Origin of the sequence: Roseobacter sp. GAI101 (genome assembly GCF_000156335.1) — a bacterium.
Lineage (GTDB): Bacteria > Pseudomonadota > Alphaproteobacteria > Rhodobacterales > Rhodobacteraceae > Sulfitobacter.
The window spans coordinates 3,153,586-3,256,697 of the sequence record NZ_DS999213.1; the positions used below are offsets into that span (position 1 = coordinate 3,153,586).

Consider the following 103,112-nt stretch of genomic DNA (forward strand, 5'->3'; position numbering starts at 1 on the left):
GTGGTGATGGCTTTGCAGGCTAAGCGCGGCACCGGGGTTGACCACGATCCGTTTGACCTGAAAGCGCCCTCCGATGACAAGGCTTTCGTACCAGCCCCAGGGCCGGTAATCGCGGGGCAGTTGCACCGCCTGGCTGGACCCTTGGCTTTTCAGGGCATCAACGGCTTCCTTCACACGCTGGGCCTGAGACTTATCTGCCACCAGCACCGCGTCACCCATGGCGATGGCGATGATGTTTTCCAGACCGATGCCGACCAGCTGCAAGCCTTCGGTTTCGGACCGCAGCAGCGTGTCGGAACAATCAATCGCCGTGGCATTGTCGGAACAGACATTGCCTTGGGTGTCGGGGCCGGATTCCATCCAGACTGCGTCCCAGCCCCCCAGATCGGACCAGCCTGCGCTAAAGGGCATGACGGCAAGGTTGTCGGCTTTTTCCATGATCGCATAATCGATCGAGATATCGTCGGTCTTGCCCCATGCGTCGGGATCAAGCCGGGTAAAGCCCAGATCGGCATTTGCATCCTTGAGCGCCGTTGTCACGACCTCGAGCATCTGGGGTGCATGGGTTCGATAGGCGGCAATGATCGCTTCGGCGGTGAACAGGAAAATCCCGGCGTTCCACAGAAAGTTGCCTGCCGCAAGCATTTCGGTCGCGCGGCCAGCGTCAGGCTTTTCGACGAACCGTGCCAGGCTTTGCGGGGTGGCGGCACCGGTGTCGGCACCACTGGCCAGTTCAAGATAGCCATAGCCCGTTTCAGGGCGCGTGGGCATGATGCCGAATGTGACCAGATCACCCTTCTGGGCCCGCGGGACGGCTGCCTGGACCGTAGCGGCAAAGGCGGTGGTATCGGGAATGACGTGATCCGACGGGGCCACCAGCATCAGCGCAGAAGCATCGGTCTTGGCGATCCACAGGGCGGCGGCCAGAACCGCAGGGGCCGTGTTGCGCCCTTGGGGTTCGATCAGAATGCCCATCGCGGCCTGTTCGACCTGCGCCAGTTGTTCGGTCACGATAAAGCGGAACGGATCGCCGGTTACGATGACAGGTGCCGCATATCCGTCACCGGACAGACGCCGCGCAGAGGCTTGGAACAAGCTTTCGTCGCCCATCAACTTGGCGAATTGCTTGGGGTAGGATTTGCGCGAAAGCGGCCAGAGCCGGGTGCCGGAGCCGCCACAAAGGAGAATTGGATGGATCATAATAGGCACCATTGGATTGATTAAATTAATGTTTCATTCAAGATAAAAGGAGCGGTCAGGAACGGACGCTTTCCTGATTCAGAAACCAGTTATAGGTTTCTTGCAAGCCATCCTTCAGGTCAATCTGCGCGCGCCATCCCATATCGGCCAGCCGCGACACGTTCATCAGCTTGCGCATGGTGCCGTCCGGCTTGGTGGTGTCAAAGCCCAGCTTGCCTTGAAATCCGGTGACGTCAGCGACCATCTGCGCCAGCTCTCCGATGCTGACATCGGTGCCTGTACCGACATTGATGTGGCTTAGCATCGGTTGTGTGTTGGCGGCGTAGACGTCTTGCGGCAGGTCCAGCACGAACAGCGAAGCCTCGGCCATATCATTCACATGCAGGAATTCGCGCATCGGTTTACCGGTGCCCCAGATCACCACCTCGTCCAGATTGTCACGCGCGGCCTCGTGAAAACGGCGGATCAGGGCGGGCAGGACGTGGCTGTTTTGCGGGTGAAAGTTATCTCCCGGGCCGTACAGGTTGGTGGGCATCACGCTGCGATAATCGACGCCATGCTGACGGTTGTAGCTTTCGCACAGCTTGATGCCTGCAATCTTGGCGATGGCATAGGGTTCATTTGTCGGCTCAAGCGTGCCGGTCAGCAACGCATCTTCGGCCATGGGTTGCGCCGCCTCGCGCGGATAGATGCAGGAACTGCCCAGCTGGAGCAAGGATTTGACGCCCGCCGCAAAGGCCTGATGAATGACGTTGCATTCGATCATCAGGTTTTCGTAAATAAAGTCAGCGGGATAGGTGTTGTTGGCCATGATGCCACCCACCTTTGCCGCGGCCAGGATCACCACATCTGGCTGTTCCGCCATCATAAAGTCGCGCACGGCGGCCTGCGACGTCAGGTCAAGTTCGGCGTGGGTACGGGTGAGCAAGGTCAGCGCCTCGCCCGCGTCCTTGCGGGCCTGCAACTGGCGCAGGATCGCGCCGCCGACCATGCCGCGATGTCCTGCGATGTAAATCTTGCGCATGGTATTATCCGTTCTCAAGCGAGATGGGCAGGTCCAACCCGTGTTCCTTCAACAGTGCATGGCGGCGCGCGGTCTTCAGATCGGCGGCGACCATTTCGGCGCACATTTCCTGCGTCGTGATCTGCGGTACCCAGCCCAGTTTTTCCTTGGCTTTCGCCGGCGAGCCAAGCAGCGTCTCGACCTCGGCGGGACGGAAGTACTGCGGGTCGATACGCATCACGACATCGCCGGGCTTGCAGGCGGGGGCATTGTCGCCCGTTACGCTGTCGACGATCGCGCGTTCATCGACGCCGGTGCCTTCAAAGCGCAGTGTGATGCCCAGTTCGGCAGCGGACCAGATGATGAACTGGCGCACGGAATATTGCACGCCGGTTGCGATCACGAAATCATCGGGCGCGTCCTGCTGCAACATCATCCACTGCATACGCACATAGTCTTTGGCGTGGCCCCAGTCGCGCAGCGCGTCGATGTTGCCCATGTACAGGCACTCTTCGAGCCCCTGGGCGATGTTGGCCATGCCCCGTGTGATCTTCCGGGTCACAAAGGTTTCACCCCGGCGCGGGGATTCGTGGTTAAACAGAATGCCGTTGCAGGCGTACATGCCATAAGCTTCGCGGTAGTTCACCGTGATCCAGTAGGCGTACATCTTTGCCACGGCATAGGGGCTACGCGGGTGGAACGGTGTGGTTTCGGTCTGGGGGATTTCCTGAACCAGCCCGTAAAGTTCAGAGGTGGAGGCCTGATAAAACCGGGTCTTGTCTGCAAGGCCGACGAAACGGATCGCTTCCAGCAGGCGCAAGGTGCCATTGGCATCCACGTCGGCGGTATATTCGGGGGCCTCGAAGCTGACCGCAACGTGGCTTTGCGCGCCAAGGTTATAGACCTCGTCAGGCTGCACTTCGCTCATGATCCGGGTCAGGTTCGAACTGTCGGTCAGATCGCCGTAATGCAGTTTAAGCTTTGGATTTTTGACATGTGGATCCTGATAGATGTGGTCGATCCGCTGCGTGTTGAGCGAGGACGAGCGCCGTTTGATCCCATGTACTTCGTACCCTTTTTCCAGCAACAGTTCAGCAAGATAAGATCCATCTTGTCCTGTAATACCAGTGATCAGAGCGCGTTTCGTCATATCAAGTTCCGTTCTATGCCCGATAAGGCAGTTATAACGCCCGATTTTGTCTCAATCGGGCGTGGTAAACATAGCGATTAGCAAGCGCAAAGGCGAGCTTCAAGAAAAGATGGTCCGATGGGAAGGTCCAACCTTAGAAGGTTTGGTCATAGTCGCCGACGTCCGGTTCCGTTCTGATGACGGCATCCAGATCGGCAAAGATTGCGCGCAGTTCTTCTTCGGATTGCGCGCTTTCGCAGACGACCACCAGATTGGGCGTGTTCGACGAGGCCCTTACCAGACCCCAGCTGCCGTTATCCAGGATCACACGGGCACCGTTCACGGCGACGACTTCCTTGACGGGACGACCGCCCAGTTCTGTCACGTCTTTCAGCTTGGCGACGATCCGGTCGAGGATATTGTATTTTTCCTCGTCCGACGCATAGGGCGACATGGTAGGCGTTGCATAGGTATGCGGCAGGGCGCGGCGCAGGTCTGACATGGACATATCTGGATTGCGGTCCATCAGCTTGCAGATTTCCACAGCGACGCGCATGCCGCAGTCATAGCCACGCCCGATGGGTTCAGCGAGGAAATAGTGACCGGATTTTTCGAAACCCGCCAGCGCGCCCAGTTCCTTGACGCGGCGCTTCATGTGGCTGTGTCCGGTTTTCCAGTAATCCGCCGTGACGCCATTGGCGATCAGCACGGGATCGGACGCATAAAGCCCCGTTGATTTCACGTCAGCGACGAAGGTGCTGTTCGGGTAGATGGCGGACAGATCGCGGGCCATGATGACACCGACCTTATCGGCGAAAATCTCTTCGCCCTCGTCATCCACCACACCGCAGCGGTCGCCGTCTCCGTCAAAGCCAAGCGCGAAATCAGCGCCGGATGCTTTGACCGACGCGGACATGTCGTGCAGCATCTCCATGGCTTCGGGGTTCGGGTTATAGTGCGGGAAGGTGTAATCCAGCGTGTTGTGGCTGTCGACGACCTCGACGCCCAAACGGCGGAACAATTCGGGCGCAAAAGCGGATGCCGTGCCGTTGCCGGTGGCGCAAACGACCTTGAGCTTGCGGGTCATTTTGAAGTCACCGACGAGATCGTCCAGATAGGCCTCGCGCACACCTTCGATGAATTCGTATTTGCCGCCGGGCCGGGTTTCGGCGCGCCCTTCAAGGACGATGTCGCGCAATTCGGACATTTCGTCGGGGCCATGGGTCAGCGGGCGTTCAAAGCCCATCTTGACGCCGGTCCAGCCGTTCGGGTTATGCGAGGCCGTGACCATGGCCACCGCGGGGGCGTTCAGGTGGAACTGCGCGAAATAGGCCATCGGCGACAGGCAGGGGCCGATGTCCTTGACGTGGATACCGGCCTGCATCAGGCCCAAAATCAGGGCGTTCTTGATCGACAGCGAATAGTCGCGGTAGTCATTGCCGACAGCGATGACGGGTTCGATGCCGCGCTGGTGCATCTGCGTGCCCAGTCCCATACCAAGGGCCGTGATGCCGGGCAGGTTGATCGCCTCGGGATATTGCCAGCGGGCGTCATATTCACGAAAGCCTGTAGGCGCGATCATCGGGTCGCGCAGGAATTCCCAAGTGTTCGGTGTGACGGTCGGCAATGGTTTGGTCATGAAAATATCCTGATCTGGCGACGTACTTGTCTAAGCCTTCTCGATAGAAGGATTAGCCCACAGGATCAACTAAGAGCTTCGTTTTGCGGCATATCATTGCCGTCTTTGCTTGTGGATTTTGTGATCTGACGGCCATTCGCGCTTCTGATGCTGCGAATTTGCCCGAGGATGGTGCGGTTTGCCTGTCAGCAAAGGAAACCCCGCCCCTTTTGCAAGGGACGGGGCAATACCGGTTAACCGATGATCGCGTTCAGCGTGGCCGAGGGGCGCATGACCGCCTCGGTCTTGGCAGGGTCAGAGTGGAAATACCCGCCCAGATCAACCGCCTTGCCTTGGACTTCGGCCAGTTCGGCCATGATCTTGTCCTCGTTCGTGGCCAGCTTTTCCGCGATGGGGGCAAAATGCGCGGCCAGATCGGCGTCACCGGTCTGTGCGGCCAGCGCCTGTGCCCAATACAGCGCGAAGTAGTAGTGGCTGGCGCGGTTGTCGGGCTGGCCAACCTTGCGCGAAGGCGATTTGTTGTTGTCGAGGATGCCTTGCGTGGCATCGTCAACCGCCTTGCCCAAAATCCGCGCCTTTTCGTTGTTCTTTTGATCGGCCAGGAACTTGAGGCTTTCACCCAAGGCGCAGAATTCACCCAGGGAATCCCAACGCAGGTGGTTTTCCTCGACCAGCTGCTGAACGTGCTTGGGGGCGGAGCCGCCGGCACCGGTTTCAAACAAGCCACCGCCCTGCATCAGCTTCACGATCGACAGCATCTTGGCCGATGTGCCCAGCTCGAGGATCGGGAACAAATCGGTCAGATAGTCGCGCAGCACGTTGCCGGTGATCGCGATCGAGTTTTCGCCCTTGCGGATCGTCTCGAGCGTCTGGCGCGTGGCCTTGGCGGGGGACATGATCTGGAATTTGTCGGCGACGCCTTTGGCTTCCAGGATCGGTTTGACGTAGGCAATCATCTGGGCGTCATGGGCGCGGTCGGCGTCCAGCCAGAAGATCGCTTCGCAGCCTTCGGCCTTCTGGCGGTCGATGGCCAGTTGCACCCAGTCTTCGATCGGTGCCTTGCGGGCCGATGCGGCGCGCCAGATATCGCCAGCCTCTACGCTGTGTTCGGAAATCACATCGCCATTGGCCGCGATCATCTTGACCGTGCCGTCGGCTGGAATTTCAAATGTGGTGGGGTGCGAACCGTATTCTTCGGCCTTCTGGGCCATCAGGCCGACGTTCTGCACAGTGCCCGATGTGGTCGGGTCCAGCGCGCCGGTCTCTTTGAAATACTTGATGCTTTCTTCGTAGACGGGGGCATAGGAGCTGTCGGGGATCACGCAGTTGGTGTCGTGTTCCTTGTTGTCCGGGCCCCAGCCCTTGCCGCCTGCGCGGATCAGCGCGGGCATGGAGGCGTCGATGATCACGTCGGACGGCACGTGCAGGTTGGTAATGCCCTTGTCGGAGTTGACCATGTACATCGGCGGACGCGCAGCCATGGCGGCATCAACGGCGGCTTTGATTTCTGCGTTGCCCTCGATACGGCTCATCATGTCGGCGATGCCCGCGTTGGGGTTCACGCCCGCCGCTTTCAGCTCATCACCGTATTTGTCGAAAACGGGCTTGAGGAATTCACGCACAGCATGGCCGAAGATGATCGGGTCGGACACCTTCATCATCGTCGCTTTCATGTGGAGCGAGAACAGCGTGCCGTCTTTCTTGGTTTCTTCGATCTGCTCGGCCAGGAACTTGTCCAGCGCCTTGGCAGACATGAATGTCGTGTCGACAACGGTGCCAGCGGGGAAGGTCACGCCGTCTTTCAGCACGGTCTCGGACCCGTCAGCCGCCACATGCACGATTTTGGCAGCGCCAGCTTGGGCATCGGTCAGCGTGCTGGATTTTTCGTTGGAAAAGAAATCGCCGCCGGACATCGCGGAAACCTTGGTTTTGCTGTCCTTGGACCATGTGCCCATAGAATGCGGGTTGGCCATCGCGTATTTCTTGACTGCAATCGCCGCACGGCGGTCTGAGTTACCTTCGCGCAGAACCGGGTTCACGGCCGACCCTTTGATCGCGTCATAGGCGGCGCGGGCTTTCTTTTCGGCATCGGTGCCGGGGGTCTCGGGATAGTCGGGCAGGGCGTAGCCTTGGGCTTGCAGTTCCTTGACCGCTGCTACCAACTGGGGGACCGAAGCCGAGATGTTCGGCAGCTTGATCACGTTGGCATCCGGCGTCTTCACCAGCTCGCCCAGAAAGGCCAGATCGTCCGACTGTCTTTGTTCAGCGGTCAGCGCATCGGGGAACGCGGCCAGAATACGACCCGCCAGCGAAATGTCGCGCGTACCAACGGATACGCCAGCCGCATCGGCAAAGCTGCGAATGATCGGCAGCAGGGAATAGGACGCCAGTTCAGGTGCCTCGTCGACCTTGGTGTAAATGATGTCAGGTGTGTTCGTATCAGCCATGGTTTCAAGCCTTTCAGGAAGTTTGGTATGCGATAGTACACTAAAGCAGAAATATCCACCTCAACTGCGCAAGATATACCGTTAATTTAGGGAAGCGACAGCTGGATTTCCGGGAATGAAGCTTGCCTAGTCTACCCCGCACCGCGCTATAGTTGCCCCGACTTTATGGGAGGAGTGAACGATGAATGATCAATCAGCGCTGCAAAGGGGGACGGGTTTCGATATCCCCGATCCGGCCGATCTGCCCAGTTTGAAGGGCAAAGTATCTGAGACTGAATGGAAATTGCGCTGTGAGCTGGCCGCGACGTACCGGCTGTGTGCGCTGCATGGCTGGACCGATCTGGTTTTCACCCACATCTCGGCCCGCCTGCCGGACGAGGACGGGCAGGAACGTTTCCTGATCAACCCATACGGCTTGATGTTCGACGAAATCACCGCCTCGTCTTTGGTCAAGATCGATCTGGACGGTAACATTTGTCAGGAAACGCCCTATTTCATCAATCCGGCGGGGTTCACGATCCACTCGGCGATCCATTCCGCGCGCCATGATGCAGGGTGTGTGATTCATGTGCACACGCCTTACGGCGTTGCGGTGTCGGTGCAAAAAGGCGGGCTGCGCCGCTATACCCAGTTCTCGATGATCGTGAACAATGATCTGGCTTATCACGACTATGAAGGTATCGCGCTGAACTTGGACGAACGTGACCGGATCGTGAATGATTTGGGTGACAAAAGCCTGCTGATGCTGCGCAATCATGGCACGTTGACCGTTGGGCCGAATTGCGCGCTGGCCTTCTTGCGGATGTATTTCCTTGAAAACGCCTGCAAGACGCAGATTTTCGCCCAGGCAGCGGGCGGCGAAGAGCATTTGCATGAGGAAACCCAAGATATGGCCGATCTGGTCGCCAGCCAAGCGGCGGGCGCGTTTACGCCGGGGTCGGGGGATAATCTGGTCTGGCCGGGTTTGATGCGCAAGCTCAAGCGGACGAATCCCGGTCACGACAGATAGTAAGTATGAACGCCGCGCCAGGGGCTCCTTGGCGCGGCGGCGGCATTGCCGGTTTCACACAGGTTCGGCTTCCAACGCTGTCTTTGAGACGGCGTAAACGCTTTGGACACTATTACGAAACATAATTCCGCTGGCAGGTGCCCTGCGGCAGTCGTAAAGCTTGCCACGCCGCTGTCAGAGTGAAGCGGGAAAGAACGCTGCGCTTTGGGTGTGAATGCGGGTGTAGTGTGAAATATTCGGTGTTTTGGGGCTGTTTTCAAACGCTTGGTATCAAGGTTTCGTTTTCAAGAGTGTGCGTTATTGTGACAATATTTTCGATTTCTGGATCAACGACGCGCCACAGGTGGTTGCGCAAGTGACCCAATCCGTTGGCGAAAACGGGTCCGGGATAGCCAGGGACGGGCGCGTAGCGCGTGGCCAGATTACCCGTGATCGCGTGTTGGATGCGGCAGAACGCTGTTTTGCGGATCGCGGGTTTGACGCCGTCTCAATGCGTCAGATTGCCCGCGAGGCGGGCGTGACGCTGGGTGTCGTCAGCTTTCACAGCGGCACCAAAGAAGCGCTGTTTCAGATGGTGTTGAAGCGGCGGGTCATCGCCCTGAATGACGCGCGCATGGATCGGCTTCAGGTGGTGCAGGCAAAAGGCGAATTTGGACTTGGCGATCTGATCGGGGCCTATGTCACGCCGTTTATGGAAATCGCTTCGGGCAAAGACCCGCAATGGCGCGCTTACGCACAGCTGATCGCACGGGTGGCGGCCGATGACCGCCATCGCGTTGAGACCGGGCCATACCATGATCCTGCCGCGAAAATATTCCTGATCGAAATGAACAAGCTCCATCCCGGCGCAGATTCGAAAACCTTGGCTGTAGGGTTCTCTTTCATGGTGGCGGCTATGTTTGGAACTGTCGCCGGTGGCAATGGTGTATTCAGGTTGGCAACGCCACCAGCACAAGCAGCGCAGATGGCATCCTGCAAGCTATTGATCGATTTCTGCGCGGGTGGTCTTTTGCGAATGCTTGATCCAGACTAAGGCAAATGAACACCTGCTTGAGGACCACGAGACATGAAAACCTATCCTAAAATCTGGTTCCTGCGCCATGGCGAAACAGAGTGGAACGCCGAAGGGCGTGTGCAAGGCCAGACAGAATCGGTGCTGTCTTCCCGTGGTGTGGATCATGCCAAAAGTCAGGCAAAACTGATGGCACCGATCCTCGAGACGAACCCGCCATGCTTCGTTTCACCGTTGAAACGTACGCGCCAGACGGCGGATATCGCCTTGGGGGGGCGTGCATACCAGACCGATGATCGCCTGAAGGAAGTTTTTGCCGGGGATTGGGAAAGCCAGCTTCGCGCTGATATTTTCAAGACCCTGCCCGATGATATGAGCCCGGACATGCCGCATATCGAATTCTACGCCAGAGCCCCCGGCGGCGAAGGGTTTGATACATTCCAGACCCGCGTGCGTTCCTTCGTGGAAACGCTGACGGAACCCACGGTGATCGTGGCCCACGGGTTGAGCGGCCAGTTGCTGCGCGGAGAGGTGTGCGGGCTGAGCCGCGAAGATCTTGGCAAGCTGAGCAACCGTCAGGGCGTGGTCTATGTCCTCGAGAATGGGGTCGAGACGATCCTTGAGCTCTAGATCGACTTTCGGGCCCGCATCGCGGCGGTGATCGTTCCGTCGTCAAGATAATCCAGCTCTCCACCGATGGGGACACCTTGCGCAAGCGAGGTCAGCTGCACCCGGCCATCCAACTGGTCCGCGATGTAATGCGCAGTCGTCTGCCCGTCGATCGTGGCGTTGAGCGCGAGGATGACTTCGGTGATGTTTTCAGTCGACACCCGGTCGATCAGGCGGGGAATCCGCAGTTCCTGAGGGCCGATGGCATCCAGCGCCGAAAGCGTGCCGCCCAAGACATGGTAGCGGCCTTTGAACACGCCGGACCGTTCCATCGCCCAAAGATCAGCGACATCCTCGACCACGCAAAGTTCACCGTTGGCGCGTTTTTCAGAGGTGCAGATATCGCAGATATCGGTCGTGCCCACATTGCCGCAGTTCAGGCATTCACGTGCCGTGGCGGCAACCGTTTGCATGACATCTGCAAGCGGGGTCAGCAGCAAGGCGCGCTTGCGTATCAGATGCAGCACCGCGCGCCGGGCAGAGCGCGGGCCGAGGCCCGGAAGCCTCGACATCAGATCAATGAGCGCGTCGATGTCGCGTGTGCTGCTCATCGCTGTGCACCCCGCGACGCTGGTTCAAAAGAGATTTCATGCCTTCGGCGAGGATTTTGAACCATTTGGAATTATCAGAACGGCAGTTTCATGTCCGCAGGCAGGCCCATGCCCTCGGTCAGCTTGCTCATCTCGGCTTGGGCGCGGTCTGTGGCTTTGGTCTGGGCATCCTTGATCGCGGCAAGGATGAGGTCTTCGACGACTTCCTTTTCGTCGCCATTGAAGATCGAAGGATCAATGTCGAGGGTTTTCAGTTCGCCTTTTGCGGTGCAGGTCGCTTTGACAAGGCCCGCGCCGGATTCACCTTCGACAATGATGTTGTGCATGTCTTCTTGCATCTGCGCCATCTTGCCTTGCATTTCCTGCGCGGCTTTCATCATCTTGGCCATGTCCCCCATGGCACCCAAACCTTTGAGCATCTGATCTTCTCCTGAATTGACGTTGGCTGTTTATATGCGTGTTGAGGGCGCGTTGGACAAGGGGCCAGACCGGATTGGTCAGTCGTCTTCGAACGGGTCCCATTCATCTTCGACCTCTGGCAGGGCCTCGGATACGGCAGCGGCGGCGATGTCTTCGGGGGTGCGGATGGACAAGATCTTGGCCCCCGGAAAGGTTGCCATCACGGCCTGCATCAGCGGATGGCTTTCAGCCGCCGATTTCAGAGCATTGTCTTTTGCGTCGCGGATTTCGGCGATGGTTTTCGCGTCACTGTCGCCCACGATGCTCACGGCCCAGCGGTTGCCGGTCCACAGTTGCAACCTTGTTCCTAGGCGTTGCGCCAGATCACGGGGGGCGGCATCGGTGGGGGTGAATTCGATGCGGCCGGGTTGGTAGGCGGCAAGACGCAGGGTGTTTTCCACCTCGACCAGAAGTTTGACGTCGCGGTTGGTGCGGATCAGTTCGACGACATGTTCAAAGCTGGGAAAGCGTGCAAGCGCCTGATCGATGGCGGGGGCCACAGCTGCCATCGTGGTACCCGATTGCGGGCTGCCCTGGACATGATGCGATGCCGTCGCATTGGTATTTCCACCCCCGCCGGACGGGCCATGCGGTGGGGGGGCTGCTGGCGGCGGCGTTGCCTTGCTGAGTTTGCGGGTCAATTCCTCGGGACTGGGCAGGTCGGCGACATGGGTCAGGCGGATCACGGCCATTTCTGCGGCCATCATAGCGTTGGGCGCGCTTGCGACTTCGTCCAGTGCCTTGAGCAGCATCTGCCAAAGTCGGGTGAGAACGCGCATCGGCAGGGTTTCTGCCATGGTCAGACCGCGGCTGCGTTCCTCGGGGGACACGGTGGGATCTTCGGCGGCATCGGGCGTGATTTTGACCACGGACACCCAGTGGGTGATTTCGGCCAGATCGCGCAGAACTGCCATCGGGTCGGCCCCGTCGGAATACTGACTGCTCAGTTCGTTTAACGCGCCGGCCGCATCGCCGCGCAGGATCATGTCGAACAGGTCCAGCACGCGCCCGCGGTCGGCCAGCCCCAGCATCGCCCGGACCTGAACGGCGGTGGTTTCCCCCGCGCCGTGGCTGATCGCCTGATCCAGCAGGGATGTCGCATCGCGCGCGGACCCTTCGGCAGCGCGGGTGATCAGGGCCAGCGCATCATCTGCAATCTCGGCCCCTTCGGCGCTTGCGATCTTGCGCATCAGGGTGATCATCACCTCTGGTTCGATCCTGCGCAGATCGAAACGCTGGCATCGCGACAGGACCGTAACGGGCACTTTGCGGATTTCGGTTGTGGCAAAGATGAACTTGACGTGTTCGGGGGGTTCTTCGAGCGTTTTCAGCAGGGCGTTGAACGCACCGGTCGACAGCATGTGCACTTCGTCGATGATGTAGACTTTGTAGCGGGCCGAGGCGGCGCGGTAATGCACGCTGTCGATGATTTCACGGATGTTGCCGACGCCGGTGTTCGACGCGGCGTCCATCTCCATCACGTCGACATGGCGGCCTTCCATGATGGCCACGCAATGTTCGCATTCACCGCAAGGTTCTGTCGTCGGCCCGCCGTTGCCGTCCGGGCCGATGCAGTTCATGCCCTTGGCGATGATCCTGGCAGTGGTGGTTTTGCCGGTGCCGCGAATGCCCGTCATGATGAAGGCCTGTGCAATGCGGTCTGCCGCAAACGCGTTTTTCAGGGTGCGCACCATGGCATCCTGGCCGACCAGGTCGACAAAAGTTTCAGGCCGGTATTTGCGCGCCAGAACGCGATAGGCGGAAGGTGCTGACATGGGGGCCCTTTGCGAGGATTCGATGCGACCCCTAGGATAGGGCGCACGGGGGGCATCGTCCACCGCTGATAGGCCTTGGGTTTTCTTAGGCGTTGTGCGGTCACCCCTTAAGGGCATAAAGATATCTGAGTGGTTAATTTAAATGGTTCATCAGACAGGAGCGCACTATGCGGCTGAAGGGAATACGGCGAAGTAGCAATGTACAGGTGCGTCGCGGGCGCGGGGGGGCTGTACGCACAGGCGGCCTGGGAATTTTCGGTGTGATTGCGGTGCTCGCGATCGGATATTTCACCGGCATTGACGTGTCGTCCCTGTTGGGGGGCACGCAGACCGGGCAGGGCGCGCCGGTCGGCCAGAGAGATGCCGAGGCCACGCAATTCTCGGCGCAGGTTCTGGCAACGACCGAAGACGTCTGGGGCAATGTGTTTCCCCAGCAATTGGGACGGTCTTATGAGCCGCCACAGTTGGTTGTGTTTTCCGGCGTGACCCAAAGCGGATGTGGCGGGGCATCGGGTGCGACAGGTCCGTTCTACTGCCCTGCGGATGAAAAGGCCTATCTGGATACGCAGTTTTTCGACATGTTGGCGCAGCGCATGGGGGCAGGGGGCGATTTTGCCGCCGCTTACGTCATTGCTCACGAGGTCGCGCATCACGTCCAGAACGAGTTGGGCATTTTGCCGAAGGTGGATGCGCTGCGGCGGCGATCGTCAGAAGCCGAGGCGAATGCACTGACGGTGCGGCTTGAACTGATGGCGGATTGTCTGTCGGGCATCTGGGCAAGCAACGTCAAGGGCCTGATGGAGCGGGGCGATCTGGATGAGGCACTGAATGCCGCGCGCAAGATCGGCGATGACTATCTGCAAAAGCAGGCAGGGCGCGTGCCACAGCCGCATACCTTTACGCACGGCACATCCGAGCAGCGGTCGGGCTGGTTCAAGCGGGGCTTTGACAGCGGCGAAGTCGGGCAATGCGACACCTTCGCGGCAGAGCAGCTTTAATCGAAACGGGAGGGGTTCTGCCCCTCTCGTGCCATCTTGCGGATGACCCTGCCGGGGTGGCACGCATTTCACTTTGCAAAATGCGTAAGGGTGAGAGGCTGATAACGACCCAAGTGGGTCTCGTTACGGCTGCTTCCTTCCGGATCTGACCGGGTTGGCGAGGCACCTGCCCGCACCAACCTCTCGACCCCCATATAGGATAGTGTTTTGCGAAGTGCAAGGATCAGAGCGTAATCTCGATCCGGTCAAAACCATTGTCGGTCTGCCCCAGGATACGGGGCTTGAGCGCGGCGATTTCGTCCAGATATGCAGCGGCTTTCGGGCTTGTCTCGTAGATCGCAGTCAGGCCGTGCCGCTTTAGCTGCCATGGCGCTTGCGTGGTCCAGGCGTCGAACTCATCTGACTTCAACGCGCGAATCAACGATTCTGTCGGGGTTGCGTGGCTTTGGGCAATCGGCGGTGGCAGATCAATGGTATCGTATCTGCCACCGCCTGCCGCGCGAAATGTGTTGGTGGCCAGAACGAATTGTTGATCCGGTGACACCGCGGCGCCCGCATGGGCCATCTGTGATATCCGCTGGCCCTGGGGTTGGGCGGGGTCGATCGTGTAGGTCAGCCCGTAAATCGCGTCAAAGATAAAGCTGGGTTCAGCCGGGTTCAGCAGGTTTTGCCTTGGGATATTGGCACCGAGATGGCTGTAGACATGCGCGGACCGTTCCAGCCAAAGCCGCAGTTGCGCGCCGGTCAGAAGCAGCGCGCAGGTGCGGTTTTCGAAAGGGGCGAACCCCGCCAGATGCCGCCGCATCATGAAGCCCTTCGGCACGTCAATATAGTTGCGCACGCCGCCCGCACCACCGACCGCACGGGCCGCCGCCGCCGCCAAAAGCGGCAGATCGGCATGGGGGGACCCTTGCAAAGCCTCGCGGATGAGGATTGCCTTGGCTCTGGCGGACAGCGCCATCGTCTTCGCGGGTTGGAGCAGGGCAAAATAACTGTGCAGGTGGTCCACCGGGTTGCCGATGGGGGCCGCAAGATCGGCGCGGGCCGCCGTGTGGGCCTGTGACGCGCGGGCATAGATCACAGGATCGGGTGCCGCGCTGACGGGTTGCGGCCAAAGCTGCGCGCCATGTTTCGTCACAACCCAGTGACCATCTGGGGTCCGCGCCAGATCAAGATCGATGACCCCAAGGTCGGACCCTCTGAGGCCGGGCATCACGACCGGGACATTCGAAGGGTACCCGTTTTCCGATGCCGTTCCATCGGGGAAACGACGGTGCGTGTGTCCGGCGACGATCGCATCGATGCCGGGGATTTCAGCAAGGGCAAGGGCACCGGCGTCGGCGCTGCTGTCTGGCGCGCCGGCATGTCCCAGACCCAAATGCGCAAGCGCCAAAACGACGTCCGCCCCGGCCTGACGCAGTCGGGCCACATGGGCGGGCAGGCTGGCCAGCGGGTCTGCAACGATAGCAGTTTCAGGCAGCATGGCCTTGTTCCAGACCGCGGTTTCATCGGGCAGCGCAGAGACGATCCCGATTCTCAGGGGCAGGGGGCCATCCGTGGTCTCGATCTGACGGGTCAGTAGGACAGAGGGATGCAGCCCGCTGATGCCGCTATCTGAGAGGTTCGTTGAAATCACGGGTGCGTCAACCGCGGCGATGAACTGTTCCAGATAAGTGGTGCGATAATCCAGATCATGGTTGCCTAGGCCAATTGCGTCATAGGCCAGACCATTGAAGCTGGCGACCAGGGGGTGGTCCGGCGTGACATCCTGGGTGCTTAGCCAGTCGGCCAGGGGATTGCCCTGCAGGAAATCTCCGTTATCGACCAAGACGCAGAGCCCTTGCGCGACGTCTGCACGGGCCTTGGCGATCAGCGGTGCCAACCCGGACAGCCCCGCCCGTTGGCCGGGGGTGTCAAAGGCATAGTCGTATCCCAGAACATTCATATGAAGATCCGTGGTCGCGAGAATGCGCAGCTGGGTTGTGGCTGACCCCATTTCTAAAACTGCTGTGTGACGCGTGCGATGCACGGGGCGTCCTGGATTGATGGCTCAATCTGCGTCATTGCGGTTATGAAATGTCCTAAGGCTGGTCTTGTTTCGGGGATTTACTCTTGAAGGTACACTAAATCGAAACTGACCGTGTGAAACCCTTGGCTTTGGTCAAGATGGTGAATAATCACGTAGCGAGGCAAATTTGAGGGCTAGATGAAACATTCTGAGACGGTGACTTTTGGCGGGTCGGGTTTGGACCGTGCAGGCGAAGTGCGCGGTGACAGGGCTGCTGTTGAAGCTCTGAAGCAGGACGACACAGCCCGTGCAGTGTTGTTATGGCGTGGGAAAGTATTAATCAACCCGACGCGGCCCGCATCTTTGGTGCGCTTGCCGTTGGATCACCCGGCGCTTCAGGATGCATCGGTGCCGCCGATCCTGCTGGGACGTGAAGACGGCGAAGCCCGGTTTGCATTCGATCTGTCGTCATGGGTGCCGGACGATCTGGATCCCAGCCATCTGGGTGCGTTCATGGACCCCAGCGAACAGCGTCATCCGATGCTGCCCGACGAAAATGTCTTTGTCGAACTGCGCCGCGTCATGACCTGGCTGAACCCACGGGATGCAGAGCTGGCCGCGACGGCCAAGGCCATCTTCTCGTGGCATGAAACCCACGGCTTTTGCGCCCGTTGCGGGTTCGAAACAGTGGTGAACGATGCAGGCTGGCAGCGCAATTGCCCGGCCTGCCGTGCCGCGCATTTCCCGCGCACGGACCCGGTTGTGATCATGTTGATCACCCGTGGAAATTCGGTGCTGATGGGCCGGTCGCCGGGCTGGCCGCGTGGCATGTATTCCCTGCTTGCCGGTTTCGTCGAACCGGGAGAAAGCCTTGAGGCTGCCGTGCGGCGCGAAGTTTTCGAAGAATCCGGTATCGAAGTCGGCGAGGTCAACTTTCTGGCGAGCCAGCCCTGGCCTTTTCCCGCATCGCTGATGTTCGGTTGTGCCGGAGTTGCAACATCTGAGAAAATTACAATTGACCCGAAAGAAATCGAAGACGCGCTTTGGGTCACGAAAGAAGAGATGATGGACATATTTGCAGGGCGGCACCCCAACATCCTGCCCGCGCGTGAAGGTGCGATCGCACATTTTCTTTTGGAGAACTGGCTTGCGGATACGCTGACTTGAGGTGATTGTTCAGAAAAGCCCCCTGTGCAGGTAACACATGAAGTTTTCGACAAAAGAAGATATTGAAGCGCCGATTGATGCCGTCTTTGATATGCTGTGCGAATTTGACCAGTTCGAACGTGCCGCGATGCGCCGCGGGGCAGAGGTGCAGCGCGTCGATCAACTGACCGCGCCTGCCACCGGTATGCAGTGGGAAGCTGCGTTTGACATGCGGGGCAAGCGCCGCGAAATCCAGATCGACATGGACTGCTTTGAGCGGCCGACTGAAATGCGCCTTGCCACCACATCCCCCGGTCTGGCGGGCGACATGGCGTTTGAACTGATGGCGTTGTCGCGCAACCGGACGCGCATTATTGTCACGCTCGAGATCAAACCGAGCAACCTGTCAGCGCGGCTGCTGGTGCAATCGCTCAAGCTGGCCAAGACATCGCTGACCAACAAGTACAAATTGCGCGTCAATGAATACGCAAAGGGCATGGAAGAGCGTTACAAGCGCGCCCGTTAGACGATTTCAGGTGCGATGGCGGTCGGGGTGGGCCGGATAAACGCCCAGGATGTCCAGCATGTTGGTGAAATACCCCAGCTCTTCTAGCGCGCGCTCGACCGCAGGGTCCTTTGGATGGCCTTCGATATCTGAATAGAACTGCGTCGCGGTGAACGATCCGCCGACCATGTAGCTTTCCAGCTTGGTCATGTTGACGCCGTTGGTCGCAAAGCCGCCCATCGCCTTGTACAATGCCGCCGGAATGTTGCGCACTTCAAAGACGAATGTGGTCATCATGGTCTCTGCCCTGCGCGACAGATCCGCCTCGGGAGACATCAGCAGGAACCGTGTGGTGTTGTGGTCCAGATCTTCGATATCGCGGGCAAGAACGTCCAGTCCGTGAATATCCGCAGCAACCTCGCTGGCCAGAACCCCCACGCTCCGTTCATCCGAGACCGCCAGATCGGCGGCCGCACCGGCACTGTCCGATGCCGCTTCGGAGGTGATCCCGTGGGCGTCCAGCCAGCTGCGCGCCTGCGGGATCAGCACCATGTGAGCGCGCACATGCTTGATCTCTTCCAGTTTGACGCCCGGTAGCGCCATCAGGCAGATGCGCACGCGCACGAAGGCTTCGGCGATGATGTGCAGGCCGCTTTTGGGCAGCAACCGGTGAATGTCCGCGACGCGCCCGTAGGTGGTGTTTTCTACCGGCAGCATTGCCAGATCCGCGCGGCCTTCGCGAACAGCACGGAAAACGCCCTCGAATGTGACGCAGGGAACGGGCACCATGTCAGGGCGCGCTTGCAGGCATGCTTCGTGGCTATAAGCGCCTAAAGCGCCTTGAAAAGCGATGCGAGGGGCGTTTTTTGGGGTCATTGCAGGCGTCCTTCATCAGACCTTTACCAAAGATGGCGTTTGGTCGCGGTAACTACACCTTGCCCCTCGGGAGGGAAAGCAATAGATACGGGCGCAAATGATGCCCGCATACCAATGATGGATCTTCGCCCATGTTTGATACAATGACCGTTACGAAAATCGCCGCAGGCCTGTTTGGTGCCTGGCTTGTGCTGCTGCTTGGCAAATTTGTCGGCGAAGAACTTTACCATGCCGACACCCATGGTGAACAAGGCTATATGATCGAAGTCGCCTCTGGCGAGGGTGGCGGAGCCGCTGAAGAAGGTCCCGATCTCGAGACGTTGATGGCCTCTGCCGATCCGGCTGCGGGCGAAAAGGTTTTCCGCAAGTGTTCCGCCTGTCACAAGGCTGTTGAAGGTGAAAACGCTGTGGGGCCATATCTTTACGGTGTTGTAGGGCGTCCAATCGATTCTGCCGAAGGCTATGCATCGTATTCCGGCGCGCTTGAGCAGAACGGCGATGTGTGGTCGCCCGAAAACCTGTTCGCCTTCCTTGAAAAGCCTTCCTCCTGGGCCCCTGGTACCACAATGGGTTTCGCTGGCCTCAGCAAGCCTGCCGACCGCGCGAACGTGATTGCGTATCTCGACAGCCTAGACGACTGATCCAGTTGACAGCTTCGTGAAAGGCCGCCCAATCATGGGCGGCCTTTTGCGTTATGGGGCCAGATTTCAGTCAGATAACATATTCGCAACTTGTATCTTGGCAGCGGGGACCGTTAGCTTAGATGACAAACCGGAACCGCCATAAACTGTTGTTTCTCGTAAAGGATACGCCGATGCCCCGGACAAAAGCCCGCGCTGTGACACAATCGCAAAAACCTCTTTTTCGTTTGGCCTGGTCGGCACTTTTGGTGTCCGGTCTGACACTGGTTGCGATGGCGGCCCATGCCGAGGACGAAAAGATCATAACCAGTCACGGCTATTCCTTTTACGGCGATCTGAAGTATCCGGCAGATTACCCGCATTTCGACTATGTGAACCCCGATGCACCCAAGGGGGGGGAGATTTCGATTTCGACCCTTGGCACGTTTGATTCGATGAACCCCTATTCACGCAAGGGCCGTGGCGGCGCGCTGAGCACCATAATGTATGAAAGCCTTTTGGGAGAGGGGACAGGCAATGAGGCTGCCCCTGCCGACGTCTATGGTGAAGCCTACTGCTTGCTGTGTGAGACCCTCGAATATCCCGAAAGCAAGGATTGGGTGATCTTCCACATGCGCAAGGATGCCAGGTTCTCGACCGGTGATCCGGTGACCGCGCATGACATCGAATTCAGCCACAACCTGCTGTTGGATCAGGGGCTCAAGTCCTATGCCGATGCGGTCCGCAAGCGCATCCCCAAGGTCGAGGTCATCGATGACTATACCATCAAGTTCTACTTCACCCCGGGCATTTCCCGCCGCAGCTTGATTGATCAGGTCGGTGGCGTGCCGGCATGGTCCAAGAAATGGTACGAAGAATCCGGTGCGCGGCTGGACGAATCGCGGCTGATGACGTCGCCCGGGTCCGGCCCCTATGTGATCGACGACATCGATGTGAACCGCCGCATCGTCTACAAACGGAACCCCGACTATTGGGGCGCTGATCTGCCGTTCAACGTGGGCCGCAACAACTTCGATGCTATCCGTGTCGAATATTTCGGCGACGAAAATTCTGCGTTCGAGGCGTTCAAGGCCGGTGAATACACTTTCCGCGTCGAAGGAAATTCAAAACAATGGGCCTCGGCCTATGATTTCCCCAAGATCGACGCGGGCCATGTCGTCAAGGAAGACATCCCTGACGGATCGCCCCCGACGCCCTCTGGCATCGTGTTCAATCTGGGCCGTGAGGTGCTGCAAGACAAACGCGTGCGCGAGGCGGTGGCTTTGGGGTTCAACTTTGAATGGACCAACGAATCCCTGCAATATGGCCTGTTCAAGCCGCGTGCGTCTTTCACTCAGGACACGCCGTTGATGGCCACGGGCAAGCCCGAAGGGATGGAACTGGCGCTTCTGCAATCCTTTGGCGATCTGGTCCCGGCCGAGATGTTGACCGAAGACGCCGTGATCCCTCATGTGTCCGACGCGACACGGCTGCTGGACCGCGGCAACCTGCGCCGCGCGATGAAGTTGCTGGATGCGGCAGGCTGGGCCGTGGGCGACGATGGCAAACGCTATGATGCAAATGGTACGTCGCTGCGTTTGACGTTCCTGTTGAACTCGTCAGGATCGGCGACCCTGTCGGCGGTGGTCGAAAATTTCATGTCCAACCTCGGAAACATGGGCATCGACGCGGTCCTCGAAAAAGTCGACAGCTCGCAATACACCGCGCGCGAACGGGACCGCGACTATGATCTGGTGTTCGATGGTTACCGTCCGTTTCTGGGCACCGGCACCGGTCTGGCCCAGCTATACGGGTCCGAGGCAGCCAGCTATTCGCTGTTCAACCCTGCCGGGCTTGCCAGCCCGATGGTCGACGCGATCATCGAGGCGTCCCTGGCCGCCAGCACCAAAGCCGAGGAAGACGCCAGCATGATCGCGCTGGATCGTGCGCTGCGGTACGAGTTTTTCATGATCCCGGCATGGTATAATGACAGCTATTGGACGGCCTATTATGACCAGTATGAACACCCCGAAGGTCAACCGGCCTACGCTTTGGGGTACCTAGATTTCTGGTGGTACAACGCCGACAAGGCTGCCGCCTTGCGCGCCGCTGGCGCACTGAGGTAAACGCCGACCATGGGCGCATATATTCTTCGACGGCTTTTGCTGATTATCCCGACGTTGATCGGGATCATGCTGATCAACTTCGCGTTGGTACAATTCGTGCCCGGCGGCCCGGTTGAGCAGGCCATCGCCCGTATTCAGGGCGGCGGAGATGTGTTCGAAGGCTTTTCGGGCAGCGGTAACGACGCGGGCAATGCCGACACGGCGGCGGCCAACGAAAACTACGTCGGCGCGCGCGGTCTTCCGCCGGAATTCATTGCCGAGCTCGAAAAGGAGTTCGGCTTTGACAAGCCCCCGGTCGAGCGTTTCGTCAACATGATGTGGAACTACATGCGCTTCGATTTCGGAGAGAGCTATTTCCGGTCCATCAGCGTGATCGATCTGATCAAGGAAAAGCTGCCGGTGTCGATCACGCTGGGGCTGTGGTCAACGGTGATTGCCTATCTTGTGTCGATCCCGCTGGGCATCCGCAAGGCGGTCAAGGACGGCACGGCCTTTGACACATGGACATCGGGCGCGATCATCGCAGCTTATGCGATCCCCGGATTTCTATTCGCGATCCTTCTGCTGGTGTTGTTTGCGGGCGGGTCCTACTGGCAGGTATTCCCGCTGCGCGGTCTGACATCGGATAATTTTGACCAGCTTAGCCCGTTGGCTAAGGTTGGCGATTATTTCTGGCACATCGCTTTGCCGGTGCTTGCTTCGACCATCTCGGCCTTTGCGACGCTGACTTTGCTGACCAAGAACAGCTTTCTCGACGAGATCAAAAAGCAATATGTGATGACGGCGCGGGCCAAAGGATTGTCCGAACGCAAGGTGCTTTATGGCCATGTCTTCCGTAATGCGATGCTGATCGTGATCGCGGGCTTTCCGGCGGTCTTCATCGGCGTGTTCTTTGGCGGATCGCTGATCATCGAAACGATATTCAGCCTTGATGGCTTGGGCCGCCTGGGCTTTGAGGCTGCGGTCGCGCGCGATTATCCGATCGTATTCGGCACGCTGTTCATCTTTGGTTTGATCGGTCTGGTCGTCGGCATTCTGTCTGACCTGATGTATGTGATCGTCGATCCGCGCATCGACTTTGAAAAGCGCGAGGGCTGATCCGATGGCGCTGTCCCCCCTGAACCAACGCCGCTGGCGTAACTTTACCCGCAACCGCCGCGCATATTGGAGCCTTTGGGTCTTCGCGATCCTGTTCGGCATCTCGCTTTTCGCGGAATTCGTCGCCAACGATAAACCGATCGTGGTGAGTTATGGCGGCGAATATTTCATGCCGATCTTCAACTTCTACCCTGAAACGGCCTTTGGCGGTGATTTCCAGACCGAAGCGGTCTACCGCGATCCTGAGGTCAAATGCCTGATTGCAACCGGTGGGATGGACGCGTGTTTCGACGACCCCGAAGCGTTGATCGAAGACGCGCAAGACGGGCAGATTGACGGGCAGGCGATTGAAAAAGGCTGGTCGGTCTGGCCGGTCATTCCCTATTCGTTCAACACCGCCGTGGACCGTCCCGGTGCAGCCCCCTTGCCGCCCAATGCGCAGAACTGGCTGGGCACCGACGGCACCAAGCGTGACGTGATGGCGCGGGTGATCCACGGCTTCCGCCTGTCGGTGATCTTTACGCTGATCGTGACCGGTGCCGCATCGCTAATCGGGATCATCGCAGGGGCGGTACAGGGCTTTTTCGGCGGCTGGACCGATCTGATCTTTCAGCGCGTGATCGAGATATGGTCGTCGACCCCGTCGCTATACGTCATCATCATCATGTTCGCGATTCTGGGGCGCAGTTTCTGGCTGCTGGTGTTCCTGCTGGTGCTGTTCAGTTGGACATCGCTGGTGGGCGTGGTGCGCGCGGAATTCCTGCGGGCACGCAACCTTGAATATGTGCGCGCGGCCCGTGCCCTTGGCGTCGGCAACGTGACGATCATGTTCCGCCACATGCTGCCCAATGCGATGGTTGCGATGCTGACCATGTTGCCCTTCATCATTACCGGCACGATCAGCACCTTGGCGATCCTTGATTTTCTGGGCTTTGGTCTGCCGTCTTCGGCCCCTTCATTGGGCGAACTGACCTTGCAGGCGAAACAGAACCTGCAAGCCCCTTGGTTGGCGTTCACTGCGTTTTTCACCTTTGCCATCATGCTGTCGCTGCTGATTTTTATCTTTGAAGGCATCCGCGACGCGTTCGACCCCAGAAAGACCTTTTCATGAGTGCCCTTGCAGCGCGTTCGCCCATCAGCAGTCTGGCGACGGTTCTCTATATGATCGCGGTAGCCGTTTCGATCGCCGTCACCCTTCGGCTGGTGCTGTTCATCTTTCTTGAGCCCGGCGATACCTTGGGCTTTATGTTTTCCGTTTTGGAAACCAAATTTCTACCCAGCACGCTGACGGTCGTTTTCGGGTGCTGGTCGGTCGCGGTGCTGCGCCTCCCGCCAGTTTGGCTTCGTCTGCTGTGCGTGCCGATGGCGGCATGGGGCGTCTACGCTTTGATGGGATTTCTTGCACAATGACGTCATCTTCTTTAGCTCTGCTCGAGGTTTCGGACCTGCGCGTTTCCTTCCGTCAGGACGGCACGCTTAGCCATGCGGTCAAAGGGGTCAGCTTTACCGTTCAGCGCGGTGAAACCGTGGCGCTGGTCGGTGAAAGCGGGTCGGGTAAATCCGTGTCCGCGCTTAGCACCGTGTCTCTGCTTGGCGACAGCGCCGAGGTGTCGGGGTCCGTTCTGTATGACGGGCAGCAGATGATCGGGGCAGGGGACAAACTGCTGCGCAAGGTTCGTGGCAATGACATCAGCTTTATCTTTCAAGAGCCGATGACCTCGCTGAACCCGCTGCACACTATTGAAAAGCAGTTGGGTGAATCCCTGGCGTTGCATCAGGGTGTCGTCGGCGCATCGGCGCGGGCGCGTATTCTGGAACTGCTCGACAAGGTCGGGATCAATGATGCCGAAAGCCGTCTGGGGGCCTATCCGCATCAGCTGTCAGGCGGGCAACGGCAGCGCGTCATGATCGCCATGGCGCTTGCCAACAAACCTGACGTGCTGATCGCGGATGAACCGACGACGGCACTGGACGTGACCATTCAGGCGCAGATCCTGGATTTGCTGAAAGAACTGAAAGACAGCGAAGGCATGGGGCTTTTATTCATCACCCACGACCTTGGCATCGTGCGCCGCATCGCCGACCGTGTCTGCGTGATGCAGCATGGCGAAATCGTCGAACAAGGCCCCACGCGCGAGATTTTCGACAATCCCCAGCATCCCTACACGATCAAGCTTTTGGGGGCAGAACCCTCGGGCCGCCCTGATCCGGTGCCGGACACGGCCGAGGTGATCGCCAGTACGGACCACCTGAAGGTCTGGTTCCCGATCCAGCAGGGCCTGATGCGTCGCACGGTGGATCATGTGAAGGCGGTGAACGATGCATCGCTGTCGGTGCGTGCGGGTGAAACCGTCGGGATCGTGGGAGAATCGGGGTCCGGTAAGACGACGATGGCGCTTGCGATCATGCGGTTGATTGCCTCCGAAGGCGGGATCAACTTCATGGGGCAGGACGTGCGCAGTTGGTCCACGCGTGAATTGCGGCGTCTGCGCAAGGACATGCAGATCGTGTTTCAGGACCCGTTCGGCAGTCTGAGCCCGCGGATGACCTGCATGCAGATCATCTCGGAAGGGCTGACGATCCACAATGTCGATCCTCAGCGTAATCCGCGCGAACTGGTGCGGGATGTGATGGTCGAAGTGGGGCTCGACCCCGCCACGATGGATCGCTACCCGCATGAATTTTCAGGTGGTCAACGCCAGCGGATTGCGATTGCGCGCGCGATGGTTTTGCGCCCGCGTCTGCTGGTGCTGGATGAACCGACGTCGGCGTTGGATATGACGGTACAGGTGCAGATCGTCGAATTGTTGCGCAATTTGCAGCGCAAATACGGCTTGGCCTATCTGTTTATCAGCCATGATCTGAAGGTCGTGCGCGCAATGTCGCACAAGGTCATCGTCATGAAACGGGGTGATGTGGTGGAATATGGCGACGTGGATACGCTGTATGACAACCCCACGTCAGACTACACCCGCGCGTTGTTGCAGGCGACGACCTAAGCGCGACGGCGCTTAGCCCGGCCCGATCATGAAGCAGCTGACGTTGCGTGCAGCCAACCGGCGGCAAGCCATATCGGCTGTTTCGCGGGTCATGCCGAGGAAATTCGCGTCAAACCCCTGGGGCCGCCGCACGACTTTGCGCAACGTGCCGTCCAGCGTCGACATTTCGGTCAGCGCGGTTTTCAGCAACACCTTTTCAGCAGCGTAGCGGCTGGGGTAACGGCCCACGTTGACGCCCCAGTGGCGTCCGCCGGAGGTCGATACTCGGGTGATGACTTCAGGTGCGGCGGGGGCCTTTTGGGTCTTGGTCGGTGTGATTGCAGCCAGCAGCGATTTCGGCCGAAGCGAAGGGCGGATCGACACGCCGCCGAGGCTGGCGACCTTCACGACCTCTTCCTCGGGTGCGGATGGCGCGGCTGCCACGGCTTCCTGCAGCGCGGCGGTAATGTCGGAATTCAGAACGGGCGACGTTTCCGGCGTGACCTGCGCAACGGTCACGACAACCGGTGCTTCGCTTACGGGCCGCAGCACGGGCCGTTTCGATGTGGTCACGGCCCCGATCAGGCGGATCGTCTTGCCCGCAGCGCCAGCGGTCGTACCGCTGGCGACAACGACATCTTCGACATCTGCATAGACAGGCTTCGCCGGTTTTTGCAGCGGTGCCTTGGACGGGGCGCGGCGAAAGCCCAGATCCATCAGCTCGGCGACCTTTGCGTTGCGCGCCGATGTCGATGTGCCTCCGAAAACGGTCACGATGACGCGTTCATTGCCGCGCTCGGCAGAGGCGACCAGATTGAAGCCTGCGGCGCGGGTGTAGCCGGTCTTGATGCCATCAGCGCCTTTGTAGGACGACAGGAAACGACGGTTGGTATGGCTGACCTTGCGCACGCCGGCGTCTGCCGTGATGCGCGAGAACAAGTTGTAATACTCGGGGAAATCATAAAGCAGGTGACGCCCCATCATCGTCATGTCGCGGGCGGTGGACATGTGCCCTGCCTCGGTCAGGCCGTGGGCGTTTTTGAAGGTGGTCTTGGTCATCCCAAGGGCCTTGGCCGTGCGGTTCATGCGCCGGGCGAATTTCGCCTCGGATCCTTCAATCGCTTCGCCGATGGCAGTCGCGGCGTCATTCGCGGATTTCACCGCTGCGGCGCGGATTAGGTAGCGCAGCGCAATCGTCTGCCCGGATTTCAGACCAAGCTTGCTGGGCGGTTCAGAGGCGGCGTGGCTGGAGATTTTCACCTGGCTATCCAGCGAGATTTCGCCGCGTTTGATTGCCTCGAATGCGATGTAGAGCGTCATCATCTTTGTCAGGGAGGCCGGATGCAGTCGCGTCTCTGCGTTGCGCGAATGCAACACCTCGCCAGAGCGTGCGTCGATCACATAGGCCGCATAGGGGGCGGCTAACGCGCTAAGCGGGAGGACCACAAGGATCCATACTGCCGCAAGAATAAATAGCCCATAACGGGCCGGCTGCATGCGCCGCGCTCTCATAATAACTGCCTTTGCTCTGCCTCGGACCGCCGATTTTTCGACTGGCCACTGTTTATTAGAAACAGGCTACCACAGGTCGATTAACCAAGAAACCCGTTGTCTTGCAGCAGGGGCAGAAAAGATGAAAGGGGCACATTCCACATCTAGCGGCCGCCAAATTTTTGACCACTACAGGGGCGATTGTGGCGGAAATGTGGCGGCGGTGGGGCGCAATTGGAAAGAATCTGACAGGTGACAGTTTTCAGGTGATTTGGTCCAGAACACCCTCAAGTTCGGCAAGCTGGGTGATCTGCTTGAACCGGTCGGAGTGATGCGGCGTCGGTGCATGTTCCAGCGCCCAGGTCACCCCGTGGGGGACATGAACGCCCCAGCCACCGGCCTTGATCATGGGCACCACGTCCGATTTCAACGAATTGCCCACCATCAGACCTTGCGTGGGGCCACGCCCGTGCTGGTCGAAGATGCGCGCATAGACTTCGGGGGTCTTGTCCGACACGATCTCGATCGCGGAGAACATGCCGCGCAATCCGGATTCCGCCAGTTTACGTTCCTGGTCGAGCAAATCGCCCTTGGTGATCAGCACAAGACGGTAGTGATCCTGCAAGGATTCCAGGGTTTCCTGCGCATGGGGCAGCAGTTCGACAGGGTGGGCCAGCATATCGCGGCCGGCCGCCATGATTTCGGCAATGACCGATGCGGGCACGCGCCCTCCGGTCACGTCAATGGCGGTTTCGATCATCGACAGGGTGAAGCCTTTGATGCCAAACCCGTAATGCGGGATATTGCGGCGCTCTGCCTCAAGCAGGCGGTCCATCAGGGTGTCCGGGTCAGTATGGTCGCGCAGCAGGTCGGCAAACATGCCTTGGGTCAGGACAAAGAAGCGTTCATTGTGCCAAAGCGTGTCATCGGCATCAAACCCGATGGTCGTAACGTGATCGGTCATCTTTGGCCCTGCCTCTTTTCTAATTCTGCATTCAGGTTATATAGACGGTCATACGACTCACTTGAAACCTTTGTACACGCAGGAGCAGCAATGCGCCTTGATGATCTGATGATGGCGGGCAAAGACCGGGACGACGACGAAACCGATCTGTTGACCAAGACCAAACCCAAGACCAAACGGCCACCCTTGTACAAGGTGATGCTGCTGAATGATGATTTCACACCGATGGAATTCGTCGTGCACGTGTTGGAACGGTTCTTTGGCCTGAACCATGCGCAAGCGTTCGAGATCATGCTGACGGTCCACAAAAAGGGTCTGGCCGTGGTCGGTGTGTTCAGCCACGAGATTGCAGAGACGAAGGTTGCCCAGGTCATGGATTTTGCACGGCGGCACCAGCATCCGCTGCAATGCACCATGGAAAAGGAAGAATAGCGCGTGATTGATTCACGTTTGCAGCTGGCGCTGGATGGCGGCGGCCTTGATTTACCGGCTGAAGGAACGATTGCCGTTTTCCAGCCGCCCCGTGATGCTGATTTGCCCGGTCTCGACAAGGACCGCGTGCAGATCATTCATGATTTCAAACCGGACTATGATGCCTGGACTGCGCGCGGCTATGACGTGGTGCGCACGGTCAAGGACCGCTATGCCGCCTGCATCGTCTGCCTGCCGCGTGCCAAGGCCGAAGCCCGTGTGCTGATCGCCAAGGCCTGCGAGGTCAGTGACGGTGTGGTCGTTATCGACGGTCAGAAAACCGATGGTGTCGACAGCATCCTGCGCGAAATGCGCGCGCGTGTGACGATACAGGGGCCGATTTCAAAAGCACATGGCAAGATGTTCTGGATCTCGGATCCGGCGGCGGATTTCTTTGTGGATTGGGCTCAGGGGCCAAGCTTGACCGAAGGCGGGTTCTGGACCGCACCGGGGGTGTTTTCGGCAGATGGCGTCGATCTTGCGTCGGCGTTGCTGGTCGATGCGCTGCCCGAAAAGCTGGGTGCACAGGTCGCTGATCTGGGCGCAGGCTGGGGGTTCCTGTCGGCACATGTGCTGACCCGTCCGGCTGTTGAAAAACTTTATTTGGTCGAAGCAGGGCATCTTGCCCTGGAATGCGCGCGGCGCAATGTGGCCGATGATCGCGCTGAATTTCTGTGGGAGGACGCCACCACCTGGCAGGCCCCGCACCGTCTGGATGCGGTCGTGATGAACCCGCCGTTCCACACCGGTCGCGCGGCTGAACCGCAGATCGGTCAGGCCTTTGTCACGGCGGCCGCACGGATGCTGTCGGCGCAAGGCAAGCTGTGGATGGTGGCCAACCGTCATCTGCCCTATGAGGCCGAGTTGAAAACGCGTTTTGCCCATGTCGAGGAAATCGGCGGCGACGCCCGGTTCAAGCTGTTTCATGCAGCACGACCGCTGCGCAAACGTCGCTAAGCTTTGCTTGGCTTGATAAGGAACCAGTCATGTCTTTTTCGATCAAGGGTAAGAACGTCATAGTGACGGGGGCGGCCAATGGCATCGGGCTCGCGATTGCGCGCCAGTTTGCGGACAAGGGTGCCAACGTGATGTGCGCCGATACGGACGAAAAAGCGCTGGCCGAGGAATGGGGCAGCGCCAAGGAGGACGGCAACGTCCGCTTTTTCGCCGGTGATCTGCGTGAAAGACTGACAATCGCCAACCTTGTCTCGGCCACCATCGATGCGTTTGACGCGGTCGACGTGCTGGTCAATGCCTCGCGGCATTTTCAGCCGACGGATGCGTTGGACAGTGACGACATCAGCGTTGAAACCTTGTGGCAGGAAAACGTGATGACCGCGTTGCAGCTTACGCAACAGGTCGCGAAGCGGATGATCAAACAGGCCGAAGACAAGGCCGAGGGCAGCGTCGGCAGCATCATCAACCTGAGCTCGACCACCTCGCGGCACACGCGGCCCGAGTTGATGGCCTATTCGATGGCCGCCGCAGCGCTTGAGCAGATGACACGCTCAATGGCGCTGACGCTGGCACCGCACCGCATTCGCGTAAATGCCGTGGCATTCGGATCGGTGATGAGCGGGTCATTGAAAGCGTCGGTCGCGGACAACCGTGAATGGCGCGATGACATTCGCAGCCACACGCCGCTGGGCCGGATCGCATCGCCGTCGGAATTGACCGACACGATCCAATATCTCGCAGCGGACAGTTCCAGCTTTATGACCGGCGAGGTCATCGTGGTTGATGGCGGGCGGTCGTTGCTGGATGCGGTAGATGCCCCGGCGCACTAGGCACGGGGCAGCGCATTGACCTTCGCTGGATCGCCCGGGCAAATTGCCGTGGCGACGTGGTTGGCGCAGACAAATAGGGCAGAGGGCTGATGACACAGAGTTTCTACACCGAAAAGACCCGCGCGGCAGCGTGGTTTCGTGAACTGCGCGATCAGATCGTCAGTGCCTTTGAAGGCTTGGAGAACAATCACGTTTCCGGGCCGATGGCCGATGCGGCACCGGGGGCGTTCGAGGTGACCAAGACGACCCGGACCAGCGAAGACGGGTCCGACGCGGGGGGCGGTCTGATGAGCGTGATGCGCGGTGGCCGCGTGTTTGAGAAGGTCGGAGTAAATATTTCCACCGTCTACGGCACACTTGGTGAACGCGCGCAGCATGCGATGGCGGCCCGCAAAGGCATTCCGGGAATGAAAGATGATCCGCGGTTCTGGGCGTCGGGGATCAGCCTTGTCGCGCATATGCAAAACCCCCACGCGCCGGCGGTTCACATGAATACACGTATGTTCTGGACGCCCCATGCGTGGTGGTTCGGCGGCGGGTCGGATTTGAACCCCTGCATCGAATATGCCGAGGACACGGCGCATTTCCATGATCAGCAAAAGGCGCATCTGGATCCCCACGGGGACGCGTTTTATCCCAAGCTCAAGGCCTGGGCGGACGAGTATTTCTATATACCGCACCGCAACCGCGCCCGGGGCGTGGGGGGCATCTTTATGGATGATCACTGCACGGGAGATTGGGAGGCCGACTTTGCGCTGACCCACGATATCGGGCGCGCCTTCCTGCCGGCTTATCTGCCTTTGGTGGAAAAGCGGAAAGCGCAGGATTGGAATGAAGCGGATAAGGACGCGCAGTTGGTGCATCGCGGGCTCTATGCCGAATATAATCTGGTTTATGACCGGGGCACAAAATTCGGGCTCGAGACCGGGCATGATGCGAATGCCGTGTTGATGAGTTTGCCACCTTTGGCGAAATGGGTCTGATCGGGTAAAGAGGGGGCCAGCCCCCGCCCTGCGGGCTCCCCCGGGATTTAGGTCCATTTGGAATATTCAATGTGAAAAGCCCCCCGACCGCTTGGTCGAGGGGCTTTTGCGTTTAGGTTTTGGTCAGATCAAAGCTTAATGCTTTGGCAGGAACACACCACCGGTTTGGTGGATTACGCCATTCGACTGCTTCACGTCAGCAATCTCGACGAAGGCCGCATTGCTGTTTTCGTCCAGCAGTTTCAGCATGCCTTCTTCTATGGACGCCTGAATCACGCAACCGCCCAGGGTGTCGATGTCATGGCTGCCGCCGCCCGCTGCGACCATGGCCAGCAACGCTTCGGACATTACTTCGCCGGATACCACGTGGCAGGTCAGGATCTTTGTCAGCTCTTCCTTGTTTTCGGGCTTGAGCAGCATCTCGACTGCGCCTGGCTCAAGACGGTCGAAGGCTTCGTTGGTGGGGGCGAATACTGTGAACGGGCCTTCGCCGGACAGCGTTTCGACCAGACCGGCAGCTTTCACGGCCGCGACCAAGGTGGTGTGGTCGGCAGAGTTCATCGCGTTTTCAACGATGTTCATTTCGGTGGACATTTCTGCGCCGCCAACCATCGAGTTTTTCATGGCGTGGGCATCTGCAAATGCGGCCCCGGTTGTCAGGGCGAGGGCTGCTGTGGCTGTCATCATCTTTTTGGTAAAAGTCATGGTGTACTCCTGATAATCATTAAAGCTTGGTAGGCGGTTATGATTGAACAACGCGGCGTACAGGCAAATGGTTTCATCAAATTCGAAATAATGCGTTAGCCTTGCTTTGTCGCGTGCCAGTCGAAGAAGTTCGGCCCGGCCTGGGACAGCAGTTCCCTTGCAAGGTCCACGCCCATTTGCCCCCCGTCACCGATAGGGCCGCTGCGGTCTCCGGAGATCACTTCCGAGCCATCAGGGCGCAGGACTTCGCCGCGCAGGTGCAGGGTGTCACCGTCGAGCGTGGCAAGGCCGGCGATCGGGGTTTCGCACGAGCCGTCGAGCGTGAGCAGAAAGGCGCGCTCCGCGATCAGGCGTTGGCCCGTGGGCGTGTCATGTATCGCAGCGAGCAGGGCTTCGGTATCCAGATCACCTGCGCGCCTTTCAATGCCGATGGCTCCCTGGGCCACCGCGGGCAGCATGTCGGTGTCGTCGATCGGGGTGGCGGGGACATTTTCCATGCCCAAGCGGTTCAGGCCCGCCATGGCAAGGAAGGTACATTCGGCCACGCCATCAGCAAGCTTGCGCAGGCGCGTTTGCACGTTGCCGCGGAATTCGACGACCTGCAGATCGGGGCGCTTGTGCAGCAACTGTGCGCGGCGGCGCAGGCTTGAGGTGCCGACGACGGCCCCTTCGGTCAGTTGGTCCAGCGCGGACATCAGGGGCGCGACAAAGGCGTCACGCGGGTCTTCGCGCGGCAGATATGTATCCAGCAAAAGGCCGCCGGGCTGGACCGTCGGCATGTCTTTCATCGAATGCACGGCGATGTCGATCTTGCCCGCCAGCAGGTCTTCTTCGATCTCGCGGGTGAACAGGCCTTTGCCGCCAATTTCCTTGAGCGGGCGATCCTGGATCATATCCCCGGTCACCTTGATCACCACAATCTCGAACGCTGTCAGGGGCAGATCAAAGGCGGCGGACAGGCGCGCGCGGGTCTCGACCGCTTGGGCCATCGCGAGGGGGGAGCCGCGGGTACCGATGCGCAGGGGGTTCTGAGGGGTAGGCAAGGTCAAGGTCATCAAGTTCTCTTTGGGTAAGTCAATTTTGTGCGACAATGCGGCACCCGCGCCTTGACTTCCAGCCCCCACATCTTGACCTAAGGCAAAAGATTTCCTGAGGAGCCGACATATGGCGCAGACAACAGCCCCAACCAAAACCATTTTGCGCGCCTTGGCGGGTGAAACGCTGGCGACGCCGCCGATCTGGATGATGCGGCAAGCCGGGCGTTACTTGCCCGAATACAAAGCCACACGGGCCGAGGCGGGGGATTTCCTGTCCCTGTGCTACAACCCTGATCTGGCGACCGAGGTGACCTTGCAGCCGATCCGGCGCTATGGGTTCGATGCAGCGATCCTGTTTGCGGATATTTTGCTGGTACCGCAGGCCCTGGGGGCTGACCTGTGGTTTGTCACGGGCGAAGGGCCACGATTGTCGACGGTCACAACGCAGGCGGATTTTGACAAGCTCAAGCCCGTTGACGCGATCCACGAGACCCTGAACCCGATCTATCAGACCGTACGCAACCTGGGGGGGGCCTTGCCGCCGGAAACGACGCTGATCGGCTTTGCCGGGGCACCTTGGACCGTGGCGACCTATATGATCGCGGGACAGGGGACCAAAGACCAAGGGCCGGCGCATCAGTTGCGGATCAATGACAATCCGTTGTTCGAATCGCTGCTGAACCTGATCACCAAGGCGACGATTGAATACATGTCGGCACAGATCGATGCCGGGGCCGAAGTCATGAAGATTTTCGACAGCTGGGCCGGGTCGTTGTCGGGCGAGGCCTTCCAGAAATACGCGTTGGAGCCTGCGCGCGAGATCACGCAAGAACTGAAAAAGCGGCATCCCGGCATTCCGATCATCGGTTTCCCGCGCGAGGCAGGCGATCAGTACATCGGCTTTCACAGGGCGACCGGCGTTGATTGTGTGGCGCTTGATAATTCCGTGTCGGCAGAATGGGCGGCGGCGAATGTTCAGGTTGACGGCTGCGTTCAGGGTAACCTTGCGTCACGCCATATGGTCACCGGCGGACAGGATCTGGTCGATGAGACGCGGGCCATCGTAAAGGCGTTTTCCAAAGGCCCGCATATCTTCAACCTCGGTCACGGGATCACCCCGGATGCCGATCCGGACAACGTCCAGTTGATGATTGATACGGTTCGCGAAGCCGGTTGATGAAATTAGATTGGTTTTGGCCCTTGACGGGGGCCGACGCCCGTCATATTCGAAGCGCCGATGGCGTTATAGCTCAGTTGGTTAGAGCGAACGACTCATAATCGTTAGGTCCCTGGTTCAAATCCAGGTAACGCCACCATCGCCCTCCTTCTGAATCTGCAGTGCAGCGGCCTGTTTCCGCTCTGGGGTGTGGCTGCCTGTCGGCTTTGCGCATTATAATGCGATCACAGGTCAAATAGTTTGACGCAAATATGCCTTGGGCCGTTAAGGTGCATGAAAGTGCAGCTTTTGTGGGCGCGAGCGTGATTGATAAAGCAGGGCTCTGAGACGAATTCACAAAATGGCCCAGAAAATTTGATGACAAGGATTGTTAGGTGGTCTAACAATTTGACGCAGGGGGACGTCGCGTCACTTGATCGAATTCAAGGACATGACGCACAGGGGGAGAAAAATAATGGAATTTTCACGCAAGGCGTTTTTGCGACTTATGGGAACGGCTGCCTTGGCGGTTGGTCTGTCCGGTGCTGCGGCCGTTGCCCAAGAGGTTACACTGACGCTGCACCAGTTTTTGCCGCCACAGGCGAACGTGCCCAAACTGGTTCTGGATGTCTGGGCCGACAAGATCGAGGCCGACAGCGACGGTCGCATCAAGATTCAGCGTTATCCCGCGATGCAGCTTGGCGGCACCCCGCCCGAGCTGATTGATCAGGCGATGGACGGCGTTGCCGACATCGTTTGGGCGGTGAACGGGTTTACCCCTGGTCGTTTCCCGCGCACCGAAGTGTTCGAGTTGCCCTTTATGACATCAGATGCCCGCGCGGCGTCCTATGCCTATTGGACGCTGATGGAAAACCAGATGCAGGACGCGGATTTCAAGGACGTCCAGGTTCTTGGCGCTTGGGTGCATGGCCCCGGCATGCTGCATACGAAAGCCCCTGTCGCTGTACCGTCAGACCTGCAGGGCATGAAAATTCGCGGGGGGTCGCGTCTGGTCAACCAGTTGCTGGAAAAGGTCGGTGCAACGCCGGTCGGGCTGCCTGTCACGGCCATACCCGAGGCACTGTCCAAGGGCGTGATCGACGGCACCACGATCCCGTGGGAAGTCACAACGGCGTTGAAAGTGTCTGAACTGGTGGGCAACCACACCGAATTCGACGGGCCTGCGATCTATAACCTGACCTTCGTCCTTGCGATGAACAAGGACAAGTACGATGCCCTGCCTGATGATCTGCGCGCCATCATCGACGCGAATTCAGGGTTGGATTTCTCGATCTTCGCAGGCGGCACCCAAGCCGATTCGGATGGCCCTGCGCGCCAATTGGCGGTAGATGCGGGCAATAATATCATTACGGTCAGCCAGGAGCAGGCGAAAGAATGGGACGCCATGGCGCGGCCGATCTATGATGCCTGGATTGCGGATATGGACAGCAAGGGAATTGATGGCCAAGCTTTGATCGCTGAGGCGCGTGCGCTGATGGCAAGCTACAAACCAGCAAACTGATTGGAACTGTCCGCGCAAAGCGGCGGCCCACAAGACAACAAATAACAGGGAGAGACATCATGATTTTCAGAAGAACCCTCATGGGGATTGCCGGGGCTGCATTTGCGGTTGGCATGGGTGCCACTGCGGCAATGGCCCAGGACGTAACGCTGCGCATGCACCAGTTCCTGCCGCCGCAGGCCAACGTGCCAAAGCTGGTGCTGGATGTCTGGGCCGACAAGGTCGAGGCCGCAAGTGAGGGCCGTATCAAGATCGAGCGTTATGCATCCATGCAGCTTGGCGGTACACCGCCGGAACTGATGGACCAGGCGATTGATGGCGTGGCCGACATCGTCTGGACCGTGGTCGGTTACACGCCGGGCCGCTATCCGTCTACTGAAGTGTTTGAATTGCCCTTCATGGTCACCGATGCCCGCGCGGCCAGCTCTGCCTATTGGCAGATGTTTGAAAAGCACATGAAAGATACCGAATTCAAGGATATCCACATCCTCGGCACATGGGTCCACGGCCCCGGCATGCTGCACACGAACAAGGAAATCCGCACGCCCGCCGATATGCAGGGCATGAAGATTCGGGGCGGGTCACGTCTGGTGAACCAGTTGCTGGAAATCACCGGTGCGACACCTGTGGGCATGCCTGTGCCCGCGATCCCCGAAGGTCTGTCCAAGGGCGTGATCGACGGCACCACCATCCCATGGGAAGTAACGTCGTCGCTGAAAGTGCCTGAGCTGGTAAAGAACCACACGGAATTCACCGGAAGCGCGCTTTATACGCTGACGTTCGTTCTGGCGATGAACAAGGACAAGTACGAAAGCCTGCCCGACGATCTCAAGAAGGTCGTCGACGACAACTCCGGTCTCGAATTCTCGATCTTCGCGGGTGGCACACAGGCTGATTCCGATGGTCCGGCCCGTCAGATCGCCGTTGATCTGGGGAACAACATCGTCACGCTCAACGAAGAAGAAACCGCTGTATGGCGTGAAACGTCCCAGCCCATCTATGACGCCTGGGTTGCGGATATGAAGGAAAAGGGCATCGACGGTCAGGCGCTGATCGACGAAGCCAAATCCCTGATGGACGCCTACGGCAAGTAAGCGTTTCTTCATGAAACTGGTCTGCGGTGCCCTTGCTGTGCCGCAGACCTTTCATCTTAACCACCCTAGACAAAAAAGAGACGTTACATGCATCGGCTGATCCAGTTCCTTGCCCGTATCACCGCGATCATCGGAGGGCTTGTCCTGGTGGCGTTGATCCTGATGACCACGGTGTCGATCTTCGGGCGCACCATCAACAAGGTGCTGCACAGCACGTTCTTTCAGGAAAACATGGCGGGGCTGTCGCAAAGCCTGATCGACATGGGCGTCGGCGAAATCAACGGCAACTACGAACTGCTCGAGGCGGGGATCGCCTTTGCGATCTTCTCGTTCCTGCCGATCTGCCAGTTCTATGGCGCGCATGCCAGCGTTGACGTGTTCACGTCGTTTCTGCCGGCCAAGGCGAACCGCTGGATCGCGGCGTTTTGGGAAATCGTGCTGGCAATGGTCATCATCCTGATCATCTGGCGCCTGTTCGAAGGCATGCAACGCTATATCGGCAACGGCGAAACCACGCTGTTCCTGCAATTTCCGGTCTGGTGGGCCTATGGGGCCAGCTTCATCGCCGGCATCATATCCTGCATCGTCGCCGTCTACTGTGCCGTGATCCGCGTGATCGAGGCTGTCAAAGGCGAAACCATTCTACCAAGCGAACAAGGGGCCCACTGACGTGACCAATCTTGAACTGGGCTTCTGGTCCTTCCCCGTCCTGTTGTTGATGGTTTTCCTGCGCGCGCCCATCGGCCTTGCCATGCTGCTGTGTGGTTTTGGCGGCTGGTACATGGCGATGGGGGGCAACCCGACGCCCCTTCTGGCCAAGCTGAAATCCGAAACATACACGACCTTCTCCAGCTATTCGTTGTCTATCATCCCGATGTTCCTGCTGATGGGGCAATTCGCGACGCTGTCAGGCATGTCGCAGTCGCTGTTCAAGGCCGCCGAAAGCTTTCTGGGGCACCGCCGGGGCGGCGTCGCAATGGCTGCGGTCGGGGCCTGCGCGGGCTTTGGGGCGATCTGCGGCAGCTCGCTGGCAACGGCGGCCACCATGTCCAAGGTCGCCCTGCCGGAGCTGCGCCGCTATGGGTATTCGGGTGGGTTTTCGACCGCGACGCTGGCGGCGGGCGGTACACTTGGCATCCTGATCCCGCCGTCGGTAATTCTGGTCATCTATGCCATCCTGACCGAACAGAACATCGCCAAGCTGTTCCTTGCGGCATTCGTGCCCGGTATCCTGGCGGCCCTTGGCTATATCATCACGATCTCGATCTATGTGCGCCTCAACCCCAACTCTGCCGGAACGCGTCCTGCGGTCCCCATGGCCGAACGGTTCAAGGCGCTGGCCGATACATGGCCGGTGCTGGTGATCTTTTTCGTCGTGGTCGGCGGCATCTATCTGGGGTGGTTCACGCCCACCGAAGGGTCTGCCATCGGGGCGGCGGGCACCGGGCTTGCGGCGCTGTTGGCGGGCAGTCTGAACTGGTCCGTCTTGCGCGAAAGCCTGCTGGGGACCGCGAAGACGACGGCAATGATCTTTTTCATCGTGCTGGGCGCGGGGTTCTACAACGGGTTCCTGGCGTTGTCCGGTGTGCCGCAATTCATGGCCGATTGGGTCGTCGGGCAGGGCTACAGCCCCTGGCTGGTGCTGACCATCATCCTGATCTTCTATCTGATCTTCGGGTGTCTGATGGACAGCTTGTCGATGATCCTGCTGACTGTGCCGATCTTTTTCCCCGTCATTTCGGCGATGGATTTCGGGATGAGCACGGAACACCTTGCGATCTGGTTCGGCATCCTCGTGCTGATCGTGGTCGAGGTCGGGCTGATCACGCCGCCGGTGGGGATGAACCTGTTCATCATCAACTCGATGGACCGCGAAACACCGATGACCGAGACCTACAAGGCCGTGATGTACTTCGTGGGCTCCGACATCGTGCGGGTGATCATTCTGGTGATGTTCCCGGCGATTACGCTGTTCTTGCTGCCAAGCTAGGCTTGGCCCTTGCTTTGCGCGGTTCGCGCAAAGCCACACCGTCTATTGCGCCCGCCTTGCGCCATGTGCGGGCAAGGGGGCTTTATGACCGATCATCTGAACCTGCGGCCGCATAAGGTGATCCGCACCGACCGCGAAGACGGGTCGATCCTGTTGCAGTCGGGCTATGCGCTTGGCCCCGTGGCGCGCTGCACCGGCGACTGGCTGCATCACTGGGCGGATAAAACGCCCGATCATGTGTTTTTGGCCGAACGGGATGGCGACGGCTGGCGCAAGCTGTCCTATGTGCAGGTGCTTGAGGCGGTGCGCAGCATTGCGGGCCACCTGATCTCGCGGGATCTGGGGCCGGGCCGGCCGATCCTGATCGTGTCCGGCAACTCCATTGATCACGCGCTGTTGTCCTTGGCCGCGCAATATGCGGGCGTTCCGACCGTCCCCGTGGCCGAGCAATATTCGCTGATCCCGGCCGCCCTGCCGCGTCTGGATCATGTGGTGAGGCTGGTGAACCCCGGCATGGTCTATGCGCAGGATGCCACGCAATATGCCGGTGCCTTCGCGCTGGAAAGCCTGAGCAGTGCCGAAAAGCTATCATCTGCCCCCGGTGCCAGCGGGGCGACGGATTTTAACGATTTCCTCGGGCCAAATGGCGCGGATGTTGACAGTGCCTTTGCCAAGATCACGCCGGACACGCTGGCCAAGATACTGATGACATCCGGGTCGACGTCAGACCCCAAAGGCGTTCTGACGACGCAGAGGATGATGACCACCAATCAGGCGCAACTGGCGCAAGCGTTGCCTTTCGTCACCGCCCGCCCGCCGGTGCTGGTGGATTGGCTGCCGTGGAATCACGTCTTTGGCGGGTCGCATAATTTCAACCTGATGCTGGCCAATGGCGGCAGCTTTTACATCGACGACGGCAAACCCGCGCCTGGGCTGTTCGACAAGACCCTTGCGAACCTGCGCGATGTCTCGGCCACGATCAGCTTTAATGTGCCGGTCGGATTTGCCCAGCTGGTGACAGCGTTGAAGGCCGACAAGCAGCTGTGCGAACGCTATTTCGCCGAACTGGACATGATCTTCTATGCTGGCGCATCCCTGCCGCAGGCGACATGGGCCGAGCTTGAGCGCCTTGCACTTGAAACCTGCGGACAATTGCCGCTGATCAATTCGTCATGGGGGCTGACGGAATCTGCGCCGGCGGCCTTGTTGCAGCATGAACCGGCCAGGGGGGCAGGCATCGTCGGCGTGCCGTTGCCCGGCGTCACGGTCAAGCTGATCCCCGATGCGGACGGGCGCTGCGATTTGCGCATATCTGGCGATACGATCACCAAGGGCTATCACGACAACCCCGCCAAAACAGCCGAGGCGTTTGACGCAGAGGGTTTCTTTATCAGCGGCGATGCGATGCGCCTGATTGACGATGCGGACCCGTCGCGCGGGTTGATGTTCGACGGACGCATGTCTGAAGATTTCAAGCTTATGACGGGGACATGGGTGCGTGCCGGGCAGCTGCGTCTTGATCTGCTGGCGGCGCTGGCCCCCTATGTGACTGATCTGGTGCTGACCGGGCAGGGCCGCGAACAGGTGGGCATGTTGATCGTCCCCAACAGAGCGACGATGGCTGCCAAGGGGTGGGACGCCACGGATGACAACGGGGCGATGATCTGCGCGCCGCTGATGCAGGAAATCGCCGCGCGGCTGACAGACCTTGCCGCGAAGACAAGCGGCAGTGCCAATCGCGTTGCAGCGGCGGTGATCCTGACCGATCCGCCGTCGATGGGGGACGGCGAAGCGACGGCCAAGGGAAACCTGAACTTTCCGAAAATCCTGATGCGCCGCGCAGGTCTGGTGGCGCGGATTTATGACGTGGCTGATCCCGCACGGATTGCAGCCCTGTAGTGCACTAAAGTGCGTCATTAGGTCGCAAAGCTTGCGATGTCTTCCATTTGATGCAAGATAAAGCACCGATGTTTGGGAGGACTGCGATGACAACCGCCACTGCGAATGCCGTGACCTATTTCGTGGACCGCCACCCCGAGGAGGGGCGCGGCGACAAGGTTGCATACCGGGAAATTGGCAGTGGGCGCAGCCTGACCTACGGCGACATGGCGACCGGTGCCGCGCAGGTCGCGGGCGCGTTGCTCAGGGCAGGTGTTCGTGCCGAAGAGCGTGCCGCGATGCTGGTGCTGGACCAGATCGAATTCCCGCAGATCTTTTGGGGCGCGCTGAAAGTCGGCGTTATACCCATCCCGCTCAACACCCTGCTGGCGACCTCGGTTTATGATGCGATTTTGCGTGATTCCCGTGCGACGACCCTGTTCGTGTCGGCCCCCTTGTGGGATGTCGTCAAAGGCGCTGTCGCGGGCAATCCGTATCTGCGCCATGTTATCGTGATCGGCGGCACCGCCGAAGGTGCGACCCCCTATGAGGAATTCCTGAAAGACGCCGCCCCCGCCGACACGTTGGCGGTCAGCCCGGACGAGGTGGCGTTCTGGCTCTATTCCTCCGGCTCCACCGGGCAGCCGAAAGGCGTGGCCCATGTGCATTCCGCTTTGCGTGCGACGTCGGATACCTATGGCAAGCAGGTCCTTGAGATTGCCGAAGATGATGTGGTGTTTTCCGCGGCCAAGTTCTTTTTCGCCTACGGTCTGGGCAACGCGATGACCTTTCCGCTGTCGGTCGGGGCCACGACCCTGCTGTTTGCGGGCCGCCCCACGCCTGATGACATGATCGCCACGATCAACGCTGAAAAGCCCACGATATTTTGCGGGGTGCCGACACTTTATGCCGCGATGGTCGCGCATATGGACAAGAACGGCCCGCTCGAGGCCCCCTTGCGCACCTGCATCTCGGCAGGCGAGGCACTGCCCGAAGAGATTGGGTTGCGGTGGGAAAAGCACACCGGCGCATGTATTCTTGACGGCGTCGGATCGACCGAGATGCTGCATATCTTTCTGAGCAACCGCAAGGACGACCTTGTTTACGGCACCTCGGGGGTGGCGGTTCCGGGCTATGCCTTGCGCCTCGTTGACGAGGAGGGGTTGGATATTCCGTCCGGCGGTGTCGGCGAATTGCTGGTCAATGGCGCGTCGGCGGCCAACTGCTATTGGAACCAACGCGAAAAATCGCGGGTGACCTTTGAGGGCGTCTGGACCCGCACCGGCGACAAGTACGAACTGCGCGATGACGGGCGGCTGGTCTACTGCGGGCGCACGGATGACATGTTCAAGGTGTCGGGCATATGGCTGTCACCGTTCGAGGTCGAAGGCGCGCTGGTCAGCCATCCGCGTATTCTTGAGGCGGCAGTGGTCGCCGCAGAGGACGCGGACGGGCTGGAGAAGCCCAAGGCGTATATCGTGCTCAAGGAAGGGGTGGCGGACGCGGCCTTGCTGGCCGAACTGAAAGACCACGTCAAAGACAAGATCGGAAAATGGAAATACCCCCGCTGGATCGAGGTGGTGCAAGAGCTGCCCAAGACGGCAACGGGGAAAATACAGCGGTTTAAATTGCGAGAGGGAAACTGATGGGCGTGACATGGTCGAATGACGCGGGATTGACGCTGACGGCAGGCGGCAAAACCTTGGAATATGCGGCGTGGGGCCCCAAGCCCGGCGATGCCCCGACGCTTGTGCTGCTGCACGAAGGCTTGGGCAGTGTTGCCTTGTGGCGTGATTTTCCGCAGGCCTTGGTTGATGCCACGGGCTTTGGCGTTCTGGCCTATTCGCGGGCCGGATATGGTGCATCCGATCCCGTCGATCTGCCCCGCCCGCTGGATTACATGACACGCGAGGCAACTGAATCCGTCGGTGACGTGCTGGACGCTGCCGGCATTGAACATGCGATTTTGCTGGGTCATTCCGACGGTGCGACGATTGCCACGATCTATGCCGGATCAGTGTCCGATATGCGCATCCGGTCGCTGATCCTGATGGCCCCGCATTTCTTTACTGAGCCCATGGGGCTTGCCGCGATCAAGGCGGCGGGCAAGGAATATGACTCGGGCAATCTGAAGGAAAAACTGGGCAAGTATCACGCAAATGTCGATGTGGCGTTCCACGGCTGGCATGATGCCTGGACCGATCCCGGCTTTGAGGCGTGGCATGTGGCGGACGCAATCGACCACCTGCGCATTCCCGTTCTGGCCATTCAGGGCCGCGACGACGCCTATGGTACCCTTGCCCAGATCGAAGAGATCGAGACGCGGATCTATTCCCCGGTCGAAACGGCGATCTTGGACAATTGCGGGCATGCGCCGCATCTGGATCAGCCCCATGCCACGGTGGAAGCGATCCGCGACTTCTGCGCCCGTCTGGATCGGATAGAGCGTGAAGCCGTCCAGATCGCCTGATCTTGTGTCGGACGTCCCGATGCCCCCGCACGCCTATGTGCCGGGGCAGAACGCCCGACACCCCGAAGACTGGTTCGATGCGATCAAGGCCAGTGTCACTGCAGATATACCTGCCGACGCACTGGATCAGACCGCCGCATGGCAGGCCGGGCGCGCGTATTTCGATGCAGGGTACTTCTGGGAATGTCACGAGGTGCTTGAGGCCGTTTGGATGCGCTGCCCCGACCCGTCACCGGAACGTGCAATGACCCAGGCGCTGATCCAGCTGGCAAATGCGCGGCTGAAGCTGAGGATGGACAAACCCCGCGCCACCCTGCGGCTTTGCAATCTGGTGGACGGCCATTTGGCGCAATGTGCCGGGCGTGAAATGATTCTGGGGGTCGATGTGCAGGAAATTGCACAAGCAACGAAAAGCACCCGCGAAGATGCGTTAATATGCAGTATAGCGCAATAAGTGGGCGAATTTAGACCTGAAACGCAAATATATGTGGCAATATGATGCCATATTTGGATTATGAACCTCAAAGGCCGCTTTGGCCAAATCGCCGCCAAGGCCGAGCCTGTTCAAGGAGACTGCCCGTGACCAAGATCATCGACTTTCAAACCGACCCGTCCAAGTACCGTCATTGGAAAATCGAATATGATGGCCCCATCGCGAACCTTTACATGGACGTCGATGAAAAGGGCGGCTTGTTCGAAGGCTACGAGCTCAAGCTGAACTCCTACGATCTGGGGGTCGATATCGAATTGGCCGATATCGTGCAGCGGATGCGGTTTGAGCACCCTGATGTCAAAGTCATCGTGATGCAGTCGGCCAAGGACAAGGTGTTCTGTGCCGGGGCGAACATCCGGATGCTGGGTGGTGCCGCGCACAGCCACAAGGTCAACTTCTGCAAGTTCACCAACGAAACCCGCAACACATTCGAGGCAGCGCTTGCCGATAGCGGTCAGAACTACATCTGCGCTGTCAAAGGGGCTTGTGCGGGCGGCGGCTATGAATTGGCGCTGGCGTGCAACTACATCATGCTGACCGATGACAGCACGTCATCCGTGTCCCTGCCCGAGGTGCCTTTGCTGGCCGTTCTTCCCGGTACAGGTGGCCTGACCCGCGTGACCGACAAGCGCATGGTGCGTCGTGACCGTGCCGATGTGTTCTGCTCGATCGAGGAAGGCATCAAAGGCAAGCGTGCCAAGGATTGGCGCTTGGTCGACGAGGTTATTCCGAATTCGAAATTCGACGAAACCGTGGCTGAACGGGCGAAAGAAATGGCGGCGCAATCGTCAAAGGCCGATGTGGCTGCCGGTATTCAGTTGACGCCAATCACCCGGACCTTTGCAGCGGACGGGATCAGCTACACCACCGTCGAAGTGGTGCTGAACCGCGCAGCGAAACGCGCAACCGTTACCATCAAAGGCCCCGATGCGGCGGCCCCTGCGGATATGGATGCCCTGACGGCCCAAGGTGCCGAGGCGTGGATCTTGCGCTGTGCCCGAGAGCTGGACGATGCCATTCTGCACCTGCGCAACAACGAAAAGGAACTGGGTCTGATCGAATTCCAGACCCAGGGCGACCCGGAGCTTTTGGTCGCCCACGAAGCGCTGTTGCTGGACAACAAGGACCACTGGCTGGCCAATGAAATCCTGCAATACTGGAAACGTCTGCTGAAACGCGTCGACATGACGTCGCGCAGCCTGGTTGCGATTGTCGAACATGGGTCCTGCTTTGCCGGTCCCTTGGCCGAACTGCTGTGGGCCGTGGATCGCAGCTATATGATGCTTGAGGAATTTGACGGCGACAACCGGCCCTTGGCGACAGTGACCCTGACCGACGGCAACTTTGGCACCTACAAGATGGGCAACGACCTGACCCGCCTTGAAACGCGGTTCCTGGGCACGCCCGAAGATATCACCAAGCTGGAAGCGCTGAAAGGTGAGCCGCTTGAGGCCGATGCCGCAGACGAGGCCGGTCTGGTCACTTACGTCTATGACGACATCGATTGGGAGGACGAGGTGCGCCTGTTCATGGAAGAGCGCGCCAGCTTCAGCCCCGATGCGATGACGGGGATGGAGGCGAACCTGCGCTTTGCCGGTCCCGAAACCATGGAGACACGGATTTTCGGCCGCCTGACCGCTTGGCAGAACTGGATTTTCCAGCGACCCAACGCAGTTGGCCCGGATGGTGCGCTGCAACGCTACGGCACAGGCGTGCGTGGCGAATACAACATGGAACGTGTGTAACGGGCCCGGATTTTTCACAAAATCCGTCCCAAAATCTTCAAAGATTTTGACCCCACGAGGAGAAAACCAATGCTCGACCTAATCAACGTAAGCTACGACACCCAGATCCCGAACAACGTGAACCTGAGCCAGGACAAGAAGGTGCTGAAGGCACTTGAGAAATGGCACCCCGGTTACATCAACTGGTGGAACGACCTGATCCCGCAGAACTTTCAGGAGTCGATGGTGTACCTGCGCACGGCCGTTTCGGTTGACCCGAAAGGCTGGGCCAAGTTCGACTATGTGAAGATGCCCGAATATCGGTGGGGCGTTCTGCTGGCCCCCGCGGTGGAAGATCGCAAGATCCCGATGGGCGAACATTACGGCGAACCCGCGTGGCAGGAAGTGCCGGGCGAATACCGCAACATGCTCAAGCGCCTGATCGTGATTCAGGGCGACACCGAGCCGGGGTCGGTCGAACAGCAGCGTTTCCTTGGGCTGACGGCACCGTCGCTTTATGACATGCGCAACCTGTTTCAGGTCAACGTCGAGGAAGGCCGCCACCTGTGGGCGATGGTCTATCTGCTGCAAAAGTATTTCGGTCGTGATGGCCGTGAAGAAGCGGATGATCTGCTGGTGCGGTCGTCCGGGTCCGAAGACAGCCCACGGATGCTGGGGGCCTTCAACGAGGAAACGCCGGATTGGCTGTCGTTCTTCATGTTCACCTACTTCACCGACCGTGACGGCAAGATGCAGCTGGAGAGTTTGGCTCAGTCCGGGTTTGACCCGCTGTCGCGTACTTGCCGCTTTATGCTTACCGAAGAAGCGCACCACATGTTCGTGGGTGAAACCGGTGTGGGCCGCACCATTCAGGCAACGCTTGAGGCGATGAACAAGGCGGGCATCACCGACCCCTATGACATCAACAAAATCCGCGATCTGGGCGTGATCGATCTGCCGACGATCCAGAAAAAGCTGAACCTGCACTATACGCTGTCGCTGGACCTGTTCGGCCAAGAGGTGTCCACCAACGCGGCTAATGCCTTCAACTACGGCATCAAGGGCCGCTATATGGAGCAGCGGATCGACGACGACCACAAGCTGCAAAACGACACCTACGCCGTAACCTCCGTCAAAGAAGGCAAGATCATCACCGAAGAGGTGCCTGCGCTTACCGCGATCAACATGCGTCTGCGTGATGACTATGTGCGCGATGCGGCGGGTGGTGTTGGCCGCTGGAACAAGCAGATTGCCAAGGCCGGCGTTGATTTCGAATTCAAGATGCCGCACGAAGGTTTCCACCGCCAGATCGGCGTGTTCAGCGCCGTGGCTGTCGACCCCGATGGCAACATCATCTCAAGCGATGAATGGCACAAGCGCAAGGACGAATGGCTGCCGACAAAGGCGGATGGCGATTACATCCAGTCGTTGATGGTTCCATGTTATGAGCCGGGCAAATACGCCAGCTGGATCGCCGCCCCGAAGGTCGGCATCGACAACAAGCCGGGTGACTTCGAGTATGTAAAGTTGCACATGGCCTAAAGGGTGCGGTGGGTTACACCCACCCTACGCAGACCTTAAAGATGGGTGGGCTTTGGTCCGCCCATCCGCACATAAAACCGCAGGAGCCGTCGCCATGAACCAGCCCGTCAAACAGCACCTCATTGACCCCGAGATTTGCATCCGGTGCTACACTTGTGAAATGACCTGCCCCGTCGGCGCGATAGAACATGACGACAACAACGTCGTGGTCAATTTCGACACCTGCAACTTCTGCATGGATTGCATTCCCGTCTGCCCCACAGGGTCGATTGATGAATGGCGCGTGGTCGACACGCCCTATTCGCTGGAACAGCAATACGAGATGGACGAGCTGCCCGACCAGGAAGATATCGAGGTCGCGACCCCGTCCGGCGATGAAGCCGACCCAATCGCGGCGCTGCTGGCCGAGGCGCATAAAGGGGCAGGGGGCAAGGCCAAGGCCCCCGCAACCGCCAGCAAGCCTGCCGTGAACATGTACAACCTTGGCAAGCCCGCCAAGATGAAGGTGCAGGGCAATTACCGTTTGACCGACGATCCGGAACATGACGTGCGCCACATCATCCTTGATCCCGGTGCGTTGCCGTTTCCTGTGCTTGAAGGGCAATCTGTGGGCATCATCCCCCCCGGCACCGATGCCGAGGGCAAGGCGCATCTGCCACGGCTTTATTCCATATCCAGCCCGCGTGACGGCGAACGGCCCGGCTATCACAACATTTCATTGACCGTGAAACGCGAGGATAAGGGGCTTGCGTCGAACTTCCTGTGCGACCTAGAAACCGGTGCAGAGGTCGAGGTGACAGGTCCCTTTGGCGCGACATTCCTGATGCCAAGCGATCCGCAAGCGCATCTGCTGCTGATCTGCACCGGTACGGGGTCCGCCCCGATGCGCGCCTTTACCATGCAGCGCCAGCGCAGTGGGGCCACCGGGGGCATGACCATGTTCTTTGGCGCACGCGCGCCCAAAAGCCTGCCCTATTTCGGCCCGCTCAAGAAGGTGCCGGAAAGCCTGATGAAGCAGCATCTGGTGTTCAGTCGCGAGGCTGGCAAGGACAAGGAATACGTTCAGGACCGCATCTTGGCCGAGCAGGATTCCGTTGCGGAATTGTTGGCTGATGACCGGACCTATATTTATATCTGCGGGTTGCGGGGCATGGAAGAAGGTGTTGAAAAGGCGATGACTTCAATCGCCGAAAGCATGGGGCAGCAATGGGCAACCTTGCGCGACGCCATGCGTGAAGACGGCCGCTACCATGTGGAAACCTACTGAATGACCGACACGCCCTTTGTGCATGAAATTCGCGTGACCTGGGGCGATTGCGACCCTGCGCAAATCGCCTATACCGCCCGCCTGCCTTGGTTCGCACTGGATGCCATCAACGCATGGTGGGAGGAACATTTCGACGGTGAAGGCTGGTTCCAGATGGAAATCGACCGCAACATGGGCACGCCGTTCGTGAACCTGTCGATGGATTTCCGCAGCCCCGTCACCCCGCGCCACCGTTTGATGTGCGAAACCTATCCGACGCGGCTGGGGACAAAGTCGATCACTTTCGGGATGAAGGCCTATCAAAACGACGTGCTGTGTTTCACAGGCAGTTTCACCTGTGTCTTCACCCAGGCCGACGTGTTCAAGAGCATGGCTGCCCCCGATCGTATCCGCCAAGTAATCGAACCGCTGATCCGCGCCGAATAATGCACTTTGTTGCTGAATTTAGTTGATCCTGTCGGATGAACCTATAATTTTGCAATATTGTACATTAAAGGAGCGGCCCATGTCAGATACGGCCCAACCCATAGACCCGGGCGAGGAACTGATCCAACGTTTGGCCGTGCGGGTGCGCGAGGCGCGCAAGGCGCGTGGGCTGCCGCGGCGGGTGTTGTCTGAAATGTCGGGCGTATCGCCGCGCTATCTGGCACAGCTTGAGGCGGGCGAAGGCAATATATCGGTCATCCTGCTGCAACGGGTGGCGCAGGCGCTGGACCTGCGGGTCGAAATGCTGCTGGCAGAGCGTCCGCCGTTGAACCGTGACGTGGAACGCGTGGCCAGTCTGTTCAGCAACGCCAGTCTGGATGTCCAGCAGCAGGTCCGCAGCTTGCTGTCACCGCAAAGCCCGGCGATGTTGCGTGCGGGCCGCATCTGTCTGATCGGGTTGCGGGGGGCCGGGAAATCCACCTTGGGCAAACTGGCGGGGGCCGCGCTGGACCTGCCCTTTGTCGAGCTTAACAAAGAGATCGAAGCCGAAAGTGACATGCCGCTGGCCGAGGTGATGGCGCTTTATGGTCAGGAAGGCTACCGCGAGATGGAAGCCGAAGCGCTTGAGCGCGTGAGCGCCACCCATGACCGCATGATCCTGGCCGTTGCAGGCGGGATCGTTGCGGAACCGACCACCTATGCCCGGCTGTTGCAACGGTTCCACACCGTCTGGATCCACACCAGCCCGGCGGAATACATGCAGCGTGTCCGTGCCCAAGGCGATGTCCGCCCGATGGAGGGCAATCCGGCGGCGATGACCCAGCTGAAAAACCTGCTCGACACCCGCACGCCGCTTTACGAGCGTGCAGATGCCCAGATCAACACATCGAACCGGCCTGTGAAGACGTCGCTGAACGATCTGCTTGGCGTGATCCAGAAGCGCCATTTTCTGGACGCAGCCGACGGGTGACAGAGCGGGCGGACACCCATGTCGTGCTTTATGATCTGGGCAGCAGCAGCGCCGATCTGATTGCCGCCATGTGCCTTGGGCACATGCGCGTCACGGTGCTTGAGCCGGAACAAGCCGATGCCGACCGCGTTCGCGACGTTCTACAGCGCCGGCTGCCGGGGGCAGGTTTCACCGTGTCTACCCGGCCTCCCGAGGGCTGTGATGTTTTCATATGCCATGCGTCTGATGCGCAGATGGCCCCCCCTGCATCGTTGGTCGCCGTTCTGGACGGACCGGAGGCATTGGCCATTGTGCCGGAACCGGATCGCAGCGTCGCGATGGACGTTCTGGACCCGCGTTTTGCCGAGGTGGCTTTCGGGGATGCGCCGGACACCACCCGCGCACGCGCCACGAGGTTTCTGGCAAAGCTGAACACGGGATTTGCGGTCACGACCCGGGGGCATGGCTTTTGGGGGAACCGCTTGCAGGACGCCGCGATTTCCCTTGTGGACCGCTTGTTGCTGATCGGAATAACCCCTTGGGAGCTGGACGAGGCGCTGGAAGATGCGGGATTTGCGCAAGGACTGCTGAAATCACAAGATCACATCGGGTTGGACGTGGCATTTGCGCGGCGCAGGGCGAGCGGGACCGATCTGTTGGTCGCGGACCGGATGGTACACGAGGGGCGGTTGGGGCGCTCCGTCGGGGTCGGATGGTATCGCTATCCGGGGGGTGGCGGCGCGGTGATTGATCCGCTGATGGAGGATATGATCGTGGAAGAGGCGCGCTTTGCCGGGATCGACCCTGTGCCGATGACGGACGCGGCGGCGGCTGACGCGGTGATCGCGGGTATCATCAACGCGTCCGCTGACATGGTGCAGGATGGCATGACGACTGACGGGGTGGATGCGCTGGCGTTCTACAAGCTGGGGCTGCCTGATCTGACCGCGCGCGCCAAGCAGATCGGCGAAAGCGGATTGCGCAACAGACTGGCCGGGCTGCATGCCGTGGATGCCACGCTGTGGTGCCCGTCACCGTCACTGGGATTGATCTTTGGCAGCTAGACGCAAAAAGGGCCGCGACATGCGCGGCCCTTTTGCAGTGTTTGTTGCGGCGGGGTTACATGGTCCAGGCCATGCGCGCCGGATGATATTCGAACCCGATGTGATGACCTGCGCCCACCAGACCTTCTTTGGTGTGGTTGTAGAGTGAACGCCAGTAGGGCTGGATCGTCACGCCTTCGCTCTGGATCAACGCTTCGCCTTCGGCCATCAAGGCGCGGCGCGCTTCGACATCGGCCACAGACAACGCCTTGGTCAACAGCGCGTCGAATTCAGGGTTGGACCAGCCGAATTCGTTCCACGCTTCGCCGGACCGGTAGGCCAGTGCCCAGATTTGCACGCCCAAGGGCCGCGCGTTCCAGTTGGTCGATGAGAACGGGTATTTCGTCCAGTCGTTCCAGAAGGTCGAGCCGGGCAGGATCGTCCGTTTGACCTTGATCCCCGCATCGCGAAGCTGCGCGGCGACGGCATCGGTGGTATCCTTGCGCCACGCATCGTCGATCGAGAACAACTCGTGCTCGTAATCGCCCATGCCCGCTTCGTCCATCAGCGCCTTGGCGGCGGCTGGATCGACCTTGCGCGGGGGCAGTTCGGCGTATTCGGGGTGCATGGGGCCGACATGGTGGTTTTCGGCCACAATACCGCGCCCGGCATAGCCAAGTTCAAGCAGGACCTCATTGTCGACGGCCATGGCAATAGCCTGGCGTACGCGGGCATCGGCGTAAGGTTTCTTGCCATCCACTTCGGCAAGCTGGTTGGGGCGGATGACAATCGTTGCGGCGCTCGCGATGGAGTTTTCGTTCCACCCGTCAAGCGTGCTGAACACGTCGATAAACTCACCCTCGATGGAATAGGTGGCGTCGATTTCATCGGCTTCGGCAGCTGCGACAAAGGCAGAGGGGTCTGTCCCGTAGTCGATATATTCAAGCCGGTCGATGTAGGGGCCGCCATAGACTGCGGTGCCCCACCATGTGTGATCAGGGTTCTTGACCAGCACGCTTTTCACGCCAACCTCAAGGGATTCAGGCAGGTAAGGGCCGGTGCCCACCGGATTGTCCAGCATGGTTTCGGCGTCGAACCCTTCGGGTACGATCGCGGCGGGATAGTCCGCCATGCCGGGGATCAGGGTGATGTCGGGGCGTGGCAAGGTCAGCTTGACGGTGTGGTCGTCGACGACCTCGATCGATCCTTCAATGGCCTTGCCGCTTTCGTCGTCGATCAACGTGGCAAAACGGCCCGCCATCGAATTGCCTTCGACGGATTTGTCGCACCAGCCTTCGATGTTGCGCGCGACATCTGCTGCCGTGAACGCAGTGCCGTCGTTCCAGGTTACGCCCTGGCGCACGTTCAGCACATATTCTGTGGCGTCGTCGTTGATTTCCCAGCTTTCCAGCAAGGCAGGGCTGAATGTGCCATCGTTTTCCCAGATCGCAAGATATTCCAGCCACCCACGCGAGAAGTTGGCGATCTGCGACCAGTCATAGGTCCGCGGGTCCTTGAGGGCGCGCACTTCCATCTGCATGCGCACGGTGCCGCCTTCCTTGTGGGCCGCAGCATGTGCCGGGGCAGGCATGCCGATCATCGCATAGGCTGTGGCGGTCGTCGCACCAAAGGCGCTCGCCAAGGCCAGAAACTCGCGACGGTTGACCGGGTCTATCTTGGCAGCTTCGGCGGAATCCAGAATGGATTTGGGCAGGGGCTTACCGGTACGGGTCAAAAAACTCATATTCTTCCTCTCTGTGGGTGCGGTCCGGTCCGGGCGTCGGAAGGATCGCAACTGTTGCGCCGGTGACTTGGGCGCATCGTCTGGTGGTGCAGTTCTTCTGCGATTATTGGCCGGGCATTGGCCAGGCATCCTTGGAGGAGTGTCAACATTGGTGCCCCAAGCGTCAACCCTTTGTCTGGAGGAATAACGGGATGGTTATGGGGGCACCTGCGGCCTGCAATTCGGGTTCGCAGATAGTGAAGCGCTGGCGCGCTACATGATTTTGGCATCTGCCGGGGGCAGATGCGTGCCTCCGGCGGGGATATTTAAGAGCCAGAGAATTCAGGTGATCCGGTTTTGCGTGCTGTGGCAAGGAGCTTTTCAAGCTGTGCAAGATCGCCGATCTCGTTGGCGAGGATCAGGACCAGACGTGCGTTGAGCGCGTGGCTTTGGGCTTCGGTCAGGCCTGCATGGCAGTCCATCAGGGCGTTGTAGAATGCGTCGGCGTGGCTGCCAAGCTTGTCATCAAGGATCATGTGCTGGCTCCGAGTGCGCGGTCATGGGCGGCGATGATGGGAGCGGTGTCCGGTGTGTCGAACACGGCGCAGACGTGGCCGTCGGGCCGTAAAAGGTAGATTTTATCTTTGCCGTAGCGGGTTTCGGCGTGCCCGTCGACCGAGGCGAAACAGGGGTAGTCGGCTGTCTGGTTGATCCCGATGCGGTTGATCTTGTCGATCTCGGGCAGCGGAGTGGTGCCGGCCGTCATAAGGGTGAACGCCCCTTGAGCTTGGGATAGCAGCCATGTCGGGCCGTCGGGGCCTGTCAGGGGGGCGTCAATCATGGGAAAGCCGGGGCGCAGTGGCGCGTCACCTGGCGTCTGGAGCGAAGAGCCTGCCAGATCGCAGGGTTGTGAGAGACGGCCCGAGTTGATCAGTTTGCGCGCAAAAGGGTGATCGGCGGCAAGGCTGAGGACCGCGTCGCGGAACAGTGCTTCGATCGGGGATTTCGGGGTCATGAAATTCGTTGCACGCGCGGAGTTGAGGATGTTTTCGGCAGAGCCGTGGACCCGTTCGGTGTTGTAGCTTTCGATCAGGGGGGCGCTGGCATCGCCTTTCAGGACTGCCGCGAGTTTCCAGCCGAGGTTATCAACGTCCTGAATGCCGCCATTGCCGCCACGTGCGCCAAAGGGGCTGACCACATGGGCGCTGTCACCGACAAAGATCACCCGGTTGTGCACGAAGCGGTCCAGCTTGGCACAGCGGAATTTATAGACGCTCATCCAGTCAAGACGGAAGGGCGTGTCACCCACGATGGCCTTGATGCGCGGGGTGACCTTGGCCTCGGTCGCTTCTTCCTTGGGGTCCGTATCGGGGCCGAGTTGCAGGTCGATGCGGTAGATGTTGTCGGGCTGTTTGTGCAGCAGCGCGGACTGGCCGTTGTGGAACGGCGGATTGAACCAGAACCAGCGTTCGGGCGTGTCGTGGTTGCCGAAGGGGGAGGTTTCCATTTCGACATCGACGATCAGGAAATGTTCCTCGAAAGTCTGGCCTTCGAAGGGCAGAGCCATGCGGGCGCGCGTGGCCGATCCCGCGCCATCACAGGCGAGGTAGTAGTCAGCTTCGAGCGTGTAGGTCCCGTCGGGTGTGCTGATGTCGAGGGCGACGTGGTCGCCATGGTCGGTGTGATAGGTGACCTTGTTGAGGAAACGAATGTCGATGAGGTCGGGGAAGTCCTGCGCCCGTTCGGCGAGGTATTGTTCGACATAGTATTGCTGAAGGTTGATGAAGGCAGGGTATTTGTGACCCGGTTCCGGCAGGAGATCGAAGGCATAGACTTGGTTATCGCCGTGGAAATTACGCCCGACTTTCCATGTCACACCCTTGGCCAGCATCCGTTCGCCGACACCAAGGCGGTCAAAGATTTCCAGCGTCCGTTTTGCCCAGCAGATTGCGCGCGAGCCGACCGACACCACATTGTTATCGTCCAGCACAACCGAGGCGATGCCCTGCTGTGCCAGATCGATTGCCATGGCCAGACCGATCGGCCCGGCACCGACAATCACGACCGGGTGACGCTGCTCTTGCTGCGTCAGGCCCGGGGGGCGCGTGTAGGGAAAGGGGGCGTAGTCATAGGCCATGGGCAGTCTCTCCGGTCAGCTTTGCAGCTGTTCCCACATCTCGATGTCGCGCTTGTCGGTCCAGATGCGGGGGTGGCTGATGCCGCGGGCTTCGTCATAGGCGCGGGCGACGTTGAAGGGCAGGCAATGTTCATAAATCGCGTAATCCGAGAACTTCGGGTCACATTCGGCGCGCACGGCGTCCCACGCGTCTTTCAGCGTGCCGTTGCGGGCCGCGACGCGGGCGGCGGGGCGATAGGTGCTTTCGACGAAATCGCGGGTATTTTCGATGGCGGCGTTCACCATGTCGGTGCCGACCAGCGCGTCACCGCGACCCGGCGCAATGGCCGCTACATCATAGGCCTTGATCGCGTCCAGCGTGTTGCCCCAATCGGCGAAATAGCCGTCGCCGCAGTAGCAGGCAGAGTGGTATTCGACGATGTCGCCGGTGAACATCACGTTCTCGTCGGGGACGTGGATGACGATATCGCCTGCGGTGTGTGCGCGCCCAAGGTGCATCAGGTCAACGCGACGATTGCCGAGATAGACAGTCATGCGGTCGTTGAAGGTGGTCGTTGGGTAGGTCAGGCTGGGAATGGATTCATGGCCCTCGAACAGGCGGGGGAAGCGTTGGAATTCGCTGTCCCAGTCTTCCTGGCCGCGCTCGTTTACCATGCCGCGCGCCATTTCGGACATGATGATCTGGTCCGCGTTGAAGGCCGAGGCCCCGAGGACGCGCACCGCGTGGTAGTGGGTGAGGGCGACGTGGGTAATCGGTTTATCGGTGACTTCGCGGACTTTGTCGATCACCTTGTTGGCCAGGCGGGGGGTTGCCTGGGCCTCGATGATCATGACGCTGTCGTCACCGATGATCACGCCGGAGTTCGGGTCACCTTCGGCGGTGAAAGCCCAAAGGTCCTTGCCGACTTCGGTGAAGGAGATTTTCTTTTCGGTCATGTCCCCTTGGGAGGCGAATTTCTTGGACATTGGTGTTCCTTTTTTGGACGTCGGTGCGCGGGGCGATCGAAGATGCCTCCGGCGGGAGTTTATCTGGCAAAATGAAGCGGGGTCAGGGTTGGGTTTTGGCGGGGAGGATTGTGCCGGAGCACGCGCCAAACCCGATGCGGTAGCCGTCACCTTGGGCGTGGCCGGTAAGGATCATGGTATCGCCGTCCTCGATAAAGCTGCGGGTGGTGCCATCTGAAAGGGCGATCGGTTCCTTGCCGCCCCAGCTGAGTTCGAGCAGGCTGCCGCGTTCGTTTTTCTCGGGTCCGGAGATGGTGCCGGAGCCAAGCAGGTCGCCCGCGTTCATCGCGCAGCCGGAGGAGGCATGATGGGCCAGTTGCTGGGCCGCCGAATAATACATGGTGTTGTAGTTGGTGCGCGCGAGGACTTCCTGGGTGCCGCCGTCAGGTTGGATCAGCACCGACAGGTCGATGTCATACAGCATCGGCTTTGGTTCTTGCAGGTAGGGCAAAAGGTCCTTTTCACGCTCGGGTGTCGAGGTGCGGAAAGGTTCGAGCGCGGCGGCTGTCACGATCCATGGGGAGATGGAGGTGGCAAAGGCTTTGGCCTGAAACGGGCCGAGCGGCTGGTATTCCCACGCTTGAATGTCGCGGGCGGACCAGTCGTTCAGCAGGACGTAGCCAAAGATCATCTCATCGGCTTCCGCGACGCTGATGGTATCGCCCATTTCGGTCGAGGTGCCGACGATGGCACCCATTTCCAGTTCGATATCAAGGCGCTTGCAGGGGCCAAAGGTCGGCGCGTCTGCATCCGGTGCCTTGAGCTGGCCGTTGGGACGGTAGATGTCGGTACCCGACACGACCACGGTCGAGGCGCGGCCATTGTAGCCGATCGGGATGTGCAGCCAATTGGGCGGCAACGCGTTTTCGGCACCGCGGAACATGGTGCCCACATTTGTGGCATGGTGGCGGCCTGCGTAGAAGTCGGTGTATTCCGACACGACCAGCGGCATGTGAAGGCGGATGTCCGACATTGGCACAAGGTGGGGGGCGACTTTGGCCTGATCGGGGCTGTCGGAGGACAGAAGTTCGGTCAACCGGTCGCGCAGGGTTGCCCATGTTTTCGGGCCAAGGTCCATGACATCGTTCCAGTAGGGGACGTCGAAGACCGGATCGAAATGCAGCAAGACCAGATCTTCAGCCTCGAGCGCGGCCATATCCAGCACCATATCGCCAATGGCCACACCGCACCGTGGTTCAAGGCTGTTGGTCGAAAACACACCGTAGGGCAGGTTGTTGAGGGGGAAATCGGTGTCGGCGCTGTTGGCGCTTTCCACCCATGAAGTGAGTAGGGTCATGGTCAGTCCTTGAATTCTTGTGCCTGCGCAATCCTTGCGTCAGCGTCTATTTCTTGCCGGGTGTGCCGTCGAATTTCTTCTCGAGGCTTTCCCAGCAGTCGATGTAGTCATCCTGCAAGGGAGCCTCATTCGCGGCAAATTCGGTCAGGTGTTGGGGGAACCGTGTTTCGAACATGAACGACATGGTGTTGTCCAGCTTGCTTGCGGTCAAGTCGGCGTTTGACGCCCCTTCAAAAGCGTTCTTGTCCGGGCCATGGGGCAACATCATGTTATGCAGGGACATGCCGCCGGGAATGAAGCCTTTGGGTTTGGCGTCATATTGGCCATAGATATTGCCCATCAGTTCAGACATCACGTTTTTATGGTACCATGGCGGGCGGAAGGTGTCTTCGGCGACCATCCAGCGTTCGCGAAACAGCACGAAGTCGATGTTTGCGGTCCCTTCCACGCCAGACGCTGCGGTCAGCACCGTAAAGATGGACGGGTCGGGGTGATCGAACAGGACTGCGCCCACGGGGCAATAGGTCCGCAGGTCGTATTTCACGGGGGCGTAGTTGCCATGCCATGCGACCACATCCAAAGGCGAATGGCCGATCTTGGTCTCGTGGAACTGGCCGCACCATTTGATCGTGACGGTAGACGGCGCGTCGCGGTCTTCGAAGGCGGCGACGGGTGTCTTGAAATCCCGACGGTTGGCCATGCAGTTCGCACCGATGGGACCGCGACCGGGCAGTTCGAATTTCTGGCCGTAGTTTTCGCACACAAAGCCGCGCGCTGGGCCTTCGATCACTTCGACGCGGTACACCAGTCCGCGCGGGATGATCGCGATTTCCTTTGGCTCAAGGTCGATCACGCCCAATTCGGTGCAAAAGCGCAGACGGCCTTCCTGCGGGACGATCAACAATTCGCTGTCGGCTGAATAAAAATACGCATCGACCATGCTGTCGGTGACCAGATAGATGTGGCTGGCCATGCCGACCTGGGTGTTCACATCACCTGCGGTGGTCATGGTGCGCATGCCAGTCAGCCATGTAAGTTTCTCGGTCGAGTGCGGGACCGGATCCCAGCGATATTGGCCAAGGCTGGTCACATCCTGCGGGATATGCGGCGCGGATTTCCAATAGGGCAGGTCGATTTTTTCGTAGCGGTGCGAATGTTTGACCGAAGGCCGTATGCGGTAGCACCATGTGCGTTCGTTCTGGTGGCTGGGCGCGGTGAACGCTGTGCCGGACAGCTGTTCGCCATAAAGGCCGTAGTTGCACTTTTGCGGGCTGTTCATGCCTTGGGGCAGGGCACCGGGCAGGGCTTCGGTTTCAAAGTCATTGCCGAAACCGGGCATATAGCCTTCGGTCGTGCCCATGGGGCTGGCGGCGGTCTTCAGGTTGGATGGGGTCACTTGGCGGTTCATCAAAGCCTCCCTTGCAAAATCTGTTGCGTTTGTAATAGTTGTTTTTGTAACTAACAAGCGATCCATGCGAATGACCGACGAAAATTTCGACCTGACCCATTTTCTGCCCTACCTGCTGAACCAAGCGGCCGAGGCCAGCAGCCTCGCGTTCCAGCAGATTTACAAGGAACGCTATGGCATGCTGCGGGCCGAGTGGCGGGTGCTGTTTCATCTGGGGCTATACGGCCAGTTGACCGCAAGCGAGATTGGCCTGCGCGCCAACATGCACAAGACCAAGATCAGCCGGGCGGTACAAAAACTGACCGAACGCCGATTTGTGACCCGTGCGCGCGATGCGGGTGATCGCCGGCTTGAGCATTTGGCGCTGACGCCGCCGGGGCAAGCGGCTTATGAGGACTTGCACAGCGTCGCGCAACGCTATGATGCGGCGTTGACCGAAGACCTGAGCGCCGCCGAGCGTGAAGCGTTGCGCAAGTTGCTTGTGAAATTGTCCAAGACGCCGCTTGCAGGCTTTACTTGATCGCGCGAACAGGTCACCGCTTGGGCATGTCGGATCAAGCACGCGGCCTTTTCATCACGCTTTTGGGTATCCTTTTTGTGGTGCCGGATTCACTGTTCGTGCGTCTGATTGATGCGCCCGCGCTGACGATCGCGTTTTGGCGGCTGCTGCTGGCAGGCGGGATGATCACTCTGGGCATTTTGGCAATGCAGGGCACGGGACCGTTCCGGGCCGTGCTGCGGATGGGCCGCTATGGCGTGATCTACATGATCGGCACCGGGTTCAGCGGTCTGTTGTTCGTGATGGCGGTCAGTCTGACGTCGGTGGCCAATGCCGTCTTTATTCTGGCGTCGATGCCGATCTTTGCCATGATCTATAGCCGTATATTTTTAGCGGAACCGATCAGCCGCCGGATGCTGATCACCATTGCGGTGGTCTTGGTCGGGATCGCGATCATCGCCTATGGGGCGGGCGAGACGGCTCATGCCAGCCTTGCAGGTGATTTGCTGGCCTTGGCGGTTTCCGCGCTGTTTGCGGCGGGGCTGACGGCGGCGCGGCATGCGCGGGCCATATCCATGGTGCCGGGGGTGGGCATGGCGTATCTGATCGGTGCCTGTCTGATCGCGCCTTTCGCCCATCCGCTGGACATGCCCCTGTCGCAAGCGCCGCTGGTGCTGGCGCATGGCGGGGTGATTGTGCTCAGCTCAATCTTTCTGGCTTTGGGGCCGCGCTATATCACCTCGGCCGAAGTGGGGCTGCTGGTGCTGCTGGAATCGGTACTGGCCCCGCTGCTGGCCTGGGGTGTGATCGGCGAAAACCCGGGGGCTTATGCGCTGCTCGGGGGCGGCTTGGTGATCGTGACACTGTTCATATCAAACATGATCGTTCTGGTACGGCGCGGGCCGAAACCGGGCCCGATCAGAAGTTGATTTCAACACCCGGCAGGTTCAAAGCCTTCATCAGATCGCGCAATTCCTGACGCGCGGCCACATTAGAGATGTTCAACTGCTTCACGCCGATGTCCTTGAGGTCCAGCAAGGTCAGTCCGCGCGGGAACAGCTCGCGGAAGATCACGCGTTCGTTGAAGCCGGGGGCGATGCGGAACCCGATGCGCTTGCTCAGGTTGCTGATCGCGCGCTCCATCTTGTCCTTGTTGACCATGCGCTGCGCGCCCATGCGGTTGCGCACCACGATCCAGTCGATCGGGTCAAGCCCGGCTTGCGCCCGCAGTTGCCGCGCGTTCCAGACCATTTCCGAATAGACCGACGGGCCGGTGATCTTGTCCCCGGTGGCGTCGGTGTGGGCCAGAAGATCAAAGTCGATGAAGCTGTCGTTCAGCGGGGTGATCAACGTATCGGCCAGCGAATGGGCTACCTGGCTCAGGCGCGTATGGGAGCCGGGGCAATCGATCAGAATGAAATCGCTGTCGGGCTCAAGTTCGGCAACGGCAGCGCTCAGGCGGTGGTCGTAAATGTTTTCACCGGGCTGCAAAGTGTCTGCGTCAATCTCTGGCAGTTCGTGCATATGGGGTGACGGAAGGTCAAGATCGGCCGTCTTGAGGAATGATTTCCGGTTGTCGATATACCGACCGAAGGTGCGCTGGCGCAGGTCCAGATCCAGAACGCTGGTCTTGTGCCCCATGCGTGCCAGGGCCGTCGCCACATGCATCGAGACCGTCGATTTCCCCGCCCCGCCTTTTTCATTTCCGACGACGATAATATGCGACATTGTCTAAGGTCCCTCATTCACCCAAGGATTTTGCTTGGGCCACATTAGAGCCAAGCATATGGCAGACAAGGTTGTTTTGAAAGCACTTGCGCACTGATAACTAGCGTTTATGTCGTCGCAGCCACGCCGGGTGCAGGCCCTTGCGGAGCCGGCGAAATGTCAGCGAAACGAAACAGCGCTGACGCCAAAACATCTATCCTTCAAAGCAAAATGGCGCGCCCCGAAGGACACGCCATTTTCAATTCGCAATTTGCGGAAAGGTTTAGAAACCCAGACCGGCGTATTTGTTCTTGAATTTCGACACGCGGCCACCGGTGTCCATAAGACGCGATGTGCCGCCGTTCCATGCGGGGTGCACGGAAGGGTCAATATCCAAGGAAAGCTGGTCGCCTTCTTTGCCGTAGGTCGATTTCATTTCCAGGACCGTGCCGTCTGTAAGTTTGACGTTGATCGTGTGGTATTCGGGGTGTGTATCGGCTTTCATGACAGCTCTCCTTACGCGTTCGCGCCAGATTTTGGCTTATAATGTGCGTTCTCGACGATCCGTGCCGATTTACCGCGACGGCTGCGCAGGTAGTACAGTTTTGCACGACGGACGCGGCCACGACGGACGACTTCGATGCTGTCGATGTTTGTGGAATGCAGTGGGAACACACGTTCCACGCCTTCACCAAAGGAAATCTTGCGCACGGTGAACGAACCGGCAATGCCGTGGCCGTTGTTGCGTGCGATGCAGACGCCTTCGTAATTCTGGACACGGGTACGGGTACCTTCGGTCACTTTAAAGCCCACGCGGATTGTGTCTCCGGCGCGGAAATCTGGGATCACTTTGCCCAGTTCGGCGATTTGTTCCGCCTCGATCTCTGCAATCAGGTTCATCTGATGCTTCTCCTATGAATGCTCGCGGTTAATCCACGAAGTTTTGTGCGATCCCAGAGCTTCGGTCTGTCTGTCGGGCCTGCCGTGGCAGCCCATCGAAGGTAGCATCATCTTTGCTTCAGGTTTCTGCCTACGCAGAAAAGGTCGGGCCGCATGAAGCGATTCCAGACTTAGGCGTCGTATAGGCGGGAAAATGGGGTGGATCAAGAGGGTTTCGCGCCCCCTTGAGCCTGTTGGTTTCAGGTCGTGAAATACGGTGCCAGATTGGCGCGGACGCGGTCCAGCACGGTATCGCCATCCATGTTGGGCTCAAAAATCTGGCCGGTGATCGCCTGATAGGCGTCGATATAGACTTGGGAAGTCGCGGCGATCAGATCGGCGGGAATTTCAGGAATATCGTCAACATAGGGATCGCAGCGCGCATCGACCCATGACCGGATCACGTCCTTGTCAAAGGACGGCGGACGGGTGCCGTTCTCAAGCGCGGATTGATAGCCGTCAGCCAACCAGAACCGCGAACTGTCAGGGGTGTGGATTTCATCGGCCAGCATCAGCTTGCCGTCGGCATCGGTGCCGAATTCATATTTCGTATCAACCAGGATCAACCCGTTCTGGGCAGCCATTTCCTGACCGCGTGCGAACAGACGCAGGGCGATGTCGCTGATTTCGTCCCATTGCGCCTGGGTCAAAAGCCCTTGTTCCACGATTTCAGTGGCTGTCAGGGGCGCGTCATGACCTCCGTCGAACTCCTTGGACGTGGGCGTGATGATCGCCTGCGGCAAAGCTTCGTTATCGCGCAGCCCGTCCGGAAAGCGATGGCCGTACATCTCGCGCTCACCCTTTTTATAAAGCGTCAGGACCGAGGTCCCGGTGGAGCCTGCCAGGTATCCGCGCACGACGATTTCAATCGGCAGGATGTCCAGACGTTTGCCGATCACCACATTGGGGTCGGGATAGTCCAGCACGTGATTGGGGCAGATGTCGGTCGTGTGGTCGAACCAGAACCGCGCGGTCTGGGTCAGCACCTGCCCCTTGAACGGGATAGAGGCCAGTATGCGGTCAAACGCGGAAATCCGGTCGGACGATATCAGGATGCGGCGGCCATCGGGCAAATCATAGCAATCGCGCACTTTGCCGAAATAGGGGTTCGGCAGTTCGTCGATGCGGGCATGGTCCAGGATGCGGCTTAGGTCTGTCATGATTTGCCTTTTGGTTTGGGCGTGTATTTGGCCCACATATCAGGGCGGCGTTGTTCTGTCAGCCTTTCGGCCTGTGTCTGACGCCATTTAGCGATCTCGCCGTGGTTGCCGGACATCAGGACCGGCGGAATTTCGTGACCGTTCCACTCTGCGGGGCGGGTGTATTGCGGATGCTCCAGCAGGCCCGAGGCATGGCTTTCCTCGACCGTGCTGTCGGCATTGCCCAGCACGCCGGGCAGCAGGCGCACGGTGGCGTCAATCATCGCCTGCGCGGCAAGTTCACCACCGGTCATGACGAAGTCCCCAAGCGAGACTTCAGTGATGCCATAATGCTGGATCACCCGTTCGTCCACGCCTTCGAAGCGACCGCACAGCATGGTGACGCCCGCACAGCTTGCCAGATCCTGCGCCATCGCCTGATCGAAACGCCGTCCGCGTGGCGACATGTACAGGATCGGCCAGCGCCCGGCAGCGCCGGCCATCGCAGCCTCGATCGCGGGGCCGACGACGTCCGCGCGCATGACCATGCCGGCACCGCCACCGGCGGGGGTATCATCGACATTGCGGTGCTTGCCCACGCCATAGCCGCGCAGGTCATGGGTGCGCAGTTGCCACGTGCCCTCTTGCAGGGCACGGCCGGTCAGGCTGGCCCCCAGCACGCCGGGGAAAAGTTCGGGAAAAAGGGTGACCACCTCGGCCCGCCAAACGCCTGCGTAATCAGGCGTATCCTGCATCAGCTCGCGCGGTTTGAGCGTCGGGCGTATGGATTGGCGACCATGGGAGCGGTTGTGAGTGGTCATGTGATGTTGGCCTTTGCCATGATGGCTTTTTTGGTGGCGACGCGTTTTTCAGGGTCTTTGACAGTTCTGTTGACATCGAGCAAGTCCAGCAGTGTCGCCATGTCGGGGCGGATGTTTTCCGCCGGGGCCGCCTGCAACGTATCGCGCAGGTCCTGGGGGATATCGCAAAGGTCCAGCAGCGGGTCGGCCGGGCCAAGCGGGCGGTGCCTGCTGTCCTCAAGCGCGCAGTGATGGGTGGGGCAGGGCACGCGGCTGGCGATCTCGTTGACCATATGGGTCAGGTCCCCCGCGCCATGGAATTTCCCGAGGAACGCGTCAAGATCCAGCGTCATCGACGACGATTTGACATGCTGCCAGTAGGCCGACACTAGCCAATCCGCCTGATTGCGGGTGGACAGGTAAATCTGAATATCCGCTGCGGGAAATTTCTGCTGCGCGATGGACCAGAAGCTATAAAGCATGATCGGCATGGCACTGTAATCCATCAGATCGCCGCGCCCGGGCAGATGACCGCCCAGTTCCTCGGAGGTGATGACCAGCGTGCGCCGCGGCATCGGCGGCAGGTCATCCAAGAGGGCATGAAACCGGGTTTCGGCCTTGATCAGGGTCAGCGGGTCGCGCCATGTTGAATAGCCGCGCGTGGCGCTGATCAGTTCGCGCATCTGCGGCGGCAGGCGCATGGCAAGCCGTGACTTCAGAGCGGGCCGGTTGGCACGCAGGGTGGTGGTCAGGCTGGTGGTGCCAGTCTTGTGAAATCCGGTGTGCAGGATGATCCGACGCGGCATTATCCGATTTCCCCGTTCAATTTCAGCCGCGCGGCGCGGGCGTCGTGATCGCTGAGGTCCGACAGGTTGATCCTGAGAAAGGCATCCAGCTGTTCCGGGGGCGGTGCCCTGTTGGCCCAGGCAGCAGGGGACAGCATCGCGCGTTGATCTGGCTGTAGGGTCGTGAGGTCCAGCAGGTGGTCCAACATCCCCAAGCGTGATGTGCCGGTGTCCTCAACCGGAACGGCGGTGACCTTGCGGGACGGCAAGGCTGACTTGATCGCTTTCAATATTCCGTCCAGTTGCGCTGAAGATGCGTAGGTTTCGATATAGGCATCTGCGGGCATACGCATCCGCGACGCGCGCAGGTGTTGGGCATGACAGCTTTTCAGCCACGCGTCCGGCGCACGGGTGGAAAAGAAAAACGACTGCTCGGCGTTTGGATGCACGGCGTCGAACGCGGCGCTGATGGTGGACAAAAGGCGCGGGGCCGCGCCGTAATCAGGTACATTGTCGCGACCGGGAATCTGCCCGCACAGGCTTTCCGAGGTGATGATGACCGTGTCCGTATCCGGCGTGATCCGTTCGGCGACTTGCGTGGCTTCATAGATCACAAGCGCAAGTTCAACGGGCTTGAGGCTGACGGAATAGCCTTTGGCTGCCCCCGTCAGACCGGGCATGTCTTCCTTCTGGATGATCCGAATGCCGGGCCAAAGACGGTTCTGGTTCTCTCGCAGCGCCGCTTGCAAGGTCGAAGTTCCCGTCTTGTGAAAGCCTGGATGGAAGATCACCTTCATGAAACGCTCCGTTAGGCGGTGGGCGGTGGGGCGACCGAAGGATCACGCCCCTTTGTGATCAGCATCCGCATCGGCTTTGGTATCGGGAAGGATGCCGTCGGGCGGATCGGCGATGATCCGGCCGCTGGCCAGATCGACGGTGGGAACGGCGGCTTTGGTAAAGGGTAGAAATACAGTTGCCGAGGTGCCAGCCAATTGCGTTTCAAGCAGATCGTCAGCGCCGTGGTTCTGCACGGTCTTCACCTTGCCGATCAGGGTGCCGCCGGTGTCATAGACCTCGAGCCCCAAAAGGTCGGCATGGTAGAATTCATCATCGGGCAGGGAGGGCAATTGCGCGCGATCCGCATAAAGCAATGTGCCCCGCAGGGCATCGGCCTCTTCCTTGGAGGTGACATCGGTGATGCGCGCCACAAAGCCGTTCTTGATCGGGCGGACGAGGGCAAGCGCATACCTGCGGCTGCCGTCTTCGGATGTCAGGGGGCTGTAGTTCTCGATGTCCTCGGGGACGGCGCAATAGCTTTTGATGCGCAGTTCGCCGCGCACGCCATAGGACCCGGAGATGGCCCCGACAGGGATTTTATCGCTCATTGCAAAAGCTCCGAATTGACGCAGATAGTGCCGGTCCATTGCCCTTCACCGGCGGCGCATTCGCTTTTCATCAGCATGCGTTCGAACCCGATACCTATGGCGATACCGATGCCAAGAACAAGGAAGAGACGCAGCAGGCGAAACATCAGCGGCTTTCTATAAAGGGAACCACGCAAGGGGCGCGGTAGGGGTGTCTGACGAAACGTGTCGTCTACACCTATATCGGACGGTCGGCATTGGTAAAGAGATGTCGTTACCGACACCGTCTAAGGTCATCCCGGCGCAGCCTGTGCCGCGCCGGGATGGGACGCAATTATTCTGCGGCGGCTTCTTCTTCCGCTGGTGCGGCAGCAGCTTCAGCAGCGGCTGTCGCCTTGGCGGCTTTTTCTTCGACGCGCTCCTGGGCTTTCTTGCCCGGTGTACCCTTCTTGGGGTTGTTGCGCTCTGTCTTCGGGGTCACGCCAGCGGCTTCGAGCATGCGTGCAACGCGGTCGGTTGGCTGTGCGCCCTGGCCGATCCAGTACTGGACGCGCTCTACGTCCATCTTCACGCGCTCTTCGCTGTCCTTGGCCAGCAGCGGGTTGTAGGTGCCCAGCTTTTCGATGAAGCGGCCGTCGCGTGGCATGCGGCTGTCGGCGGCAACGATGCGATAGAACGGGCGCTTTTTGGAACCGCCGCGGGCGAGACGAATTTTCATGGACATGATGTGTTTCCTTCAGGTTTAGACGTAGTGGGGTACACCCACCCTACGATTGGTGTTGTTTGTGGTGCTGAATGACTTCAGCGATGATGAAGTTCAGAAACTTCTTGGCGAATTCGGGATCGAGGTCAGCCTCTTTCGCCAAATCTTCGAGCCGGGCAATCTGGTTCGCTTCGCGATCCGGATCGGACGGGGGAAGGTCATGTTCGGCTTTGAGTTTCCCCACAGCCTGGGTGTGTTTGAAGCGTTCGCCCAAAGTATAGACGAGGATCGCGTCAAGCCGGTCGATCGAGGCCCGGTGGCCTTTGAGGATTTCCGCAGCGCGGGTTACTGCATCGGTCATGCGGCGGCCTTTTTAATTGGAGTGCGGGCGCGCTTGCGCGCGACGACATTCTGGGTGCATGCAGAAACGTGAGCCCGCCCAAGCGGCGGTGTGGGTGTCGCCGGGGCAGGACGCCTCCGGCGGGAGTTTATCTGGCAAAATGAAGTCAGGGTCATTTCTTTTTCCCGAAGCCCGAGAGGCCGCCAGGCAGGCCCATGCCGCCGCCCATACCCCCCATGCCGGGGAGTTTGCCGCCCATCTGCTTGGCTGCGGCTTCGAGGGCTTTGGGGTCCATCTGGCTGGGGTCCATGCCACCGGGCATGCCGCCCTTGCCCATCATGCCCTTCATGGCTTGTTTGAGCATGCCGCCTTTGCCCATCTTGCCCATCTTCTTCATCATGTCGCCCATCTGGCGATGCATCTTCATCAGCTTGTTCAGCTCTGATACTTCCATGCCGGCACCTTTGGCGATGCGCTTTTTGCGGCTGGCCTGAAGCAGCGCGGGGTTGGCGCGTTCCTTCTTGGTCATGGACTGTATCAGGGCGATCTGGCGCTTGAGGATCTTGTCGTCAAATCCCGCCTCTTCGACCTGTTTGGCCATTTTTCCCATGCCGGGCATCATGCCCATCATACCTTGCATGCCGCCCATCTTGAGCATCTGTTCCAGCTGCATGCGCAGGTCGTTCATGTTGAACTGACCTTTGGCCATGCGCTTCATCATGCGCTCGGCTTGTTCGGCCTCAAAGGTTTCCTGTGCTTTTTCGACAAGGGCTACGATGTCGCCCATGCCCAGGATGCGGCCCGCGATACGCTCGGGCTCGAAGGTTTCGAGCGCGTCCATCTTTTCGCCAAGGCCGACGAATTTGATCGGTTTGCCGGTGACCGCGCGCATGGACAGTGCCGCACCACCGCGGCCGTCGCCGTCCATCCGGGTCAGGACGACGCCGGAAATGCCGATGCGGTCGTTGAAGTTTTCGGCCGTTTGCACGGCATCCTGGCCGGTCAGGCCATCGACCACCAGCAGGGTTTCGCGGGGATTGGCAACATCGCGGACGGCTTCGACCTGTTGCATCAACTCTTCGTCGATGGACAGACGGCCGGCGGTGTCGAGCATGTAGACGTCATACCCGCCCATGGCTGCCTGAGTTTTGGCGCGTTTGGCGATCTGGACGGGGTTTTCGCCTTTGACGATGGGCAGGGTGTCGACGCCGATTTGAACGCCCAGAATGGCAAGCTGTTCCATCGCGGCAGGGCGGTTGACGTCGAGCGATGCCATCAGCACGCGTTTGCCATCGCGATCCTTGAGACGTTTGGCCAGCTTGGCCGTCGTGGTGGTTTTACCGGAGCCTTGCAGACCGACCATCAGGATCGGGGCCGGGGCGTTGTCGATTTTCAGCGCACCGGGTTCGCCTTCACCGCGGAGCACGTCGATCAGGGCGTCATGGACGATCTTGACGACCTGCTGGCCCGGCGTGATCGATTTGGTCACGGCCTGACCTGTCGCCTTGTCTTGCACGGCTTTGACGAAATCGCGCGCGACCGGCAGGGAAACGTCAGCCTCTAGCAGGGCGACGCGCACCTCGCGCAGGGCTGTTTTGACGTCTTCGTCAGACAAGGCACCTTGCTTGGTCAGGCGGTCAAAGACGCCAGACAGGCGTTCGGAGAGATTTTCAAACATGGGCCATGGCCCCCTTCGGTCGGTTGCGGTTCCCCATGATGTAGGAAGCCCGCGTGAATACACAAATGCCCCCACGGGCGTAACACGCTGGTGGGGGTCGATCTTTGGCTGCGCCAGAGACCGGAAGGCAGAGTGCTTCCGGGATTTGTGGATCGTTTAGGCGAGAGGCGGGTCTGAGTCAACCCGCCCCGGCCTTGTCGATCTGGCCGATCGTCAGGCGGCCTTGCGAGCATCCGAGGACTGGAGCGCGTCAACGGCCGTGTGGGCGTTGGCCATGGTGGCTTCGGGGTCTGTGGCCAAGGCGTCGGCGGAAATGATCGTCACGTCGTCCATGCCCATGAAGCCCAAAACGGTTTTCAGATAGGGCGTGTTGAAATCAACCGGTGCACCGGCTGGCGTACCGCCGGAGGCCATCGCGATGATCACGCGTTTGCCTTTGACCAGGCCTTCGGGGCCGGCTTCGGTATAACGGAACGTGACGCCGACACGGGCAACCAGATCGATCCAGGCCTTGAGCGCGGCGGGTATCGAAAAGTTGTACATCGGTGCACCGATCACGATGGTGTCTGCGGCCATCATTTCGGCAACCAGCTTGTCCGATTCCTTGAGGGCTTCGGTTTGTTCGGGTGCGCGATCCTCTTCAGGGGTCACGCGGGCGACGGCCCATGTCTGGGTAATCTGCGGCAGTGGTTCGAGGGCAAGATCGCGCACGGTCACGTTGGTGTCGCCCAGTTTGGCGATGATCCGGTCGGTCAGGGCGCGTGTTACGGAATCATTGGTGTTGGCAGAAGAATCGATGCGGAGAATGGCCATGGAAGCTGTTCCTTTGGGTTTGTTTCTGTTGCCCTGTTTAGATGCGCCTTGCATGGGTGACCGCAACTTGCGAAAACGCGAAGGGCAGTGTTCGGAATTGCACATGACGTGAGGGCGCGGTGGATAACTGGGACGAAATCAAGACGGCCTATCATGTGGCGCGCCTGGGTACGGTCAGCGGTGCCGCCGACGTTCTGGGGGTGCATCATGCAACCGTCATCCGTCATATCGATGCGCTCGAGGCGCGGCTGGCCGTCAAGCTGTTCCAGCGCCACGCGCGGGGCTACAAGGCGACCGAAGCGGGCGAGGATCTGTTGCGGGTGGCCGCGGCGACCAACGACCAGTTCAGCCAGCTTGCGAGCCGGATAAAGGGGCGCGGGGATAGCGTGTCGGGGGAATTGGTGGTGACGTCATTGGTCGAACTGACCCGGGTCGTCACGCCGGTTCTGGTGGCATTCCAGAAGCAAAATCCCGATGTGGTGGTGCGCTTTCTGACTGGCGAGCGTTTGTTCCGGCTTGAGTACGGCGAGGCGCATGTGGCGATCCGCGCGGGTTCCGTGCCGCAACAGCCTGATAATGTGGTGCAGCCGCTGATGAAGATGCGCGTGGGGCTTTATGCGCACAAGACATACATCGCTGAGTTCGGGCTGCCTGAAAGGGTGGAGGATTATGCCAACCACCGGTTTGTGGTGCAAGATGACCCGGAAAACCGCGCGCCGTTTTCCATATGGCTGCGTAATATTCTGCCGGAGAAGGCGATGACATTCCGGTGTACCGACATGAATGCCTTGGTGGATGCGATCACCGCCGGCGCGGGCATCGGGTTCTTGTCGCTGGAGGATGCTGCGAATGACCCCGATCTGGTCGAGGTGCATCCCCCCCTTGCAGAATGGGAATCTTCGCTTTGGCTGGTCACCCATGTGGATTTGCACCGGACATTGAAAGTGCAAACCTTTTTGACCTTCCTCAAGAATTCAATGAAAGGCGCTGTTTGATGCGACCTGATATTCAGGGGCATCTGGCGATGCTGACGTTTTCCGCATTGGTTGCGGGGTCGTTTTCACTGGGGTCGATGTCGGCGAACATGATTTCGCCCGCGGCGCTGAATGCGGCGCGCTTTGTGATTGCCGGGGCGGTGATCGGGGTCGCTGTCGTGGCGACGACCGGGGTAAAGCCACAGGCGCTGCGCGCGCCTTGGCGGTATTTCGTGCTGGGTGGACTGTTCGCAGTCTATTTCGTCTTGATGTTCGAAGGGCTGAAAACCGCGCGCCCGGTCAGCGCTGCGGCGGTGTTTACCCTTACCCCGGTGATTGCCGCCGGCTTTGGCTGGGTCCTGTTGCGGCAGGTGACGACGCCGCGCATGGCGCTGGCCCTGACCATCGGTGCCATCGGGGCGCTTTGGGTGATCTTTCGCGCCGATTTCACGGCCTTGCGCCGGTTCGAATTAGGGCGCGGGGAAGCGGTGTATTTCATCGGCTGCGTCAGTCACGCGCTTTACACCCCCATGGTGCGCAAGCTTAACCGGGGCGAGCCTGCGGTGGTGTTTACCCTTGGGACCCTGTTCGCGGGGGGCGCGTTGCTGTTTCTTTATGGCTGGCGCGATGTGGTCGGGACCGACTGGCTGACGCTTCCGGCAATTGTCTGGATCACCATATTCTACGTCGCGATCTTTGCGTCGGCGGCCACGTTCGTGCTGTTGCAGTTTGCATCCTTGCGGCTGCCGTCGGCAAAGGTGATGGCCTACACCTATCTGACACCAAGCTGGGTCATCCTGTGGGAGATTGCCTTGGGCAATGGTGCGCCTTCCGCGCTAGTCTTTGGCGGCGTCGCGCTGACCATCCTTGCGCTGTATCTACTGCTGAAAAACGACAGCCTCGGCACTTAAGTTTGAATTTTCCGGAACCTTTTCTCGGATCTGGGGTTAACATCACAGAAAGTTCATGAAGGGAACGAAGATATGCGTAGCGTAATTTATGTAATTGGTTTGATTGTAGTTGTTCTGGCTGTTCTGCGCCTCGCGGGCCTCGTCTAACAACTCGATGGTGGCCCTCTCGTGTGTAACCTCGTCACGAGGGGGTCAACTACATCTTCTCTTCCGCGCCTTCCTCGGCAGCATCTGACGGTACCATAGGTATCTCTGCTGCAAGAAATCTTTCAAAATCATCCAGATTTACCGGTTCGAATTGACCGAAGCCCTGCATCCACACGGACGGGGTTTTTAATGCGCGCGGTTCCAGTTTGCACCATTTCAGCCGGCCGCGCTTTTCCTGCGCGATCAGGCCTGCACGTTCAAGCACGCCGAGATGCTTTGATATCGCAGCCAGGGACATGTCGAACGGATCGGCCACATCTGTCACGGCCATGTCGTCCTCAAGCAACATCGCCAATATGGCGCGGCGCGTGGGGTCGGCAAGGGCGGCAAAGATAGCGTCTAGCGAAGCGGTCATGGCGGTGATTGTGAACCTGATAAATTGGGTCTGTTGCGTCAGGCATTTCTATAGCCCGAATGACCTTCAACCAAAAGGTTGAATAACAAAATGGGCTATGATGGGTGTTTGTTGTGGACGGATTTGACAATTTGACGCAGGTTGAGTGCGGTATTATTGAATAAATTCAATGGATTGAGGTTTCGTAAGCCGTGGTTGACTCTGATCGCCGGTAAAAGTAGCTACTGCCCAACACATCGAAAGGGATTTAGGCGTGACTGATCCGGACCAACAGCAGCGGCTAAAGCAGCTTGAGGCAAAGATCGAAGCGGCCAAGCTGTCGCAAGCGCCCAAACCCCGAGCAGATGAGCACTATTCTCAGGCATCGCTTGCCTGGCGGATGGTGATCGAACTTTGCGCCGGTCTCGGGATCGGTTTCGGCATCGGATATACGTTGGACTGGTTCTTTGGAACGATGCCAATATTCATGGTGCTGTTTGTCATGCTGGGTCTGGCGGCCGGAGTAAAAACGATGCTCCGCTCCGCGCAGGAAATCCAGAAAAAGAAAGTGGCCGATATGGCCGACGAGAACAAAGGGGCCTGAGATGGCAGCAGAAGCACACGGCGAAGAAGCGGGCGGCTTGGTTTTCCACCCGATGGACCAGTTCATCGTTGAGCCGTTCTTCGGCGACGGCGCTGTGTCCTGGTACACCATTACCAACGCGACAGTCTGGATGGCGCTTGCCGTTCTTGCAGTGTTCGCATTGCTGGTTCTGGGCACCTCAAAGCGGTCCGTCGTTCCCGGCCGGATGCAGTCGGTCGCCGAATTGGCCTACGGTTTCATCTACAAAATGGTAGAAGACATCTGCGGCAAGGAAGGGGTCAAGTATTTCCCCTACATCATGACACTGTTCATGTTCATCGTCTTCGCCAACTTCCTTGGCTTGCTGCCGATGGCATTCACCCCGACATCGCATATTGCGGTCACCGCATTGATGGCCTTTGCCGTGTTCTTCGGCGTGACCATCCTTGGCTTCGTCAAAAATGGCGCTTCGTTTCTTAGCCTGTTCTGGGTTTCCAGTGCGCCGCTGCCGTTGCGTCCCATCCTGGCGCTGATCGAAATCATCTCGTATTTCGTACGCCCCGTCAGCCACTCCATTCGTTTGGCCGGCAACATGATGGCGGGTCACGCTGTGATCAAGGTTTTCGCTGGCTTCGCCGCGATTGCTGCCATCGCACCTTTGTCCATCGTCGCGATCACTGCGATGTATGGCCTCGAAATTCTGGTGTCCTTTATCCAGGCTTACGTGTTCACCATTCTGACGTGTGTCTATCTGAAAGACGCGCTTCATCCGCATCACTAACAACGGGTGCGGGTCATCCTGACCTGCCCCACCTCATCACCTCAATTCCATCGTAAGGAGAATTCTCATGGAAGGCGATATCGTACAAATGGGCGCATACATTGGCGCGGGTCTGGCATGCATGGGCATGGGCGGCGCGGCAGTCGGTGTGGGCAACGTTGCAGGCAACTACCTTGCCGGCGCACTGCGCAACCCTTCGGCAGCTGCTGGTCAGACTGCAACACTCTTCATCGGCATCGCCTTTGCAGAAGCTCTGGGGATCTTCTCGTTCCTCGTTGCCCTGCTGTTGATGTTCGCCGTTTAAGCGTCAGACTGACACTTCCTTACGCTTCGGGCAGCGCGCAAATGTGCGCTGCCCAAGGGATTTGACTGTTTTGACAGGAGGCCAACATGGCGACTGAACCGATTGATATGGAAATCGCTGGCACCTGTGTCAGTGAATTTGGCAGTGCCATTGGCATGCCGCAGCTTTGTGGCGAATGGTTCGGCAACCAGATTTTCTGGCTGGTCGTTGCGCTGGTCGCTATCTACTTTATCCTGTCGCGGGTTGCTTTGCCGCGCATCGGGTCGGTTCTGGCGGAACGTCAGGGTACGATCACGAATGACATTGCTGCTGCCGAAGACCTGAAGGTCAAGGCGACAGAAGCAGAAGCACAATATGACAAGGCTCTGATTGATGCCCGCGCAGAAGCGCACCGCATCATCACAGACGCCAAAGCAGATATTCAGGCCGATCTGGATCAAGCGATTGCCGTGGCAGATGCCGACATCGCCGCCAAGGCCGCCGAATCCGAAAAGGCCATCGCTGAAATCCGCGAAGGTGCAAAGAAGAACGTCGAAGAAGTTGCAAAGGACACCGCGCAAGCGATCATTGCAGCCTTGGGCGGTTCTGCCGACGCGACAACTGTTTCCGCGGCTGTCGATGCCCGGATGAAAGGATAAGCCATGCGTTTGACTTTCTCTGCCTTGATCGCGGGCTTGGTCGCATCCCCTGCATTCGCCGCCGGCGGTGCATTCGTTTCTCTCCACAACACCGACTTTGTCGTGTTGCTGGCGTTCATCTTGTTCATCGGGGTCCTGTTCTATTTCAAGGTACCATCCCTGATCGCCGGAATGCTGGACAAACGTGCCACAGGCATCAAGTCCGAGCTTGAAGAAGCCCGTGCCCTTCGTGAAGAAGCGCAGACATTGCTGGCCAGCTACGAACGCAAGCAACAAGAGGTTAAGGATCAGGCGGATCGCATCGTGACTGCTGCCAAGGCCGAAGCACACGAAGCCGCAGATCAGGCGCGTGCCGATCTCGAAAAATCGATCGCACGCCGTGTGGCGACAGCGCAGGACCAGATTGAATCTGCTCAGGCTGCTGCCGTCAAAGAGGTCCGCGATCAGGCGATCATCATCGCCGTTGCTGCAGCCAAGGATGTCATCGCCAAGAAGATGACGGCAGCCGAAGGCAATGCGCTGATCGACTCCGCCATCGCGGACGTGGACAGCAAGCTGCACTAAAGTATCTCATCAGATTTTGAAAAAGGCCCCGAAGTTACTTCGGGGCCTTTTTCGTTTCAGCTCTAGATTTGCTCAGTCGCTCTGGGTTGCGTGCTCCAGGCGCTGGCGGGCAACTTCTTCGTTACGCTCGGTCTTTTGCTGGTCGCGCAGGGCATTTTCAACGTAGTTCAAATGCGCTTCGACAGCCTCTCGGGCGGCAGCGGGATCGCGACGCTGTAACGCGTCATTCATTGCCCGGTGTTGGTCCAAAAGGGCAGACCGCGTCGTGCGCTGCTTGAACATGATCTGACGGTTATAGAATACGCCGCCGCGCAGCAGGTCATACATCGACCGCATCATATGCAGCATCACAACGTTATGGCTGGCCTCGATGATGGCCATGTGGAACTGCGCGTCAAGCTGGGCTTCGTCCTCGGCGTTGCGCTTTTGATGGGCGGCTTCCATCTTGTTGAAAACAGTTTGGATGACCTCAAGATCAATGTCCGACCCCAACCTTGCGGCCCGTTCCGCCGCCAACCCCTCAAGATCGCGCCGGAAGGACAGGTAATCGAAAACGGCCTCGTCATGGCGCGCGAACAGGTCGATCAGCGATGGCGCAAAAGCCCCGCCCAGAACGTCAGCGACATAGACGCCAGCACCGGGCTTTGCCGTCAACAACCCGCTTTCCTGCAACTGCGCAATCGCGTCCCGCAACGACGGCCGCGAGACGGCAAGCCGCTCTGCCAGTTCACGCTCGGATGGGAGGCGTTCGCCGGGACGCAGGATGCCCCGCAGGATCAACTTTTCGACCTGGCGGACCACGGCCTGAGACAGCTTTTCGGATGATACGGGGTGAAACGGCATATGGGGTTCCTTGGATTGGTCAAATTATATGACCAGTGGAGCCCCGCTTCAATGCGTTTATCCACCCGGCCGCGTCACGGCGTTCACCAATGGTTAACCACTTAACCTTAGCACGTGGGTATGAAAATTTTGATCCTTCTCCTTGCTTTGTCCGGTCTTGCCGCCTGCAACACTCCTGGCCCACATTTTCGTGATGTCCCTCCAACCAGGGTGACGGTCGAAGGATCTGTTTTCGATGTCCGCGTCAAAGGGGACCTGGCAGAGGCGGTGCGCGTCAACACTCAATACGCGCCCCGTTTCGGCCCGATCCGGCAGCGCGCGGCCTTTGCTATGGCGCAGGTCAGTGGTTGCCGGGTGGTGGACGTTCTGGGGGACCAGGCGTTGGCGACAGGCCGGCTGTCGTGCAAGGGGGCGGGGGCCGCGCCTTATCTGGCGAAAAACTGCACCCCGATCCCTGACGGCGGGCCGCACGCGCGTGGGTTGCCCAAGGTCGGCACGCTGTGTACTTCGGCCGAATAACCCAATATCTTGTGGATAACACGGCCATGTTCCGCTGCCGCTAGTGTGTTTTAATTGACACGCGGGCGCGGATCACAGCACCCTCTTCCTCCAAGAGAATCAATTTGGCGGAACACGGATTGCGCTTTTCCAAGCTTAGACTGACGGGCTTCAAAAGCTTCGTGGACCCGACCGATCTGGTGATCGCGGACGGGCTGACCGGCGTGGTGGGCCCGAACGGCTGTGGTAAATCCAATCTACTTGAAGCGCTTCGGTGGGTGATGGGCGAAAACCGCCCCACTGCCATGCGCGGCGGTGGCATGGAGGATGTGATCTTTGCCGGTGCCGCAACCCGACCGGCGCGTAACTTTGCCGAAGTCGCACTGCATATCGATAACACGGAACGGCTTGCCCCGGCTGGTTTCAACGATACAGACCAGATTGAAATCATCCGCCGGATCACCCGCGATGTCGGCAGTGCCTACAAGGCGGCTGGAAAGGACGTGCGCGCGCGGGATGTGCAGATGCTGTTTGCGGATGCGTCGACCGGATCCCATTCGCCTGCATTGGTACGGCAGGGCCAGATTTCTGAACTGATCAACGCGAAACCCAAGAACCGCCGCCGTATTCTGGAAGAGGCCGCAGGCATTTCGGGGCTGTATGCCCGCCGTCACGAGGCAGAACTGAAGCTGAACGGGGCCGAGGCGAACCTTGCCCGTGTCGATGATGTGGTTGACCAACTTTCCACGCAGTTGTCCCAACTGGCCAGACAGGCGCGTCAGGCGGCCAAGTACCGCGAGATTGGCAATGACCTGCGCAAGAGCGAGGGCATGTTGTTGTATCGCCGGTGGCGCGAAGCGGACGACGCACGCGCGGCTGCCGCTGAGGACTTGCGGGCGCGCGGCGCTGCGGCCACCCAGGCGGAGGCGGCGGTCCGCCACGCGGCCAAGGCGCGCCAGACTGCCGAAGATGCCTTGCCGCCGCTGCGCGAGGAAGACGCCATCGCGGTGGCGGTATTGCAACGTCTTGGCGTTCAGCGGGACACGTTGACCGATCAGGAAACCCGCGCGCAGGCCACGATTGATGTACTGACGAAGCGGATCGCACAACTGGCCCGCGATATTGATCGGGAGGCTGGCCTGAACAGGGATGCCGGCGAAACGATTGAACGGCTGGAGTGGGAAGCCCGCGAGCTTGAGAAGGCCGGTGATGGGCATGACGACGCGGTGGAAGAGGCGGGGGAACTTGCGCGGGAAGCTGCAACGATCCTCCAATCCCACGAGGCAGAGCTATCCCAACTGACGGAAGATGTTGCCCGTCTGGCCGCGCGCCATGGGTCTGCCGAACGGCTTTTGACGGACACCCGCAGGACATTGCACAAGTCCGAAGCTGAGGCGTCGAAGGCCCGCGAGGCTGTCCAGCACAGTCAGGCGGCCATGCAGAAGGCCGCCGTTGATTTTGAGGCAGCGCAGACGGCCGAAGCGGCCGCGACGACACAGGCCGAAGCGGCAGAACAGGCCTTGATCGAAGCCGAAGAAGCCCGCGCGGCGACCCAAAGCCGCGAGGCCGAAGCACGTGCGGAGCGGTCAGAGGCCGAAGGCGAAGTGAATGCACTTCGGGCCGAGGCAGGTGCCTTGGCCAAGCTGGTTGAACGTGACACCGCAGAGGGCGGTCAGATTTTGGACCGTCTTCAAGTGGAACACGGCTTTGAAAAGGCCCTGGGTGCGGCTCTTGCGGATGACCTGCGTGCGCCGCAAGTCGATGCGGACGGACCTTCCGGCTGGGCCGTCATGCCCGCCTATGAGGCGACGCAACCCCTGCCCGAGGGGGTCACAGCGCTGACGGCGCATGTTTCTGTCCCCGATGTCTTGACCCGCCGGATGAGCCAGATCGGCCTTGTCGACGCAGATGATGGCCCGCGGCTACAATCCGCGCTAAAGCCCGGCCAGCGGTTGGTGTCGCCCGAAGGCGACCTGTGGCGGTGGGACGGGTTCAGGGCCTGGGCCGAAGATGCGCCTTCGGCTGCTGCGCTGCGGTTGCAGCAGATCAACCGGCTTGAGGTACTGAAACAAGCGCTTGAAGAGGCCAGCCAGCGGGCGGACGGGGCGCGGGACGCGCATGAGGCGTTGCAACACCGGTTGTCCGCCCAGACCGAAGCCGACAAACGCGCCCGCGAGGCGCGCCGCGATGCCGACCGTGCCGTTGCCGATGCGGGCCGAGCGCTGAGCCGGGCCGAGGCGGACCGGAACCTGGCCGACGGGCGGTTGGAAAACCTGGGCCTTGCCGTGACACGCCACGAGGACGAAGCGATGGAGGGGCGGCGTCAGGTCATTCAGGCAGAGCGCGCGCTGGCTGATCTGGAGGATGTGGCAGAGGCCCGCGCCGATGTCGAAGCCTTGCGTATGACAGTTGAAGGCGCGCGGATTGCGATGATGTCGCGGCGGTCGGCCCATGATGAGTTGCGGCGTGACGGCGATGCGCGGTTGAAGCGGTCACAGGAAGTCACGAAAGAACTCAGCGGATGGCGGCACCGGCTTGAGACCGCCGAAAAGCGCAGCACCGAACTGGTTGATCGTAAGACGGCCTCGGAGGTCGAGTTGAAAGAGGCAAGCGCCGTTCCTGCCGAAATTGCGGCGAAGCGGGATGAACTGACCCAGGCAATCATGACGGCGGAGGACCGAAAGGCCGATGCTGCGGACAAGCTGTCGGAGGCAGAAGCTACTCTGCGCGAGGCAACCTTGGCAGAGCGGGAAGCCGAGAGGCTTGCGTCTGAGGCCCGCGAGGCGCGCGCCCGGTCCGACGCCCGCGCCGAGGCCGCCAAAGAGACTGTCGCCTATGCCGCCGAACGTATTGCAGAAGACCAGCAGATGACGCCGGCCCAATTGCTGACTTCGATTGATGTGGACCCCGACCAGATGCCGGGATCAGAGCTTCTTGAGGCAGATGTGAACCGTCTGAAACGCCAGCGCGAGGCGTTGGGGGCGGTGAACCTGCGAGCCGAGGAAGATGCCAAGGAAATACAGGAAGAATACGACACGCTGACCACCGAGAAAGCCGATCTGTCCGAGGCGATCAAAACCCTGCGCAGTGGCATCGCAAGCCTCAACCGCGAGGGGCGCGAGCGGCTTTTGACGGCGTTCGAACAAGTGAACAGCAATTTTTCGATGCTGTTCCGGCATTTGTTCAACGGCGGCGAGGCCAATCTTGTGATGGTGGAATCCGATGACCCGCTTGAAGCCGGGCTTGAGATTATGTGCCAGCCGCCGGGCAAGAAGCTGAGCACGCTGAGCCTGCTGTCGGGTGGCGAGCAGACCTTGACGGCGATGGCGTTGATCTTTGCGGTGTTCCTGGCCAACCCCGCGCCGATCTGCGTGCTCGACGAGGTGGACGCGCCGCTGGACGATGCCAATGTTACGCGGTTTTGCGATCTGCTGGACGAGATGTGCCGCCAGACGAACACGCGGTTCCTGATCATTACCCACCATGCGGTGACGATGGCGCGGATGGACCGCTTGTTCGGGGTGACCATGGCGGAACAGGGCGTCAGCCAACTGGTGTCGGTCGACCTGAAAAAGGCCGAAACTCTGGTGGCGTAGACCTATAGATCGGTCCGTTTCAAGCCGTTGTCCTGAGGCAGAGCGGCCTTGGGTTCGCCAGCCCCACCCTCGTCCGCGGCCTTTTGTGAAGGCCGATTGATGGGATGGCAGGCTTAGGGGGGATTTCTCCAATATTTCACCGTTGACCGGCGATTTGCGTGGTTAGAGGGCGATCTTTGGTGCGCGGAGATTTTTATCTGAAATTGAGCAGAGAACGTGGTATCAATAAAGGATTGACCTTGGTGACTGCCGTTAACGTGATGGCAAGGGTCCGGTTGCGCTGAAATTATTAACGGTTTGTTAATGCTTAGAGCGGCACTTCAGAGTCGTTAATAAGTTGATTTTGAATAAAGTGATCGTGGTGAGGTATGATGGAAATTTTGATTGTCGAAAGCCAATCAGATCTCGGGGCGCTGTGGCAGCGTCACCTTGAGAGGCAGGGGATGGAAGTCGCTTGCGTGACAACCCAGGAAGGCGCGATTTCGTGGCTTTCGATCCATTCTGCTGACATCATCATACTTGATCTATTTCTAAAGGACGGCACGGCTTTGGCCGTCGCCGATTACGCGAATTACAAACAGCCAAAGGCGCGGATCATCTTTGTGACGAATACGTCGTTCTTTTCGGACGGGTCCATTTTTGCCCATTGCGCCAATGCCAGTGCCTTTGTCCCGTCCGGGACACCGCCAGAGGATCTGGCGGCGTTGGTTGAACACTGCGGCAGCCGTGTCGGATAGGCCCTAGCCCCGCCCGTGCGGGGCCATGAAATCCAGAACCGGGTTGATCGGGATAATCCGGTTAGGGTTAATCATATCGTGGCTGTAGTGGTAGTGCCGGACGATGTGATCCATCACGACGGTATCTGCCACGCCGGGCACCTGGTACAGTTCGCGGGTATAGGCCCACAGATTGGGGTAATCGACGATCCGCTTGCGGTTACATTTGAAGTGCAGATGATAGACCATGTCGAACCGCACCAGCGTGGTGAAAAGCCGCCAGTCGGCTTCGGTCAGGGTGTCGCCCATAAGGTAGCGGCTGGAAGACAGGATGCCTTCGATCCACTCAAGGCTGTCGAACAGCGGCACGACTGCAGCGTCATAGGCGTCCTGGGTGCTGGCAAATCCCGCTTTGTAGACACCGTTGTTTACCGTGTCATAGATGCGGCTGTTGACCGGTTCGATCGCTTCGCGCATCTGCTTGGGCCAGTAATCATCGGTGTTGCCGGTAATGTCGTCAAACGCACTGTTGAACATGCGGATGATCTCAGATGACTCGTTCGATACGATGGTATTTTGGGCTTTGTCCCACAGGATCGGCACGGTCACCCGTCCGCTGAATTTCGGGGCTGCTTTTGTGTAGATGTCACGGGCAAAGGGCAGGCCGAAAAGCGTGTCCCCCGTCGCCCCGTCAAAATCGGTGTCGAATGTCCAGCCATCGCCCAGCATGTCGGGATGCACGACAGAGATGCTGATGTGATCCTCGAGCCCCTTGAGGGCGCGGAAGATCAAGGCCCTGTGCGCCCAAGGGCAGGCATAGCTTACGTACAGGTGATAGCGCCCGCTTTCCGCCTTGAACCCTGCATCGCCTGAGGGGCCCGCGCTTCCGTCTGCCGTGATCCAGTTGCGGAACTTTGCAGCAGAGCGTTCGAACTTGCCGCCCGAAGATTTCGTATCGTACCACTGGTCCTGCCAGACGCCGTCAACCAAAAGTCCCATTTGCCGCTCCTTTACCTATTCGTGTCAAACCTAACCCAAGTGGTTCGTTTGGCCATGGGCAGGGACGCACATTGGGTCTGCATGGGCGCAGAGGTCGGAAAGTTTTTAGAATCGCTTGATTTTAGCGTCAGATAAGGCAGTTTGGTTTTCGCAGTGACGGGGAGAATATTGTGGAATTTCAATTACCAAAAGAAATTCAGGCGGGTTTGGACGCTGCACGGGTGGACAGCTTGCGCAAGGCGTCACGCCTTTGGCTCGAGGTGGACGGGGACCGTTACAAGGTGTTGCGCTACTGGGGCACAGGGTTTTCGATGGAGGCCGAGACAGCCCCGCATCTGCGCGGGCTTGTCGATTTGCACGACGGGGCGGCGCATTTGTTTCAGTGCCTCATCGTCGCCGCCCAAGAAGAAGGCGGCGAGATGCAGTTTGAATTCAAGCGGGCCACCAAGGTCGCAGAAAAGGCAGCGCTTGATTTTGAAAGAGCAGCCGATGCGCCGGCAGGCCTGATCGCCCACGACGCATCGCTTTAGATTTTACTGCAGGTCCTTGAACGCGTCGCGCAGGCGGTTGCAGGCTTCTTCGACGCGTTCACGCGGTGTGGCGATGTTGAAACGCATGAAGCTGTCGCCGCCTTTGCCGAATGTAGGCCCGTGATTGGCGGCGATGGCCGCGTTTTGTTCGACCCGCTTGGTGAATTCTGACCGTTCCATCCCTGTGCCCGCGAAATCGACCCATGCCAGATAGGTTGATTCCAATGGCATCGATTTCAGCCCGGGAATGCCATTGACGGCCTCGTCGAACAGACGCCGGTTGCCATCCAGATACGTCACCAGTTCATCTACCCAAGCGGCCCCCGCAGGCGAATAGGCCGCTGTCGCCATGAACAGGCCGAACGAATTCGGGGACAATCCCATTGCCGCCATACGGGCTGCAAAAGTCGCGCGGAGTTTCGGGTCCGGTATGATCACATTGCCCGAATGGCTGCCTGCGATGTTGAAGGTTTTGGTGGTGGCGGTCATCATCACCAGACGGTCTCCGATCCCGTCAATCAGCGCCATCGGCGTGTGGGTATGGCCGGGCATCACCAGATCATGGTGGATTTCATCCGATACCAGCACAAGATCGTGCCGCTTGGCAAAGGCCGCGACCTGCTCCAGCTCTGCCTTGCTCCAGACCCGCCCGCCGGGGTTATGAGGGGAACAGAACACCAGCATCGTCTCGTTACCGGTCATTTGCGCGTCATACGCGTCGAAATCCAGCGTGTAGCGGCCTTGGGTGTTCACCATCTCGCATTCGACAACTTCGCGTTCTGCTGCGGAAATGACCCGCGCAAAGGCGTGATAGACCGGCGTAAACAAAACGACGCCGTCGCCCGGTTTGGTAAACGCATCGACGCACATGGCGGTGCCGTTCACCAGCCCGTGTGTGGTGAAGATCCAGTCGGGGTCCACCTTCCAGCCGTGACGGTTTTCCATCCACCACTGGATCGCGCCCAGATAATCGCTGTCATCGCCGAAATAGCCGTAAACGCCGTGATCCAGCATGTCTTGCAGTGCCGTTTGCACCACGGCGGGCGGACGAAAATCCATATCGGCGACCCACATCGCAATGCCGGTGTCGCGGGGCACACCGTAGATCGGCTCCATCTTGTCCCATTTTGCACAATGGGTGTCACGCCGGTCGATGATTTCGTCAAAGCTCATTGGGGTCTCCTGTCATATTTCGCGGTTACGCTAAACCTAATCGCCCTGACCGCAAGCCCCGAGGTTGCAGCGGGGCATGTGTTGTCCTAAATCATGGTCATGAAGCGTAATATTATCCTGCACCCCGACCCCCGGCTGAAAAAGCTGTGCGCCCCCGTCACCGACATGACGGATGAATTGCGCGCGCTGGCCGATGACATGCTGGCAACCATGTACGATGCGCCTGGCATCGGTCTTGCCGCGCCGCAAATCGGCGTGCTGAACCGTCTGATCGTGATGGATTGCGTCAAGGAAGAGGGCGAGAAGCCGCGCCCGCTGATCATGTTCAACCCGGAAGTGATCGCGTCCTCGGACATTGAAAGCACCTACGAGGAGGGCTGTTTGTCGATCCCCGACCAATTTGCCGATGTGACCCGCCCCGCCGAAGTCGATGTGCGATGGATCGACCGCGACGGGAACGAGCATACCGAAACATTCAGCAAGCTTTGGGCCACTTGTGTTCAGCACGAGATTGACCACCTTGATGGCAAGCTGTTCATCGACTACCTCAAGCCGCTGCGCCGCCAGATGATCACGCGCAAGATGACCAAGCTGAAACGAGAGTTGGCCCGCGGATGAGCGTGCTGGACATCGTGATCTGGCCCGATGCGCGGCTGACGCAGGTTTGTCAGCCGGTCGAGGGCATTACCCCCGGGATCACGCAGTTGATCGCGGATATGTTCGACACGATGTACGCTGCGCCGGGGCGCGGTCTGGCAGCACCTCAGGTCGGTCGCAGCGAGCGTATTTTCGTCTTTGACGCAGGGTGGAAAGACGGCGCGCCGACCCCTGTCGCCTGTGTGAACCCTGAAATCATTGACCTGTCCGAAGGTCGTTTGACTGGCGAAGAAGGTTGCTTGTCGATCCCAAATACCCCCATGGACATCGAACGCGCAGCGCAAGTGACCTTGCGCTGGACCGACCCTGAGGGCACGCACGAGCGGACCTTCACGGGGGCCGAGGCCGTGATCGTGCAGCATGAATATGACCACCTTGACGGTATCGTGATTTATGATCGCGTCGAAAAGGATGTCAAAAAGGATACCGGCCGATGACCGTGCGCAAGATCGTTCCATGGCCCAATACCTGCCTGCGCACCGCTGCGGCTGAAGTGCCCGAGATAACAGATGACATCCGCGCCCTGTGGGACGACATGATCGCCACGATGGATGCCATGCCCGGCGTTGGTCTTGCCGCGCCTCAGATCGGGGTGATGTTGCAGGTCGCCGTTGTGGATGCTTCGCAAGCGCGGAACAAACGGATCAGGCTTGCCAATCCGGTAATCCTTGATGCCTCTGCCATATTGAATGAACATGACGAAGCCAGCCCGAACCTGCCCGGCGTGTCGGCCAAGGTGAAGCGTCCGCGCGGCGTGACGGTGCGGTATCTGGATGAAACCGGTGTGGTAACGCGGCGCGATTTCGTGGGGCTCGAGGCGACCAGCGTACAGCACCAGATCGATCATCTTGCGGGCAAGATGTATTTCGACAATCTGAGCAAGACACGCCGGGACATGTTGCTGCGCAAGGCGCGGAAATTCAAAGGATAGTCTGATGCGCGTGATCTTCATGGGAACCCCCGAATTTTCGGTACCGGTTCTGGACGCGCTGGTTTTGGCAGGTCACGAGGTGGTTTGCGTCTACTGCCAGCCGCCCCGTCCCGCAGGGCGTGGCAAGAAGGATCGCGCCAGCCCGGTCCAAAGCCGTGCCGAAGCCTTGGGGCTGCCGGTGCGCCATCCCGTGTCGCTCAAGACAGCCGAGGCGCAGGCTGAATTTGCTGCGCTGGAGGCGGACATCGCTGTGGTCGTCGCCTATGGGTTGATCCTGCCGCAAGCGGTGCTGGACGCGCCTGCGCACGGGTGCCTGAACATCCACGCCAGCCTGTTGCCGCGCTGGCGCGGTGCTGCCCCCATCCACCGCGCGATCATGGCGGGCGACGCTGAAACCGGCGTATGCATCATGCAGATGGAGGCGGGGCTGGACACCGGTCCTGTACTGTTGCGCGAAGCGACGCCGATCCGCACGTCAGAAACCACGATCCAACTGCATGACCGTTTAAGCGAGATCGGCGCACGCCTGATCGTCGAGGCGCTTTCCAGGTTGCCGGACTTGACGCCTGAACCGCAACCCGAGGACGGCGTGACCTACGCCACCAAGATCGACAAGGCCGAGGCGCGCATCGACTGGACCAGACCCGCCGCCGAGGTTGACCGTCTGATCCGGGGGCTGTCGCCCTTTCCCGGCGCTTGGTTCGAAACCGGCGGGACCCGCATCAAGGTTCTGGGATCGACCCTTGCGGAGGGAAGCGGTGCGCCGGGCGAAGTGCTTGATGCTGGTCTGCGCGTGGCCTGCGGGGAGGGTGCCATGCAACTGACCCGCTTGCAACGTGCGGGCAAAGCGGCGCAGGATGTGTCTGTGTTCCAGCAAGGCGCGCAAATCGCGCCGGGCACGATTTTAGGCGAAGGGTAACCCATGTTTCCATCCATGATCGGCACTGTCGTGATCGCAGGTATCGTCGGCTATCTCGCTGAAAAATCGGGGTTTACCCGCAACGGTATTCTGGCTTCGATCATTATCTGCGTGGGCGGGGCGTTCTTGTTCTATTTCGTGCGGCTGATGTTCGGCTTCGGGTTCAACTCTCCGGGATTGAACGCGATTGCGTCCTCGATCGGGGCGTTGATCATCGTGCCGTTTCACTGGCGTCGAAAATAGCTTTAGACGCGGGGCGGCCGGCTTTTGTAGACGGGCAAGTTCCATCCGAAATAAAGCGATCCGGCCCGCAGGATCCAGGTGATGCAGGCCCCGGCAAACAGCGCGATGGCATCGTCGCCCAGAAACACACGAATACCAACGGCTGTGGCAGACCCTGCGAAGGCGGCCGTGACGTAAAGTTCACCCTGTTTCAGGACCAATGGCACCTCGCCGACGACAACGTCGCGCATCAGGCCGCCCATACAGCCGGTGATCATGCCCATCAGCACCACGATTGTGGGCGACTGGTCCAATGACATCGCCACGCCGGCCCCCGCCGCGACGGCGACGGCAAGCGCAAAACTGTCCAGCCAGATCAACGTGCGATACCGGCTTTCCAGCAGATGCGCGGTAAAGAAAACCACCATCGCGGCGAACGCAGCCAGCCCCAGAAAGGCGGGATTATCGATCCAGAATATCGGGTTCCGGTCCAGCAGCAGGTCCCGCAGGGTCCCGCCACCCAAGGCCGTCAGGCACGCGATAAAGGCAAAGCCTACCAGATCAAGCTGCGCGCGGCTGGCCACCAGCGCGCCGGTGATCGCAAAGACCAAGACCGACGCGTAATCAAGTAGGGTGATCAGGGTCATTTGCCTTTGAACGGGGCCATGCCGGCCCGCGCCAATTCATCCGCGCGTTCGTTTTCAGGGTGGCCCGCATGGCCCTTGACCCATTTCCATGTCACGGAATGGCGGGCATTGGCGGCGTCAAGCCGTTGCCAGAGCTCCGCGTTCTTCACCGGCTTTTTGGCAGCGTTCTTCCAGCCGTTCTTCTTCCAGCCGTGGATCCAGTTGGTGATGCCGTTTTTGACGTAATTGCTGTCAGTGACGATGGTGATTTCAGTCGGGCGTGCCAGCGCCTCAAGCGCGCTGATCGCGGCCATCAGCTCCATCCGGTTGTTGGTGGTGGCCGCTTCGCCCCCCTTGAGCTCGCGTTCCTTGACGATCTTGCCGTCTTCCATCGCGCGCATCAGCGCACCCCAGCCGCCGGGGCCGGGATTGCCTGAACAGGCCCCATCGGTATATGCAATCAGCTTTGCCATGCGCGCAGACATATCCAGTCTGCATCGGTGCCGTCCAGCCCCTTATCGCGGCCTTTTTGGCGATCTGTCACCTTTAGTCCCGCGTCCGTCAGCAACCCCGCCAATTCGTCTTCGGTGAAGTAGGTATACAGACGTCCGATCCGGTCACGCCTTGACCCGCTGCCCAGTTTGACGCCGATGTGAAAGACACCGCCCGGGCGCAGGGCGCGCGCGATGTCGGACAGGTGGCGCGGCATGTCCGCACGCGGGGCATGCAACAGCGAGAAGTTGGCCCAGATGCCGTCATAGACATCGGTGCTGGCCAGATCGTCAAAGCCGCCGATCCTGGCGGTGACGCCGGGGTATCGTGCCGCAAGGGCGACCATTTCTGCCACAGGGTCCATTGCCGTCACATGCAACCCGGCCAATGCCATTTGATGGGCGGCGATGCCCGGGCCACAGCCAAGGTCAAGCACGTCGCCTTGGGGTTTCACGGCTTTGCTGAACGCAGCCAGCAACGGATCGCGTGCCAGCCCTTCGGTGACATCTGCGTATTCTGCGGCCTTGGTTGCGTAGACGGCAAGGGTTTCGCGGTCGGTCAAAAGAATACGCCGGTGGAAAGGCAGATCAGCACGATCGCGGTCAGCAGAACACGCAGTTGCAACCACCATTCAGGGGCAAGGCCCCACCGCCAGAAGGCGAAGTCCAGCACTAGCAGACCAGCAAACCCGAACATGAGATTCATGCCTGCCCCGACAGGCCCGCCGCCGGTCATGAAAAATGCCCAAAGGGCGGGAATGACGGACAGGGCATAGCCCGTGGCTGCCTGTGCGCCTGTCGCCTTGGTGGCAAAGCCCCACAAGACGCCGGACATGAAAGACAAGATCACGGCACCGTAAAACAACTGGATGTAGGGGCCGATAAAACGCCCGCCCAGATTGGCTGCACCCCATGTCGCCAACGGATCGCTCAGCGTGGTCAAGGCACCCCAGACAAACGGGATCAGCCCTGCCAGACCCAGCAGCAGCGGTGCGCGGGGGACGCCGTTCATGCCGGCACACGCAGCACGCGGGGCACTTTGAATTCGACGTTCTCAACGGCGGTTTCCACCAGTTCGGTCGTCACGTCATAGCGGTCCTTGAACGCATCGATAACCTCGTTGATCAGCTGTTCCGGGGCGGACGCCCCTGCGGTGATACCCATGCTCGTGATGCCTTCGAGGCTGCGCCAGTCGATGTCCGTGGCGCGCTGCACCAGTTGCGCATAGTCACAGCCCGCACGTGATCCGACCTCGACCAGACGGCGCGAGTTTGAGGAGTTCGGCGCGCCCACGACCAGCATTGCGTCACATTTCGGGGCCATTGCCTTGACCGCTTCCTGGCGGTTGGTGGTGGCATAGCAGATGTCTTCCTTGTGCGGCCCGACGATGGCGGGGAACCGCGCCGTCAGCGCCGCGACGATATCAGCGGTATCATCAATGCTCAGGGTGGTTTGTGTGACATAGGCGAGCTTTGCCGGATCGCGCACCTCGACGACGGCGACGTCATCGGGGGTTTCGACCAGCAGCACTTCGCCTTCGGGAAGCTGGCCCATGGTGCCGACGGTTTCAGGGTGGCCCGCGTGGCCGATCATGATCATTTGCAGGCCAGCATCGGCATGACGCTGCGCTTCGATGTGGACCTTGCTGACCAGCGGGCAGGTGGCATCGACATAGACCATGTTGCGGGCTTCGGCCTTGGCGGGCACCGCTTTGGGGACGCCGTGGGCGGAAAAAATGACGGGTCGGTCATCGGGGCACTCTGAAAGCGCTTCGACGAAGACGGCACCCTTGTCCCGCAGCCCATCGACGACGAACTTGTTATGCACGATTTCGTGACGCACATAGACAGGCGCGCCCCATTTTTCGATCGCCATCTCGACGATCTTGATGGCGCGGTCCACACCGGCGCAAAACCCGCGCGGGGCGGCCAAATATAGGGTAAGGGGCGGTTTTGACATGGCTGTCTCCTTGGCTTGCCCCTTGGTAGATGTTGCGCGGCGTGGCGTCCAGACGGGTCGCGCTGCGCGCATGGGGGGCTTTCAAGATGGATGCAGGGACCGAGCTTGCCAATCTGCCAAGGTGCCGTTGGCATGCGGCCTTCCCCCTGAAAGGGGGCGCGCGCAGTGGCGTTTCGCAGCACAAGGAAAGGTCGAAGCCGCTAGTGCTTTGATCTGCATCGATAACGGGTTCAACACCTGCGCCCGCTTGACCTGTCTGACAGGCATGGGGCCAGTGGTCAATCGTCGACGGTTTCGCGGGCCGGACGGCCGATCACGTCGCGCAGATCTTCGAGTTCGATGAAATTGTCGACCTGACGGCGCAGATCATCCGATATCATCGGGGGCTGGCTGCGAATCGTGCTGACCACCGAAACCCGGACGCCCTGACGCTGAAGGCTTTCGACCAGCGGGCGGAAATCACCATCGCCAGAGAAGATGACGATGTGGTCAAGATGCGGAGCCAGCTCCATCGCATCGACAGCCAGTTCGATGTCCATATTGCCTTTGACCTTCCGACGGCCCATGCTGTCGGTGTATTCTTTGGCGGGCTTCGTGACCATGGAGAAGCCGTTGTAGTTCAGCCAGTCGACCAAGGGCCGGATCGGAGAATACTCTTCGTTTTCAAGGAGGGCGGTGTAGTAGAACGCGCGCAAAAGCTTACCACGGCGCATGAATTCCTGGCGCAGCAATTTATAGTCGATATCGAACCCAAGGCTTTTCGCTGCAGCGTAAAGATTTGACCCGTCTATAAACAACGCAAGACGTTCGTCTTTGTAAAACATGGTGTGCCTTTCTTAGCAGGCTGTTTCAATTTCTGATATGCATCGTGAGGGCTTCTTTATGAAACCCAAACACTCTGAGATGAAATCAGCCGATATCGTGGGCATATCTAAGGATATTTGAGGAAGCGGCAAGTGGATACAATGGGTTTACAGGGCATTAACTCGCCTGAAGGTGGTAAAATGGTGTTGATCGCATTGGGCAGTAATCAATCAACAGGCGTAGGTGGTCCGAAGGAAACTATCTTAAAAGCCATTGAATTGGTTAAAGAAAAAGGATTGGTGATTCGCAAGTTGAGCCAGCTATACGTGACCCCTGCGTTTCCTTTGGGGGCTGGACCTGAATACGTTAACGCAGCTTTAGAGGTCAGTGCAAATCTTGATCCGGTCCACATCCTGGGGTTGTTGCACGAGGTCGAGGCCGAGCTGGGCCGCGAAAGGAGCGTCAGATGGGGTGCGCGCACCGTTGACCTTGATCTGCTGGCGTGTGGTGCGCTGATCTGTCCCGACCCTGAAACCCAAGGATACTGGCGTATGCTTGCCCTTGAAGAGCAGATGAAGCGCGCCCCTGAGCAGCTCATCCTGCCGCATCCGCGCCTGCAAGACCGCGCTTTCGTTCTTGTCCCGCTTGCCGATATCGCACCGGACTGGGTGCATCCTGTGCTGGGGGCAAGCGTAGGGCAGATGCTTGATGCCTTGCCGAAAGAAGATAAAGATAGCGTGAGATTGGCCGAATAAGACCTTGTAAATTCCGCCGAAGGCTTCTAGATAGTCGGCTTCTTATAGATATCATGATTGGATCATACTATGGCCCGCGTCACCGTCGAAGATTGTGTGGACAAAGTTCCAAACCGGTTCGAGCTTGTCATGCTTGCTGCGCACCGTGCCCGCGAGATCGCTGCCGGATCACCCGTCACCGTTGATCGCGACAATGATAAAAACCCTGTGGTTTCCTTGCGGGAAATCGCCGATGAAACACAGTCGGCTGATGATCTGCGCGAGCGTCTGATCGAAAGCAACCAGAACCAGATCGAAGTCGACGAACCTGAAGAAGACGCAATGGCGTTGCTGATGGGCGGCGAACAGGACAAGCCGGAAGAAGACAGCATGTCCGAAGAAATGCTGCTGCGGCAGTTGATGGCGGCGCAGGGGCAGGGCTAACGCCCGCGCCCTTCGGGGCAATAAGGCAGGACAGGCATGAATACCGCCGACATTACGGCTGACGATCTTATCGCGCTTGTCCGCGCCTATAATCCTAAATCAAACGAAAAACACATCAGGCTGGCCTATGATTATGGCCAGCAGATGCATGAAGGGCAGTTCCGCCATTCGGGCGAGCCCTATTTCACGCACCCGGTTTCTGTTGCGGCAATCCTGACCGAACAGCAACTGGACGATGCGACCATCATCACTGCCCTGCTGCACGACACGATCGAAGACACCAAGGCATCCTATGCCGAGGTGGAAAAACGGTTTGGCCGTGATGTGGCCGAATTGGTCGATGGCGTCACCAAACTTACCAATTTGCAGCTGAATTCGACCGAGACGAAACAGGCCGAGAACTTTCGCAAGCTGTTCATGGCGATGTCGAAAGACCTGCGGGTGATCTTGGTCAAGCTTGCCGACCGCCTGCACAACATGCGCACGATCAAGTCGATGCGCCCCGACAAGCAGATTCAAAAAGCCCGCGAGACGATGGATATTTACGCCCCGCTTGCCGGGCGTATGGGCATGCAGTGGATGCGCGAAGAGCTTGAGGATCTGGCGTTTCGCGTGCTTAACCCCGAGGGCCGCCAGTCGATCATCCGGCGCTTCATCACGCTGCAACGTGAAACGGGCGATGTGATCCAGCGGATCACCGGCGATATGCGGCTCGAACTTGAAAAGGCCGGTGTCGAAGTAGAGGTCTTTGGGCGCGCAAAGAAACCCTATTCGATCTGGCGCAAGATGCAGGAGAAAGAGCAGTCCTTTTCGCGGCTGTCCGACATTTACGGCTTTCGGGTGATCACGACCTCTGACGATGAATGCTACCGCGCCTTGGGCACGATCCACCGCCGCTGGCGCGCGGTGCCGGGACGGTTCAAGGATTACATCAGCCAGCCAAAGACCAACGGCTACCGCTCCATTCACACCACTGTGTCGGGGCGTGATGGCAAACGGGTCGAAGTGCAGATCAGAACCCGCCAGATGCATGACGTGGCCGAAACCGGCGTCGCCGCCCATTGGTCCTATCGTGACGGTGTGCGGTCGCGGAACCCCTTTGCCGTTGATCCGGTGAAATGGGTGGCACAGCTGACCGAACAGCTTGATTCCGAAGAAGATCACGAGGATTTCCTCGAGGCGGTCAAGCTGGAGATGTATGCCGATCAGGTGTTCTGCTTTACACCCAAAGGCGAGGTGGTGAAGCTGCCCCGTGGTGCGACGCCGATCGATTTCGCTTATGCGATTCACACCCGGATCGGGTCGGCCTGTGTCGGTGCCAAGATCGACGGGATGCGCGTGCCTTTGTGGACCCGCGTCAAGAACGGTCAGTCGATCGAGATCATTACCGCCCAGGGCCAGACGCCACAGGTCACGTGGCTGGATATTGCCACCACCGGCAAGGCCAAGACCGCGATCCGGCGTTCCCTGCGCGAGGTGGACCGTGCACGCTTTGTCAGTTTGGGGCGCGAGTTGGCGCGCTCGGCCTTTGAGCAGATCAACAAAAACGCAACCGAAAAGGTCTTGCGCACCGCGGCGCGCAATCTGCGCCTTGACGGACCCGAGGATTTGCTGGCCCGTCTCGGCTCTGCCGAATTGACCGGGAGCGAAGTGGTTCAGGCCGTGTATCCACACCTTCAGCCCAAGCCCGGTGAACAGGTGGACCGCAAGCGTGCCGTTGTCGGGCTTGAGCCGGGGCAATCCTTTGACCGCGCCCCGTGCTGCCAGCCGTTGCCCGGCGAACGCATCATCGGCATCACGTATCGCGGCAAGGGGGTCACGATCCACGCTATCGATTGTGAACGGCTTGCCGCCTTCGAGGATCAGCCGGACCGTTGGCTGGATCTGCGCTGGCACGAGGGCCCGCATCCGGCCGCCTATGGTGCGACGCTTGACCTGACCATCGGCAACGGTGCGGGGGTTCTGGGGCGGATCTGCACCTTGATCGGGCAATCACAGGCCAATATATCCAACCTTGAGTTTCTGGACCGCAAGCCAGACTTCTATCGCTTGCTGGTCGACGTGGAACTGCGTGACATTGCGCATCTGCATTCTCTCATGCCAACCCTCGAGGCTGAAAGCGAAGTCGCCGAGATCAGCAGATATCGCAACATGAAGCTGGTAAAGCCCGGCGAAAAGCACACATAAACCGTCGACGCCCCCAAGCCCCAAGGACTGTCCATTGATTTTCAAACGCCGTGATCCAAAGCCGACTTTACGCGCCATGGCCGAATTCATGTGGCCGCGCGGTGGTTGGACGCGGGCGTTTCACTATGTCAAACACCGGATGCGGCGGTTGCCAGACACGCCAGAACGGATCGCACGGGGCATTTGGGCGGGTGTATTCACAACGTTCACCCCGTTCTACGGCATGCATTTCATCGTAGCGGCGCTGATTTCGCGGGCGATGCGGGGCAATCTGCTGGCGGCCCTGATGGCGACATTCTTCGGCAATCCGTTGACCTATGTACCGATTGGCCTGTCGTCCCTGTCGATGGGGCACTGGATATTGGGCTCTCCGATGGTCGAGGGGGAACACCGGTCTTTTGGGGGCAAGTTCTTTGACGCCGGGCATGACCTGTTGGCGAACTTCATCGCCATGTTCACCAGTCAGACGGCGGACTGGTCGGGGCTTGCCGCGTTCTGGCGGGAGATTTTCTATCCCTACCTGATCGGCGGCATTATCCCCGGTATCATCTGCGCCACGATTTGCTACTACTTGTCCGTGCCGTTGTTGCGCGCCTATCAAAAGCGGCGCAAGGGCTTGATCAAGGCCAAGTTCGAAGCGCTCAAGAAAAAGGCCGCCGCCAAGGCCGAGGCCAAAAGAATTGCAGAGCAGGAAGGAAGAGATCATGGCAGTGCAAGGTAAGTTGCGGCTTGGGGTCAATATCGACCATGTTGCCACGGTGCGAAATGCCCGTGGCGGGGCATACCCTGATCCGCTGCGTGCGGCCCGGGTCGCCCAAGAGGCAGGCGCGGACGGGATTACCGCACATCTGCGCGAAGACCGCCGTCACATCACTGACGCCGATATCGAAGGGCTGCTTGAGGTGCTGACCGTGCCTCTTAACTTCGAGATGGCCGCGACGGACGAGATGCAGAAGATCGCGTTGCGTCACAAGCCACATGCAGTCTGCATCGTGCCAGAAAAGCGCGAGGAACGGACTACCGAAGGCGGGCTCGAGGTTGCGCGCGAGGAAAACAAGCTGGCGCATTTCATCGCCCCGCTGCGCGAAGCCGGTTGCCGGGTCAGTATTTTCATCGCCGCCGAACAGCGCCAGATCGAAGCTGCCAACCGGATTGGCGCGGAAGTGATTGAACTGCACACCGGTGCCTATTGCGACGCTTTTGCCGAAGGCCATTGGGAAGAGGCGCAGAAGGAACTGCAAAAGCTCGAAGAGATGGCGCAATACGGCCACGAGCTTGGGCTTGAGATTCACGCAGGGCACGGGCTGACCTATGATACGGTGTCGTCGATTGCGTCCTTTCCGCAGGTGAAAGAACTTAACATCGGTCATTTTCTGGTCGGCGAAGCGATATTTCTGGGGCTTGGTCCTGCGATCCACGAAATGCGCCGTCTGATGGACAGTGCGCGCGACGCGTAGCGGTCTTTTGGCAGGTTCAGGGATGGTGGTGTCGGGCAGATTTCCCGACCTCTGGTGCTTGGCGTCAGCTTTCCTTTTGTTGCCCGTTCGGGCTAAGACGGCAGTCATCGCAGCAGGCAAGGCATCAAAATGATCCTAGGTATCGGCACCGATCTGGCAAATATCGAACGTATCCAGAACACGCTAGACCGCTTTGGCGACCGCTTTCGCAATCGGGTTTTCACGGACGTTGAACAGCAAAAGGCCGAACGCCGCCGGGATGTGGCCGGAACCTACGCCAAACGCTGGGCCGCAAAGGAGGCCTGTTCAAAAGCGCTTGGCACAGGGCTGCGGATGGGGATCGCGTGGCGTGATATGGCGGTCAGCAACCTGCGCACGGGGCAGCCGGTAATGCAGGTGACCGGATGGGCCGCTGAACGATTGGCGCAGATGACCCCGCCGGGTCACGAGGCGATCATCCACGTCACGCTGACTGACGATCACCCCTGGGCGCAGGCATTCGTGGTGATCGAAGCGCGTCCGGTCCCAGAACATCAATCACAAGGTGTATTGTGATCCGCCACACCCCTGAATCCCCCCTTGGATCGCTTGACTTGGCCGGGTCCTGCCCGCATGTAACCCCAAACTGATTATCAGGAGCGCCGCCATGGCCGCCAAAGAGAAAACTGGCAACGCGTTTGTCGAAACCATCAAAACAATCGTCTATGCGCTGGTTATTGCAGGCGTGTTCCGCACCTTGTTTTTCCAACCTTTCTGGATCCCGTCCGGGTCGATGAAAGAGACATTGCTGATCGGTGACTTTCTCTTCGTCAACAAGATGGCATATGGCTATTCATACGCGTCCTGCCCCAGCATCATGGTGCCCCGTTTCGGCATTGAAATCGACGCCAAGGATATCTGCGGTGCGTTCGACGGCGACAACACGCGGCTGTTCGCATCCCAGCCAGAGCGTGGCGATGTGGTGGTGTTCCGTCACCCCGTGTCGGGCCGCGATTACATCAAGCGTCTGATCGGTTTGCCGGGTGACAGAATTCAGGTGACCGATGGCGTCATCAGCATCAACGGCACGCCTGTCACCCTGCGCCCCGATGGCGTGTTTGAGGAAGAGATGACGCGCCAAGGCCCCCAGGGCATGCGCCCGCGCTGTGAAAACGGCGCCATCGGAGAAGGTGGCATATGCGAGAAATCGCGCCAGATCGAGGTGCTGCCCAACGGGGTGGAACATCCGATCCTGAACATCGGCAACCAGGCGTCTGACAACACGGGCATCTACTCTGTGCCTGAAGGCCATTATTTCTTTATGGGCGACAACCGGGACAATTCCGCCGACAGCCGTCTGGCCCAGCAGGCCGGTGGCGTGGGCTATGTCCCGTTCGAGAACCTGATCGGCCGTGCGGACCGGATCATGTTCAGTTCCGGGGGGCGGTCCATGCTGTTCTTCTGGACGTGGCGTGGCGACCGTTTCTTTAAAGCAGTCAAGTGAAGCTGAGCGCGGATCTTCGGGCCTTTGAGGGGCGCATCGGGTACAAGTTCAGCAAGCCTGAACTTTTGATCCGTGCTGTTACCCATGCGTCCATGTCGTCGGCCAACCGTGATGATAACCAGCGGTTGGAGTTCTTGGGCGACCGTGTGCTGGGGCTTGTGATGGCCGAAGCGCTGCTGATGCTCGACCCCAAAGCGACCGAAGGGCAATTGGCACCACGGTTCAATGCCCTTGTGCGCAAGGAAGCCTGCGCCGATGTCGCGCGCGAGATCGACATGGGGGCCGTGCTCAAACTTGGCCGCTCGGAAATGTTGTCGGGCGGACGGCGCAAGCAGGCCCTGCTGGGGGATGCGATAGAAGCCATTATCGCCGCCGTCTATATGGACGGTGGATTTGATGCGGCACGTGATCTAATCATACGGTTGTGGGGCGATCGGGTGCAAACCGTCAAGCAAGACGCACGCGATGCGAAGACCGCCTTGCAGGAGTGGGCGCAGGCGCGTGGCTTTCCGCCGCCGTCCTATGTTCAGACCGACCGGCAGGGGCCGGACCATGCACCGGTATTTACCATTACCGCCAAGGTGCAAAACGGAGCCAGCGCAGTTGCGGTTGCGCCCTCGAAACGTCAGGCTGAACAAGCCGCTGCCAAACTTCTGTTGGCGAAACTGGAGAATAACACATGACCACCCGCGCCGGCTTTGTCGCCCTGATCGGTGAGCCCAATGCGGGCAAATCCACGCTGCTGAACCGAATGGTGGGCGCGAAAGTGTCTATCGTGACCCACAAGGTGCAGACCACCCGCGCCCGTATCCGGGGCGTTGCCATGGAAGGCGCAAGCCAGTTGGTTTTCGTTGACACGCCGGGCCTGTTCCAGCCGCGCCGTCGTCTGGACCGCGCAATGGTGGCCGCCGCCTGGGGCGGTGCCGCGGATGCGGATGTGGTCGTGCTGCTGATCGAGGCAAACCGCGGGATCACCGAAGGTGTCGAGCGTATCCTCGAAGGGCTTGATGGTATCGGTGAGGGACGCAAGGTTGCGCTGGCCATCAACAAGATCGACCGGGTCGAAGCGCCTGTGTTGCTGGGGCTGAGCAAGGAAATCAACGAACGTTTCCCATTTGCCGAGACATTCATGATCTCGGCCGAGCGGGGACACGGGGTTGATGCGTTGCGCACTTGGCTGGCCGGAGAATTGCCGGAAAGCCCGTGGTTGTACCCCGAAGACCAGATTGCTGACCTGCCCATGCGGATGATTGCCGCCGAAATGACGCGCGAAAAGCTGATCCTGCGACTGCATCAGGAGCTGCCATATCAGTTGACGGTCGAGACCGAGAATTGGGAAGAGCGCAAGGATGGCACGGCCCGGATCGACCAGCTGATCTATGTGATCCGCGACGGTCACAAGGGGATCGTTTTGGGCCATAAGGGCGAGACGATCAAATCCGTCAGCAAGGCCGCACGGGAAGAGCTGGAAGAGTTCCTGGGCCGCAAGGTGCATCTGTTCTTGCAGGTCAAGGTACGTCCGAACTGGCTGGACGAGGCCGAGCGCTATACCGAGATGGGGTTGGAGTTCAAGGACGGCAATGTCTGATTGCTGTGCAGCCCGGCCCTTCGGGGAGGATTTATTTCCATTTGGAATTCGGGGTGCTGCATGGCGCGGCTGACGGCGCGATTTTGGATCGATGCCTATCTGGCGCGTTTGCGGGTCTATGATATTCCGGCCTTTGTCGTTGCGCATGGTGATGACACTGGCGGTGCCGTTTTGGTGAAGCTGGCAACGCTGGATGGCAAGGCAGTCTTGTTTCAGCGCAGCTTTGATCTAATGAGCGGCGCGCGTGCCTGGGTCGAGATGGCGAGTGGCAGCGAGGCAGAGGTTGATGCATCGGTCGCGCGGCAGCGCGAGTTTGATCCCGATCTTTGGGTGATCGAAGTTGAAGACCGGCAAGGGCGGCATCTGCTGCATGACGAGGGCCTGATCTGATGGAGTGGCGCGATCAGGGGATTTTGCTGAGCGCGCGGCGACATGGGGAAACGTCAGCCATCATCGAAGTGTTTACGCCGACGCAGGGCCGTCACGCGGGCATCGTCCGAGGCGGAACCAGCCGCAAGATTGCACCGATACTGCAGCCCGGAGCGCAGTTGGACGTGGCGTGGCGGGCGCGACTTGAGGGGCATATCGGCGCGTTCACGGTCGAACCTGTGCGCAGCCGCGCAGTTTCCGCGATGAGCGACCGGCTGAGCCTTGCGGGGCTGAATACGGTGACGGCCTTGCTCTCATTTTGCCTGCCCGAGCGCGAACCCCATCCGCCGCTTTATCATCGGACCCAGGCCCTGTTGGATTTGCTGGACCAAGGCGATCTGTGGCCATTGGCCTATCTTCAGTGGGAATTGAGCCTGCTTGAGGAGATGGGCTATGGGCTTGATCTGACGGCATGTGCAGTGACCGGGGCGACAGACGCGCTGGTGTTCGTGTCGCCAAAATCCGGCCGGGCCGTCACCCGCGAAGGGGCAGGGGAATGGGCCGACAAGATGCTGCCGCTGCCGCCCGTTCTGTTGGGAGAAGGCGAGGCGCGCGATGATGAGATTTTGCAAGGGTTCAAAACAACCGGATATTTTCTGGAGCAACATCTCGCGCGAAATCTGGGGGGCAGGCCCTTGCCGGAGGCGCGGGCGCGATATGTCGATGCGTTCAGCCGCCAGATTTGAAGACCATGGTCAGCCCGTCAGGGTTCGACAGGATCATCGTGTCTCCCAACACTTCGGAAAGCGTCGTTTGGGACAGAGCGTTGAAGAAAGCGGTTTCTTCGGCCAAGCCGGGGCATATCCGCTTGGTCGCGGCAAGGTTTTCGATATCGAACCAAGGGTATGGCGTGGCCATTCGACCAGCGAAGACATTGCAGGGGCCTGTCCCTGAAATCCGGTTTTGCGGCTGGAAGGACAGGGCGGTTTCGGCGCTGAAGGGGCTGCCGTTCAATTCGGTCAGGATCCAGGTTTTGTCCGCGGCACCATACTGGCGGACCGTTTCGTCACGATCACAGGCACCGATCACCATGAGACTTAGGAGCAGGGAAGTGGTACGGATCATGTGATGCTGCCTTGCAGTAGGCTTGGCGCAGGTCTGCCCGCGCCAAGCCGATGGGGTTGTGTCAGCCAAGAACGCGGCGGGCGATCACCTGTGCCTGAATTTCGGCGGCACCTTCAAAGATGTTCAGGATGCGGGCATCACACAGCACGCGGCTGATCTTGTATTCAAGCGCAAAGCCGTTGCCGCCATGGATTTGAAGCCCGTTGTCAGCCGCTGCCCAGGCAACCCGTGCGCCCAGTAGTTTGGCCATCCCTGCCTCGACGTCGCAGCGGCGGCCTTCGTCCTTTTCAAAGGCCGAGAAATAGGTCAGCTGGCGCGCTACCATGATTTCGACGGCCATCATCGCCAATTTGGAGGATACCCGTGGGAAGTTGATCAGGGACTTGCCAAATTGCTTGCGGTCGATCGCATATTGCATCGAGATATCCAGCGCGGATTGTGCGACGCCAATGGCGCGGGCAGCGGTCTGGATTCGTGCGGACTCGAACGTCTCCATCAACTGCTTGAAGCCTTTGCCTTCTTCACCGCCCAGCAGGTTTTCCCCTTTGACGTGGAACCCGTCGAACGCCAGTTCGTATTCCTTCATGCCGCGATAGCCAAGCACTTCGATTTCGCCACCGGTCATGCCATCGGTGGGGAAGGGGTTGGCATCATCGCCGGGTGTTTTTTCGGCAAGGAACATGGACAGACCTTTGTAATCTGTCGTGTTCGGGTCGGTCCGCGCGAGCAGTGTCATCATATGAGTGCGCGCCGCATGGGTGATCCAAGTCTTGTTACCGGTAATCCTATAGTCCTCACCATCCTTGACCGCGCGTGTGCGCAGCGATCCAAGGTCGGACCCGGTGTTCGGTTCGGTGAAAACAGCGGTCGGCAACGTCTCGGCGCTTGAAATGCGGGGCAGCCATTTGGCTTTTTGTTCGTCCGTGCCCCCCGCGATGATCAGTTCAGCGGCAATCTCGGAACGTGTGGCAAGCGACCCAACGCCGATATAACCGCGCGACAGTTCTTCTGAAACGACGCACATCGAGGCTTTGGACAAGCCGAAGCCGCCAAACTCTTCGGGGATGGTCAGGCCGAAGACACCCATTTCGGCAAGTTCGTTGATCACCTCCATCGGGATCAATTCATCCTTGAGGTGCCATTCGTGGGCGTAGGGTTCGACCTTGTCGATGGCATAACGGCGAAACTGCTCGCGAATCATCTCGAGCTCTTCATCGAGGCCGGACCGCCCTACGGTGATGTTGGCGGACTGTTCTTGCATCAGTTCAACCAGACGGGTGCGGGCCGCTTGGGTATTGCCGTGCTGGGTCAGCTGTTGAATGGCGGGTGTTGTCAAACCGCCCTGTGCATCCTGACCCAAGCCCATATCGTGCAGGCGCAGAATCTCGCCCTGGTTCATCTGGATGCCGCCATAAATCTGCCAGAGGTATTCGCCGAACGCGATCTGGTGAATCAGCTGTTCCGTTTCCCCGAACACCCCGTCAGCATTGAGCTTTTCCGCCCAAAGCTGCATCTGGTTCAAGGCTTGTGCATATGTCGCCAGCCAGGCCAAGCCATGTGCAGCGGTTTGATTGGCTTCGACCAGGCCGTTGGACACACGACCATCAACCGATACCAGCGCGCGCACCGACGTTTTGGCCTGTTCGAGGATTTCATCGACCGGCGGCAGCGCCTCGGCGGTGAGTTTAAGCAAATCTTCGAGGATGATCTGTGATCCCATTATCAAGTCCTGTCCATCATGAGCCATCTGTACGGTCCTTTTCCAATATGAGGGGGGCATAAACCTTTCGCAGGTGCAGCACAATAAAGATACGTTTCGGCGCGTCAAAATGGTCTAAAATTGCGCAGTGGATTTCTGGTGCGCTCACTGTCCAAGCTGATATGAGATGCAAATGGACGCATTTTTCAGTTTCTTAACCCCGCATGAGCTGGCTTTGGCCTTTGGTGTCGCGATTGTCGCCGGATTTATCAAGGGGATGGTGGGCTTCGCCATGCCGTTGGTGTTGATCTCTGGCCTGACGATCTTTTTGCCACCGGAATTGGCGCTTGCGGGACTAATATTCCCCACCGTTGCGACCAATCTGTTTCAGGCACTGCGGCAAGGCATCAAAGCAGCATGGGCGTCGACGAGATTGTTCAAAGTGTTCCTGATCTCGGGGGGAATCATGCTGCTTTTGTCTGCGCAGCTTGTGCGCTTCCTGCCGGCCCAGACCATGTTGCTGGTCATTGGTGTGTTCATCACCCTGTTCGCTCTCTGGCAAATCAGCGGGCGGAGTTTTAATCTGGCGCATCGATCCAGCCGGGTCGAGGTGCTGGTGGGCGGGTTTGCAGGCGCTGTCGGCGGCGTCTCCGGCGTTTGGGGGCCGCCGACGGTAGCGTATCTTACAGCGCTCGGGACGGCCAAGCAGGACCAAATGCGCATACAGGGCGTTATTTACGGGCTTGGCGCGGTGGCGTTGGTGTTCGCGCACTTTGGGTCGGGTGTCCTGAGGGCTGAAACGGTACCGTTTTCCATCTTCATGATACTCCCCGCCCTAGCCGGAATGTGGCTGGGCAGCCAGGTCATGGACCGGATCGATCAGGCATCCTTCCGCAAAGCGACGCTTTTCATTCTCGTCATCGCAGGCGCGAATCTGGTGAGACGCGGCCTGTTAGGCTGAAACCTTCAGCTTTGACGTGCGACAGTCACACCTGAAATGTCTTCGATAAAGGTGACGATACGGGATTTGATCGCATCATCCTTGATCGATGCCAAAGCACTTACGATCTCGATGCTCGGGTCGCTTTTTGGCGCGTCATTGGTGTTGTCGTGCAAGCCCTCGAAGAAAAACGACGGCGAAACATCAAGAATCTGCGCCAGTTCGAACAGTCTGCTGGCTGCGACACGGTTTGAACCGATTTCGTATTTCTGAATTTGTTGAAACGAAAGCTTAAGCTGCTTGGCTACATCTGTTTGCGAAAGACGGCGCAACGTGCGGATCTGTTTCAGCTTCTTACCGACGTGGATGTCTACAGGATGGGACATGATCACTAATACCTCTGGTTGTTGTAGCACAGTCATCCACTAAAATGCCCAATACGATCAATTGGATAGATTTTTTCAATTTAAGGTTACAAACCTTCCATGGATGTATTATATATAGTTGATTGATGTATTATTAATTTACCATTGAGGTCAAATGAATAAGGTATCCGAAATCAGGGGAGATCCTGCAGATTCAGTGAAAGCTCCCGCATTACTGTATGAAATGATCCGGTCATTTGTCGTACTTGCCGGAACGTTGAACCTTAGCCATGCGGTCAAACAACTTGAAAGTACCCGTCAAACGGTAAGGCGTCACATCGCCCACTTGGAAGAGATCATGGGGGAGGCGTTGTTTGAAGTTGATGACCGCCGCTATCAACTTACCGAACGAGGCCACGAAGTTTTACCCGAAGCGACGGATATCATGGCTCGGGGCAAGATATGGGTGCAGGGCAACAGCCGTCATGTCGGCGGCCTGCTTCGCCTGTCGCATGAGGCACCGAACGGCTGGAATTTCTACCAGCAGCAGCAGCCGTTGACCCAGATCTGGGACGGTGAATCCGACATGTTGCGGGACGTTTTCACCGCATGGGTCAACAGTAAGGGCGAGTTGGAGCACCCGAATTTCCAAGCTCTTCGCCCTTATGTGCTGGTTTACCGTGATTCGCCGAACGGCTGGATCTGTATCGAATTGGGTCAAGAATCCTTTTATACAAAGTGGTGGGGCTGGAAGAATGCGCGCAGCAGCATCGGTCGTCCGCTCGGGCAATTTCCGGGAGGGCCTGAATTTGAGGCGATGTTGAATGCGCCGTTCCGCGAAGTGCAGGCCAATGGCGGTGTGCGCCTTGACGAGGTGGTCACCCAAATACCAAGGAAAGAGGGCGCGAAGCCTATCCCATTGGCATATAAAAGACTTTTGATGGCAAGCAGGTTTCCCGACCGGAGTTTCGCATTGATTGCCGCAATTGACAGGTCTCGATATATCTCGATTGCGGGACTGGATCAGAGCACTCTTGACGTGATGCCGTCCGATGCAATTGTAGCCTTCTAGCGCCTAATCGCAAAAACCAAGCAACCGTTTTGTATTTGAGCTAAACTTTGATGAATGACACATCAAAGGAGTTCCTCAAGTGACGCTACATAGTTTTCAAGACGGTGAACGGTTTATTGCCAGCAGTACTGGTCTGCTTCAGCAGGCGGGAATAACGCTGACCGTTGGATATGATTTCGACATTTACAAAGAAGTCCTTACAGCGGCGCGGCCGGGGCACGTGTTGGGAATGCCTTTTGACCCGGCCCTGCATGAGATGAACAAGGACAATGCGTTCTGGATCGTCGGTCACAACGAAAAGGGTGACATCATGCACACGCAGGCCATGCGGATGCTTGACCTCAAGGGGAACACTTTGGCGGAACACCTGCGGCGGTCTTTTATCGAATTCCCACCCCCTGGCGTAGACATCGACTTGCAGCGGTCGCGCTATCGGGCGGGCCCCGGGGCGCAAAGAATAGCGGGTCAGGTTTGCTACCACGGAGAGTTCTGGGTCGGTGCCACCCCGCGTGAATTCCGCAATGCGGGGCTGTCTTCGGTCTTGGGGCGTTACGCGTTCTGGCAGGCAATCCAGCACTGGAACCCGGATTACATCATTGCCTTCATGCAAAATTCTGTTGTGTTCAAGGGCTTCCCGGCACGGCATGGCTATATGCATACGGAACCGGGCACGCTGCGGTGGTTCTTGTCGGGGCAGGACACACCTGTCGAAGGCTTCATGTCCTACATGAGCAGCGACGATCTGCGGTTCATTCTTGAAATGCCACTTTCGGATTTTGTCGCCCAAGCGGCGTAGAGTTTTCGGGTCAGAA

The 103,112-nt window shown here is 59.2% G+C and carries 109 protein-coding genes, 1 tRNA gene and 1 other RNA gene (1 of these 111 running past the window's edge); 64 read left to right on the top strand and 47 right to left on the bottom strand.

Translation table 11 applies throughout. The annotated features are described in order from the left end of the window. The 5 genes from RGAI101_RS14735 to RGAI101_RS14755 form a co-directional block, all read right to left on the bottom strand. Positions 1-1,200, bottom strand: partial view of a mannose-1-phosphate guanylyltransferase/mannose-6-phosphate isomerase gene (locus tag RGAI101_RS14735; protein WP_008225762.1) — the 5' portion only. It extends 222 nt beyond the left edge of the window; only the first 1,200 of its 1,422 coding nucleotides appear in the window; it begins with the start codon at positions 1,198-1,200; its stop codon lies beyond the left edge, outside the window. A gap of 55 nt (positions 1,201-1,255) precedes the next feature. After that, a complete protein-coding gene (gene fcl / locus RGAI101_RS14740) occupies positions 1,256-2,224 on the bottom strand; it encodes a GDP-L-fucose synthase (RefSeq protein ID WP_008227870.1) in 969 nt (322 codons plus the stop codon). A gap of 4 nt (positions 2,225-2,228) precedes the next feature. Then, positions 2,229-3,353: a GDP-mannose 4,6-dehydratase gene (gene gmd, locus RGAI101_RS14745; protein WP_008225355.1), complete on the bottom strand. Its 1,125-nt coding sequence runs from the start codon at positions 3,351-3,353 to the stop codon at positions 2,229-2,231. 133 nt (positions 3,354-3,486) lie between these two features. Further along, complete coding sequence (locus RGAI101_RS14750; protein ID WP_008229354.1) at positions 3,487-4,971, bottom strand: phosphomannomutase/phosphoglucomutase; 1,485 nt, start codon at positions 4,969-4,971, stop codon at positions 3,487-3,489. 233 nt (positions 4,972-5,204) lie between these two features. After that, positions 5,205-7,418, bottom strand: coding sequence for an NADP-dependent isocitrate dehydrogenase (locus RGAI101_RS14755; RefSeq protein ID WP_008228905.1), 2,214 nt, complete (start codon positions 7,416-7,418; stop codon positions 5,205-5,207). Between the two features lie 181 nt (positions 7,419-7,599). Between RGAI101_RS14755 and RGAI101_RS14760 the strand changes: the two genes are divergently transcribed. The 3 genes from RGAI101_RS14760 to RGAI101_RS14770 all read left to right on the top strand — a co-directional run bounded on the left by RGAI101_RS14760 (position 7,600) and on the right by RGAI101_RS14770 (position 10,069). Further along, on the top strand, positions 7,600-8,427 hold the full coding sequence (locus tag RGAI101_RS14760; protein WP_008228910.1) for a class II aldolase/adducin family protein: 828 nt from the start codon (positions 7,600-7,602) through the stop codon (positions 8,425-8,427). 292 nt (positions 8,428-8,719) lie between these two features. Then, positions 8,720-9,460, top strand: a complete 741-nt coding sequence (locus RGAI101_RS14765) for a TetR/AcrR family transcriptional regulator (RefSeq protein ID WP_254655281.1) — start codon at positions 8,720-8,722, stop codon at positions 9,458-9,460. Positions 9,461-9,493: 33 nt separating this feature from the next. Next, positions 9,494-10,069: a histidine phosphatase family protein gene (locus RGAI101_RS14770; protein ID WP_008225853.1), complete on the top strand. Its 576-nt coding sequence runs from the start codon at positions 9,494-9,496 to the stop codon at positions 10,067-10,069. Here the strand turns inward: RGAI101_RS14770 and recR are convergent. The 3 genes from recR to RGAI101_RS14785 form a co-directional block, all read right to left on the bottom strand. After that, positions 10,066-10,659 (bottom strand): recombination mediator RecR, encoded by a 594-nt coding sequence (gene recR, locus RGAI101_RS14775; protein ID WP_008228769.1) that lies wholly within the window; start codon positions 10,657-10,659, stop codon positions 10,066-10,068. The genes RGAI101_RS14770 and recR overlap by 4 nt on opposite strands. Before the next feature lie 74 nt (positions 10,660-10,733). Next, entirely contained in the window at positions 10,734-11,078 is a 345-nt protein-coding gene (locus tag RGAI101_RS14780; RefSeq protein WP_008227890.1) for a YbaB/EbfC family nucleoid-associated protein, read from the bottom strand. Between the two features lie 78 nt (positions 11,079-11,156). Further along, a complete protein-coding gene (locus tag RGAI101_RS14785; protein WP_008226855.1) occupies positions 11,157-12,893 on the bottom strand; it encodes a DNA polymerase III subunit gamma/tau in 1,737 nt (578 codons plus the stop codon). Between the two features lie 167 nt (positions 12,894-13,060). Between RGAI101_RS14785 and ypfJ the strand changes: the two genes are divergently transcribed. Next, positions 13,061-13,891, top strand: coding sequence for a KPN_02809 family neutral zinc metallopeptidase (ypfJ, locus tag RGAI101_RS14790; RefSeq protein WP_037228417.1), 831 nt, complete (start codon positions 13,061-13,063; stop codon positions 13,889-13,891). An 88-nt stretch (positions 13,892-13,979) separates the two neighbouring features. On the opposite strand, the gene ffs is transcribed toward ypfJ, so the two are convergent. Then, positions 13,980-14,077: signal recognition particle sRNA small type (gene ffs / locus RGAI101_RS21610), an RNA gene on the bottom strand. Positions 14,078-14,114: 37 nt separating this feature from the next. Further along, a complete protein-coding gene (locus RGAI101_RS14795; RefSeq protein ID WP_008228223.1) occupies positions 14,115-15,887 on the bottom strand; it encodes a 5'-nucleotidase C-terminal domain-containing protein in 1,773 nt (590 codons plus the stop codon). Between the two features lie 210 nt (positions 15,888-16,097). On the opposite strand from RGAI101_RS14795, the gene nudC reads away from it, so the two are divergent. Together nudC and RGAI101_RS14805 are read left to right on the top strand one after the other, a co-directional pair. Beyond that, positions 16,098-17,066 (top strand): NAD(+) diphosphatase, encoded by a 969-nt coding sequence (gene nudC, locus RGAI101_RS14800; RefSeq protein ID WP_008227787.1) that lies wholly within the window; start codon positions 16,098-16,100, stop codon positions 17,064-17,066. A 37-nt stretch (positions 17,067-17,103) separates the two neighbouring features. Beyond that, positions 17,104-17,571, top strand: coding sequence for an SRPBCC family protein (locus tag RGAI101_RS14805; protein ID WP_008226410.1), 468 nt, complete (start codon positions 17,104-17,106; stop codon positions 17,569-17,571). Between the two features lie 6 nt (positions 17,572-17,577). Here the strand turns inward: RGAI101_RS14805 and RGAI101_RS14810 are convergent, their stop codons facing one another. Beyond that, positions 17,578-18,426, bottom strand: a complete 849-nt coding sequence (locus RGAI101_RS14810) for a prephenate dehydratase (RefSeq protein WP_037228420.1) — start codon at positions 18,424-18,426, stop codon at positions 17,578-17,580. A gap of 131 nt (positions 18,427-18,557) precedes the next feature. On the opposite strand from RGAI101_RS14810, the gene RGAI101_RS14815 reads away from it, so the two are divergent. The 6 genes from RGAI101_RS14815 to RGAI101_RS14840 all read left to right on the top strand — a co-directional run bounded on the left by RGAI101_RS14815 (position 18,558) and on the right by RGAI101_RS14840 (position 25,269). Then, positions 18,558-19,067 carry a c-type cytochrome gene (locus RGAI101_RS14815; protein WP_008225490.1) on the top strand — a complete coding sequence of 170 codons (510 nt, stop codon included), beginning with the start codon at positions 18,558-18,560 and terminating at the stop codon, positions 19,065-19,067. 173 nt (positions 19,068-19,240) lie between these two features. Then, a complete protein-coding gene (locus RGAI101_RS14820) occupies positions 19,241-21,172 on the top strand; it encodes an extracellular solute-binding protein (RefSeq protein WP_037228422.1) in 1,932 nt (643 codons plus the stop codon). Positions 21,173-21,181: 9 nt separating this feature from the next. Beyond that, positions 21,182-22,270: a microcin C ABC transporter permease YejB gene (locus RGAI101_RS14825; RefSeq protein ID WP_008228768.1), complete on the top strand. Its 1,089-nt coding sequence runs from the start codon at positions 21,182-21,184 to the stop codon at positions 22,268-22,270. A gap of 4 nt (positions 22,271-22,274) precedes the next feature. Then, positions 22,275-23,381, top strand: a complete 1,107-nt coding sequence (locus RGAI101_RS14830; RefSeq protein ID WP_008226146.1) for an ABC transporter permease — start codon at positions 22,275-22,277, stop codon at positions 23,379-23,381. Then, positions 23,378-23,680 (top strand): hypothetical protein, encoded by a 303-nt coding sequence (locus RGAI101_RS14835; protein ID WP_008228898.1) that lies wholly within the window; start codon positions 23,378-23,380, stop codon positions 23,678-23,680. The genes RGAI101_RS14830 and RGAI101_RS14835 overlap by 4 nt, the downstream gene beginning before the upstream one ends. Further along, a complete protein-coding gene (locus tag RGAI101_RS14840; RefSeq protein ID WP_008228499.1) occupies positions 23,677-25,269 on the top strand; it encodes an ABC transporter ATP-binding protein in 1,593 nt (530 codons plus the stop codon). The genes RGAI101_RS14835 and RGAI101_RS14840 overlap by 4 nt, the downstream gene beginning before the upstream one ends. A gap of 12 nt (positions 25,270-25,281) precedes the next feature. Here RGAI101_RS14840 and RGAI101_RS14845 read toward each other — a convergent pair whose 3' ends face one another. Together RGAI101_RS14845 and RGAI101_RS14850 are read right to left on the bottom strand one after the other, a co-directional pair. Next, entirely contained in the window at positions 25,282-26,760 is a 1,479-nt protein-coding gene (locus tag RGAI101_RS14845; RefSeq protein ID WP_037228425.1) for a D-alanyl-D-alanine carboxypeptidase family protein, read from the bottom strand. 241 nt (positions 26,761-27,001) lie between these two features. Continuing rightward, positions 27,002-27,703, bottom strand: coding sequence for an HAD family hydrolase (locus RGAI101_RS14850; RefSeq protein ID WP_008228438.1), 702 nt, complete (start codon positions 27,701-27,703; stop codon positions 27,002-27,004). A gap of 90 nt (positions 27,704-27,793) precedes the next feature. Between RGAI101_RS14850 and clpS the strand changes: the two genes are divergently transcribed. The 4 genes from clpS to hemF all read left to right on the top strand — a co-directional run bounded on the left by clpS (position 27,794) and on the right by hemF (position 30,944). Next, on the top strand, positions 27,794-28,135 hold the full coding sequence (gene clpS, locus RGAI101_RS14855; RefSeq protein ID WP_008226807.1) for an ATP-dependent Clp protease adapter ClpS: 342 nt from the start codon (positions 27,794-27,796) through the stop codon (positions 28,133-28,135). A gap of 3 nt (positions 28,136-28,138) precedes the next feature. Next, positions 28,139-29,131 carry a class I SAM-dependent methyltransferase gene (locus RGAI101_RS14860; protein WP_008228976.1) on the top strand — a complete coding sequence of 331 codons (993 nt, stop codon included), beginning with the start codon at positions 28,139-28,141 and terminating at the stop codon, positions 29,129-29,131. Between the two features lie 29 nt (positions 29,132-29,160). Further along, entirely contained in the window at positions 29,161-29,961 is an 801-nt protein-coding gene (locus RGAI101_RS14865) for an SDR family NAD(P)-dependent oxidoreductase (protein WP_008225286.1), read from the top strand. An 89-nt stretch (positions 29,962-30,050) separates the two neighbouring features. After that, positions 30,051-30,944: an oxygen-dependent coproporphyrinogen oxidase gene (gene hemF, locus RGAI101_RS14870; RefSeq protein ID WP_008227423.1), complete on the top strand. Its 894-nt coding sequence runs from the start codon at positions 30,051-30,053 to the stop codon at positions 30,942-30,944. Positions 30,945-31,079: 135 nt separating this feature from the next. Here hemF and RGAI101_RS14875 read toward each other — a convergent pair whose 3' ends face one another. Together RGAI101_RS14875 and hemC are read right to left on the bottom strand one after the other, a co-directional pair. After that, the gene (locus tag RGAI101_RS14875; RefSeq protein WP_037228427.1) at positions 31,080-31,649 is read right to left on the bottom strand and encodes a fasciclin domain-containing protein; all 570 of its coding nucleotides are present in this window, start codon (positions 31,647-31,649) and stop codon (positions 31,080-31,082) included. Between the two features lie 95 nt (positions 31,650-31,744). After that, a complete protein-coding gene (gene hemC / locus RGAI101_RS14880; protein WP_037228429.1) occupies positions 31,745-32,704 on the bottom strand; it encodes a hydroxymethylbilane synthase in 960 nt (319 codons plus the stop codon). Positions 32,705-32,813: 109 nt separating this feature from the next. On the opposite strand from hemC, the gene hemE reads away from it, so the two are divergent. The 16 genes from hemE (at position 32,814) to RGAI101_RS21300 (ending at position 50,261) form a co-directional block, all read left to right on the top strand. Then, complete coding sequence (hemE, locus tag RGAI101_RS14885; protein WP_008226464.1) at positions 32,814-33,863, top strand: uroporphyrinogen decarboxylase; 1,050 nt, start codon at positions 32,814-32,816, stop codon at positions 33,861-33,863. A gap of 62 nt (positions 33,864-33,925) precedes the next feature. Beyond that, positions 33,926-34,002: transfer RNA gene (locus tag RGAI101_RS14890), tRNA-Met, on the top strand. 315 nt (positions 34,003-34,317) lie between these two features. Continuing rightward, entirely contained in the window at positions 34,318-35,364 is a 1,047-nt protein-coding gene (locus tag RGAI101_RS14895; protein WP_050763215.1) for a TRAP transporter substrate-binding protein, read from the top strand. A gap of 59 nt (positions 35,365-35,423) precedes the next feature. Beyond that, positions 35,424-36,458: a TRAP transporter substrate-binding protein gene (locus RGAI101_RS14900; RefSeq protein WP_037228433.1), complete on the top strand. Its 1,035-nt coding sequence runs from the start codon at positions 35,424-35,426 to the stop codon at positions 36,456-36,458. Between the two features lie 87 nt (positions 36,459-36,545). Then, the gene (locus tag RGAI101_RS14905) at positions 36,546-37,127 is read left to right on the top strand and encodes a TRAP transporter small permease (RefSeq protein ID WP_008228028.1); all 582 of its coding nucleotides are present in this window, start codon (positions 36,546-36,548) and stop codon (positions 37,125-37,127) included. Position 37,128: 1 nt separating this feature from the next. After that, the gene (locus RGAI101_RS14910; RefSeq protein ID WP_008227086.1) at positions 37,129-38,448 is read left to right on the top strand and encodes a TRAP transporter large permease; all 1,320 of its coding nucleotides are present in this window, start codon (positions 37,129-37,131) and stop codon (positions 38,446-38,448) included. An 84-nt stretch (positions 38,449-38,532) separates the two neighbouring features. Continuing rightward, positions 38,533-40,347: a feruloyl-CoA synthase gene (locus tag RGAI101_RS14915; protein WP_008227663.1), complete on the top strand. Its 1,815-nt coding sequence runs from the start codon at positions 38,533-38,535 to the stop codon at positions 40,345-40,347. Positions 40,348-40,433: 86 nt separating this feature from the next. Further along, positions 40,434-41,972: a benzoate-CoA ligase family protein gene (locus tag RGAI101_RS14920; RefSeq protein WP_008225578.1), complete on the top strand. Its 1,539-nt coding sequence runs from the start codon at positions 40,434-40,436 to the stop codon at positions 41,970-41,972. Next, entirely contained in the window at positions 41,972-42,796 is an 825-nt protein-coding gene (locus RGAI101_RS14925) for an alpha/beta fold hydrolase (protein ID WP_008225296.1), read from the top strand. Before RGAI101_RS14920 ends, RGAI101_RS14925 begins: the two co-directional genes overlap by 1 nt. Then, the gene (locus RGAI101_RS14930; RefSeq protein WP_254655282.1) at positions 42,774-43,250 is read left to right on the top strand and encodes a DUF309 domain-containing protein; all 477 of its coding nucleotides are present in this window, start codon (positions 42,774-42,776) and stop codon (positions 43,248-43,250) included. Before RGAI101_RS14925 ends, RGAI101_RS14930 begins: the two co-directional genes overlap by 23 nt. A 125-nt stretch (positions 43,251-43,375) precedes the next feature. Then, positions 43,376-45,034, top strand: coding sequence for a 2,3-epoxybenzoyl-CoA dihydrolase (gene boxC, locus RGAI101_RS14935; protein ID WP_008226125.1), 1,659 nt, complete (start codon positions 43,376-43,378; stop codon positions 45,032-45,034). A 69-nt stretch (positions 45,035-45,103) separates the two neighbouring features. Then, positions 45,104-46,555 carry a benzoyl-CoA 2,3-epoxidase subunit BoxB gene (boxB, locus tag RGAI101_RS14940; protein WP_008225015.1) on the top strand — a complete coding sequence of 484 codons (1,452 nt, stop codon included), beginning with the start codon at positions 45,104-45,106 and terminating at the stop codon, positions 46,553-46,555. 94 nt (positions 46,556-46,649) lie between these two features. Further along, positions 46,650-47,822 (top strand): benzoyl-CoA 2,3-epoxidase subunit BoxA, encoded by a 1,173-nt coding sequence (boxA, locus tag RGAI101_RS14945; protein ID WP_008225661.1) that lies wholly within the window; start codon positions 46,650-46,652, stop codon positions 47,820-47,822. Beyond that, positions 47,823-48,248 carry an acyl-CoA thioesterase gene (locus tag RGAI101_RS14950; RefSeq protein ID WP_037228436.1) on the top strand — a complete coding sequence of 142 codons (426 nt, stop codon included), beginning with the start codon at positions 47,823-47,825 and terminating at the stop codon, positions 48,246-48,248. A gap of 79 nt (positions 48,249-48,327) precedes the next feature. Beyond that, on the top strand, positions 48,328-49,218 hold the full coding sequence (locus RGAI101_RS14955; RefSeq protein ID WP_008225685.1) for a helix-turn-helix transcriptional regulator: 891 nt from the start codon (positions 48,328-48,330) through the stop codon (positions 49,216-49,218). Next, positions 49,215-50,261 (top strand): 3-hydroxyacyl-CoA dehydrogenase family protein, encoded by a 1,047-nt coding sequence (locus tag RGAI101_RS21300; RefSeq protein ID WP_008228978.1) that lies wholly within the window; start codon positions 49,215-49,217, stop codon positions 50,259-50,261. Before RGAI101_RS14955 ends, RGAI101_RS21300 begins: the two co-directional genes overlap by 4 nt. A gap of 55 nt (positions 50,262-50,316) precedes the next feature. Here RGAI101_RS21300 and RGAI101_RS14965 read toward each other — a convergent pair whose 3' ends face one another. From RGAI101_RS14965 to hmgA, 6 genes are all read right to left on the bottom strand, one after another. After that, positions 50,317-51,984 carry an ABC transporter substrate-binding protein gene (locus tag RGAI101_RS14965; protein WP_008227895.1) on the bottom strand — a complete coding sequence of 556 codons (1,668 nt, stop codon included), beginning with the start codon at positions 51,982-51,984 and terminating at the stop codon, positions 50,317-50,319. Positions 51,985-52,289: 305 nt separating this feature from the next. Beyond that, a complete protein-coding gene (locus RGAI101_RS14970) occupies positions 52,290-52,499 on the bottom strand; it encodes a DUF2783 domain-containing protein (protein ID WP_008227350.1) in 210 nt (69 codons plus the stop codon). Then, positions 52,496-54,100: an FAD-dependent oxidoreductase gene (locus tag RGAI101_RS14975; RefSeq protein ID WP_008228201.1), complete on the bottom strand. Its 1,605-nt coding sequence runs from the start codon at positions 54,098-54,100 to the stop codon at positions 52,496-52,498. The genes RGAI101_RS14970 and RGAI101_RS14975 overlap by 4 nt, the downstream gene beginning before the upstream one ends. Positions 54,101-54,115: 15 nt before the next feature. Then, positions 54,116-55,066, bottom strand: coding sequence for an MBL fold metallo-hydrolase (locus RGAI101_RS14980; protein WP_008228609.1), 951 nt, complete (start codon positions 55,064-55,066; stop codon positions 54,116-54,118). Between the two features lie 82 nt (positions 55,067-55,148). Further along, complete coding sequence (gene fahA / locus RGAI101_RS14985; protein WP_037228440.1) at positions 55,149-56,402, bottom strand: fumarylacetoacetase; 1,254 nt, start codon at positions 56,400-56,402, stop codon at positions 55,149-55,151. Between the two features lie 46 nt (positions 56,403-56,448). After that, on the bottom strand, positions 56,449-57,810 hold the full coding sequence (hmgA, locus tag RGAI101_RS14990; RefSeq protein ID WP_008229445.1) for a homogentisate 1,2-dioxygenase: 1,362 nt from the start codon (positions 57,808-57,810) through the stop codon (positions 56,449-56,451). 70 nt (positions 57,811-57,880) lie between these two features. On the opposite strand from hmgA, the gene RGAI101_RS14995 reads away from it, so the two are divergent. Together RGAI101_RS14995 and RGAI101_RS15000 are read left to right on the top strand one after the other, a co-directional pair. Beyond that, entirely contained in the window at positions 57,881-58,330 is a 450-nt protein-coding gene (locus RGAI101_RS14995) for a MarR family winged helix-turn-helix transcriptional regulator (RefSeq protein ID WP_008224994.1), read from the top strand. Between the two features lie 26 nt (positions 58,331-58,356). Continuing rightward, the gene (locus RGAI101_RS15000; RefSeq protein ID WP_008227164.1) at positions 58,357-59,238 is read left to right on the top strand and encodes a DMT family transporter; all 882 of its coding nucleotides are present in this window, start codon (positions 58,357-58,359) and stop codon (positions 59,236-59,238) included. Here RGAI101_RS15000 and RGAI101_RS15005 read toward each other — a convergent pair. The 13 genes from RGAI101_RS15005 to RGAI101_RS15060 all read right to left on the bottom strand — a co-directional run bounded on the left by RGAI101_RS15005 (position 59,228) and on the right by RGAI101_RS15060 (position 68,577). Beyond that, positions 59,228-60,037 (bottom strand): division plane positioning ATPase MipZ, encoded by an 810-nt coding sequence (locus tag RGAI101_RS15005; protein WP_008226664.1) that lies wholly within the window; start codon positions 60,035-60,037, stop codon positions 59,228-59,230. The genes RGAI101_RS15000 and RGAI101_RS15005 overlap by 11 nt on opposite strands. A 262-nt stretch (positions 60,038-60,299) precedes the next feature. Continuing rightward, positions 60,300-60,521, bottom strand: coding sequence for a 50S ribosomal protein L31 (rpmE, locus tag RGAI101_RS15010; protein ID WP_008225448.1), 222 nt, complete (start codon positions 60,519-60,521; stop codon positions 60,300-60,302). 11 nt (positions 60,522-60,532) lie between these two features. After that, positions 60,533-60,916, bottom strand: coding sequence for a 50S ribosomal protein L19 (gene rplS / locus RGAI101_RS15015; protein ID WP_008226211.1), 384 nt, complete (start codon positions 60,914-60,916; stop codon positions 60,533-60,535). Between the two features lie 239 nt (positions 60,917-61,155). Beyond that, entirely contained in the window at positions 61,156-62,115 is a 960-nt protein-coding gene (locus tag RGAI101_RS15020; protein WP_008227291.1) for a phosphoribosylaminoimidazolesuccinocarboxamide synthase, read from the bottom strand. After that, positions 62,112-62,915, bottom strand: coding sequence for a tRNA (guanosine(37)-N1)-methyltransferase TrmD (gene trmD, locus RGAI101_RS15025; protein WP_037228445.1), 804 nt, complete (start codon positions 62,913-62,915; stop codon positions 62,112-62,114). The genes RGAI101_RS15020 and trmD overlap by 4 nt, the downstream gene beginning before the upstream one ends. Next, a complete protein-coding gene (locus RGAI101_RS15030) occupies positions 62,912-63,700 on the bottom strand; it encodes a hypothetical protein (RefSeq protein WP_008227207.1) in 789 nt (262 codons plus the stop codon). Before RGAI101_RS15030 ends, trmD begins: the two co-directional genes overlap by 4 nt. Further along, positions 63,700-64,476, bottom strand: coding sequence for a hypothetical protein (locus RGAI101_RS15035; RefSeq protein ID WP_050763216.1), 777 nt, complete (start codon positions 64,474-64,476; stop codon positions 63,700-63,702). The genes RGAI101_RS15030 and RGAI101_RS15035 overlap by 1 nt, the downstream gene beginning before the upstream one ends. A 42-nt stretch (positions 64,477-64,518) precedes the next feature. Further along, positions 64,519-65,064, bottom strand: a complete 546-nt coding sequence (rimM, locus tag RGAI101_RS15040; protein WP_037229672.1) for a ribosome maturation factor RimM — start codon at positions 65,062-65,064, stop codon at positions 64,519-64,521. Then, complete coding sequence (locus tag RGAI101_RS22180) at positions 65,061-65,210, bottom strand: hypothetical protein (RefSeq protein WP_008228795.1); 150 nt, start codon at positions 65,208-65,210, stop codon at positions 65,061-65,063. Before RGAI101_RS22180 ends, rimM begins: the two co-directional genes overlap by 4 nt. Before the next feature lie 167 nt (positions 65,211-65,377). Further along, positions 65,378-65,767 carry a 30S ribosomal protein S16 gene (rpsP, locus tag RGAI101_RS15045; protein ID WP_008227398.1) on the bottom strand — a complete coding sequence of 130 codons (390 nt, stop codon included), beginning with the start codon at positions 65,765-65,767 and terminating at the stop codon, positions 65,378-65,380. Between the two features lie 43 nt (positions 65,768-65,810). Then, the gene (locus tag RGAI101_RS15050; RefSeq protein ID WP_008225446.1) at positions 65,811-66,107 is read right to left on the bottom strand and encodes a chorismate mutase; all 297 of its coding nucleotides are present in this window, start codon (positions 66,105-66,107) and stop codon (positions 65,811-65,813) included. A 151-nt stretch (positions 66,108-66,258) separates the two neighbouring features. Beyond that, on the bottom strand, positions 66,259-67,764 hold the full coding sequence (ffh, locus tag RGAI101_RS15055) for a signal recognition particle protein (protein WP_008225566.1): 1,506 nt from the start codon (positions 67,762-67,764) through the stop codon (positions 66,259-66,261). Between the two features lie 213 nt (positions 67,765-67,977). Beyond that, positions 67,978-68,577 carry an FMN-dependent NADH-azoreductase gene (locus RGAI101_RS15060; RefSeq protein WP_008228255.1) on the bottom strand — a complete coding sequence of 200 codons (600 nt, stop codon included), beginning with the start codon at positions 68,575-68,577 and terminating at the stop codon, positions 67,978-67,980. A 119-nt stretch (positions 68,578-68,696) separates the two neighbouring features. On the opposite strand from RGAI101_RS15060, the gene RGAI101_RS15065 reads away from it, so the two are divergent. Both RGAI101_RS15065 and RGAI101_RS15070 read left to right on the top strand, forming a co-directional pair. Next, on the top strand, positions 68,697-69,572 hold the full coding sequence (locus RGAI101_RS15065) for a LysR family transcriptional regulator (protein WP_008225868.1): 876 nt from the start codon (positions 68,697-68,699) through the stop codon (positions 69,570-69,572). Further along, positions 69,572-70,462, top strand: coding sequence for a DMT family transporter (locus RGAI101_RS15070; RefSeq protein ID WP_008227951.1), 891 nt, complete (start codon positions 69,572-69,574; stop codon positions 70,460-70,462). Before RGAI101_RS15065 ends, RGAI101_RS15070 begins: the two co-directional genes overlap by 1 nt. A gap of 196 nt (positions 70,463-70,658) precedes the next feature. Here RGAI101_RS15070 and RGAI101_RS15075 read toward each other — a convergent pair whose 3' ends face one another. Next, entirely contained in the window at positions 70,659-71,024 is a 366-nt protein-coding gene (locus RGAI101_RS15075; RefSeq protein WP_008226031.1) for an ArsR/SmtB family transcription factor, read from the bottom strand. Between the two features lie 253 nt (positions 71,025-71,277). On the opposite strand from RGAI101_RS15075, the gene RGAI101_RS15080 reads away from it, so the two are divergent. From RGAI101_RS15080 to RGAI101_RS15100, 5 genes are all read left to right on the top strand, one after another. After that, a complete protein-coding gene (locus RGAI101_RS15080) occupies positions 71,278-71,607 on the top strand; it encodes an AtpZ/AtpI family protein (RefSeq protein WP_008225840.1) in 330 nt (109 codons plus the stop codon). A gap of 1 nt (position 71,608) precedes the next feature. Further along, positions 71,609-72,367 (top strand): F0F1 ATP synthase subunit A, encoded by a 759-nt coding sequence (locus RGAI101_RS15085; protein ID WP_008227374.1) that lies wholly within the window; start codon positions 71,609-71,611, stop codon positions 72,365-72,367. Between the two features lie 67 nt (positions 72,368-72,434). After that, a complete protein-coding gene (locus tag RGAI101_RS15090) occupies positions 72,435-72,671 on the top strand; it encodes a F0F1 ATP synthase subunit C (protein ID WP_008227326.1) in 237 nt (78 codons plus the stop codon). 86 nt (positions 72,672-72,757) lie between these two features. Beyond that, the gene (locus tag RGAI101_RS15095) at positions 72,758-73,309 is read left to right on the top strand and encodes a F0F1 ATP synthase subunit B' (RefSeq protein ID WP_008225039.1); all 552 of its coding nucleotides are present in this window, start codon (positions 72,758-72,760) and stop codon (positions 73,307-73,309) included. 3 nt (positions 73,310-73,312) lie between these two features. Beyond that, positions 73,313-73,873 carry a F0F1 ATP synthase subunit B gene (locus RGAI101_RS15100; RefSeq protein ID WP_008226840.1) on the top strand — a complete coding sequence of 187 codons (561 nt, stop codon included), beginning with the start codon at positions 73,313-73,315 and terminating at the stop codon, positions 73,871-73,873. Positions 73,874-73,945: 72 nt separating this feature from the next. Here RGAI101_RS15100 and RGAI101_RS15105 read toward each other — a convergent pair whose 3' ends face one another. Further along, positions 73,946-74,716 (bottom strand): FadR/GntR family transcriptional regulator, encoded by a 771-nt coding sequence (locus RGAI101_RS15105; RefSeq protein ID WP_008228055.1) that lies wholly within the window; start codon positions 74,714-74,716, stop codon positions 73,946-73,948. Positions 74,717-74,836: 120 nt separating this feature from the next. Between RGAI101_RS15105 and RGAI101_RS15110 the strand changes: the two genes are divergently transcribed. The 3 genes from RGAI101_RS15110 to RGAI101_RS15120 all read left to right on the top strand — a co-directional run bounded on the left by RGAI101_RS15110 (position 74,837) and on the right by RGAI101_RS15120 (position 79,547). After that, the gene (locus RGAI101_RS15110; protein WP_083792057.1) at positions 74,837-75,235 is read left to right on the top strand and encodes a hypothetical protein; all 399 of its coding nucleotides are present in this window, start codon (positions 74,837-74,839) and stop codon (positions 75,233-75,235) included. Positions 75,236-75,354: 119 nt separating this feature from the next. Further along, on the top strand, positions 75,355-78,810 hold the full coding sequence (smc, locus tag RGAI101_RS15115; protein WP_037229676.1) for a chromosome segregation protein SMC: 3,456 nt from the start codon (positions 75,355-75,357) through the stop codon (positions 78,808-78,810). 371 nt (positions 78,811-79,181) lie between these two features. Then, complete coding sequence (locus RGAI101_RS15120) at positions 79,182-79,547, top strand: response regulator transcription factor (RefSeq protein ID WP_037229678.1); 366 nt, start codon at positions 79,182-79,184, stop codon at positions 79,545-79,547. A gap of 3 nt (positions 79,548-79,550) precedes the next feature. On the opposite strand, the gene RGAI101_RS15125 is transcribed toward RGAI101_RS15120, so the two are convergent. Further along, entirely contained in the window at positions 79,551-80,525 is a 975-nt protein-coding gene (locus tag RGAI101_RS15125) for a glutathione S-transferase family protein (protein ID WP_008225347.1), read from the bottom strand. 170 nt (positions 80,526-80,695) lie between these two features. On the opposite strand from RGAI101_RS15125, the gene RGAI101_RS15130 reads away from it, so the two are divergent. Continuing rightward, complete coding sequence (locus RGAI101_RS15130) at positions 80,696-81,055, top strand: hypothetical protein (RefSeq protein WP_008224902.1); 360 nt, start codon at positions 80,696-80,698, stop codon at positions 81,053-81,055. A 3-nt stretch (positions 81,056-81,058) separates the two neighbouring features. Here RGAI101_RS15130 and RGAI101_RS15135 read toward each other — a convergent pair whose 3' ends face one another. Further along, on the bottom strand, positions 81,059-82,228 hold the full coding sequence (locus tag RGAI101_RS15135; protein ID WP_008224900.1) for a MalY/PatB family protein: 1,170 nt from the start codon (positions 82,226-82,228) through the stop codon (positions 81,059-81,061). A 99-nt stretch (positions 82,229-82,327) separates the two neighbouring features. On the opposite strand from RGAI101_RS15135, the gene def (RGAI101_RS15140) reads away from it, so the two are divergent. Genes def (RGAI101_RS15140) through RGAI101_RS15160 form a run of 5 tightly spaced genes read left to right on the top strand, consistent with a single transcriptional unit; the run spans position 82,328 to position 84,978 of the window. After that, positions 82,328-82,846 (top strand): peptide deformylase, encoded by a 519-nt coding sequence (gene def / locus RGAI101_RS15140; RefSeq protein ID WP_037228451.1) that lies wholly within the window; start codon positions 82,328-82,330, stop codon positions 82,844-82,846. Beyond that, positions 82,843-83,322 carry a peptide deformylase gene (def, locus tag RGAI101_RS15145; protein WP_008225948.1) on the top strand — a complete coding sequence of 160 codons (480 nt, stop codon included), beginning with the start codon at positions 82,843-82,845 and terminating at the stop codon, positions 83,320-83,322. The genes def (RGAI101_RS15140) and def (RGAI101_RS15145) overlap by 4 nt, the downstream gene beginning before the upstream one ends. Beyond that, positions 83,319-83,816, top strand: a complete 498-nt coding sequence (gene def / locus RGAI101_RS15150; RefSeq protein ID WP_008225385.1) for a peptide deformylase — start codon at positions 83,319-83,321, stop codon at positions 83,814-83,816. The genes def (RGAI101_RS15145) and def (RGAI101_RS15150) overlap by 4 nt, the downstream gene beginning before the upstream one ends. Before the next feature lie 4 nt (positions 83,817-83,820). Next, positions 83,821-84,735, top strand: a complete 915-nt coding sequence (gene fmt, locus RGAI101_RS15155) for a methionyl-tRNA formyltransferase (RefSeq protein WP_008227528.1) — start codon at positions 83,821-83,823, stop codon at positions 84,733-84,735. 3 nt (positions 84,736-84,738) lie between these two features. Further along, positions 84,739-84,978 (top strand): hypothetical protein, encoded by a 240-nt coding sequence (locus tag RGAI101_RS15160; protein ID WP_008228386.1) that lies wholly within the window; start codon positions 84,739-84,741, stop codon positions 84,976-84,978. A 2-nt stretch (positions 84,979-84,980) separates the two neighbouring features. On the opposite strand, the gene RGAI101_RS15165 is transcribed toward RGAI101_RS15160, so the two are convergent. The 6 genes from RGAI101_RS15165 to RGAI101_RS15195 form a co-directional block, all read right to left on the bottom strand. Continuing rightward, on the bottom strand, positions 84,981-85,604 hold the full coding sequence (locus tag RGAI101_RS15165; RefSeq protein ID WP_008227320.1) for a trimeric intracellular cation channel family protein: 624 nt from the start codon (positions 85,602-85,604) through the stop codon (positions 84,981-84,983). After that, positions 85,601-86,056 (bottom strand): ribonuclease HI, encoded by a 456-nt coding sequence (gene rnhA, locus RGAI101_RS15170; protein WP_008229256.1) that lies wholly within the window; start codon positions 86,054-86,056, stop codon positions 85,601-85,603. The genes RGAI101_RS15165 and rnhA overlap by 4 nt, the downstream gene beginning before the upstream one ends. Further along, on the bottom strand, positions 86,044-86,637 hold the full coding sequence (locus RGAI101_RS15175; protein WP_008227976.1) for a class I SAM-dependent methyltransferase: 594 nt from the start codon (positions 86,635-86,637) through the stop codon (positions 86,044-86,046). The genes rnhA and RGAI101_RS15175 overlap by 13 nt, the downstream gene beginning before the upstream one ends. After that, the gene (locus RGAI101_RS15180; protein WP_008226828.1) at positions 86,634-87,086 is read right to left on the bottom strand and encodes a DUF3429 domain-containing protein; all 453 of its coding nucleotides are present in this window, start codon (positions 87,084-87,086) and stop codon (positions 86,634-86,636) included. Before RGAI101_RS15180 ends, RGAI101_RS15175 begins: the two co-directional genes overlap by 4 nt. Next, positions 87,083-88,033: a 4-hydroxy-3-methylbut-2-enyl diphosphate reductase gene (gene ispH, locus RGAI101_RS15185; protein ID WP_008228636.1), complete on the bottom strand. Its 951-nt coding sequence runs from the start codon at positions 88,031-88,033 to the stop codon at positions 87,083-87,085. The genes RGAI101_RS15180 and ispH overlap by 4 nt, the downstream gene beginning before the upstream one ends. Positions 88,034-88,311: 278 nt before the next feature. Beyond that, positions 88,312-88,857 carry a LabA-like NYN domain-containing protein gene (locus RGAI101_RS15195; protein ID WP_008227090.1) on the bottom strand — a complete coding sequence of 182 codons (546 nt, stop codon included), beginning with the start codon at positions 88,855-88,857 and terminating at the stop codon, positions 88,312-88,314. 141 nt (positions 88,858-88,998) lie between these two features. Between RGAI101_RS15195 and folK the strand changes: the two genes are divergently transcribed. The 11 genes from folK to recO all read left to right on the top strand — a co-directional run bounded on the left by folK (position 88,999) and on the right by recO (position 97,845). Continuing rightward, positions 88,999-89,592 carry a 2-amino-4-hydroxy-6-hydroxymethyldihydropteridine diphosphokinase gene (gene folK, locus RGAI101_RS15200; RefSeq protein WP_157044740.1) on the top strand — a complete coding sequence of 198 codons (594 nt, stop codon included), beginning with the start codon at positions 88,999-89,001 and terminating at the stop codon, positions 89,590-89,592. A gap of 69 nt (positions 89,593-89,661) precedes the next feature. Further along, positions 89,662-90,015 (top strand): DNA-directed RNA polymerase subunit omega, encoded by a 354-nt coding sequence (gene rpoZ / locus RGAI101_RS15205; RefSeq protein WP_008227145.1) that lies wholly within the window; start codon positions 89,662-89,664, stop codon positions 90,013-90,015. A gap of 36 nt (positions 90,016-90,051) precedes the next feature. Further along, positions 90,052-92,202 (top strand): RelA/SpoT family protein, encoded by a 2,151-nt coding sequence (locus RGAI101_RS15210; RefSeq protein ID WP_008227749.1) that lies wholly within the window; start codon positions 90,052-90,054, stop codon positions 92,200-92,202. A 34-nt stretch (positions 92,203-92,236) separates the two neighbouring features. Next, entirely contained in the window at positions 92,237-92,923 is a 687-nt protein-coding gene (locus RGAI101_RS15215) for a DUF2062 domain-containing protein (RefSeq protein WP_008224929.1), read from the top strand. Beyond that, entirely contained in the window at positions 92,907-93,659 is a 753-nt protein-coding gene (locus tag RGAI101_RS15220) for a pyridoxine 5'-phosphate synthase (protein ID WP_008226070.1), read from the top strand. The genes RGAI101_RS15215 and RGAI101_RS15220 overlap by 17 nt, the downstream gene beginning before the upstream one ends. 129 nt (positions 93,660-93,788) lie before the next feature. Further along, a complete protein-coding gene (acpS, locus tag RGAI101_RS15225) occupies positions 93,789-94,214 on the top strand; it encodes a holo-ACP synthase (RefSeq protein WP_008228361.1) in 426 nt (141 codons plus the stop codon). 91 nt (positions 94,215-94,305) lie between these two features. Continuing rightward, positions 94,306-95,142 carry a signal peptidase I gene (gene lepB, locus RGAI101_RS15230; RefSeq protein WP_008228540.1) on the top strand — a complete coding sequence of 279 codons (837 nt, stop codon included), beginning with the start codon at positions 94,306-94,308 and terminating at the stop codon, positions 95,140-95,142. Continuing rightward, positions 95,139-95,825, top strand: a complete 687-nt coding sequence (gene rnc / locus RGAI101_RS15235) for a ribonuclease III (protein ID WP_008226087.1) — start codon at positions 95,139-95,141, stop codon at positions 95,823-95,825. The genes lepB and rnc overlap by 4 nt, the downstream gene beginning before the upstream one ends. After that, entirely contained in the window at positions 95,822-96,730 is a 909-nt protein-coding gene (era, locus tag RGAI101_RS15240; protein ID WP_008226997.1) for a GTPase Era, read from the top strand. The genes rnc and era overlap by 4 nt, the downstream gene beginning before the upstream one ends. A 60-nt stretch (positions 96,731-96,790) precedes the next feature. Then, complete coding sequence (locus RGAI101_RS15245; RefSeq protein WP_008229068.1) at positions 96,791-97,120, top strand: DUF1491 family protein; 330 nt, start codon at positions 96,791-96,793, stop codon at positions 97,118-97,120. Beyond that, the gene (recO, locus tag RGAI101_RS15250; RefSeq protein WP_008225305.1) at positions 97,120-97,845 is read left to right on the top strand and encodes a DNA repair protein RecO; all 726 of its coding nucleotides are present in this window, start codon (positions 97,120-97,122) and stop codon (positions 97,843-97,845) included. Before RGAI101_RS15245 ends, recO begins: the two co-directional genes overlap by 1 nt. On the opposite strand, the gene RGAI101_RS15255 is transcribed toward recO, so the two are convergent. Continuing rightward, on the bottom strand, positions 97,829-98,224 hold the full coding sequence (locus RGAI101_RS15255; RefSeq protein ID WP_037228454.1) for an META domain-containing protein: 396 nt from the start codon (positions 98,222-98,224) through the stop codon (positions 97,829-97,831). The two genes, recO and RGAI101_RS15255, sit on opposite strands and share 17 nt — an antisense overlap. 61 nt (positions 98,225-98,285) lie before the next feature. Next, a complete protein-coding gene (locus tag RGAI101_RS15260) occupies positions 98,286-99,971 on the bottom strand; it encodes an acyl-CoA dehydrogenase family protein (RefSeq protein WP_037228456.1) in 1,686 nt (561 codons plus the stop codon). A gap of 145 nt (positions 99,972-100,116) precedes the next feature. Here RGAI101_RS15260 and RGAI101_RS15265 point away from each other — a divergent pair, with 145 nt between their 5' ends. Then, positions 100,117-100,884 (top strand): sulfite exporter TauE/SafE family protein, encoded by a 768-nt coding sequence (locus tag RGAI101_RS15265; protein WP_037229681.1) that lies wholly within the window; start codon positions 100,117-100,119, stop codon positions 100,882-100,884. Between the two features lie 5 nt (positions 100,885-100,889). Here RGAI101_RS15265 and RGAI101_RS15270 read toward each other — a convergent pair whose 3' ends face one another. Further along, complete coding sequence (locus RGAI101_RS15270; RefSeq protein WP_037229683.1) at positions 100,890-101,249, bottom strand: helix-turn-helix domain-containing protein; 360 nt, start codon at positions 101,247-101,249, stop codon at positions 100,890-100,892. A gap of 154 nt (positions 101,250-101,403) precedes the next feature. Between RGAI101_RS15270 and RGAI101_RS15275 the strand changes: the two genes are divergently transcribed. Together RGAI101_RS15275 and RGAI101_RS15280 are read left to right on the top strand one after the other, a co-directional pair. Continuing rightward, positions 101,404-102,300 (top strand): helix-turn-helix domain-containing protein, encoded by an 897-nt coding sequence (locus RGAI101_RS15275; protein WP_254655283.1) that lies wholly within the window; start codon positions 101,404-101,406, stop codon positions 102,298-102,300. Between the two features lie 79 nt (positions 102,301-102,379). Further along, a complete protein-coding gene (locus RGAI101_RS15280) occupies positions 102,380-103,096 on the top strand; it encodes a hypothetical protein (protein WP_008228030.1) in 717 nt (238 codons plus the stop codon). Positions 103,097-103,112: the final 16 nt, after the last annotated feature.

Coding starts and splice junctions, on each gene's coding strand:
- fcl (WP_008227870.1), bottom strand. CDS start 2,224: ATGCGCAAGATTTACATCGCAGGACATCGCGGCATGGTCGGCGGCGCG.
- gmd (WP_008225355.1), bottom strand. CDS start 3,353: ATGACGAAACGCGCTCTGATCACTGGTATTACAGGACAAGATGGATCT.
- RGAI101_RS14750 (WP_008229354.1), bottom strand. CDS start 4,971: ATGACCAAACCATTGCCGACCGTCACACCGAACACTTGGGAATTCCTG.
- RGAI101_RS14755 (WP_008228905.1), bottom strand. CDS start 7,418: ATGGCTGATACGAACACACCTGACATCATTTACACCAAGGTCGACGAG.
- RGAI101_RS14760 (WP_008228910.1), top strand. CDS start 7,600: ATGAATGATCAATCAGCGCTGCAAAGGGGGACGGGTTTCGATATCCCC.
- RGAI101_RS14770 (WP_008225853.1), top strand. CDS start 9,494: ATGAAAACCTATCCTAAAATCTGGTTCCTGCGCCATGGCGAAACAGAG.
- recR (WP_008228769.1), bottom strand. CDS start 10,659: ATGAGCAGCACACGCGACATCGACGCGCTCATTGATCTGATGTCGAGG.
- RGAI101_RS14780 (WP_008227890.1), bottom strand. CDS start 11,078: ATGCTCAAAGGTTTGGGTGCCATGGGGGACATGGCCAAGATGATGAAA.
- RGAI101_RS14785 (WP_008226855.1), bottom strand. CDS start 12,893: ATGTCAGCACCTTCCGCCTATCGCGTTCTGGCGCGCAAATACCGGCCT.
- ypfJ (WP_037228417.1), top strand. CDS start 13,061: ATGCGGCTGAAGGGAATACGGCGAAGTAGCAATGTACAGGTGCGTCGC.
- RGAI101_RS14795 (WP_008228223.1), bottom strand. CDS start 15,887: ATGGGGTCAGCCACAACCCAGCTGCGCATTCTCGCGACCACGGATCTT.
- nudC (WP_008227787.1), top strand. CDS start 16,098: ATGAAACATTCTGAGACGGTGACTTTTGGCGGGTCGGGTTTGGACCGT.
- RGAI101_RS14805 (WP_008226410.1), top strand. CDS start 17,104: ATGAAGTTTTCGACAAAAGAAGATATTGAAGCGCCGATTGATGCCGTC.
- RGAI101_RS14810 (WP_037228420.1), bottom strand. CDS start 18,426: ATGACCCCAAAAAACGCCCCTCGCATCGCTTTTCAAGGCGCTTTAGGC.
- RGAI101_RS14815 (WP_008225490.1), top strand. CDS start 18,558: ATGTTTGATACAATGACCGTTACGAAAATCGCCGCAGGCCTGTTTGGT.
- RGAI101_RS14820 (WP_037228422.1), top strand. CDS start 19,241: ATGCCCCGGACAAAAGCCCGCGCTGTGACACAATCGCAAAAACCTCTT.
- RGAI101_RS14825 (WP_008228768.1), top strand. CDS start 21,182: ATGGGCGCATATATTCTTCGACGGCTTTTGCTGATTATCCCGACGTTG.
- RGAI101_RS14830 (WP_008226146.1), top strand. CDS start 22,275: ATGGCGCTGTCCCCCCTGAACCAACGCCGCTGGCGTAACTTTACCCGC.
- RGAI101_RS14835 (WP_008228898.1), top strand. CDS start 23,378: ATGAGTGCCCTTGCAGCGCGTTCGCCCATCAGCAGTCTGGCGACGGTT.
- RGAI101_RS14840 (WP_008228499.1), top strand. CDS start 23,677: ATGACGTCATCTTCTTTAGCTCTGCTCGAGGTTTCGGACCTGCGCGTT.
- RGAI101_RS14845 (WP_037228425.1), bottom strand. CDS start 26,760: ATGAGAGCGCGGCGCATGCAGCCGGCCCGTTATGGGCTATTTATTCTT.
- RGAI101_RS14850 (WP_008228438.1), bottom strand. CDS start 27,703: ATGACCGATCACGTTACGACCATCGGGTTTGATGCCGATGACACGCTT.
- clpS (WP_008226807.1), top strand. CDS start 27,794: ATGCGCCTTGATGATCTGATGATGGCGGGCAAAGACCGGGACGACGAC.
- RGAI101_RS14865 (WP_008225286.1), top strand. CDS start 29,161: ATGTCTTTTTCGATCAAGGGTAAGAACGTCATAGTGACGGGGGCGGCC.
- hemF (WP_008227423.1), top strand. CDS start 30,051: ATGACACAGAGTTTCTACACCGAAAAGACCCGCGCGGCAGCGTGGTTT.
- RGAI101_RS14875 (WP_037228427.1), bottom strand. CDS start 31,649: ATGACTTTTACCAAAAAGATGATGACAGCCACAGCAGCCCTCGCCCTG.
- hemC (WP_037228429.1), bottom strand. CDS start 32,704: ATGACCTTGACCTTGCCTACCCCTCAGAACCCCCTGCGCATCGGTACC.
- hemE (WP_008226464.1), top strand. CDS start 32,814: ATGGCGCAGACAACAGCCCCAACCAAAACCATTTTGCGCGCCTTGGCG.
- RGAI101_RS14895 (WP_050763215.1), top strand. CDS start 34,318: ATGGAATTTTCACGCAAGGCGTTTTTGCGACTTATGGGAACGGCTGCC.
- RGAI101_RS14900 (WP_037228433.1), top strand. CDS start 35,424: ATGATTTTCAGAAGAACCCTCATGGGGATTGCCGGGGCTGCATTTGCG.
- RGAI101_RS14905 (WP_008228028.1), top strand. CDS start 36,546: ATGCATCGGCTGATCCAGTTCCTTGCCCGTATCACCGCGATCATCGGA.
- RGAI101_RS14915 (WP_008227663.1), top strand. CDS start 38,533: ATGACCGATCATCTGAACCTGCGGCCGCATAAGGTGATCCGCACCGAC.
- RGAI101_RS14920 (WP_008225578.1), top strand. CDS start 40,434: ATGACAACCGCCACTGCGAATGCCGTGACCTATTTCGTGGACCGCCAC.
- RGAI101_RS14925 (WP_008225296.1), top strand. CDS start 41,972: ATGGGCGTGACATGGTCGAATGACGCGGGATTGACGCTGACGGCAGGC.
- boxB (WP_008225015.1), top strand. CDS start 45,104: ATGCTCGACCTAATCAACGTAAGCTACGACACCCAGATCCCGAACAAC.
- boxA (WP_008225661.1), top strand. CDS start 46,650: ATGAACCAGCCCGTCAAACAGCACCTCATTGACCCCGAGATTTGCATC.
- RGAI101_RS14950 (WP_037228436.1), top strand. CDS start 47,823: ATGACCGACACGCCCTTTGTGCATGAAATTCGCGTGACCTGGGGCGAT.
- RGAI101_RS14955 (WP_008225685.1), top strand. CDS start 48,328: ATGTCAGATACGGCCCAACCCATAGACCCGGGCGAGGAACTGATCCAA.
- RGAI101_RS14965 (WP_008227895.1), bottom strand. CDS start 51,984: ATGAGTTTTTTGACCCGTACCGGTAAGCCCCTGCCCAAATCCATTCTG.
- RGAI101_RS14970 (WP_008227350.1), bottom strand. CDS start 52,499: ATGATCCTTGATGACAAGCTTGGCAGCCACGCCGACGCATTCTACAAC.
- RGAI101_RS14975 (WP_008228201.1), bottom strand. CDS start 54,100: ATGGCCTATGACTACGCCCCCTTTCCCTACACGCGCCCCCCGGGCCTG.
- RGAI101_RS14980 (WP_008228609.1), bottom strand. CDS start 55,066: ATGTCCAAGAAATTCGCCTCCCAAGGGGACATGACCGAAAAGAAAATC.
- fahA (WP_037228440.1), bottom strand. CDS start 56,402: ATGACCCTACTCACTTCATGGGTGGAAAGCGCCAACAGCGCCGACACC.
- hmgA (WP_008229445.1), bottom strand. CDS start 57,810: ATGAACCGCCAAGTGACCCCATCCAACCTGAAGACCGCCGCCAGCCCC.
- RGAI101_RS14995 (WP_008224994.1), top strand. CDS start 57,881: ATGACCGACGAAAATTTCGACCTGACCCATTTTCTGCCCTACCTGCTG.
- RGAI101_RS15000 (WP_008227164.1), top strand. CDS start 58,357: ATGTCGGATCAAGCACGCGGCCTTTTCATCACGCTTTTGGGTATCCTT.
- RGAI101_RS15005 (WP_008226664.1), bottom strand. CDS start 60,037: ATGTCGCATATTATCGTCGTCGGAAATGAAAAAGGCGGGGCGGGGAAA.
- rpmE (WP_008225448.1), bottom strand. CDS start 60,521: ATGAAAGCCGATACACACCCCGAATACCACACGATCAACGTCAAACTT.
- rplS (WP_008226211.1), bottom strand. CDS start 60,916: ATGAACCTGATTGCAGAGATCGAGGCGGAACAAATCGCCGAACTGGGC.
- RGAI101_RS15020 (WP_008227291.1), bottom strand. CDS start 62,115: ATGACAGACCTAAGCCGCATCCTGGACCATGCCCGCATCGACGAACTG.
- trmD (WP_037228445.1), bottom strand. CDS start 62,915: ATGACCACTCACAACCGCTCCCATGGTCGCCAATCCATACGCCCGACG.
- RGAI101_RS15030 (WP_008227207.1), bottom strand. CDS start 63,700: ATGCCGCGTCGGATCATCCTGCACACCGGATTTCACAAGACTGGCACC.
- RGAI101_RS15035 (WP_050763216.1), bottom strand. CDS start 64,476: ATGAAGGTGATCTTCCATCCAGGCTTTCACAAGACGGGAACTTCGACC.
- rimM (WP_037229672.1), bottom strand. CDS start 65,064: ATGAGCGATAAAATCCCTGTCGGGGCCATCTCCGGGTCCTATGGCGTG.
- RGAI101_RS22180 (WP_008228795.1), bottom strand. CDS start 65,210: ATGTTTCGCCTGCTGCGTCTCTTCCTTGTTCTTGGCATCGGTATCGCC.
- rpsP (WP_008227398.1), bottom strand. CDS start 65,767: ATGTCCATGAAAATTCGTCTCGCCCGCGGCGGTTCCAAAAAGCGCCCG.
- RGAI101_RS15050 (WP_008225446.1), bottom strand. CDS start 66,107: ATGACCGATGCAGTAACCCGCGCTGCGGAAATCCTCAAAGGCCACCGG.
- ffh (WP_008225566.1), bottom strand. CDS start 67,764: ATGTTTGAAAATCTCTCCGAACGCCTGTCTGGCGTCTTTGACCGCCTG.
- RGAI101_RS15060 (WP_008228255.1), bottom strand. CDS start 68,577: ATGGCCATTCTCCGCATCGATTCTTCTGCCAACACCAATGATTCCGTA.
- RGAI101_RS15070 (WP_008227951.1), top strand. CDS start 69,572: ATGCGACCTGATATTCAGGGGCATCTGGCGATGCTGACGTTTTCCGCA.
- RGAI101_RS15075 (WP_008226031.1), bottom strand. CDS start 71,024: ATGACCGCTTCGCTAGACGCTATCTTTGCCGCCCTTGCCGACCCCACG.
- RGAI101_RS15085 (WP_008227374.1), top strand. CDS start 71,609: ATGGCAGCAGAAGCACACGGCGAAGAAGCGGGCGGCTTGGTTTTCCAC.
- RGAI101_RS15090 (WP_008227326.1), top strand. CDS start 72,435: ATGGAAGGCGATATCGTACAAATGGGCGCATACATTGGCGCGGGTCTG.
- RGAI101_RS15095 (WP_008225039.1), top strand. CDS start 72,758: ATGGCGACTGAACCGATTGATATGGAAATCGCTGGCACCTGTGTCAGT.
- RGAI101_RS15100 (WP_008226840.1), top strand. CDS start 73,313: ATGCGTTTGACTTTCTCTGCCTTGATCGCGGGCTTGGTCGCATCCCCT.
- RGAI101_RS15105 (WP_008228055.1), bottom strand. CDS start 74,716: ATGCCGTTTCACCCCGTATCATCCGAAAAGCTGTCTCAGGCCGTGGTC.
- RGAI101_RS15110 (WP_083792057.1), top strand. CDS start 74,837: ATGAAAATTTTGATCCTTCTCCTTGCTTTGTCCGGTCTTGCCGCCTGC.
- RGAI101_RS15120 (WP_037229678.1), top strand. CDS start 79,182: ATGGAAATTTTGATTGTCGAAAGCCAATCAGATCTCGGGGCGCTGTGG.
- RGAI101_RS15125 (WP_008225347.1), bottom strand. CDS start 80,525: ATGGGACTTTTGGTTGACGGCGTCTGGCAGGACCAGTGGTACGATACG.
- RGAI101_RS15135 (WP_008224900.1), bottom strand. CDS start 82,228: ATGAGCTTTGACGAAATCATCGACCGGCGTGACACCCATTGTGCAAAA.
- def (WP_037228451.1), top strand. CDS start 82,328: ATGAAGCGTAATATTATCCTGCACCCCGACCCCCGGCTGAAAAAGCTG.
- def (WP_008225948.1), top strand. CDS start 82,843: ATGAGCGTGCTGGACATCGTGATCTGGCCCGATGCGCGGCTGACGCAG.
- def (WP_008225385.1), top strand. CDS start 83,319: ATGACCGTGCGCAAGATCGTTCCATGGCCCAATACCTGCCTGCGCACC.
- fmt (WP_008227528.1), top strand. CDS start 83,821: ATGCGCGTGATCTTCATGGGAACCCCCGAATTTTCGGTACCGGTTCTG.
- RGAI101_RS15160 (WP_008228386.1), top strand. CDS start 84,739: ATGTTTCCATCCATGATCGGCACTGTCGTGATCGCAGGTATCGTCGGC.
- RGAI101_RS15165 (WP_008227320.1), bottom strand. CDS start 85,604: ATGACCCTGATCACCCTACTTGATTACGCGTCGGTCTTGGTCTTTGCG.
- rnhA (WP_008229256.1), bottom strand. CDS start 86,056: ATGGCAAAGCTGATTGCATATACCGATGGGGCCTGTTCAGGCAATCCC.
- RGAI101_RS15180 (WP_008226828.1), bottom strand. CDS start 87,086: ATGAACGGCGTCCCCCGCGCACCGCTGCTGCTGGGTCTGGCAGGGCTG.
- ispH (WP_008228636.1), bottom strand. CDS start 88,033: ATGTCAAAACCGCCCCTTACCCTATATTTGGCCGCCCCGCGCGGGTTT.
- RGAI101_RS15195 (WP_008227090.1), bottom strand. CDS start 88,857: ATGTTTTACAAAGACGAACGTCTTGCGTTGTTTATAGACGGGTCAAAT.
- folK (WP_157044740.1), top strand. CDS start 88,999: ATGGGTTTACAGGGCATTAACTCGCCTGAAGGTGGTAAAATGGTGTTG.
- rpoZ (WP_008227145.1), top strand. CDS start 89,662: ATGGCCCGCGTCACCGTCGAAGATTGTGTGGACAAAGTTCCAAACCGG.
- RGAI101_RS15210 (WP_008227749.1), top strand. CDS start 90,052: ATGAATACCGCCGACATTACGGCTGACGATCTTATCGCGCTTGTCCGC.
- RGAI101_RS15220 (WP_008226070.1), top strand. CDS start 92,907: ATGGCAGTGCAAGGTAAGTTGCGGCTTGGGGTCAATATCGACCATGTT.
- acpS (WP_008228361.1), top strand. CDS start 93,789: ATGATCCTAGGTATCGGCACCGATCTGGCAAATATCGAACGTATCCAG.
- lepB (WP_008228540.1), top strand. CDS start 94,306: ATGGCCGCCAAAGAGAAAACTGGCAACGCGTTTGTCGAAACCATCAAA.
- era (WP_008226997.1), top strand. CDS start 95,822: ATGACCACCCGCGCCGGCTTTGTCGCCCTGATCGGTGAGCCCAATGCG.
- RGAI101_RS15245 (WP_008229068.1), top strand. CDS start 96,791: ATGGCGCGGCTGACGGCGCGATTTTGGATCGATGCCTATCTGGCGCGT.
- recO (WP_008225305.1), top strand. CDS start 97,120: ATGGAGTGGCGCGATCAGGGGATTTTGCTGAGCGCGCGGCGACATGGG.
- RGAI101_RS15255 (WP_037228454.1), bottom strand. CDS start 98,224: ATGATCCGTACCACTTCCCTGCTCCTAAGTCTCATGGTGATCGGTGCC.
- RGAI101_RS15260 (WP_037228456.1), bottom strand. CDS start 99,971: ATGGCTCATGATGGACAGGACTTGATAATGGGATCACAGATCATCCTC.
- RGAI101_RS15265 (WP_037229681.1), top strand. CDS start 100,117: ATGGACGCATTTTTCAGTTTCTTAACCCCGCATGAGCTGGCTTTGGCC.
- RGAI101_RS15270 (WP_037229683.1), bottom strand. CDS start 101,249: ATGTCCCATCCTGTAGACATCCACGTCGGTAAGAAGCTGAAACAGATC.
- RGAI101_RS15275 (WP_254655283.1), top strand. CDS start 101,404: ATGAATAAGGTATCCGAAATCAGGGGAGATCCTGCAGATTCAGTGAAA.